The organism is Rhodococcus cercidiphylli, assembly GCF_033042225.1.
Classification (GTDB): Bacteria; Actinomycetota; Actinomycetes; order Mycobacteriales; family Mycobacteriaceae; genus Rhodococcoides.
Genome location: NZ_JAWLKE010000005.1, coordinates 261746 through 376683 on the forward strand (window position 1 = coordinate 261746; position 114938 = coordinate 376683).

Consider the following 114938-nt stretch of genomic DNA (forward strand, 5'->3'; position numbering starts at 1 on the left):
GTGCGGCGCACTCGAGCGCGGTGGAAGCATTCGCGGGGATGCAGGCCGTGGCGGGGTGGCGGGGTGCGCCGCGTCCGGTGCATGCGGGCGAGCTACTGCCCGAACGCGCACTGCTCAACGACGGTGCGGCGATATCGGCGTTGAACGATCACGTGGTCGTCCCGTTGGCCGCGGCAGGTTCGGGACTGGCCGACACCCTCGATGCCTATCTGGACTGTGGCGGAGCGGTGGAAACCTGCGCACGGCAGCTGTTTGTTCATCCAAATACCGTCCGGTATCGGCTCAAGCGCATCGCCGAGGTCACCGGTCGCGACCCGACGCATCCGCGCGATGCGTACGTACTCAGGGTTGCGGCAACGGTAGGTAGGTTGGCTCGAACGCATCACGAACCGCCCCATCCTGCCCCATATGTCACACAGGTCACATTCGGAGAAGTAGTCACGTAACGCCGGACCACCCTTCGGCGATAGCGGATCCCCACGAGGCAATTTGTAGGGTTCCCACAAATTGCTTGTCGAGAGTTCATCGAGCGCGACATCACTCATTCGGCACCCGACGGTGTTCTCTTAACCCTGTGATTGCGTTGCTTGCGCCCGGTCAGGGCTCCCAGACTCCCGGCATGCTGCTGCCTTGGCTCGAATTGCCGGGTGCGGCAGACCGACTCGCGTTGTGGTCGAAGGCCTCCGGTCTCGACCTCGTCCGCCTCGGCACCACTGCCACCGCCGAGGAGATCACCGACACCGCAGTGACCCAGCCTCTGGTCGTCGCGTCGGCATTGCTCGCGTTCGAGGAGATCGCATCGCGCGGCCTGTTCCCCGAGGACGCCGTCGTCGCCGGACACTCGGTGGGCGAACTCGCCGCCGCTGCGATCGCCGGCGTCATCTCCTCCGACGACGCCGTATCGCTCGCTGCCGTCCGCGGCGCAGCAATGGCCAAGGCCTGCGCACTCGAGCCGACCGGCATGTCCGCTGTGCTCGGAGGCGACGAAGCTGCCGTCCTGGCCCGCCTCGATGAACTGGACCTCGCTCCGGCCAACGTCAACGCTGCAGGTCAGATCGTCGCAGCCGGGCTGCTCACCAAGCTCGCCGAGTTGGCCGAGAGCGCACCCGAGAAGGCTCGGGTTCGCGCACTACCGGTCGCAGGCGCATTCCACACCAAGTACATGGCGTCCGCGGGCGACACCGTTGCCGCAGCCGCTGCCGCCATCACCCCGTCGGAGCCGACGCGGACGTTGCTGTCCAACTCGGACGGTCAGCCGGTCGCCTCGGGTGCCGACGCCCTGAACAAGCTCGCTGCCCAGGTAACTCGCCCCGTGCGATGGGATCTGTGCAACGCCTACCTACGTACCGCGCAGGTGACCGGACTCGTCGAACTGCCCCCGGCAGGCGCACTTGTCGGTATCGCCAAACGCGAACTGCGCGGCGTCGCCAACCTTGGCCTGAAGACACCGGCGGACATTTCCGCAATGGCTGAGCTCGGTTAGCTCGACCCACACACTTCGCAGTCACAGCACTGCGGCTCGCACTTCCACTCCCCGAGTGGCAGAAATGCACAATCGCGTCTCGAAGCACATGACTTCGGCGTTCTACACAGAAGAGAAGGGAGCCACAACAGTGGCCAGCCAGGAAGACCTCATCGCCGGACTTGCAGAGATCATCGAGGAGGTCACGGGCATCGAACCGTCCGAGGTGACCATCGAGAAGTCCTTCGTGGACGACCTCGACATCGACTCACTCTCCATGGTCGAGATCGCAGTGCAGACCGAGGACAAGTACGGCGTGAAGATCCCCGACGAGGACCTCGCAGGTCTGCGCACCGTCGGCGACGCCGTGAACTACATCCAGAAGCTCGAAGCGGAGAACCCCGAAGCCGCAGAAGCTATCAAGGCCAAGCTCGACGACTCCGCGAGCGAGTGACACGGCCCATGACCAACCCATCCACCGCCAACGGACGCTTCCCCAGTGTCGTCGTCACCAGCCTCGCTGCGACCACGTCACTCGCGGGTGACGTCGATGCCACGTGGAAGGGTCTGCTGAACGGCGACAGCGGAATCGCAACGCTGGAAGACGATTTCGTCGCCGAGTACGACCTGCCCGTGCGGATCGGCGGCCACCTCGCGGTGAACCCGCAGAGCCTGCTCTCGCGGGTCGAGATTCGTCGCCTGAGCTATGTGGAGCAGCTGGCCACCGTTCTCGGTCGTGAGGTCTGGAAGAACGCCGGGACCCCGGACGTCGATCCTCTCCGCCTCGGCGTGTCTATCGGTACCGGCCTCGGTGGCGGCGATTCTCTGATCGACGCCAACGACAAGATGAAGGCCGGCGGCTACCGCAAGGTGTCTCCGCTCGCCGTTCAGATGGTCATGCCGAACGGCCCTGCAGCGGTCGTCGGACTCGAGCTCAAAGCACAGGCCGGTGTCATCACTCCCGTCTCCGCCTGCTCCTCGGGATCGGAAGCCATCGCACACGCGTGGCGGATGATCGTGATGGGCGACGCGGACATGGTCGTCACCGGCGGCGTCGAGGGTTACATCGACGCGGTTCCGATCGCCAGCTTCTCCATGATGCGGGCGATGAGCACCAACAACGACAACCCGAAGGGTGCGTCACGTCCGTTCGACAAGGATCGTGACGGCTTCGTCTTCGGTGAAGCGGGTGCGCTCATGGTCATCGAGACCGAGGAGCACGCCAAGGCACGCGGCGCAACGATCCACGCCCGCTTGCTCGGTGCCGGAATCACTTCCGACGGGTTCCACCTCGTGGCTCCCGACCCGGAGGGCACGGGTGCCGCGCGCGCCATGAAGCGTGCGATCGAGACCGCAGGACTGCAGAAGTCCGACATCACCCACGTGAACGCCCACGCAACGGCAACTCCCATCGGAGACACCGCCGAAGCGCTCGCGATCAACAAGGCCGTCGGAAATCACGCAGCCGTGTACGCACCGAAATCCGCTCTCGGCCACTCGATCGGTGCCGTCGGCGCTCTCGAGTCGGTTCTGACGGTGCTGGCAGTGCGTGAGGGAATCATCCCTCCCACACTGAATTTGGAGAATCAAGATCCCCAGATCGATCTCGACGTCGTCAAGGGCGAGCCCCGCGTCGGACAGATCGATTACGCGATCAACAACTCGTTCGGATTCGGTGGGCACAACGTAGCGCTCGCCTTCGGAAAGGCGTGATGCACTGAGTCGTTCTTTCGACTCAGCGAATCCCGCTCTCGCAGTGCATGATCCGGGCTGGGGCCGTTCCCAGTGAACGGCCCCGGTTCGGGCCTCGCCCCCCAGGGGCCCTGAAGAAGGACAAGCGATGACCATTCTGGCCCCCGTCACACGATCCGGTACCTCCACCGACCCCCGCGATCCACTCGCCCGCCTCGAGAATCTGTTCGACGCCGGAACTACTGTGCCCCTGCACGATCGGGACAAGTCCGGCATCCTCGCAGCGTCCGGCGAGATCGACGGCGTCCACACCATCGCGTATTGCTCCGACGCCACCGTCATGGGCGGTGCCATGGGCGTGGACGGTTGCAAGCACATCGTCGCCGCCATCGACACGGCCATCGAGCAGCGCGCTCCGATCGTCGGCGTCTGGCATTCCGGCGGTGCTCGCCTCGCCGAGGGCGTCGAAGCCCTTCATGCCGTCGGACTCGTCTTCGAGGCCATGGTCCGAGCATCCGGCCTCGTCCCCCAAGTTTCCGTCGTCCTCGGCTTCGCAGCCGGCGGCGCCGCCTACGGTCCTGCGTTGACCGACGTCGTCATCATGGCTCCCGAGGGACGCGTGTTCGTCACCGGTCCCGATGTCGTCCGCAGCGTCACCGGTGAGCAGGTCGACATGGCCTCGCTCGGCGGCCCCGACACCCACCACAAGAAGTCCGGCGTGTGCCACATCGTCGCCGACAGCGAGATGGACGCGTTCACCCGCGCCCGCCGCCTGGTGTCCATGTTCTGCGAGCAGGGCGAATTCGACATCGCCGCCGCCGAGCACGGAGATACCGACCTTCGGGCTCTGATGCCCGAATCCAACCGTCGCGCATACGATGTCCACCCGATCGTCCACGAACTGCTGGACAACGTCGAAGGAGAATCGACCTTCGAGGAGTTCCAGGGCGGCTGGGCCCGCAGCATCGTCATCGGCCTCGGACGCATCAGCGGCCGCACCGTCGGCGTCATCGCCAACAACCCCATTCGTCTCGGCGGTTGCCTCAACTCCGAAAGTGCCGAGAAGGCAGCCCGTTTCGTGCGACTGTGCGACGCATTCGGCATCCCACTGGTCGTGGTCGTCGACGTTCCCGGGTACCTCCCCGGCGTCAGCATGGAATGGGAGGGCGTTGTCCGTCGCGGAGCAAAACTGTTGCACGCCTTTGCCGAAGCCAAGGTCCCCCGCGTCACCCTGGTGACCCGCAAGATCTACGGCGGCGCGTACATCGCGATGAACGCCCGTGCACTCGGTGCCACCGCGGTCTACGCCTGGCCCGGCTCCGAGGTCGCCGTGATGGGCGCGAAGGCCGCCGTCGGCATCCTGCACAAGAAGGCACTCGCAGCCGCTCCCGAGGAGGAGCGTGAGGCATTGCACGATCGCCTCACCGTCGAGCACGAAAGCATCGCCGGTGGCGTCGAGCGCGCCGTGGCCATCGGTGTCGTCGACGAGGTCATCGAGCCGAGCAAGACCCGCAGCACCGTCGCCAAGGCTCTCGCGGCCGCTCCTGCGGCACGCGGCAACCACAAGAACATTCCGCTCTGATCGTCACGGGGTGCCCGGCCGCCTCGGGTGGTGTCACCCCCCGCCCCGGTTGGGATCAATGCGACTCCGAGGCGCTCCGAGTGCAACAAAGCCACATTCATCCGGAACCGAACGGGCCCCACAACGGACGGGCGAACTACAGCGTCAGCTCTCGATCCACTTGTGGTCGTGAGCCAGTCGCAACATTGCCGATCGGATGTCGAGGATCTGCGCTGCGGAGACAGTTCCGTTGGCTTTGAGGAGTGCCTCGGTCACTTCGGCGGTGAAGTCCGCCTCGGAGAGCACGTCGCAGATCACATCTTCGAGCTGCTCGTGTTCGCTGACCGGAACGTCGTGGAACGGCACGTCGGGCTTGCGCCGGGTGACCAGCGCGGTCGACGCGGGAGTGTCGATGATCTGCACCTGGGTGGCCTTGAGGCCTCGATCGCCCTCGACGGCAACGTATTCGACGCGAACCCCCGGTGCCAACAGTCGTTTGTCGAAGTCCAGATCGTTGACGTGAATGAACACGTCCTCGCCGCCCTCGTCCGGCGCTACGAATCCGTACCCCTTGAACTCGTCGAATCGAATCACTTTTCCGGTCGACAACATCGAACTCACCACTCCACGGTCGTTCCCACATGCCTACCCCAGGCACGGACGCAAACTACCGCGAGCCAGAACCCCCAGCAACCCCTAGCCGACGTTGCGACTCAACCACGTCACTTCGGCTCCGGCCCCGCCGGTTCGGTACGGCTCCAGGGCTGCGTCCCAGTCCGATCCGAGAGCCTGCTCGACGGCCGCGGTGAAGTTGCCCTGGTTGTTCTCCATCAGGGCGCGCAGCCGCATCTCGCCGAGCATCACGTCACCGTTCGCGCTCGTCGTTCCGCGCCACAGCCCCAAACCGGGCACGTGGGAGAACCGTTCGCCATCCACGCCTTCGCTGGCGTCCTCGGTCACCTCGAACCGCAGCATCTGCCACGAGCGCAGGATGCCGGCCAGCTTTGCTCCGGTGCCGACGGGGCCGACCCAGTCGGTGGTGGCGCGCAGCTGCCCATCGGAGGCGGGCTGCGCAGACCACTTCAAGTTCGCACGGCAATCGAGGGCGTCGGTCAACGCCCATTCGACATGCGGGCACAACGCAGCGGGCGACGAGTGGATGTACACAACACCCGATGTCGCTTCTGCGAATTGGTTCGATCCACGCATTGCACTACCTCCAGCTTCGACGAGGGACGTCTTCCCCAACGACCTCGACATGCTTCGGCTGGCTGCAGTGAATCAATGCGTCTGTGTACTAGTGTGCCCCGAGTTGCCCCTGTTGCGCCAGTGCAATCTGTGAACGATGGAGTTTCACCCGGCCAGCACTGCGTCGGAGAGCTCCGGCCACAGCGGCTTCGCCCAGTCTCCGAAGGCTCGATCGGTCAACACCACACACGCGGTCCGTACTGCCGGATCCACCCACAGGAACGTTCCGGCCTGACCGAAGTGGCCGAACGTGGCCGACGAGTTGGCGCTCCCGGTCCAGTGCGGGCTCTTGCCGTCGCGCAGCTCGAACCCGAGTCCCCAGTCGCAGGGCTTGTGCGATCCGTATCCGGGCACGATCCCGTTCAGGCCGGAAAACTGCACCTCGGTCGCCGCAGAGAATGTCTGCGAAGCGAGGAGCGTGGGCTGCAACAGCTCCGCCGCGAATTTCGTCAGGTCCGCCAGGGTTGAGCTGGCACCGTGGCCCGCCGAACCCGGTAGTGCGGTGTTCGTCATCTGCAGTGGCCGGCACACGGCCTCGTCGAGGTAGTCCGGGAAGGCAATGCCTGCCTCGGTTTCGATCAGTTCGGCCAGAACCTCGAACCCGGCGCTCGAGTAGATCCGCTTGGTACCGGCCGGTGCCTGCACTGTGCGGTCACCGAACGCCAGTCCCGACGCGTGTGCCAGGAGGTGTCGAACCGTCGCCCCTTCCGGTCCTGCAGGCTGATCGAGCTCCACCGCACCTTCCTCGACGGCGACGAGAACTGCGTACGCACTGAGCAGCTTGGTGACCGAGGCCAGCTCGTAGACGCGATCGGTGTCCCCGACCTCCTCACGAACTCCGGAGTCGGTGACGACTGCTGCACTGACATGGTCGACGGGCCAGGAGGCCGTGAGATCGAGGGTGGTCACGACTCACGAGCCTAATTGTCGGTCGACGACGGTGCCCCGGTCCCCCGCCGGGCTACGCTCGCAGCACATGAGTGGGAGGAATGCGATGTCGGTTGTGTATGGATCGTGCAATCTGTGCGAGGCGATCTGTGGGCTCGAGTTCACGGTGGAGAACGACGCGGTGGTCTCGATTCGCGGTGACGAGGAGGATCCGCTCTCACGCGGCCACATCTGCCCCAAAGCGCTGTCGCTGATCGATCTACACGCCGATACCGATCGGCTCACCACGCCGGTTAAACGTGTGGGTGAGAAATGGGAGAAGATCGGCTGGGACGAGGCATACGACCTCGTGATCGACGGTTTGATCTCGACGCGTGAGAAGTACGGCCGCAACGCAGTCGGGATCTATCAGGGGAATCCCAACGTCCACTCGATGGGCGCGATGACCCACGGCATTCCGTTCACCTCGCTGCTGCGCACGCGCAACCGATACTCCGCCACCTCCCTGGATCAGTTGCCGCACCAGCTCGTCGACCATCTTCTCTACGGGCATCAGTTGCTACTGCCGATCCCGGACATCGATCGAACCGACTTCTTCCTCGTCCTCGGCGGCAATCCGATGGCCTCGAACGGCAGCATGATGACCGTGCCCGATTTCGCCAAGAGGGCGCGGGCACTGCGCAAACGGGGCGGCCGCCTGGTCGTTGTCGATCCGCGCAAGACCGAGACCGCCGATATCGCGGACACACACTTCTTCGTTCGGCCCGGCAGCGACGCACTGCTGCTGCTCGCGATGATTCACACGATCGTGGCCGACGGCACGGTACGGGTGGCCGACTACATCGACGGGGCCGATCGACTCGCAGATCTCGTCGCCGAGTTCACGCCGGAATCCGTCGCTCCGGTCGTCGGTATTTCTGCGGACGAGATCTCGACTCTGGCGCGCGATTTCGCCTCGGCGAAGTCCGCGGTGGCGTACGGCCGAATGGGGGTCTCGACCCAGCAGTTCGGCACGGTGTGTCAGTGGGCAATTCAGGTACTGAACATCATCACCGGCAATCTCGATCGCCCGGGCGGTGCCATGGTGACCGATCCCGCGATCGATCTGATCAAGCAGGGCATCGTCGGCCGCGGCCATTTCGTCAAGTGGCGCAGCCGCGTTCGCAATTTGCCCGAGTTCGCCGGCGAATACCCCTGTTCGACGCTCGTCGACGAGATCACCACCGAGGGCAAGGACCAGATCCGCGCGATGGCGGTCCTGTCCGGCAATCCGGTGTTGTCGATGCCCGGCGGCACCACCCTGAACGACGCGTTCGCGGGTCTCGATTTCATGGTGTCGTTCGACTTCTACATCAACGAGACCTCGCGTCACGCACACGTGATTCTGCCGCCGACGATGTCGCTCGAACGCGACCACTACGACCTGATCTTCAACTCCTTCGCCGTTCACAACACAGCGAAGTACATGCCTGCAGTGCTGCCCAAGCAAGCCGACGCCAAGCACGATTGGGAGATCTTCCGAGATCTGTCGCTGCGCTACAAGAGCCGTATGGCCGGTTCGACGGTCGGTCGGTTGAAGTCGCGAGTGACTCCGAAGAGCATGATCAGCGAGGCACGCCTGCGCCTGTCCCCCGCCCGCACCCTGGACATCCTGCTCCGCAGTCAACGAAAAGGACTGTCGCTCAGAAAGCTTCGAGCCAACCCACACGGTGTCGATCTCGGACCGCTGCGTCCCGGCTTCCCGCAGAAGCTGAAGACTCGGGACAAGCGAGTACAGCTGATTCAGGACATCGTTGTTGCCGAGCTCCCCGCGTTGGTGGATCTGATGCATTCCAGCGCAGTTCCGTCCGGCGACGAATTGTTGATGATCGGTCGGCGACACCTGCGCAGCAACAACTCGTGGATGCACAACACCGCCCGGCTCACCAAAGGCAAAGCGCGACATCAGCTTCTGGCGCATCCGGAGGATCTCGCGCATCGCGGCATCGAGGACGGTTCGATGGTGTCGGTCACCTCCGCCGCCGGAACCGTCGACATCGAGGTAGCGGCGTCGGAGAAGATGATGCCGGGCGTGGTGAGCATGCCGCACGGGTTCGGTCATCAGCGCCCCGGAGTGCATCTGTCCGTTGCCACGACGGTGCAGGGGCCGAGCGTCAACGACATCACCGACCCCAATCGCGTCGACGCCGTCTCGGCCAATGCGATCCTCAACGGTGTCCCGGTGCAGGTCCGAGCGAAATAGCTGCCCCGATGCACCGTCGAGGCGACGCGATTCTGTACGATTCTGCAGGCTCGTACCTGGTACGGGCATGGGGCGGTAGCTCAGTCGGTTAGAGCCGTGGACTCATAATCCATTGGTCGCGGGTTCGAGCCCCGCCCGCCCCACTCACATTTGCCCAGCTCAGGGCCAATCAAAATTCAAGACCTGTAACAGTTCGAATGCCGGCCTTGCCCACATTCTGCCCACGGCCACAGATTCATCCGATGTGGGCAAGGGTCTCGCGCACTCGCAGAATCGCATCCACCGCCGGATCTTCCGGGTCGAATCCCTCGTCGACGATCGCGGCTCGCTCTTCAGCATCCATACCCACTTCGACGTCGCTAGCCGACGTCCGGTTCCGGGAGAAGCCGTGTCCATATCCACAGCTCTGACGACGGCACGCCGCGGCACCGTCTTCCTGTCACTCGTCTGCTTCCCGATCTCCTACATCGTTCTCGCGGACCTCGCACATATCGCCGGTCTCGGCCCAGAGGCAACCTGTGGCCGGTGATGATCGACGGCACGATCACTGTTGGCACGGTGGCAGTGGTCGTCCTCGGCGGCGACCGCACGGCCTGGCCATTCCTGGCCGCGTCGGCGCTCGTCTCCATCGCGGGCAACGGGATTCACACATGACTGACGCAGGGTTCGGGGTTCGCGGTCGGTGTGGCGCTCACCCCCCGGTGTTCCTGCTGTGGTTGACACACCTGACCGTGCGACTAAGACAGCGAGAGGACGTCGAAGTCATCGACACCCGAGAAGAGACGCCGGAAGATCCGCGCGGCCAGGCAATTGAGCTCATCACCGAGGGCGAGCTGTCGCTACGCGAGATCGCACGTCAGCTCGGGACGAACGACCGCACGGTGAGGCGATGGAGGTATGCGGCGCGAACCGAACCCGGCAGTCTGGTATTAGTGAGCACATGACACACCCCGCCGGTTGGTACCCGGACCCGTCGAATCAGACGCAGCAACGCTACTGGGATGGTCGAACTTGGAGTGAGCACACTCAACCGGCCGCACCGATGCCCCCGCCTGCCGTGCCCGCGAAGAAGCAGAAGAGTCCGCTGCGCACCGTGCTGACGATCCTCGGGGTCATTCTCGTTGTCGGCGTCGGTATTAACTTCTTCACCGATGGAACCGACAGCGCACGCGACAGGTCCACGACGGCAGCCACAGTTGCGGCAGACCCCGAAGCCAGGAATCCGGCCAGCTACAGCGAGCTCTCGGACCGCGACTTCCAATTGCTAATCAAGGACCCCGACGCGGCCGCCGGGCAGAAGCACGTGATCTACGGCGAGGTGACACAACTCGACGCAGCTACCGGCGACCGAGGCATGCGCATCGACGCGATGGCAACACCCCCGACTGAAAGGTTCGCCATCGGCGATAATGTGGTCGTGAGCGTCGACGACCCGGAGCTCTTGCGACCGATCGTGTCCGGTGACCGCGTGAAGCTGTTCGCCACAGTGAAGGGCGCGCTGTCGTATGACACGCAGATCGGTGGCAGCACAACGGTCCCCGAGTTCACGGCAGCCATCATAGAAATTCTCCCCTCCTGATTTCGGAACGACTAAAGGCCCCCACTTTGTATGACGTGGGGGGCCTTCTGTTCGGTCGAGTCCGATTAGGCGGTGGGATCTTTGGTGGTGATGGATATTTCGGCTGAACCCTGATGTTCGTGCCGATTCATCGATACCTCAGCGCCATTGCGGACATTGAATGTCCTCAATTGTGTGCAGACTGACCGCATGCGATATTCGAGGGCGACACCACGACGAGTGGATGAAGCGAGCACGTGACTGCGTCGGCAGCGTCGGCGTCCGACCACCCACCGACGTGGAAGTTCGACTACCCGATCGTCCACGCCGAAACTCGAGCACAGTGGCGCACCTGGCTGGCGGACAATCACAGCTCGACCCGAGGCGTGTGGCTGTGCTCCTGGCGGAACACCCTCGACCGATCCCGCTGCGTGTACCCCGATGCCGTCGAGGAAGCCATCTGCTTCGGTTGGATCGATTCCACCAGCAGCATCCTCGACGACGAGCGCAGCCTGCAGATGTTCACGCCGCGCAGGCCCAAGAGCCAGTGGACCCGCCTGAACCGGAAACGCGCCGCCGATATGGAAGACCGTGGTCTCATGACCGACGCGGGTCGCCGCGCCATCGGTGCCGCGAAATCCAACGGCTGGTGGACGATTGCCGACCAAGTCGAAGACCTCGTGGAACCACCCGCGTTGGCGACGGAGCTGGACAGAGATCCACGCGCCCGAAGCAATTGGGACGGCTTTCCGCCCAGTGCTCGCAAGCAGATGCTGTGGTGGATCATCAGTGCCGTGAGAGAGGACACTCGCGTAGGTCGAATCACTCAGGTCGTCGCGGAGGCCGCGGCCGGTCGACGAGCCCGCGGCTGAGTGCCGTCGACCGAGGTCACGTCAGCACTGCTCTTCGGTACAGCCACGACCAATACACCAGCAGCACAGCAGCATTCGCTCCGAACCACACCCACGTCAGAAACGCCGCCACCACGCCGGTGACGAAGAAACCCAGTACCAGTGCCACGACCCAGGCGAGGACGTAGGCAACAATCGTGACGACTGCCGCGACTGCGTACCGCCCCGGGGACTGCCGGACCGTAGCCGACGCAGCGCGGAACGGATGTCGTTGCCCGTCGGCCACGGCCGGAAGCACCAGCAGCACAACCAGAATCACGATGACCGGAAGCAGCGGGAACAGAATCGCCAGCGCAACGGCCACCAGAGTCGAGCCCACACACCACACCAGGACGCGCGGCCGCCGCCATGCCCGACCCAGCGCACCGCGGACGTTGCCGTCGACCACATCGAGTGCCGTCGATGCGGTGATCCACAGGGCGACCACCAGTGCCGCGGCAGACGCCGCAACCAGCCCACCGAACCCCACGGAGGATTCTGGAACGGGATCGCCCAGGACTGTCAGCGCCTGAATCAGCGCAGACACGAGCACAACGGCAGCGAGCACCGCACTCCCCCTCACGGCGCACCGACCGTCGAATTGCGGTCGAGCACGTCCTGCACAGACCCCGAGTAGAGAACCTCCGTACCGACCTTCACCTCGACGGTGCTCGCGTCGTCCGACGTGGCGGAACCTGTGATCGCCTCGTTGTCGGTTGTCTCCCCGAGACATTCGATGTCTGCTCCGGTACCGGAGCAGACCGGCGCGACCAGTATCTCGATTCCCTTCTCGAACAGAACGTCGTTCACTGCGTAGCGGAGGTCCCCGAGTTCGGCACCGCCGACCGGCGCGAGCGCAGCGGTCTGCGAGCATCCCGCGCACGCCACCACGGCGGCGACCAGGAGAGTCTTCCTGCACACTCCGTTCATCGGCCCTGCCTCGTCTCGTAGGCGATCAGTCTCGCGTGCTCGTCCAGGTGTTGCTGCTCGAGCGCGGCGTCGGTGATGGCATTCAGATCGAACGGCGCAGGCAGGAGCAATTCGGTGTTGCGATCCAGGCGCGACCCTCGACGCATCAGCGGATTCTCGGCCCAGTCGTTGGCCGCCAGTTCGCGGCTTCGGGACGCCAGATCCAGGTAGCTGCCGCTGTTTCCCGGTGTGATCGGTGACGCGTGATCGAGCACCGTGGTGAACAGCGACAAAGTTCCGTCCCGGTTGTCGACGATCTCGACCACCTGCTGCTGCTGCGGGAAATCGATGCACGATGCGGTGGTGATCTCCCAGAACCCGCGTCCGCCGCTCGAATGCGCCAGAATCTGGTTCTGATGGGTGTGGCCGTTGAGCCAGCCGATCACCACGGGATACTTCAACAGCAGATCGATGAATTCGTCTGCGCCGTAGAGCTTCCCCGATTCTCCCGGACGCTGCGCTCGGTTCTCCAGCGTGAGACTGTTGTGATGGGTGTAGATCAGCACGAGCTTGCGCTCGGCCTGCGCTTTCTCCAATTGCTGGGTGAGCCAGTCGAATTGATTCTCGGGCACCGCACCGTCGGGGCCGGCGACGGCGTTGCAGGTGTCGAGTCCGAACGTTCGGATGTTCGGGGTGGGGTCTGCCGCCCACCACGTCTCACCGGAGTCGAGATTGTGCTGGGTGAAGCCGTGTCCGATCGGTCCCGGTGTCGGGGTGGTCTCGAAGTGCTCCTGCATGAACTCGCGTTGCTCGAACAGGTACCGCGCCGGGTCGGCCGACACCGCGCGAAACCCCGATCGCGCACCGGATCCGACGCCCAGCGCATCGACCATTCTCTGCAGTGGACTGGCCGTCGATGCGTAGCCGGCCAGGGCGGAGGTGGCCGTCGCCTCGAGGGTGTACGCCTTGCGGCCCCCGACGGCGAGCGCGTGCAGTTGCGAGGACAGATCGAAGGTGCCGAGCAACAAAGTGTCGTGGTTGCCGTAGACCGAGTACCACGGCACGGGCAGACCCACCGATTCGACGGTTCCCGACATCGCTTGGGTGAGAAGGTCGGGAAGCGTCGGGAATCCGTAATCGCCGAACGACCCTCCCGAAGGATCACCGGGTCGGTAGGCCCACTGCGCCTCCGGCCAGGCCTGAACACCCTCGAAGATGTCCGCGGCCCCACTCGTCGGCCGAACCGGGACGCCGTCGAGAACGTCGATGTACCAGCGTAATTCGAGGTGCGAATGCATGTCGGCACTGTCCCCGGTGACCACGGCAGCCCCCATCGGGGCGCCGGTGACCGGGCTGATCCGCGCGTCCGCGAACGCTTTCACCATCGCCGCGGTGACGTGCACGGTCAGCGGGTCCTGCGGATGGAACGCCGAACCCCATGCGGCGTGGTCGGAGACGATCATGGGCTCGATGCGGCCGGGCGATTGGGCGTCGATGACGTGCATGTCCGACAGGTGCCCGAGGTAGAGCAGCGACCGTCGCGACTGCACCCTCGACGGGTTCGGCGCTCGGCCGAGAACGTCGAGGCGTGCGACATACGGCTCCCCCGGACCGGCACCGAGCACGCGGTACTTCCCCGGCCCTGTCGACGATCGCAGGATCGTCTGCGCGAGTGTTCCGGTTGCGCCCACGTTCACGGGCTGGGCGTGCGCCGCAAGAGCCTGACCCAGCACGTGGGGTGCGATACCCCACACCGCCGCGAGTGTCCCCACTCTCGCCACGAATTGCCTACGCGACAGCCCGGTCATGGAACTCCTCGGATCCGAAAACGGCACCACGTGCGCCTCGCATCCGACGAGGTGACTGCCTATTTTTACAGGGCAGACGGCAGATCGGCTCGATTTCGCCGCGTTCAGGGCACCACGGTCACCGGCCACCGTCCCGCTTTGACCAATCGCACCGCCACCGAGCCGGCGATTCGGTGTCCGGCAGTCTCGGACGCCCCCACCACGACGGCGTCGGTACGCAATTGCTCTGCCACGGCGATCAGCCCGTGGTACGGGTCACCCTGTGCGGTTCGGAACTCCCACCGCACGTGCTCCCGATCCCCGAACCGGGCGGCCGACGTTCTGATGTAGTCGAGCAGCTCGTCGGCTATCTCTTGACCGGTTTCGACGAGTGAGATGCCTGCCTGGCCCCACGAGGCCGTCGCAATGGGTTGCACGTACACCAGCACGAGCAGCGACCGCTGCCTACGAGCGAGCCCTGCCGCATAGGCAGCAGCGCGCCAGGACGAGTCGGACCCGTCGACGCCCACCACGATCGATTTCGGTCCGTCGTGGCCGTACTCGAACCCGGTGGACTCCTGCGCATCGCTCACGACCTGAGGCTACTGCCGAGACCCGACTGTTCGTACCCCCAGCCGCCTGGCGGTACGGTAAGGAGCACCTACGCCCGGTTATCGGGGAGACGGTTCCACACGCGACGGGAGAAGCAATGAACGACGACCGACAGTTCGACGCCCCGTCCACCGACCCGGCTACTGTGTTCGCGGCCCTGGCCGACATCGTGTACCGAGGTACCACCGCCGAAGAGGTCTACACCGCACTGTGTAATGCGGCCACGCTGTTGGTCCCGCATTGTGACCACGCCAGCTTGATGTTGATGCGCCACGGGAAGGCTGTCACGGTCGCAGCCTCGGACGACATCGCGCGTGTCGTCGACGATATCGAGCGCGCTACCGGCGAAGGACCGTGCCTGGACGCGATCACCAGCGAGGCAGCCCAGCTCGAAGCCGACTTCCGCACTCCCACCCAGTGGCCGGCGATGGCTCGCGGTGTGTTGAACCGGACGCCGGTACGAGGCGCGATGGGATTTCGGCTCAAGGTCGACGAACAGAAGGTGGGCGCGCTCAACCTGTTCACCGATCGTCCCGGCGTCTTCGGCTCGGACAGTGTGGACAAGGCAGTCATTCTGACGGCTTTCACCTCGATCACCGTCGCCGCCGTCATGAACGGCGAAGAAGCGTCGACGCTGCGCGCCGGCCTCGAGAGCAACCGTGAGATCGGCAAGGCGATCGGCTTGATCATGGCCCTGCACGACGTGAACGGCGACGAGGCGTTCGCGTTGTTGCGCAAGTCTTCCCAGGATCTGAACGTCAAGATCGCCGATCTCGCGTCCACCGTGGTCGCGCGACACAGCAAAGGCCTGAAGGGCTGATCGGCAGCGCTCAGTGTGCGCCCTGAACCTTTTTGGGAAGCGCGAAGACCAACGCCAGCGCAATCACACTGAACGCCGCGCTGACAGCCATTGCCATGGCTGCTCCGTGTAGAAAGCCCGACCCGACGGTGTCGGGCCCGGTGATCTCGAGCGACCCGAACAGCACGCTGCCGATCACTGCGATGCCGATCGCCGAGCCGACGCGCTGCATCGTGGAAATGACGCCGCTCGCGGCTCCCGCGTCGTCGCGATCGACGGTCGCGACGATGAACTGCGCGTTGGGTGCGATGAACGCACCGTTGCCGAGACCCGCGATGAACAGTGGCACCATCAGCGTCCAGTGCGAGATCGTGTCGGCGGAGCTGGTCGCGAGGATGATCCACAACCAGATGAGCCCGATCGAGACGAGGGACGCGCCGAGTATCAGTACGGTACGCCCGAGTCGGATCGTCAGCCTGTTGCTCTGCGAGGCGGCGATGATGCTGCCGATCGCGAAGGGTATGGACACCAGGCCCGATGCCAGTGCCGTGTTGCCGAGTCCGGTCTGCCACAGCAGCGAGATGGTGAAGAAGATGCTCGTGAAGGCAGCGAAGTAGACGAGCGCGAGGATCACGCCTCCGGTGAACGCCGGACGGGTGAACAATCGAGGTGGTACCAATGGATTCTGTCCGCGGCCCGTTCGGATCACTTCCCACCAGCCGAACAACGCGATCAGACCGAGTCCCGCTGCGATCGTCAGGTAGGTCCACATGGGCCAGCCCAGTTCCTGGCCCTCGATCAGCGGAACGAGCAGCGCGATGAGACCCGCAGAGATGAGCACCAGTCCGAGCCAGTCGATTCCTGGGCGCGCAGACGGTTCGGTATCGGTCTTGCCCGGAAGCAGTACTGCAGCCGCGACGAGACCGACGATCCCGATCGGCAGGTTGACCCAGAAGACGAGCCGCCAGCCGTTCTCGTCGCCGAAAGCCTGGATGATCAGGCCGCCGGCGATGGGACCGAGCGCGGTCGACACTCCGATGACGGCACCCATGATGGCGAAGGCCTTGCCCCGCACCGGCCCTGGGAACAACAGCTGGATGAACGCGGTGACGGCGGGAACGAACATGCCGCCCGCCAAGCCCTGAACGACTCGCGCGACGACCAGTTGCAGATCGTCCTGAGCCAGCCCGCACGCGAAACTCGCGAGGGTGAAGAGTGCCAGACCGGTGAAGAAGACCCACTTGTGACCGATGCGGTCGCCTACCTTGCCCGCCGGGATGAGAGCCAATCCGAAGGCAAGTGCGTACCCCGAGATGATCCACGACAGAACCGATTCCGACGCTTCCAAGGTGGTGCTGATCGTCGGGAGTGCCACGTTGACGATGGTGGTGTCCAGCAACGCCATGAACATCCCCAGCAGCAGAACCACGAGCGCTTTCCAGGCGCGTGCGGGCACCTCCGTCGAGGGTGGTGTTGCCGGGGCAATGCTGTCGGTCACAGTGCTGTCCTTCGTCGTTGTCGCCGAGCAGTATCGGCCGACCGATCCTCGGTCACTGTCCGATCATTGCCGACGCGACGAAGACCCACGACAGTCCTGTGGCCAGAACCACGAACCCCGATGCCACTATCCGGCCGCCCCATACTGTCTCCACGAGAGCAGTCTCCGCGTGAGCGGTCACCCCTGCCGTACCCGTAGGTGTCATGATCTGTTTCCCACTCTGCATCCGCGACCCTCGCCATTTCCGGCCGGTGGATACCCCGGGAACCCGCACCGAAACTACGGTGCTGCGACAACCGCCTCCACCGCGTCCAGAAAGGGGTGCTGGGAGGCGAGCAGTTTCGTTCTCGCCTGCGCCAGCGGAAACCACTCGACGCGATCGACCTCGGGAAACGACTTCATGAGACCGGATTTCGGCGGCCATTCGATCTCGAATGTGTTGCTCACCGCATTCGAGACATCCAGATCGGCCTCGACGCCGAACGCGATGACGATCTTGCCGCCGCGCTGCCTGACGGTGCCGAGTTCGATGTGTTCTCCGGCCGGCACATCGACACCGACTTCCTCTCGGAATTCTCGGCGGGCCGCCGTCCAGGGGTCTTCACCATCGGTGATCAGCCCCTTGACGATGGACCAGGCCCCGTCGTCCTTACGCGCCCAGAACGGTCCTCCGGGGTGAGCGATCAGGACTTCCGGACCGTCGACGCCGACGCGGTACAACAGAATTCCTGCACTGGTGTGGACCATCGCCTCAGCCTGCCATCGATTCGGAAGGAGAAGTCCTTCGCGCCGTCGTGCCGCGAACCCGGGTAACAGTTATTGTCTACCGATGCAGGAGCGTGCAGCGTCCACCAGGCAGGCCGTACTCCAAGGGGCCGCCGCCAGTTTCGAGAAGTTCGGTTACGGCACAGCAAGTTTGAGCACCATCATCGCCCATGCCGGGGTCAGCAAAGGCGCGATGTACTTTCATTTCTCGTCCAAGGAGGATTTGGCGCAGGCAGTTATCGACGCGCAACTGTCCATGGCGGCGAACGCGAGTGCCCTCATCATGGAGCGGACGCCGAAGGCCTTGTATGCCTTGATCCTGGTGAGCAAGGAATTGGGACGCCAACTGCAGACCGAATCCATCGCCCGCGGGGGTATGCGATTGACGCTGGAGTCGGCCATCGCCGACAGTCCCAATGCGCGCGCGTTCGAGGACTGGATCGGCAAGATGGGTGATCTGGCCGCACGTGCTCAGGCCGAGGGCGACATCGTCGACGGTATCGACGCGCACACGCTCGGTCGATACATCGTCGCCTCGTTCACCGGCGTCCAGACGGTGTCGGAGATGTTGACCGGACGCGCCGATCTACAGCAGCGGCTGACCGAGATGTGGCAGATGTTGCTGCCCTCGGTGGTGCCGCGCCGACGCCTCGCGCGCGTGATGGCAGTCGCCGAAGACGCCCTTATCGACTGGAGCGATCGGTAGGTGCCAACCACGGTTCGGACGTCACCGTGACGGACATCGCAGACAGCACCTCCCCGTCGTGCTCGAACTGAATACGAAAGACGCCGTCGGTGGAGGCCGTGTCGACGATCACCGTGCACGGGTTGGTCCACTCGGCGAATCCCATGAATCTCACCTCGCAGGAGGTGAAATCCAACGTCGGTGTTTCGGTCGCCAGACGCAGAGCCTGACGGGCCGCTTCGAGCATCGTCACTCCCGGCAGATACTCGACCGAATGGTCGAACATCGCCAGGTTTCGCGGATCCGGCGCGACGACGATGGTGCCGTCGGATGTGTGCCGTGCCAGCACCACGTCGGACGGATCGAGACGTCCGACGGAGGACGCCGGGACCACCTCGGTTCCAGCCGGCAGGAAACGGAAGTGGGGGTCGGCAACGGTCGACTTGCGGAACTGCGAATACACCTCGGGTCCGATGGTCCGCACCGACGCCGTCCCCGACGCGACGAGGTGGGTGCCGTTCAGGAGTCGGGCAGACAGCTTCATGTTGTCCAGCGACTCGTTCTCGAACACCACGTCGGTCGTGATCGACTCTGCGACCAAGGAATCGTCGATGTCGTCGACCGAGAGCGGGTCCAGGATCTCGAAGCGGGAGTGCTCGATGAACACCACATGATCGAGTGGCACCCCGTGGTTGACGTGGCAGAAGAGGCTGATCGCTTGACGCAGAGCCTCGGCCACCATCAACGAGTCGTGGGTTCTACGCACCGGCGCGAACATGCGATGCGACGTGGGGAACTGAACGGCCGCCCGATGGGTGCCCTCGACGGTCTCGTAATCGGTCAACAGAACGTCGCCCGGCGACCTCCGATGCACGAGGTGCCGTGGAACCGTTGCTGCGTAACTCAAACTCATGAAGCCCCTTAAAACCGACCGACCCGGTTTTTTATAGCACTGTTGAGCCACCGGGATCGCTCGTTCAGTATGTCGCGGGAGACCGACAAAACTGGCATCGGTTGGCGGGATTCATTCAATCGATATACAGAAATAACCATCACGATCTGTTAACTGACTCGAACTCTCGGTACCACTTGTTTCGCCACGTTCACGGACGGTGCCGGGGGGCTCATGCGGCTCACTCCAGACAGCAAAAATCCCCGCCCGGGCGAACCGAACGGGGGCTGCGCTCCCCCATGACGGCGCTCATCGAAATTCCCCACTGACGCTCACTGAAATTCCCCACCCGTGTGGCACCGCCAACGAGGGCGGGTCTCCCCGGATGCTGATGGTCTCTGACCACACACCAGCTACCCGAAGGAGACCCGCTCCTCATGCTTACACGGGAGGAAGACGTGGAAATACACGCCCTGCATCAACGAGGCTGGAAAATCGCCGACATCGCGAGACACACCGGCCGCGACCGCAAGACCATCCGGTCCTACCTCAACGGGACGACCACCCCTGGAGTGCGTAAACGCAGCATCCCGGACCCCTTCGGGGTGTTCCTCGCATACGTCACCGCGCGCCTGATCGACGACCCGCACCTGTGGGTCCGCACGTTGTGCGACGAGCTCGAAGACCTCGGCTATTCGATGTCGTATCAAACGCTGCACCGCAAGATCCGCGAGCTTAAACTCCGTCCGATCTGCCAGGCCTGCCTGACCGCCACCGAAAGACCGAACGCGGTGATCGATCACCCGCCGGGTGAAGAGACACAATGGGATTGGGTCGATCTACCGAACCCGCCCGCCTCCTGGGGGTGGGGTTCGATGGCGCATCTGTTCGTCGGAACGTTGGCCTGCTCGGGCAAGTGGCGCGGGGTCCTCGCCCCGAACATGACCCAACCGCATGTCGTCGACGGACTCGACCGCATCTGCCGAGGCCTCGGCGGAGTCAGCCGCGTCTGGCGGTTCGATCGGATGGCCACGGTCTGCCACCCGGAGTCGGGCCGGGTCACGGCCAGCTTCGCCGGCGTCGCGAAACACTACGGTGTCTCCGTCGCGATCTGCCCACCCCGCCGCGGGAACCGGAAAGGTGCGGTGGAGAAGTCCAATCACACTGCAGCGCAGCGGTGGTGGCGCACGCTCGCCGACGATCTGACCGTCGAGCAAGCGCAAGCAAGCCTGGATCGGTTCTGCAGTCTGCGCGGCGACACCCGGCTGCGACCGACGAAGGACGGGAGGGCGTCGGTGGCGACGATCGCCACCACCGAGGGGTTGCATCCGATGCCGGCGACGGCGTATCCGGCGATCCTGACTACCGACCGGACCGTGTCCCGCCAAGCGCTGGTCTCCTATCGCGGCAACCGGTACTCGGTTCCACCCGAACTCGCCTGTGCCGCAGTGACAGTGACGCACGTCCTGGGCTCCGATGTCATCGACATCGTCACCACCTCCGGGATCACCATCGCCCGACATCACCTCGCGGCGGATGGCACCGGTGCGATGGTCCGCGATCACGGGCACATCTACGCCCTCGAGCAAGCGGCGATGTCCGGTGCGAACACCGGCCGCCCGCACCGCCGCAAAGAACGGATCCCACCCGGACCCGACGCCCTCGCCGCAGCAAACACGCTCCTGACCGTCACCGGCACAACACATCCCGAATCGCGAGACATCTTCGACAAAGTCAGTGCTGCAACAGAATCCGACACCGAAGGTGCGATCGTCTATGACCTGTCGATCTACGAACGTGCTGCACACGGAAGGAACACCCTGTGATGGCCGACAAGAAGACAGGCGACCGGATGCCGGCACCGAACACGGCCGAAGCAGCGAGTCTCTATCAACGCCTGCGTGGCCACCTCGCCGTTCTGAAACTGCACGACGCCGCCGAAGCATTGCCCTCGGTCCTCGACCAAGCAGCAGCGGAGGAACTGTCGATGACCGCAGCGTTGGATCGGTTGCTTTCGATCGAAGTCGAGGCCACCGAGGCACGCCGGTTGACCGGACGCTTGCGGTTCGCCTGCCTACCGACACCGGCGTCGCTCGAGGATTTCGACTACGACGCCGCAGCCGGTGTCGACCGCAAGCTCATCGACGAGCTCGCGACCTGCCGATACTTGGAGACGGCGACCAATGTGCTGCTCATCGGCCCGCCCGGGGTCGGGAAAACGCATCTGTCGGTCGGGCTCGCGCGAGCTGCGGCGCATGCCGGGTATCGAACGTATTTCACTACCGCCGCCGATCTCGCTGCCCGGTGCCATCGAGCTGCACTGGAAGGGCGGTGGGCGACGACGATGCGGTTCTACGCCGGACCGACCCTGTTGGTGATCGACGAACTCGGCTACCTTCCACTGCCCGGTGAGGCAGCGTCGGCGCTGTTTCAGGTTGTCTCGCAACGGTATATGAAAGCCTCGATCGTGATGACCACCAACCGTGGTGTCGGATCGTGGGGTGAAGTGCTCGGTGACAACACCGTCGCAGCAGCCATGCTCGACCGGCTCCTGCATCGCTCCGTTGTGCTCAACCTCGACGGCGATTCCTACCGACTGCGAGACCACAACGCCAGATCGGAAAAGCTCCGCAAAACCACCACCCGAACCCGCCAACCACTACAGTGAAGACCGCTCACGAGTGGGGAATTTCGGTGAGCGCGGTTGGGGAATTTCGCTCAGCCTCTTCACCCACCTGGACTCGAACCAGGAACCCTTCGATTTAACAGACAGTTCCGATGTGACCTTGGGGGATCGTGATGAGTCGTAGCAGTACACCTAAAGTGAGCTTCTCTTTCCCAGCCACCACCGAACCGGTCGGCATAGACCTAGTCCAACTACTCAAGGCGCTCAAACTCGGTGCGCTCGCCAACACGCTGCCCGCACGCGCTGCCCGGCAACCACAGAGGTCACCTTGGTACCGATTTTTGCCGCCCTTTCGAGGAGATAACGCTTACGCCCAGCTCAGGCGCATCGAAAGAGGCCGACTCGGTAGGCCCTAGTACCCGGAGGAGCTTGAAGCACCTTCCAGAGTCTCCAAACAGTCACGGTCCGGTTGGAGGGACAGCAATCTGGTCGAGCTTTGCAATTGCGATTACTATGCGACCACGAAGTACCAGATTTCTTCTACCGATGAGTCCGAACACTATTCGAAGGTCTTTTGCAACTGATCGAGCGTGATATTTTGGTCCGAATGATGTCCCTCCGTGCTTTCTGCTGGCTTCGCGGGCTTCCGCGAACTGTGGCGAGTACTCCCAAGACTGGACCAAGGCGGCCGCCTCCAAAAGCAATACCGCTTCTTCCACCGTCTCCCCAGATTGGTTGAGATACCGCGCCCACGCGCATGTCAGCGGAATTAGCGTCGCTACCCATCCGTGGCCGATGGTGTTAACAATCCGAAGAAGGGACCGCACGTGTTCCGTCTTGGAAAAGCCGGTAGTTGTCAGCTGGTTGTAATTGACTAGCGAGGAGGCACTGATGACACTTCCGTCTAGAATCGCTGCACTCTCCAGCCAGGTCAATGATTGGGTGAGTTTCGCACCGGGATCTGGTTCGCATGAGAACTTGGTCAGTACAAAAAGCCGCATTGCCAGTCGGTGAAATTGCTCCGCTGTGCGTTGACCCCTGTCAATTGCAGCAATGGTCATCATCGCTGCCTCGTGCCAAAGCCCGTAAGCGACACGCTCGTCTGTAGTGAACCGAGCCGACCATTGCATCGACAACCCATCAATCGGGCGGAGCAGTCGATGGTTCGATGCCTCGCTCCCATCAGGATTGGCAGCGTGCATTAACCGTATGCACTCTTCGTCGTCGGGTTGCGAGGCAAGGAGGTTCTTCAGCTCAGCTACTGCGCCGTCTCGCTCCGAGTCCGGCGCTTCATCTTTGACCCACGCGAAAATTCTGGCGGCCGCATAGTTTCTGCGTCTGGCCCGATCTTCTGGATCGGCGCGAACCACGAGCTCGCAATAGCGTAGGATTCGCGTCGGCGCACCTTGCACAACCCCAAAATGGTGCGCAACCTCAAGTAGGACACACAAGTTGGACCACCCTGACACGTCAATTCCCCAACTCATGGGGGTCGCTGCCGAGCGGTCCTTGCGCGAAAATATATGAGTAAGTATCGCCAACTCTGCCCAGTTGACAGCTCGATCAATTAGCGCCCTTGCTTTCTCGCGTTCAACTGCGTACGCGACCTGGCCGAATGCAAGATATACCTCACTGTGACCATCTTTACTCGCAATCAGAAATTCCTCAAGAGCCGCGAGGTAATTGTTAATTTCCTCAGAGTCAAATTCAACGGCGGCGCGCAAGGCACTGGCCAATGCTTCGTTCGCAATCGACCCGTTGTGCACAGGACGGAGTACCATTTCTTGCGCTCTACCTAGTAAACGGATAGCAAGTTCCCGCATGCCCTGAGGTGGTACGCCGCTGACCGCACCACCTGTCATTGCTCGCGTCACACCCAGCACCACCTTCTCGGATATTGAGTCAAAGAATGCATTTTGTGCTCCATAAACTCTCACCGCCGATACCAAGACCCGTACAACGTACGCTGGCAAGCCGCTCGGCCCTTTACCCAGCCCAATCAGTATCCATTCGCTCGCCGCCGCGGCAGATTTCTCGGACCCTGCCGAAATCGCATGCCACAGTGCATCCGCGTGACGCACCTGATCATCTTGCGCATTTCGGATAAGGGTTTGCGCGGTTCGCCAATGAAGATCTTGCCGGTAGCCGTCGTGCGTCAGCGGAAACGACGAGTCGATCGCGATTTTAACTGCGGAATGTGCGAAGCCAAGTCTCCCGTCCAGACCGCATTCGCAAATTAAGCCGCCGAAGCTGCGGCGAACGACCGCGACGTCCAATTCCGTAACGCCCATGGACACCGCAAGGTCCACTGGCGCAAGCCCACTTCTCGACAAAGCCAATCCACCCAATATTGCATTCGTAGGGTTCAGCCCAAGTTGCTTACCTATCCGAGATATTTGGCGTTGAATCATGCTCGGCATGTCGTTCGGCAGTTGGGCGACTGTTTGCTCGACTAGATCGCTGAGCGCCCTCACTGGATCACTATTGTCAATCACCGCAAAGTCTCCCTCACCGAGAGACGTGATCTCGCCCAGCGCAAGCTGCAACCAGAGCGGAGACCGCGGCCGATCCGCCAATAACATGATTGCGCGCTGAGGAAGAGTTCGCTGAAGCTTCTTGACAAGCGCGCTTGCGGCTGTAGCACTGCTAGGCACCGACAGTGGCCCGACCTCGACGATGGCGAACCCGTTCGCACGCAACCGCCTAGCGTGCTCGTGGTCTGTCGTCGTAACAAAATGAGTCGCGGGCATACCCAGCACGCATCCGAGATCTTCACGAGCGCCCCCCAGGTCGAGGCTGTCCACGCCATCGATACCGACTACAAGCCCATCACGATTCTTGACCTCGTTGCGCCACCAATCTAGGAGTCCGCGATCATCCACCGAGGGCGGGGGCGTCAGACCCAATTGAGAAGCGAGGCGGCGAACAACCCCAGAGTTCGAGGTCAGAAGCTCGGACGATGGGATTGCTGCCCGAAGGACGATTCGAGACTCATTGACTTGATCAATTGCTTTGCACCAGATCGCAGATTTTCCGATGCCGGACTCACCGAGCAAACACACACTCATTCCCGCACGCAGCAAATTGACTACTTGATCGATCAACGTCTCGCGTCCTTCGACGACAACGCGAGACTCGAAGAACAACGACTCAGCCGCTGCCAGCGGATTGGCTGGACGCTCAGGGAGTGCCCTCGCCCGCTCAACTGCAGTTCGTATTAGAAGCTTCGTGGCTAAATCGGTGAACGGCGCAAAATCCGAAATTTGGCCGGATTCTGCTTTCAGTACATAGTTGTTAACGGACCATTGCGAATTCGACGAGGCGGTCGAACTGATACGATCACGTAATCCGTGCACTAGCGTAAGGTCGTCGTCCTCGAAACCAACGGGTTTTCTGCCGTCGATAGCTCGAAAGAAAAAAAGGGTGTGCATTGCCTCATCGGGCGATGCGAATGCGCCGTATTCAATCTCAAGAGCTGTTGCAGACATTCCGGCAGGATCTACATCCAATCGACTACCCGTTATATTCGACGCAGCCATTAGTGACGGAACCCAGCCATACCGTTGTCCCACTAGACCGACAAAAAGAGGACGCGCTCGCTCGATTTCATCGAAACACACACTCAGCACTCGAGCGTATTTTACGTCGTCCTCCATGTCGATCACGTCAGCACCCACTCCCCACCGAAGGTCGATCAGATCGACTCGACAACCGAATTCGCGGAGCGCATCGTCAATCTGCGGGGCAACTTCGCGCACCAGTATGTCGCGTTCGCGATGGAAATCACGAAAGGTTGACGACAAGAATATCGGAATCGTGGTCACTTAGGCCTTCCAACTTCGATGACTCGGTCGTGCACTTTTCAGTATTACGATTGGACACGTCCCGTTCGCGAAGCCAGCCAGGTTGTGTGTTCGCGACTGATCGCTTCTTCAGCGTCCGCGGCTACAAGCGCCCAGCGGTCTTCATTTACACTGCTTAATCTATTTGCTTGAATTCCGAGTTCCATGGTCGCAACAGCGTAAGCAGATGCGAGCGGCGAAAATTGTTTGACTGCAACCCAAGCTGCTCCCGCGGCGATACCAGACGCGAGAAGTCCAGCAAAATCAAAGTGCCATCGCCCGAGCAGCGCGCCGGCGGCAAGGACCACCGCTACCACCTCGGATGTAATCAGCAACATACGCCACGTGTTGGCTTGTTTGCGGTTATAGCGCGCCTTCTGTGCATACCAGTCCTTCTGATCTAGCGTCCTGCCGTAGATGTAGGCCGCTCGACGGTCCACAAATTCGGCACTGCGAAGAAGGTCCATTTTGGGTGTGATTACTTGATCTGCGGAATCGAAGATCACAACGTCGGCGATTTCACGAGTAATCTCCACCATCCGTTCACGGAAGACTTCTTCTGCTTCGGCGCGAGGCATCTCGACAGGGAACGGATCCGAACCGATCGAGTATCGCCAAGCCAGCGTCTTCGCTGACTCCGCCACGGCACGACCGTCGTACCAGGATCTTTCAGGCTTGCATACCCAAGACATAAGCTCGCTGACCAAGGCTACGCTGAACCCGATCAAAACTATCGCTGCAGCTAAGTCGAATCGTCCGACATGCCAAGTGAGTACACCCCCCAAAGCAGAAAAGACGCCGCCTCCGACTTTGGTGCGGGTCAAGAAAAGGGCCATATGCTGGCCACCCCGAGACGCCACGTCTGCATCGATCCATACTCCTGGGAGATCACTATCCGTGAGTCGGCTGATCAATGATTTTGCGATCGGAGTGCGCGACTGTTGTCACGAAGGTCGGCACGGGTTGTTCGCGCGTCGTACGCGGCTTCGATTTGCTCGGCAAGCAAAGACGTGCTGGCGGGGTACTTCCACCAACGGGCGTACCCGACTTGTCCATTAACATTGTCCTCGACGCGGGGTGGGAGCTGTTTGGCATGGTAGTTGGCGGCCGATGCAAGCGTGACTGCCAGCAAGCCGCTGGCAGTTGCCGTCGAGGTATTGCGAAGAGATGCGGCAACCTCCCAGTCAACAAACTTGCGCCCCCAAGTCTCTCGGCCTACGAGGACCAGTGTCACCGTCGTGTCGCGTAGATACTTCGCTCGAATTTGTGACTTAATGTATTCGTTGTCCGAGCTGTTAATGATGTCACCAGACATGCTCGCGCCAATTCCCCGAGCAATCAAAATATCTTGATCGTGATCAAACGTCTGAATAAATTGTTGCACCTCGCGCTCGTCTGAATGATGGTACGAGATGAAGCATTTTCGCCGGGTCTGGTTTGCCAGAGTTCCCAAAGCCTTCTCCTGTCTTCCCGCTCGTCTGCGGTTTGCATTGGGTTCGAAGGTGAGCGTCTTTAGCACCCTGATTTGAGAGCGGAATCCCCGTCATGGTGCCGGATATGGTGCGTCACGACCAAGCCTCAGGGCCTACGACGTAGGGGCACTTCGGCCATAATCCCGAGCGCACTTACGCGGAGGGACAGGCCAATTGCCGCCCCGTCCCTGTTGGGCTCGATGCGCCGCACATCAGTGTCCACAAGTGGAGCGTCGACTGCGACTTCAATTGGTCCGGTCACGACAGCGCTGAAACCCCATGACTCACCTCGTTTCAGCAAGCCAGGTGCGATTCGAACTACTGCCTGGTCAGCCACCGTCCCTATTGCGGGTGAGGATATGTTGACATCGCGCTGGGTCAATGTGAGTCCGTAGAACGTCTGGTCAAATTTCACCGCGATAGAACGGCCACCATCAAACATGTCGGATGACACGTCACGCGGGCCCGAGTTTCGGAGCGTCACTGCCACCAGATGTGGGCGTATAACTGGGACATCGCGGTAGGTCACCTCAAGCAACCCCGCTCGTGTGTCGCCCGGCAGCATTGGCGTTGCGTCGACTTCGACGTCCACACGCGCTCGCCGACTTCCCCAATGTCTGGTCGCTAGAACTGATATCGGAACAGCCAACATCGCGACCATAAGACCGCCTAGGCCTAGCACCTCGCCGAGTTCCATTGACCTCCCCCTCCGCCCCACCAGAGACCCCGATAGCTGCCCCGTCCGTGTACTTCCGGATCGATGATGCCAGCATCCAGACGAATCCAGACGGAAAAGCACCTACCGTCGTTACTTCGGTCTAGCGCCGACACCGACGTCCTTGAAACTCCCAGTGTCACTGGGTTAGCTCTCAGCCGAGACCTCCGATTCAGCGAGACCAAGTGCGCGCAGCAAGTTCAGGGATCAATGTCAAAGTTGCTGAGCACCTGGCTTGCGGAGGATAGCACTTGAGATCTACTGAAGCGCCCCCAGCAACGCTGCAAATTGTAATGAGATGTCAAGCGTGCCAGGAATTCGCAGGAGATAGCCGCTAGGCGAATCATTTGGGCAGGTCACTCCCGGTCCTTCAGCCCGCCACCACTTCGCCCTATAGCGACACCAGCTCTGCGATCTTCGTAGCAATGACTTCCATCGAATCTTCTGAAGTGTCCAAACCGTTTCGCGAGCCGAGCAGCGGGCTAACTTTTCGGACTTCGTCATACGTGGTTCCGTGTACAACAGGTATCAGCTGGTCACGTGCCAAAAGCTCCGAGAGCTCCTTGTCAGAAACCCCCCGGTTGTCGACGCGCTTCAAAAACTCGGGAGTGATTAGGACGAGCCCTGCACGTGATCGTGCCAAGCCTCGGTCAATCTCTCGCATGAAGGGTTGCCCAAGCAATATGTCCTTCTCGCTGAACCAGACGGACACCCCGTTCGCCTTGAGCAGGTCGCTCAGCTCAGAAGCAGCGCCGCGCCGGTCGTCCCAAGCATGGCAGAGAAAGAGATCACGCAGGTCCGGTTGCAGACCCACTGACTCGACAGTGCGCCGGTATGGAGTAAGGGCCCGGACTTCAGCGGTCGTGTAGTCCACGGTCGAAATACTGGGGGACCACCTCGGCCTGGTCTCGCTTCGTCCGGACGCAACCCCCGAACTGCCTCCACTATCGCGTCGAGTCATGGGGTACGGCCGCCGCGTCGAGTAGCTCCTGTACCTTCGGCCGCGGCATGCAGGACAGGCTGCTTCTGCGCTAGGTGATCGGTGGCCTTGGACTGGAGCTGTGCACCTGGTCATAGCTGGATTCTACTCGGTACAAAAGTGTTCAGACAGCAGCGCTAGCTCCCCCAAAACGCGGATACCTCCCGCAAGAATTGAGATGCGTCTTGCAGTTCGGCACCAAGTGCCCTTTGTTTCGCGTCCCTGAAGCATTCCCAGATTCGGTCTGCTAATTCGACGAACTCATATGTGAACTTTTGGAAAAATAGTAGATCTGCGGTACGACAGCTGTACGCCGAGGCGAGCGCCCGAACCACGTTGTCGGACAGAATATTCCCGCCCGACATGCTTGAGCACTCCAGGCAAGATTGGTCAGCGAAGTCAGCGATGAGTCGCCGTTTTGCTGCGACTTCTCGCAGCACCCGAGCGGGATCGTGACGGGCGATGTGTGTTGCCTGCTCCGCCTCGACAGCCGGAAGCAACCCCTCCGAGTCGCACGTGACGTAGCGGTAGTCCATGAAGCCGGGCTGTCTGGCCCGGATGCATCGGGTGCGTAGACCTCTCCGCGTCAGGGAGCGTCGTAGTCACCTCCTCCGTAGTCCCACCTGCCGTAGTTCTCAGGCTTCCCGTTCGCAGCAGTCATCGCGACTTGCTCGTCCTCATCGAGGCGAGCCTTTAAGAACACCAACAGCCTCAACGGAACTCACCCCTCCACCAGCCGTGGTGCGTGTTGACCAACCACTCATCCACTGCTTTCATGTCGACTCGATCAGGCCAAGCCGAGACCGAGGCCAGTTGCTGCAACCTGTCGTGCAGGTCGTCCGTCCGCTCGAGTGCTTCTTCCTTGGTGTGCTTCCCCTTTCGCAGGTCGGTCAGCCACGTTCTGTCAGGCTCCGGCATGGGCAGTGCGACGCGCCCGGTCGACATCAGCTCAACACCCTGAAGCCCAAGCCTCACTGCGTGATACGCGAACTTCGTGTCGAAGCCGTGCACATCGACAAGCTCCGGCCGGTTGGTTCGCTGCGACCTCAGACCGAGCATCCGTTCTTTCTGTGCCGCGAGGTATCCGGCGAAGCGATGGGCTGCCTGGTTGGAGATGAACATCTCCGGGTAAGCCTGGATGTCTCTACCTACCTCCGAGATCGTGGCGATCTCCTGGGGCGGAATGAACAGAAGCAGTAGCACCGTGGGGTTTCCCTGTGCGGCGAGTCGCGCCCACTTCCGCAGTTAGTAGACGACGAGATCGAGATCGCCCACTCCCGAGCCAACGCCTTCGGGCTGTATCCGAAACTGATATTGCTCGAACTTCTCGTTGCCGATGACGTACTCGGGCGGTTCGATGCATAGACCCATGTCGTCCCGGTCGTCGCGTCCGACGATGGTCACCCCATGGAGGCCCGAGCCGACCTGGCCGCGCATCACGGTGTTCTCTTCAGCAATCAGTCGATGTTGTTCTGATCCGTGGGCGATCGTTCCCAGCAACTGTGTCATCGTTTCCTCTCGTCGTCTTTTCCTGGACGGAAGTGACGCGAAAAAGCAGTGCCCATCGAGGAATTTCACTGAGCCACCGAGCCAGTGGGCAAGAAGTCCGCCGTCAGCGGTGCTGCCAAGGTTGGCCACGAAGTGAACCGGAGTGACGCGTGAAGCACCACCCCAGTAGGAAAGACGGACTATTCAGCTGTCAGTTGTCGGACAATTACTGCTGCTCCTGGAGAGCACGAACTGCTGCATTGCCTGCGTCCACTAGCAGGTGGAACTCGGCCACATCGACGAACAAGGCCACATTTGCGCCGCCGTGGATTTGTACTGCCGACACGAGACGGTCGATGCCGAGGGTGTGGTGCGCCGCAAGTACGGCCCGAAGCCCGGTGCTGACCTCCAGGATCAGATGGACTTGCTGATGGCTACCGGAATCCGCATATCGGAGCTGCTCGCTCTGCTGTGGGAGGACGTACATCTCAACGCCGAGGTTCCGACGATCGTCGTGAACGCGAACCTGGTGCAACCCCGATCCGCTGGGGAGAAGTTGATCCGTCGGCCCCACCGTAAGGGTGATGCTCCCCCGCTGACGATCGTGATCCCGAAGTTCGCTGTGGACATCCTCCGTCGACGCCGAGAGGCCCTCACCTTCAACAAACCGAACGATGCCGTCTGCGTACCATCGACCGACAACTGGGTTTCCCCTGCCAACGTTCGGCGATGCTGGCGTGGTGCACTCGGCAACGACTTCGATTGGGAAGACACACAGCTTCCGCCGGACTGTGGCAACACTCGTGAAGGCTCAGTTCGGAGTGGAGGCGGCACAGTCTCAGCTCGGTCACGCCAACACCGCAGTAACGGACGCGTACTACGTGCAGCTGACGAACTCGGCAACCGGCATGACCTAGGCACTCGACACTATCGCACCGTCGGGGCGGCAAGGCGTGGGGCAGGTGCGGGGTTCGGCAACCTTCGGCCTGGAACAGAAAGAGCCCCTCACCTGAACGTGCAGGTGAGGGGCTATCCTTGCGCTCCCCCACCTGGACTCGAACCAGGAACCCTTCGATTAACAGTCGAATGCTCTGCCAATTGAGCTATGGGGGATTACCTCGCGACGTCACACTCTCGTGCGAGCCGTTGGAAACAATAGCGCACACCCCCTGCCGAGTACCAAATCGCCCTGCTCGAGGTTCGTCGGGCAAGATGGAAGAACAGCCGCACGCTCTAGGGAAGGACCTACTGATGATTCGTTTGGTACTGGCGGCTGGAGCTGCTTATGTGCTCGGCGCCAAGGCAGGACGGGGCCGGTACGAGCAGATTCGCAAGACTGCGAACGCCGTTGCGTCGAGCCCCGCCACCAAGAAGGCGATCGAGGTCGGCCGTCAGAAGCTGTCCGATTCCCTGAACACGCAACCGCGGCTCGAGCCGATGCAGCCGATCGACGACGAGACCCAGGTCTTCGTTCCCCGCGATCAGCTGCGGCGTTAACCGACCTCGGCCACACTTCCGACGGCGAGCTCGAGCAGACTGCGGCGGTACTGTTCGAGGGCGATGAGGTCGCCGAACAACGCGTTGTAGTCGTCGGGCTTCTCCACCGGTGACATGCGCTGCAGTTTCGATTTCAGTTCGGCCACTTGTTGGCCGACCCACACCTCCTGCAGCCGTGCGAGTACGCCCGAGATGTAGCGGGTGAGGGCGTCGTCGGCCACGCGCATCGGGTCGACGGCCAACTCGGTGACCAACGACACGACAACGGCGTCCTTGGCCTGTTTGGCCACGGCGTCGACCCACTCCCCTCCGCCCAGGCCTGCAGCGGTGCCGCCGGCAGCGGCCACCGCGTCGCGGACGGCCGAATACGCCGGATGGTGGAAGCTCTCCGGCGGCAGTGAATCGAACACCGTGCCTGCCACGGCAGGCATCTGCAGCACCGCCTTGAGCGCTTCTCGCTGCGGCCACAGTGTCGGATCGGTGGGATTGGGACGCGGAGGACCCGTAGGGACCGGTGCCGGAGCGGCCTGACGCTTCTCGAACGGGACACGTTTGCCGCTCGTGTCGCCCCTGGCACCCTTCTTCGCCTCGTCGCGCACTCGGGCGAGCACCATCGCGGTGTCGTCCCAGCCGGTCCACCCGGCCAACTGCCGGGCGTACTCGTCCCGCAACGACGCGTCCTTGATGCGGGCAACCACCGGGACGGTTCGCTTCAGTGCCTCGACGCGACCCTCAGGCGTATCCAGATCATGTTCTCGCAGAAGTGATTTGACCACGAAGGCGAACATCGGGGTACGCCTGGCGACCAGATCGCGAACGGCGTTGTCGCCGGACTTCAGTCGTAGGTCGCACGGGTCCATTCCGTCCGGGGCCACGGCTACGAACGTCTGACCCGCGATCTTCTGATCACCCTCGAACGCCTTCATCGCGGCGGCCTGGCCGGCTTCGTCGCCGTCGAAGGTGTAGATCACTTCCCCGCGAAAGTAGCTGTCGTCCATCATCAGTCGACGCAGCATCGCCAGGTGGTCCTCGCCGAATGCGGTTCCGCACGACGCCACCGCAGTCTTGACCCCTGCCAGATGCATCGCCATCACGTCGGTGTAGCCCTCCACGATGACGGCTTGATGGGACTTCGCGATTTCCTTGCGCGCCAGATCGAGGCCGAACAACACCTGAGACTTCTTGTACAGCATGGTTTCCGGGGTGTTGATGTACTTGCCCGGCATCGTGTCGTCGTCGAACAACTTGCGCGCACCGAAGCCGATGACGTCGCCGCTCTGGCTGCGAATGGGCCACACCAACCGGCGCCGGAAGCGGTCGATGGGCGTTCCGCGCTTGCCGGGTGTCGCCAGCCCCGCGTCGACGATCTCCTTGGCCTCGAACCCCTTGCCCAGCAGGTGTTTGGTGAGGGTGTCCCAGCCGTCGGGTGCGTACCCACAGCCGTAGGCAAGGGCAGCGTGCCCGTCGAAGTTGCGTTCGGTCAGGTAATCCCGCGCGGCCTGTGCGTCGGGGCCACTGAGCCTGCCCGCGTAGAACTCCTGCGCTGCTGCGTTGGCGGCGATCAGTCGCGCACGGGTGCCGCGGTCGCGCTGAACCGACGGGCCTCCGCCCTCGTAGGAGATCGAATAGTTAAGGCGGTCGGCCAGTTGCTCGACGGCCTCGACGAACGAGATGTGCTCGATCTTCTGCAGGAAGGAGTAGGCGTCACCGCCCTCGCCGCAGCCGAAGCAGTGATAGTGACCGTGATTGGGGCGAACATGGAACGACGGGGATTTCTCGTCGTGGAAGGGGCACAGCCCCTTCATGGAGTCGCCGCCCGCGCGCTTGAGCGAGACGTAGTCGCCGACTATGTCCTCGATCCGTGTGCGTTCGCGAATGGCGGCGATGTCGCGTTCAGGAATTCGGCCGGCCACGAAGGGCAGTCTAGTCCCGATCCGGACCTACCCACATTCGGTCGGCGGAGCGATCAGCCCCAGCTGGCCTGAGCTCCGAGTGACCGCTTGTCGATCAGTTCGAGTCGACTTTCGGTGTACGAGGCGATCTGGTCGACGACCACACGAGTCCGTTCCGCATCGCTGTCGGCCCGCTGCCACGCGGGCACCAGAATGGGGTCCAGTTCGCCAGGAGCAGAGCGCATCAACCACTCGGCGACGCGGTGGATCCGGTCGCGTTGGCGCTCCTGACGGATCTTGTGTCCGGCATCGGACATCACGTACCGCAACGCCATCGTCTTGAGCAGTGCAACTTCCGAGCCGACGATCGACGGCACCACCAGATCGGCGTCGTATCGGCTCAGCGGCGCAGTGCCGTACTTCTCGTGGGTGCCCTCGATGGCGGCGGTGGCGAAGCGGCCTACCAGTTCGCTGGTCATGTGCTTGAGCGCCACGGATGCGGCGAGAGTGCCGTCGTAGCGTCCGACCGCGACCACGACGGGCATCCTGGACAGTCGATCTGCGGCCTCGATCAGTTCCTCCACATCGAGTCCGCGGAATTCCGAGACGCCGAGTTCGGCGAGGGCGCGTCGCTCGATCGGATCGGACAGCGCCCGTAGGTCGATGCGGGCGTCGATCACACCGTCCTCGACGTCGTGCACCGAGTACGCCACGTCGTCGGACCAGTCCATACTCTGCGCTTCGAGGCACTTGTGCTTGTCCGGAGCGCCGTCACGTACCCAGCCCAAGATGGCGGAGTCGTCGTCGTAGGCACCGAACTTCGCGCCGGGGGCGGGCCTGATCCATGGGTACTTGGTAGCGGCATCGAGCGACGCCCGGGTCAGGTTGAGTCCTGCGCTGCGGCCGTCGGAGTCGAGGATCTTCGGCTCGAGCCCGGTCAGAATGCGCAGGTTCTGCGCGTTGCCTTCGAACCCACCGCAATCCTGAGCCACTTCGTCGAGGGCGCGTTCACCGTTGTGTCCGTACGGCGGGTGGCCGATGTCGTGCGCCAGCCCGGCGAGGTCCACCAGATCCGGATCGCTGCCGAGCCCCTCGGCGATACTGCGGCCGATCTGCGCGACTTCGAGCGAGTGCGTCAATCGTGTGCGCGGGGTGTCTCCGTCTCGAGGACCGGTGACCTGAGTCTTGTCGGCGAGCCTGCGCAACGCGGCGCAATGCAACACGCGCGCTCGATCACGTGCGAACGCGCTTCGATGCGAGGCGTTGTCTGCCCCGGACCGCAGTCCTGCGGTCTTCGGGGGTTCGGTGACGAATCGTTCGACGTCGTGCGCCGAGTACGTGCCGGTCATCTACTGGCCCGCCGTGTAGGAGAAGTCCGCGGTGAAGTGGGTCAGCTGATACCACAGCAGAGCGCCTGTCTCCCTGGCGATTCCGTGTGCCTGGGATTCTCTGGTGTAGACCGCGGGCCCGGTGCGCGTGGGCGAAGTCCAGGCATCGAGACCGGCGTCGCGCGCCATGGTTCGGGTGCGTAGTGAATGCCACGGATCGCTGACCAACACCACCGACGAACTGCCCTGCTCACGCAGTGTGTTGCTCACCGCCTCGATGCTCTCGAGGGTGTCCGAGCCGGTCTCGACGGCGATGATGGCGTCGGCAGGAACACCCTGATCGATCAGATAGTTGCGGCCCGACGCGGCCTCGGTGAACAGGTCGCCCTCCTGCTTGCCACCGACCGTGACGATCTCGGGGGCGATTCCCTGCTCGTACAGCGACGCGGCCTGGGACAGTCGTGCCTCGAACACCGTCGAGGGTGTGCCGCTGTACTGAGCAGCGCCGAGTACGACGATGGCGTCGGCCTTGGAGTAGTCGTCGATGCGCGCCACCTGCCATACCCGCACCGCTGTTCCCGCGACCAGCACCAACGACATCAGTACCACTCCCGCGACCAGCCGACCGGTCCAGCGTCCGAGCGTTCCGAAGAAGCCGAGGCGCTCGGGACCTGGGTCCGGGGCATACCGGTCGTCGTACGGATCGCCGTACGAATCTCGGTCGAGAGTTGAATTCACTCCTCGAGTTTGCCAGGCCCAGGCATCGGAACCGTCACGGCGCGCCTCGAACGACCTACAGCCACCCTCGATCCTCGGCCACCCGGACCGCCTCGGCCCTGGTACTGGTGCCGGTCTTTCCGATCGCCGACGACAGATGATTGCGCACCGTGCCCTCGGAGAGGTGGACCTGAGCAGCGATGGACCCAGCGGTCCCGCCCCTGGCAGCCGCGCGGAGAACCTCCTGCTCTCGGGCCGTCAGTGGAGAGACGCCATCGGTGAGGGTTTCGGTCGCCAGCGTCGGATCGACGACGCGAAGCCCCATGTGTACGCGCCGAACGGCGTCGGCCAGCTGCTTGGCGGGAGTGTCCTTGACCACGAAACCCGACGCACCCGCATCGATGGCGCGTCGCAGGTAGCCGGGTCGCCCGAACGTGGTGACGATCAGCACCCTCGACTGCGGGGCCACGAGCGCCAGTTCGGCGGTGACCTCGATACCGTTCTTGCCGGGCATCTCGACGTCGAGCAGGACGACGTCGGGTCGATGTTCGAGAACGGCGGCGGCAACCTCGTCTCCACGTCCCACCTCGGCGACGACCTCGAGATCGTGTTCGAGCCCCAGCAGGGCCGCAAGTGCGCCGCGCACCAGGGCCTGATCGTCGGCCAACAACAACCTGATGGTCATCGCGCCTGCGTCCTATTCACCGTGTACCTCCACCCTGAACCCACCGGTCGGCACCCGGGCGATCGTCAGTGAACCACCCGCTGCCGTCACCCGTTCACCGAGACCGCGCAGACCGTTGCCGCCGGACTGCTGGTCTGCCGGTCCCACCCCGTCGTCGACGATGGAGATGCTCGACGCCGTCAGCGTCACCCTGCACTGCCGTGCACGCGAGTGTCGAACCACGTTGGTCACCGCTTCGCGGAGCACCCAGCCGAAGAGTTCTCGATGCCGCAGCGGCACCACGTCGGCGTCGCAGGGCAGATCTGCTTCGATCCCCGCCGCGGTCAAAGCCGTTCGTGCACTGGCCAACTCGGATCCGACGTCGACCTGACGCATGCCCCCGACGGTACTGCGCACATCGGCGAGCGCTTGCCGAGCAAGGGTTTCCAACTCGGCGATCTCGACGGCCGCGCGGGCGGGGTCGATCTCGATGAGCCTGCCCGCCAGTTCGCTCTTGACGGTGATGACGGTCAGCGAGTGGCCCAGGATGTCATGCACGTCCCGGCTCATGCGCTCGCGTTCGGCCACGATGGCCAGGTCGGCCAATTGCTGCCTGGCCACGGCCAATTCGTGATTGCGCTGGAAGACCTGCGTGATCCCCCACGCCGCAGCCGCGCTGATCAGCAGCTGAAATGCGAAGAAGGTGTCGGGCTCCCAGGACGAGATGAAGCGTGGCACCGCTTCGACGAGCGCGACCATCGCCAACACCAACACCCACGCTTGCCTGACCGGCAGGGTCATCATGGCCAGTACTGCGATGTAGACGGTCGCGCCGAATGCGGTGGTTCCGATCCACACACTCATGAACACGGTCAGCGTGATCATGACTCCGAGCGCGATCCACGCCTGCGAGACCGGCAGCGGCTTTCCTCGGCGGTGTCCGTTACGAAAACGCCAGAAGGTGGACGTGAACACGGCACCGAAGGCAACGATCGTCATGACCCCGGCAACCTTCGCCGGCGTGTATTCCAGAGCGAGGATGTCGTTCAACGGATAGATCAGGTACACCAACCAGATGGCACCGAACATCCAGCCGAACCGCCAGATCCGTCCCTCGGGAAGGTCGGCGGTGAACGTGGTCATGTCGCCCACGGTATCTCTGTGGACGACATGATCAGCGGTTTCGGTCTCACGCACGCTTGGTGTCTTTCCGGAACAGCAGCGCCGCTCCGGCGACGAACACCGTCGCCCACACCACCAGGTTCACCACGGCGATCATCAGAGTGCCCGCATCGGCGGAGGTGAACGGTGCCCGGGATACGGTCGCCAGGCCGTAGAGCGGGGTGAACTGGGCCAGCATCGGAAACCAGCCGCTGTCACCGAGCGGGACGAACAGTCCGCCGGCCAACGCCAGGAAAGCCAGCACCGGTCCGAGGATCTGCATGACGTTCTCCGAGGGCAGCAGGTAGCCCATGAACAGCCCGAACGCGGCGAACACTGCAGAGCCGAGCCACGCGATCACTCCGCAGCTGATCCACACCCAGATCGGCATGTCCGCCCCGAAGAATTTCGCGACGACGAACACCACGACGATCGCAGCGGCACCCATCGTCATGGCCACCAGAACCTTGGTGATGATGTAGGCCACGGGCTTCAACGGCGTCAGGCGGAGCTGCCTACTCCACCCCTGCGCCCGTTCGACCGACACCATCGCTCCCCCGCTCGTGGTCGCGAGCATCGCGCCGTAGACGGCCATGCTGATGGCGATGTAACCGGTGACGTTGCCGTGCGCGAACGGGTAGTTGGTCCGGTAGTCGGACTGCGTGCCGAAGATGACGAAGAACACCGGCGGCATCACCAACGTGAAGATCAGAGTTCGCTTGTTCCGGAAGAGCCTGCGGATCTCGAGTCCGAGGAAGGTCGGCGAAAACCCGCCCCAGGCAACGGCTCTGGCAGAGGTACGGGTGGCTGCGGAGTGTGCGGTCGTGGTCATCGAATGCTCCCGGCGAGGTCGTTTGCGGCTGTGTCGTTTTCGGAATCGGTGGTCAGGGCGAGGAATGCGTCTTCGAGGTTGCGCGAGACGATTTCCAGATCGGTCGCGTGTGCATCGTTGAGTAGGTACCGGGCCACGGCGTCGGAGTCGCGTCCGTGCACGATCACCCGATCGCCACGTGTGTCGACGCGGTCCACCCCCGGCATAGCCAGCAACACCGACTGGTCGACGCCGGGCAGCGTGGCGGTGACGGTGCGCCCAGCGGCCAGGTTCTTCACCTCGGCGGCGCTGCCGTCGGCGACGATCTTGCCGTGCCGCACCAGCACGATGCGGTCCGCGTAGGCGTCGGCCTCGTCCAGATAGTGCGTTGCGAACAGCACCGTGCGGCCGGTGCTGGCGTCCTGGCGAATGGCGTTCCAGAAGTCGCGGCGCCCCTCGACGTCCATGCCGGTGGTCGGCTCGTCCAGCACCAGCAGATCCGGATCCGGCAGCAGAGCGAGCGCGAATCGAAGCCTTTGCTGCTGACCGCCGGAGCATTTCGCCACTCGACGGTCTCCGATATCGGCGATGCCGGCCCGGGTCAGGACCTCCTTCACCGACCGGGTGTGGGCGAACAGTGCCGAGGTCAGCTCGACGGTTTCGCGGACGGTCAGATCGCGAAGCAGACCGCCGGTCTGCATGACGGCCGAGATGCGCCCCTGGGCGATCGCGTCGGCGGGAGTTCCACCGAACACCGACACCGAACCTGTTGTGGGTGTCGCCAGGCCGAGCATCATGTCGATGGTGGTCGTCTTTCCCGCTCCGTTCGGCCCGAGAAATGCGACGACCTCGCCCGGTTCGATGGACAGGCTCAGCCCGTCGACCGCCCGGACCGAGCCGTAGGTCTTGGTGACGCTGCGCAGTTCGACTGCTTTCGTTGTGGTCATGGGAATCACTCTGCTGCGGCCGAGCGGCTCCGACCTCGTTCGGGCGTCACGATTGCGAGGTGACAACTGTCATGCATCCGAATCGACCTGCTCGATCTCACGGGCGCGCAGCCGGTAGATTTCAGGCCATGGCAGTCCAGCACCGGCGGCACACCAGCGCCCCAGTCGTTCGAGAAGCAATCCACCGATTTCGTCGTCTCGCCGCCGTGGGTGCTCTGACCCTCTTCGCCGCGGTCCTGCTCGCGCCGGGAGTTGCATCCGCCGAGGCTCCGTCGCGGCTGGCCACACAGATCACCGACAACGTCCAGGCACTCGACCCGGATGCACTCGCCGAGGTGCAGACCTCGATCGACGATCTCTACGGCAGCAGCCAGGTTCGGTTGTGGGTCACCTATGTCGCGGACTTCGACAACATGTCGGCGGCGAACTGGGCCGAGCAGACGTACCAGAGAAGTGACCTCGGCCAGCGCGACGTTCTGCTCGCCGTGGCCACCGTGGACCGTTCGTACTACCTCGCTGTGAACACCGGCCTGTCTCAGATCACCACCTCCGAACAAGATTCGATCCGTGTCGACGATGTCGAACCTGCACTGCGCGAAGAAGATTGGTCCGGTGCGGCCATTGCGGCCGCCGGTGCACTCGGCGACGCGTACGCCTCGAGCGGCAGCGGTGGCTCGTCGGCACCGCTGCTGATCGGCGTCGGCGCACTGGCCGTGGCAGGCGGCGGAGCCGTCGTCTACTCGTCGCGCCGCAAGAAGGCCCGAGTCGCCGCAGAGGTCGAGGCCGTGGCGAAGATCGATCCGAGCGACCCGGCCGCACTGGCCGCCTTCCCCATCGACGTCCTCGACACGCGGGCCAAGGAAATCCTGATCGAGACCGACAACGCGGTGCGCGCCAGCGAAGAGGAATTGAACCTCGCCCGTGGAGAATTCGGAGATTCCGCCGCCGCGCCGTTCATCACTGCTCACGACAACGCCAAGAAGGCTCTCGCAACCGCCTTCGAGATCCGTCAACGCCTCGACGACGCCATTCCGGAAACTCCCGAGCAGCGACGGGCGATGCTCGTCGAGATCATCTCCTCCTGTGGCCAGGCCGATCGCGAACTCGATTCGCGGGTGGAGGAATTCGACGGGTTCCGCGATCTCGTGATGAACGCCGACGCCCACCTCGACGAACTGACCCAGGCGGTCGTCGGCTTGACGGTGAGAATTCCGCAGTCCGAATCGGTTCTTGCTCAGCTGCATTCGGACTTCTCCGAATCGGCGCTGAACTCGATTGCCGACAACGTCACGATGGCCAAGGAGCGGATGGCGCTGGCCGAGGAGAACATCGAGGCCGGACGCTCGGCGGCGGCACTCCCGCCCGGCAAGCAGGGGCCGGCGGTCACCGCGATTCGCACGGCCGAGCGAGCCGTCGACCAGGCCAAGACCCTGCTCGACGGCGTCGACCATGCCCGTGATGACATCAGGCATGCCATCGCAACCCTGCCCGACGCCATCGCGGACGTGAGACGCGACATCGAGCAGGCTCGTGGATTGGCCGAACACGGCGGGGCCGAACTGCAGGCAGCCATGACAGCCGCACAGACGGCATTGAAGAACGCGGAGACGGCGCAGTCCTCGGACCCTCTCGGCAGCTACACCGCCCTCGCCGAAGCCGATGCCGAACTCGAGAAGATCGTCGACGAGGCGTCGGCGGACAAGGCCGCCGAGGACCAACTTCGGGCCCGCCTGGATCGCGACATCGCGGCCGCTCAGGCGCAGATCACCGCCGCTGCGGACTACATCTCGACGCGCCGCGGCGGAGTGGGTGCCGACGCCAGAACGCGCCTGTCCGAGGCCGAACGACACCTCGGTGCGGCGCGTCAGCTCGAACCCGAGAACCCGGACGAGGCCCTCAAGCACGCGCACGCTGCGAGCCAATTGGCCTCGCGCGCATCGCAGATCGCCCAGTCCGACGTGCAGAACTGGGAGAATCGCCACGGTCCGCGCGGCGGCAGTAGCGGCGGCAACATCGCCGGTGCAGTCCTCGGCGGCATCCTGATCAACAGTGTGCTGCGTGGTGGGGGTGGCGGAGGATTCGGTGGCGGATTCGGCGGTGGCGGGGGCTTCGGCGGCGGCGGTGGTGGCGGCGGATTCGGCGGTGGCGGCGGCCGCTTCTAGTTTCTCGACAGACATACGACAGGGCCCGATCTCATCGCGAGATCGGGCCCTGTCGTGTGTGTGAGGTTCCTACGCGCCGATCAGACGAGACGCGATGTAGCCCTCGACCTGATCGAGTGCCACACGCTCCTGCGCCATGGTGTCGCGCTCGCGGATGGTGACGGCGTGATCGTCGAGAGTCTCGAAGTCGACGGTGATGCAGAACGGGGTGCCGATCTCGTCCTGACGACGGTAGCGGCGACCGATTGCTCCGGCGTCGTCGAATTCGACGTTCCAGTACTGACGCAGTTGCTGCGCGAGATCTTTCGCCTTGGGCGTCAGATCGGCGTTACGCGAGAGCGGGAGCACCGCGACCTTCACCGGGGCCAGACGACGGTCGAGCTTGAGCACGACGCGCTTGTCGACGCCACCCTTGGCGTTGGGTGCCTCGTCCTCGGTGTACGCGTCGACGAGGAACGCCATCAGCGAACGCGTCAGACCGGCCGCAGGCTCGATGACGTACGGGGTGTAGCGGGTGTCGGTGGCCTGCTCGTAGTAGCTCAGATCCTGGCCCGACGCCTTCGAATGCACCGAGAGGTCGTAATCCGTGCGGTTCGCGACGCCCTCGAGCTCACCCCACGCGCTGCCCTGGAAGCCGAACTTGTACTCGATGTCCACGGTGCGCTTGGAGTAGTGCGACAGCTTTTCCTTGGCGTGCTCGTAGAGCCGCAGGTTCTCCGGGTCGATACCGAGGTCGGTGTACCACTTCATGCGGTAGTCGATCCAGTACTGATGCCACTCGTCGTCCTCGCCGGGCTTGACGAAGAACTCCATCTCCATCTGCTCGAACTCACGGGTGCGGAAGATGAAGTTTCCGGGAGTGATCTCGTTACGAAAGCTCTTGCCGATCTGGCCGATGCCGAACGGCGGCTTCTTGCGTGAGGTGGTCAGCACGTTGGCGAAGTTGACGAAGATGCCCTGTGCGGTCTCGGGACGCAGGTAGTGCAGGCCCTCTTCGTTGTCGACCGGGCCGAGGAAGGTCTTGAGCAGGCCCGAGAAGGCACGCGGTTCGGTCCAGGAGCCGGGCTCACCGGTTTCGGGATCGCGAATGTCGGCGAGGCCGTTCTCCGGCGGGTGGCCGTGCTTTTCCTCGTAGGCCTCGATGAGGTGGTCGGCGCGGTACCGCTTGTGCGTGTGCAGCGACTCCACCAGCGGGTCGGAGAACGTCTCGACGTGGCCCGACGCCTCCCACACCTCACGCGGCAGGATCACCGAGGAGTCCAGCCCGACGGTGTCGTCACGGCTGGTGATCATGTTGCGCCACCACTGCTTCTTGATGTTCTCCTTGAGCTCGACGCCCAACGGACCGTAATCCCAGGCCGACCTGGTACCGCCGTAGATCTCGCCGCACGGGTAGACGAGGCCTCTGCGCTTGGCGAGGTTGGCGACGGTTTCGACTTTGGACTTGGGTGCCACTGGCGGAGCTCTCCATCTTCGGTTACATCGTGTAAGAGGTGACGTGGGCGTTTTCGCCCTGATCAGACTATCTGGCTCGGCGGTCGAATCCGAACAGCGGTCAGGTGCGGAAGTTGACATGCGCACTTGTGCATATCACAATGAATACGATTTGCAATAACAACTACTGCACTAACCTGGTGCCATGACGTCGATCGTGCAGGGAGAGTCCGCCGGCAACGAACCGGCGGCCGAAGGAGCCGCAACCGTGTCCACGGACTCGACAGTGGAAGCAAGTTCGCCCCACCGGCAAGACCCCGAGCATCCGTTGCACTCCGGCGATCCGTTCGCCGACGCTCCCCCGGCTCACATTCCGCCGAAGGAAACTCTGGCTGCGGCGGGCGACATCCTGCGGGCACTGGCCGCCCCGGTACGCATCGCCATCGTGCTGCAGCTGCGCGAGTCCGAGCGGTGCGTCCACGAACTCGTCGTCGCCCTCGGTGTCACGCAACCGTTGATCAGCCAGCACCTTCGGGTACTGAAGGCAGCGGGTGTGGTGCGCGGAGAACGCAACGGACGCGAGGTCCTGTACCGGTTGGTCGACGATCACCTCTCCCACATCGTCGTCGACGCCGTGGCCCACGCCGAGGAAGGCCGGAACCTGTGACCGACAAGTCCACCGACACCGCCACCCCCAGACGACCCGTCGTCGTCGGGGTGCGAGCCACCAAGCAGCGCAGCGCGATCTCGGACCTGCTCGACACCATCGAAGAGTTCAAGTCCGCACAGGATCTGCACGACGAATTACGCAAGCGCGGTGAGGGTATCGGCCTCACCACGGTGTATCGCACACTTCAGACCCTGGCGGACGCCGGGACGGTCGACGTACTGCGCACCGACAACGGGGAGTCCGTCTACCGGCGCTGCTCCTCGGGACATCATCATCACCTGGTGTGCCGCTCGTGCGGTTTCACCGTCGAGGTGGAAGGTCCCACTGTCGAGAAGTGGTCGCAGAGCGTCGCCGAATCCAACGGTTTCAGCGACGTCAGCCACACGATCGAGATATTCGGCACCTGCAGTCAGTGCAGCGCTGCCGCTCGCTGAATCCGCTCAGGCGACGGCGTCTGCCACGCGAGGCACCACCGCGTCGATAGCGAACGGAATCGACAGCACCGAGTTGTACGTGATCGCTCCACGCTGATCGATGGACAACGGAACGATCGCATCGTTTCGGGCGGCTGTCAGCGTTCCGAAGATCGGGTTCTCGGCCACGACGTCGATGTCCTCGCTGGTGCCGAGGTAGAGAACCACGTCGGCGTCGAGCTGCGAGATGTTCTCTGCCGAGACCGGAACAAAGAAGTTGGTGCCGTCGTCCTGGGCCAGAATCGGTTCCGGAATCTCGAAGCCCAGCGAGGTGACGAACGTGCCGCGGGCATCACCGGGCAGATATGCACCGAATTGGCCGTCGTACGGAAGCACCACGGCTGCAGTCTTACCCGCGAACTCCGGATGTGCGGCTCGCACCTGTTCGAGCGCAGCGGTGGTCTGCGCGTTCAGCTCCTCGCCGCGTTCGCGCTCACCCATCGCGCGAGCGATCGTGTCGGTGGCCACCTCACGATCGACGGCGTACGCGGCCGATCCGGCCGGTCGAGCGACCGTCGGGGCGATGTCACTGAGCCTGGCGTACGTGGCCTCGTCGAAGCCCGCGTTGAGCCCGGTGATCAGATCCGGTGCCAGCGAGGCGATCAGCTCGAAGTTCGGCTCGGACTCGGAGCCCAGCAGCGTCAACGGTGCGTCCCCCACCAACTCGTCGGTCCACGGACCCAGTCCGGTTTCGTAGAACGTGTACCCGGCGTTGCCGACGGGAACTGTGCCGAGCGCGATGACGGCATCGGCGTCGGACACCCCGAGCGTGACGATGCGCGTGGGCTTCTCGGCGATGGTCGTGCTGCCGTAGATGTGATCGATGACGACCGGGAATACCCCGTCCGCCGATTGCGTCGCCGTGTCGCCGGTGTCGGCAGTCGAGCAAGCCGTCAGGGCGACACCGAGGGCGATCACCGCCACCACCGCCGTGAGCATTCGGGTCCACCGCACAGTCATCGCATCCGCCTCTACTGGGAAGTAAGTACAGGCAAACCTTAGCTGACCGATCAGGGCAGTAGACCCTCGCGCGCCTTCTCGACTCCGGCGAGCACCAGGATGAGCATCGTCAGCATCGCCTCGTCGTCCAGACCGTTCGCAGGAAAGGTGTAGCGCAGCAACACATCCGCGAGCTTGTCGTGAGTATTGACCGAGATCGCGCCGAACTGCGAATCCGCATTGCGGTCGGCGACTTTCTTGTGCAGAGCCGGCTTCAACGGCCGGTCCCACGCCAACACCGCGGTGAGCGAGAGCACCTCGAGCTCGGGCGAGAGTCGCACGGCACGCAGCGAGCACAGAGCACCCGCATAGTCGAAACCGAGAGAACCCTCGTCACCGAGTGTGACCGTCGCGAACTGCGAGAGCGCCAACTGGGCACGGGCCTGCAACGAAAGCCCCTCGTCCGGCGTCCCGTTCGCGTTGTCACTCATACTTGACTCCACCGAATCGTCGGTCCCGCGAGGCGTATTCGATACACGCCTCCCACAGATCCCGTCGGTCGAAATCCGGGAAGAGCTTCTTCTGGAACACGAACTCCGCATAGGCCGACTGCCAGAGCAGAAAGTTCGACGTCCGCTGCTCCCCCGACGGACGCAGGAACAGATCCACGTCGGGCATATCGGATTCGTCGAGGTACTTGGCGACGGTGGCCTCGGTGATCTTCTCGGGGTTCAGCTTGCCCGCAGCCACCTGTCGAGCAATTTCCCTTGTGGCATCGGCAATCTCGGCCCGGCCACCGTAGTTGACGCACATCGTCAGCGTCATCACGGTGTTGTGCTTCGTCAACTCCTCGGCGACTTCGAGTTCCTTGATGACACTGCCCCACAACCTCGGTCGACGGCCGGCCCAGCGAACCCGGACGCCCATCTCGTTCATCTCGTCGCGCCGCCGACGAATGACGTCACGATTGAAGCCCATCAGGAACTTGACCTCGTCGGGACTGCGCTTCCAGTTCTCCGTCGAGAAGGCGTACGCGGACAGCCACTGCACCCCGATCTCGATGCACCCGCAGACGGTGTCCATGAGCACCGCTTCACCCTGCTCGTGTCCTGCGGTGCGCGGCAGACCGCGATCCTGTGCCCACCGACCGTTGCCGTCCATCACCAGTGCGACGTGGCGAGGTATCAGTTCCGGCTGCAGGATGGGCGGACGAGCGCCCGACGGATGCGGATCGGGAGGGCGCACCGTCGACTGTTCGTCAGGCCGAGGCCCCTGCTCTCGTCGTCGAATCACGGTCCCCATCCTGCCCGACGGTGTCGGCGAACACGGAGTCAGGTTGCGCCAGCGGTACCTGATGCGGGTGCGAGCGTTCGATGAGCGGAAGCGTGCGCAGCTGTCGTTCCAGATGCCATTGCAGATGCGCAGCCACCAGTCCACTGGCCTGCTTGCGGACGGCATCGGAGGTGGTGACGGTGTAGTCCCATTCCCCGCGCTCGAGCGCAACCATCAGATCGAGAACCCCGGTCGACGGCGTCGCCGATCCCGGCGGTCGGCAATGCACACACACGGCTCCACCGGCCGCGACATGGAACGCTCGATGTGGGCCCACCGCTGCGCACCGCGCGCAGTCGGTCAGTGCGGGAGCCCATCCGGCGAAACCCATCGCGCGCAGCAGGTACGCGTCGAGCACCAGTTCGGGAGGCCTGACGTGCTGCGCGAGGGCACGCAGGGCACCGACGGTCAACTGATGCAGCCGCTGCGCGGGTGCATGCTCCTCGCCTGCCAGCCGTTCGGCAGTTTCGAGGACCGCGCAACCGGTGGTGTAGCGACCGTAGTCGGCCACGATGTCTCCGCCGAACGCGTCGACCGTGTGCACCTGGGTGACGATGTCGAGGTTGCGCCCCGGATAGAGCAGAACGTCGATGTGCGCAAACGGTTCCAGCCGCGCACCGAACTTGGATTTGGTGCGGCGAACCCCCTTGGCAACGGCCCGCACGATTCCGTTCTCCCTGGTCAACAACGTGACGATGCGATCGGCCTCACCCAGCTTGTGCTGGCGCAGGACGACTGCGTTGTCACGGTATGGCCTCACGTCATCCAGTGTCCCACGCGGGCTGCGGCGGTGACCGTTCCCGCGCTGACGAGGAGTCGATACTGTGCAGGCGTGGATTTCCATCGGTCGACTCTCGTTGCTCAGGCTGCCGCTCTCGCGTCGGGTCGCATCACGTCGGTACAGGCGGTTTCCGAATCACTCGATCGCATCGAGAAGAGCCAACCCACGCTCAACGCGTTCCGCATCGTGCGCCGCGATGCAGCCCTCGCCGAGGCGGCCGAAGCGGATCGTCTGCGGGCCGCCGGCACCACCGCTCCCCTGCTCGGCGTTCCCGTTGCCGTCAAGGACGACGTGGACGTCACCGGGGAACCGACCGCCTTCGGATGCGCGGGCGACTTTCCACCTGCTACCGGGGATTCGGAGGTGGTACGCAGACTGCGTGCAGCCGGAGCCGTCATCGTCGGAAAGACCAACAGCCCGGAACTCGGCCAGTGGCCGTTCACCGGCGGCACCTTCGGACATACCCGCAACCCATGGGACCGCGAGCGCACCCCCGGCGGCTCCTCGGGTGGCAGTTCTGCCGCGGTGGCTGCCGAATTGGTCTCTGCCGCTCTGGGTTCCGACGGTGCCGGCTCGGTGCGGATTCCGGCCTCGTGGACCAATCTCGTGGGGATCAAGCCGCAACGCGGACGCATATCGTCGTGGCCGGAGCCCGAGGCGTTCAACGGCATCACCGTCATCGGCCCGCTCGCGCGAACCGTGGCCGACGCGGCACTGCTCCTCGACGTGGTCTCGGGCAGTCACGACGGAGATCTGCATCGTCCGACGCCGCTGACGGTCTCCGACGCCGTCGGACGCAACCCCGGTTCGCTGCGGATCGCGCTGAGCCTGCGTAAGCCGTTCATTCCGACGCCTGCCCCGCTGGACCCGGAGATCGCTGGTGCCGCTTATCAGATGGCCGCGGTACTGCGGCTACTCGGGCACCGAGTGGTCGTCGACGATCCGGCATACGGAATGTTGTTGGGGCTCAACTTTTTACCCCGCTCGCTGGCGGGTGTGGCCACCTGGCTCGACCGTCTCCCCGATCCGTCTCTCGCCGACCCACGCACCCGAGCCAACGCCAAGACCGGCCGGGCTCTGGCCGGAGCGCCGCTGCGCGCAGCACGCGCCGCTGAACCTCGCATCGGGCGTCGTGTCGGCCGGTTCTTCGACGAGTACGACATCGTGCTCGCCCCGACGACCGCCACCCCGCCGCCCCGGATCGAGGCCATCGACGGCATCTCCAACGCCGACACCGATCGGGTCATCACCGAGCACTGCCCCTACACCTGGCCGTGGAACGTGCTGGGGTGGCCGAGCGTCAACGTGCCCGCAGGATTCACCGCCGCCGGCCTACCCATCGGCCTGCAGTTGATGGGCCACGAATCCTCCGAGCCACTGCTCGTTTCGGTTGCTGCTCAACTCGAGAACGTGCTGCAGTGGCACCGCAAGCGCCCCGATCCCTGGTGGACCCAGGTGAGCGAAACCTCGTAGCCTGCTACGAATTGCCGTGCACATGCGGCGAAGCCGCTCCGGGTCAGAACCCGAGCTTGCCCATTTGCTTCGGGTCGGTCTGCCAGTCCTTGGCGATTTTGACGTGCAGGTCCAGGTAGATCCTGGTACCGAGTAGCTTCTCGATCTGCAGTCGCGACGCGGTGCCGACCTCTTTGAGTCGCGAGCCACCCTTGCCGATGATGATGGCCTTCTGACTCGACCGCTCGACGTAGAGGATCGCGTGCACGTCGAGCATGTTGTCGTGGCCTTCACGGGGCAAGACCTCGTCGATGACGACGGCAAGGGAGTGCGGCAGCTCGTCGCGGACACCTTCGAGCGCGGCCTCACGGATGAGTTCGGCCATGAGGACTTCCTCGGGCTCGTCGGTGAGCTCACCGTCGGGGTAGAACGCCGGGCCCGGTGGCAGTTCCGACGCCAACAGGTCGACGAGCTTCTCGATCTGCTCGCCCGATTCGGCGGACACCGGGATGACATGCGAATTCTCGCCGAGCAGCTTCGACAGCGACATCAGCTGCTGTACGACGCGTTCCTTCTTGACCTTGTCGATCTTGGTGATGATTCCGATTAGCGTCGTCTTGGGCGCGATGTGCCGCACCTGTTCGAGTATCCACCGGTCGCCGGGCCCGATCTTCTCGTCCGCGGGGATGCAGAGTCCGATGACGTCGACCTCGGAGTAGGTGTCCTGCACCAGGTCGTTGAGGCGTTGCCCCAGTAGCGTTCTCGGTCGGTGCAGGCCGGGGGTGTCGACCAGGATCAGCTGGGCGTGCTCTCGGTGCACGATGCCGCGAATGGTGTGCCGCGTCGTCTGGGGACGCGAGGACGTGATGGCGATCTTCGATCCCACCAACGCATTGGTCAACGTGGACTTGCCGGTGTTGGGTCGGCCTACGAAACAGACGAATCCGGATCGGAACTCACCGTTGTTCTGCTCGGACAAGAGCACCTCCAGATTTCAGTGTTGACGAGTGGCCTCGGACGAGTCGTCGTCCTCGGTGGAATCTTCTTCGGGTTCGAGCTTTTCGACCAGGACCGTGGCGATGCGGACGCGCCCCTTGGGATCTGCGCCACCTTCTCCACGCAGCAGCAGGCCGTGGGTGATCACCTGCGAACCGGGCAACGGTACTCGGCCGAGTTCGTAACCGAGGAGTCCGCCGACGGTGTCGACTTCCTCGGATTCGATGTCGATGCCGAAGATCTCGCCGAGGTCTTCGAGCGGCACCCGCGAGGACAGCCGATAGCGTCCGTCGTCGAGTTCCTCGATGGGCGCGACTTCGTCGGAATCGTATTCGTCGGCGATCTCGCCGACGATCTCCTCGATCACGTCCTCGATGGTCACCAGCCCGGCGATGCCCCCGTACTCGTCGACGAGCAGGGCCATGTGGTTGCGATCGCGCTGCATCTCGGCGAGCAGACTGTCGAGTGCCTTGGAGTCGGGAACGAAGACGGCCGGACGCATCAGGTCGGACACCTGCACTCCGCGGCCGCCGTCGGTGGAGTAATACGTCTGCTGCACAAGGTCTTTGAGGTACACAACGCCGACGATGTCGTCCACGTTCTCGCCGATCACCGGAATGCGGGAGTGGCCGCTGCGCACAGCCAACGAGGTGGCCTGTCCTGCTGATTTGTCGGACTCGATCCACACCATCTCGGGGCGCGGGACCATGACCTCGCGGGCGGAGGTGTCACCCAGCTCGAACACCGATTGGATCATTCGCCGTTCGTCGTCGGCCACGACGCCGCGCTCGCGGGCCATGTCCACCAGTTCCCGGAGTTCGATCTCGGAGGCGAAGGGGCCGTTGCGAAATCCCTTACCGGGGGTGATCGCGTTGCCGATGAGGATGAGCAGTCTGCTGATCGGTCCGAGGAGCCACCCGAGTGCACGCAGGGGCAATGCGGCCGCCAACGCGATCGAGTACGCGTTCTGCCGACCGAGGGTTCGCGGACCGACACCGATCACGACGTAACTGACCAACACCATGGCCACCGCGCTGATCACCAATGCGGTGGTCGAGTCGATCAACTGCGTCAGGCCACCCGCGAGCAACACGGTGCCGCCGATCTCGCACAGAATGCGCAGCAGCACCATCAGATTGACGTATCGCGGGCGGTCACCGACCACGACGACGAGGCCGGTGGCACCGGGGCGCTCGTCCTTGACCATGTCGTCGATTCGCGCACGTGAGACCGTGTTCAGCGCGGAATCGACGGCAGCGAACAGGCCGCCGAGAGGCACGAGAAGGACAGCGAACACGATGAGCGCAACAGCACTGCTCACGCGCTAGGACCCCACACTTGCACCTGTTCGACGACGCAGATCATCGGTCGAGTCCGTCCACGAAACCGGCCTTGCCGAGTAGCCTGGCGTCGCGGGCGGCCTGTTCGGCGGCCTCCTCCGCACGCCTGGCGTCCTCGTACCATTCGGCCAGCAGCCGGTTCTGCAGCTCGAACATTTCCTTCTCTTCGTCCGGCTCGGCGTGGTCGTAACCCAGCAGGTGCAGCACACCGTGCACGGTCAGCAGAGCGAGCTCGTGTTCGAGCGAATGCCCCGCTGCGGCAGCCTGATCCGCGGCGAACGACGGGCACAACACGATGTCGCCGAGCATCGCCGGCCCGGGCTCGGGCGCATCGGGACGACCGCCCGGCTCTAGCTCGTCCATCGGAAACGACATCACGTCGGTCGGGCCGGGCAGATCCATCCACCGCATGTGCAGATCTGCCATCGTTGCCGAATCCACCAGCACCATCGACAGTTCCGCAGCGGGATGCACGTCCATGCCGGCGATCGCGAACCGCGCGACCGAGACCAGCTCGGGTTCGGAGATGTCCATCCCCGACTCGTTGGACACTTCGATACTCATCTAGCCACTACCCACGCTCTCGTTGCCTGCATCTGTCGGTCCGTATGTCTGAATCATCTTCTCGCCGAACGCGGTCCACCGGTGCGGCGTTGCGCCCTGTTGGGAATGACGCCTTCCGATGTCGACTCGAACCGCTCGTAGGCGTCGACGATCTCCGAGACCAGGCGGTGGCGCACCACGTCGCTGCTGGTGAGCTGCGCGAAGTGGATGTCGTCCACGTCGGTGAGGATCTCCGAGGCTGCCCGCAACCCCGATCGCGCACCTCCGGGAAGGTCGACCTGGGTCACGTCGCCGGTGACGACGATCTTCGACCCGAATCCGAGTCGGGTCAGGAACATCTTCATCTGCTCGGCGGTGGTGTTCTGCGCCTCGTCGAGAATGATGAATGCATCGTTGAGAGTGCGTCCGCGCATGTAGGCGAGCGGGGCGACCTCGATGACGCCGGCCTGCATCAGCTTCGGGATCGCCTCGTCGTCCATCATGTCGTGCAACGCATCGTGCAGCGGCCGCAGGTAGGGGTCGATCTTCTCGTGCAGCGTTCCTGGAAGGAAGCCGAGCCGTTCCCCCGCCTCCACTGCCGGACGCGTCAGGATGATGCGGCTGACCTGCTTGGTCTGCAATGCCTGCACGGCCTTCGCCATCGCCAGGTACGTCTTGCCGGTGCCGGCCGGGCCGATGCCGAACACGATGGTGTTGGCGTCGATCGCGTCGACATAGCGCTTCTGGTTCAGCGTCTTGGGCCGGATCGTCTTGCCGCGGCGCGAGAGGATGTCCAGGCTCAGCACCTCGGCCGGTGAATCCGAGACGCCTTCGGTGAGCATGGCGATCGATCGGCGCACTGCATCGGGAGTCAGTGGCTGAGCGCGCTTGGCCAGCGCGGCCAACTCGGAGATCACCCGTTCGGCCAGCGCCACATCGGCCACTTTTCCGGTGAGCGTCACGGCGTTTCCTCGTACGTGGATATCTGCCGTCAGCATCTGCTCGAGCGCCCGCAGGTTCTCGTCGGACTGTCCCAGCAGTGGCATCACTGCTTCGGGGGCGAGTTCCAGGGTGGACCGAACGTCGCGCTCGGCGGGAAATTCGCTGTGTTCACTCACGTGGTGGCTATGGCCTGCTCTCTGGTGTCGGCTTCTCGGACGTGCAATTGGTATGGATCGAGTTTAACGCCGCAGCAACGATGCGCATTCCCATTACTCGCTGGTGGCACCGAGCACGGCGTCGAGCGAGAGCGCCCAACACCGGGAATCGGGATTCAGGAAAGCGAAGTGATCTTCCCCCGGCACGATCGTCAGTCGCGCGTCGTCTCCGGCAGCGCGCGCCAACGCTACGTACCTCTCGCTCTGCGCCGCGGGCACCTGGATGTCCTCGGATCCGTGCAGGGCGGTCGTCGGGATGCCGATGGGCGTGCGGGCCGCGGGCGAGGCCGACCGGTACAGCTCGGGGTCGTCCTCGTATCGGGCCTGCAACAGCACCTCGACCGCCGGGTTCGTCCGTCCCGACGCACCGCGCGGCTCGAGATCGAGAACTCCGGCCTGCGAGACGATGCGCGACGGGCGGACCTTCGTGCCGGTCTCGCCGCCGAGCCACACGGCCAGGTGACCGCCGGCGGAGTGGCCGATGACGCGGACGTCGTCGATCCCGACCGGGGCGTGCTGCTGCAGTTCCCCGGCAACCACGTCGAGTGCCGCAGTCACATCGGACTGCATCTCCGGCCAGTGCCCACCTGCGCCGACGCGTCGGTACTCGATGTTCCACGCCACCGCTCCGGCTCCGGCGACTGCGCGAGCGAACTGGGTGCCCAGGTTCGATCCGTACTGTCCGCTCCAGAACCCGCCGTGTACCACCACGACCACCGGCGTCCGGTGATCCATCGGCTCGGCCGGCAGGTAGAGGTGGCCGAACTGCTCCGGATGATCGCCGTACGCGATCTTGATCCGCGCGCTCATGCGTTCTGGAAGTCGGGCGGGAGTTGGGTCCACCGCGAGGTCAGGACGCCCAGCGCGCCCAGAGCCACAGCTCCTGCCGTCGAGGTCCGCAGCACCGTCGGGCCCAGCACCACCGGCGTCGCACCCGCCTCGGTGAGAGCGGCGACCTCCCTGTCGTCGAGACCGCCCTCGGGTCCGACCACGATCACGACCTCGGGAACCGAGTCGAACGGCAGGTCCCGGAACGCCGAAGTAGCCGCCTCGTGCAGCACGGCGACGATTCCGCCGCGCTCCACGACGCCGCGTACGAAAGTGTCGACCTCCCGCGAATCGTGCAGCTCGGACACCTCGGGGATGTATGCCCGACGCGACTGCTTGGCGGCTTCCGCCGCGGTGCTGCGCCACTTCGCGACGCCCTTGGCTGCCTTCGGGCCCTCCCACCGTGCGACGCATCGCGCGGACTGCCAGGGCACCACAGCATCGACGCCCGCTTCCGTGGCCAGCTCGACGGCGAGCTCCGATCGGTCCGCCTTCGGCAATGCCTGCACCAGCGTCACCACCGGAGTGGGGCGCGGCATCTCACTGCGCGATTGCACGGTCAGTTCGAGCCGGTTCTTCTCCGCTGCGGCGACGACCGTGTCGGCCAGGCCGCCCGCTCCGTCACCGAGCAACACCCGCTCGCCCACCCGGATGCGCCTCACCGTCGCGGCATGGTGCCCTTCCTTGCCGTCGAGCACCGCGAGCTCGCCGACGTTCGGTAGAGGCGAGAGGTAGAAGACCGTGGGGGCCATCGATCAGCGACCGCTGAACGCTTCCCGCAACCGCGAGAACAGGCCGCCGCTGTGCGCCGAACCGGTGGTGACGACCTCCGCCGAGTCGCGGTCGCGCATCGACCTGAGCTGTTCGAGCAAATGGGTCTGCTTGCTGTCGAGCTTGGTCGGCACGATGACCTCGAGGTGCGCGTGCAGATCGCCGCGAATACCGGACCGCAGCTTGGGCATACCGTGACCGCGCAGCACCGTCGTCGAATTCGGTTGTGTGCCTTGCTCGATCGAGATGTCGGTGGGCCCGTCGATGATCGCGTCGATGTTGACCGAGGTGCCGAGAGCGGCGTCGACCATCGGAACACGGACGGTGCAGTGCAGGTCGTCACCGTCGCGCACGAACACCTCGTGCTGCTGTTCGACGATCTCCACGTACAGGTCTCCCGCGGGTCCGCCGCCGGGACCGACCTCGCCCTGAGAGGCCAGTCGAATGCGCATGCCGTTGCTCACGCCGACGGGCACCTTGACCGAGATGTCGCGACGCGACCGGACGCGACCGTCGCCGCCACACTTGCGGCAGGGGTCGGGAATGGTCTCGCCTGCGCCGCGGCAGGTGGGACACGGACGGCTGGTCATGACCTGGCCGAGGAACGAGCGCTGCACCGACTGCACTTCACCGGCACCGCCGCAGGTATCGCAGCGAACCGGCTTGGAGTCACCGTTGGTGCCCGAGCCCGTGCACAGGTCGCAGAGAATCGCCGTGTCGACGGTGATGTGCTTGGTCACGCCCGTCGCGCACTCGTCCAGGGTGAGCTTGGTACGCAACAGCGAATCCGCTCCCGGCTGGACGCGCCCCTTGGGCCCGCGCTGGGATCCGCCCGCGCCGCCGCCGAAGAACGCCTCGAACACATCTCCCAGGCCGCCGCCGAATCCGGCTCCACCGAATCCACCACCGCCGCCGCCTCCGCCGCCCTGCTGCAGCGGGTCGCCGCCGAGGTCGACGATGCGACGCTTCTCCGGATCGGAAAGCACCTCGTATGCGGTGGAGATGTCCTTGAACCGAGCCTGCGCGGCCTCGTCCGGGTTGACGTCCGGGTGCAGCTCTCGCGCCAGCTTGCGGTAGGCGCGCTTGATCTCCTGGTCCGTCGCCTGCTGGCCGACGCCCAAAGTCCCGTAATAATCCCGTGCCACGTCGTCTCTTTCGTCCTAGAAGATGAATCTCGTTCGGTGAAGCTGTGTGCCGGCCGGCCGTGCCCCCGCCGCCGGCGTTCGATCGGTTTTCGCTCGTCTCAGCGCTCGGCCAGGACCTCGCCGATGTACCTGGCAACCGCGGCGACCGACGCAATTGTTCCTGGGTAGTCCATTCGGGTCGGCCCGAGAACACCCATTCCTCCGAGGACCATGCCAGCCGACCCGTACCCGGTGGAAATCACCGATGTCCCTCGCATTTCCTCGACCTGCGTCTCCTCGCCGATCCGCACCGTGACGGTGCGGGTGTCCTGCGTCACTGCGAGCAGCTTGAGGACGACCACTTGCTCTTCCAGCGCCTCGAGTACCGCCCTGAGCGATCCGGGAAACCCCGCGTCGCCGGCGAAATCGGCGGCATTGCGCGTCAGGTTCGCCGTCCCGCCGAGAACCAGGCGTTCCTCGGGATGCTCGACCAGCGATTCCACCAGTACCGTGGCCGATCGAATCATCGCGTCGCGTAGCGCAGGTGGAGCGTTCTCGGCGAGTTCGGCCACCGCAGCCGATGCCGCCGCCAGACGCTTGCCCTCGAGTGCACCGCCGAGAAGACGCCGCAGCTGCGCAAGATTCTCGTCGTCGATGACGTCACCGAGTTCGACGATGCGCTGATCGACTCGCCCGGAGTCGGTGATGAGCACCAACAGCAGCCGGGCCGGGGTGAGCGCCACCACTTCCAGGTGGCGAACCGAGGACGCCGACAGCGTGGGGTACTGCACCACGGCAACCTGCCGGGTCAACTGAGCCAGCAATCGGACGCCGCGTCGCAGCACGTCGTCCAGGTCGACGCCGTTCTCGAGGAACTCGAGGATGGCGCGGCGTTCGGCCGCGGACAGCGGCTTGACGTCCGCTATTCGGTCGACGAACTGCCGATAGCCCTTGTCGGTCGGCACCCGACCGGAACTGGTGTGCGGCTGCGCGATGTACCCCTCGGCCTCGAGCACGGCCATGTCGTTGCGCACCGTTGCACTGGACACCCCCAGGTTGTGGCGTTCGACCAGGGCACGTGAACCGACGGGTTCTTGGGTGGACACGTAGTCCGCCACGATCGCTCGTAGAACCTCGAACCGCCTGTCGTCGGTGCTCGACATCGGTGCCCACCTCCGTTCTCGTTTCCAATCGTCGCTCGAGTCTAGTAGCCGGCGAACGCATGCTCGTGCAAGGCCTTACTGTGGTCCGAGTGGAAACGTTCTTTCGATTCGGTCCAGCGGCTCGAGGCTCGCGATGATCTTCAAGGGTGTTCGTGACGGAAAGCCGTACCCCGAGCACGGTCTGTCCATCAGAGACTGGTCGAGAATCCCGCCACGCCAGCTGCGTCTGGACGAGATCGTCACCACCACCAAGGTGCTCGAGCTGGACAGATTGCTGTCCGAGGACTCCACCTTCTACGGCGATCTGTTCCCCCACGCGGTGCAGTTCCGCGGCGTCATCTACCTCGAAGACGGCTTGCACCGCGCAGTGCGTGCGGCACTGCGCAATCGAACGGTGTTGCACGCCAGGGTGTTCGACTACGACGCCCTCGGAGCCTGAAACAGACTGTTCAGGCGGCAGCGATGGTGCGCACCACCGCGTCGGCCAGCAATCGGCCCCGGTCGGTGAGCACGAGTCGTTCTCCGCGGCGCACCATCAACCCGTCTGCGACGGTCTGTTCGGCAGCGGCGCGCTCGGCCGGCCCGAGCAACCTCATCGGCACTCCCGAGCGGAGACGGACGGTCAACATCAGCTCTTCCAGGTGTCGATCCTCGGCGCTGAGCAATTCGCTGCCGTGCACCGGTAGGTGTCCTGCGGCAAGGCGATCGGCGTACGCGGCCGGGTGTTTGACGTTCCAGAACCGGGTGCCGCCGATGTGGCTGTGTGCGCCGGGCCCAGCGCCCCACCAGTCGCCGCCGTCCCAGTAGCCGATGTTGTGGCGGCACTGCGCGTCGGCGTCGGTGGCCCAGTTCGACACCTCGTACCAGGACAGCCCTGCGGCGTTCATCGCCGTGTCGATGCGTTCGTATCGGCTCGCCAGCACGTCGTCGTCGGGTGCAGGCAACTCACCGCGGCGAACCTTGCGGGCCATGGCGGTACCGTCCTCGACGATCAGCGCGTAGGCCGAGACGTGGTCGACGCCGGCCTCGAGCACTGCCGCGAGGGACTGGTCCAGATCGCTGTCTCGCTCGCCGGGAGTGCCGTAGATGAGGTCGAGATTGACGTGCTCGAAACCGGCCGCGCGCGCTTCCTTTGCCGCGGCAACCGCTCGACCGGGCGTGTGGGTGCGATCGAGGACGGCAAGCACATGTGGTGCAGCGGACTGCATTCCGAGCGAGATGCGGGTGAAGCCCGAGTCGCGGAGCCGGTCGAAGAATTCCGGGGACGTCGATTCCGGGTTGGATTCCGTGGTCACCTCGCCGCCGTCGGTCAATCCGAAACTGGACCGAACCGCACCCAGGACGTCGGCAAGACCGTCGCCTCCGAGCAGCGAGGGCGTGCCACCTCCGATGAAGACGGTGTCTGCCGTCGGAACGCGACCCGTGCGAGCCTGCATCAGCCCCGCGGCGGTGTCCAACTCACGTCGCAGACCCTCCAACCAGGACTGCGGCGACGCCGATGTGCCCAGCTCACCCGCCGTGTAGGTGTTGAAGTCGCAGTACCCGCACCGCGTGGCGCAGAACGGAACGTGCACGTAGATCCCGAACGCGCGGTCCCCCACTCCGTCGAACGCCTCGGTCGGCAACTCGAAGGTGGACGGGACGGGAACGACGGTATTCACGCCCTCCAGTGTCCCAGAGTTCGGGCACACCCGATCCCACCCGCCCTGCCAGCCTATTTACCCCAAATTTTGGGTAAATAGCCGCCGCGGTCGTTCGTCCCCGGGATGACGTGGCACAATGGCATCCGTGACCGACTCAGGAATTCGACTCGTGGCGCGCCGCCATGTCGATCTCGGCCGTGTCTGCAGCGCGTCGTGTCGACCCACGACCGGCTGCTGACCAGCCTCCTTCGAGCACGTCCATTCGATCCACCGGATTCCCACTGTCGTCGAAAGCGCAATTGCCTGCGCTCTCGTCCCGGGTACCGGCCAGCACAAAGATGCAGGAGCAATGCATGTCGTCGACCAGCGACGCGACCACCGACGCTGCTTCCGTTCCACCACGGGAGCGCACGCCGCGGCCGACCAAGCGTCGCGCCGAGGGCCAGTGGGCCCTGGGGTACCGGGAGCCACTGAACGCCAACGAACAGTCCAAGAAGGACGACAACCCGCTCAACGTGCGAGCCCGCATCGAGAACATCTACTCCAAGCAGGGTTTCGACAGCATCGACAAGGGCGATCTTCGCGGCCGCTTCCGCTGGTGGGGCCTCTACACCCAGCGTGAGCAGGGCTACGACGGCACCTTCACCGGTGACGACAACATCGATCTGCTCGAGGCCAAGTACTTCATGATGCGCATCCGCTGTGATGCCGGCGCGCTGAACCTCGAGCAGCTGCGTGTCCTCGCCGGCATCTCCCAGGAGTTCGGTCGCGACACCGCAGACCTCTCCGATCGGGAGAACGTGCAGTTCCACTGGGTCGAGGTGGAGAACGTCCCCGAGATCTGGCGTCGAATCGAAGCGGTCGGCCTGAAGACCACCGAGGCGTGCGGCGACTGCCCCCGAGTGGTGCTCGGTTCCCCGCTCGCGGGCGAGGCCGTCGACGAGATCCTCGACCCCACCTCCGCCATCGACAAGATCGTCGAGCGCTACATCGGCAAGCCCGAGTACTCCAACCTGCCGCGCAAGTTCAAGACGGCGATCTCGGGCCTGCAGGACGTGGTGCACGAGATCAACGACTGCGCGTTCGTCGGCGTCGTGCATCCCGAGCACGGGCCCGGACTCGACCTGTGGGTCGGCGGCGGCCTGTCCACCAACCCCATGCTCGCGCAGCGAGTCGGGGTCTGGGTTCCGCTCGAGGACGTTCCCGACGTATGGGAAGGCGTCGTCTCGATCTTCCGTGACTACGGCTACCGCAGGCTTCGCACCAAGGCACGCCTGAAGTTCCTCATCAAGGACTGGGGCATCGAGAAGTTCCGCCAGGTCCTCGAGGACGAATACCTGCACCGCAAGCTCATCGACGGCCCGGCTCCCGAGAAGCCCGCTCGACCCCGCGATCACGTCGGGATCCAGAAGCTCAAGAACGGCCTCAACGCCGTCGGGGTGGCACCCATCGCGGGCCGCGTCTCCGGCACCATCCTCGCCGCCGTCGCCGACGCCGCCGAGAAGGCCGGGTCGGATCGCGTGCGATTCACGCCGTACCAGAAGCTGATCGTCCTCGACGTTCCCGACGAATCGCTCGAACAGCTGATCTCGGACCTCGATGCGTTGGGCCTACCTGCACGGCCCTCGCACTGGCGCAAGAACCTGATGGCGTGCAGCGGCATCGAGTTCTGCAAGCTCTCGTTCGCCGAAACCCGCAAGCGCTCACAGGTTCTCGTGCCGGAGCTCGAAGAGCGCCTGTCCGATATCAACAGCAAGCTCGACGTGCCGATCACGATCAACATCAACGGCTGCCCCAACTCGTGCGCGCGGTCGCAGATCGCCGACATCGGCTTCAAGGGCCTGTTGGTCGACGACGGGGACGGGAATCAGATCGAGGGTTTCCAGGTTCATCTCGGAGGCAGCCTCGGCCTGGACAGTGCGTTCGGCCGAAAGTTGCGCCAGCACAAGGTCAACAGCTCCGAGCTGGGAGATTACATCGACAGAGTGGTGCGCAATTTCGACAAGCACCGCGAGGACGGCGAACGGTTCGCTCAGTGGGCCGTGCGAGCAGACGAGGCGGATTTGCGATGAGTACCAGGCTGAATTTGACGGTTGAGGAATTGAAGGCAATCGCCGAGCGCGGTGCCCGCGAACTCGACGGAGCGAGTCCGCTGGAGCTGCTGCAGTGGACCGAGGACAACTTCGGTGACGACTTCATCGTTGCCTCCAACATGCAGGACGGGGTGCTGGTTCACCTCGCTGCACAGGTTCATCCCGGTGTGGACGTGTTGTTCCTCGACACCGGCTACCACTTCGCCGAGACCATCGGGACGCGCGACGCCGTCGAGTCCGTCTACGGCGTCCGGGTCGTCAACGCCCGAGCCGAGAAGACTGTCGCAGAACAGGATGCGATCGACGGCAAGGACCTGTTCGCCCGCGAGCCCAATCGCTGCTGTGCGATGCGCAAGGTCGCCCCGCTGAAGAAGGAACTGGCGAACTACAGCGCGTGGGTCACCGGTATCCGCCGAGTCGAGGCCCCCACCCGCGCCAACGCCCCGCTCATCTCGTTCGACGACGCCTTCGGTCTGGTCAAGATCAACCCGATCGCGCCGTGGTCCGACGAGCAGATGCAGGCCTACATCGACGAACATTCGATTCTGGTCAATCCCCTCGTCGACGAAGGCTATCCGTCCATCGGGTGCGCACCGTGCACCGTCAAACCTGCCCCCGGAGCCGACCCGCGTAGCGGTCGTTGGGCCGGCAAGGCCAAGACCGAATGTGGGTTGCACGCCTCATGACACTCGATCTCACCTCGGCCACCGTCGGTCGGACCCATCTCGACGCAGATCGGTTCGACACCCTCGACGCACTCGAATCCGAGGCCATCCACATCTTCCGTGAGGTGGCGGGCGAGTTCGAGCGCCCCGTCATCCTGTTCTCCGGCGGCAAGGACTCGACAGTTCTGCTGCACCTGGCAATCAAGGCGTTCTGGCCCGCTCCCCTGCCGTTCGCACTGCTGCACGTCGACACCGGACACAACCTGCAGGAGGTGCTGGACTTCCGCGATCACGTGGTCGCCAAGTACAACCTGCGCCTGCACGTGGCCAGCGTCGAGGAGTACCTCGCCGACGGACGCCTCACCGAGCGCCCCGACGGCATCCGCAACCCGCTGCAGACCGTGCCCCTCCTGGACGCGATCTCCGAGAATCGGTTCGACGCCGTCTTCGGCGGTGCCCGACGCGACGAGGAACGAGCTCGTGCGAAAGAGCGAATCTTCTCGCTGCGCAACGCATTCGGCCAATGGGAGCCAAAGAAACAGCGACCCGAACTGTGGAACCTGTACAACGGCAAGCATTCCCCCGGCGAGCAGGTGCGCGTGTTCCCTCTCAGCAACTTCACCGAACTCGACATCTGGCGCTACATCGCCCGTGACGACGTGGAACTGGCGAGCATCTACTACGCCCATCAGCGACCCGTCTACCAGCGTGACGGCATGTGGATGACGCCCGGCGTCTGGGGCGGACCGGCCGAGAACGAGGAGCTGCAGACCCTGTCGGTGCGCTACCGCACCGTCGGCGACGGATCCACCACCGGCGCAGTGCTGTCCGAGGCCGCCGACAACCAGGCAATCCTCGCCGAGGTAGCCGCGTCCAGGCTGACCGAACGCGGAGCCACCCGCGGCGACGACCGCGTCTCCGAGGCTGCCATGGAAGATCGCAAACGAGAAGGATACTTCTGATGAGCAGCACAGGAACTCAGCTTCTTCGCCTCGCCACCGCGGGGAGCGTCGACGACGGCAAGTCCACCCTCGTCGGACGGCTCTTGTACGACACCAAATCCGTTCTGGCAGACCAGATCGACGCGGTCACTCGGGCTTCGGTGGACAAGGGCCTGGCCACGCCGGACCTGTCGCTGTTGGTCGACGGTCTGCGCGCCGAACGTGAACAGGGCATCACCATCGACGTCGCCTACCGCTACTTCGCGACGCCGCACCGCTCGTTCGTACTGGCCGATACCCCCGGCCACGTGCAGTACACCCGCAACACCGTCTCCGGTGCGTCGACGGCTCAGCTCGTCATCCTGCTGGTCGACGCCCGCAAGGGTGTCATCACGCAGACCCGCAGGCACGCAGCGGTTCTCGCTCTGCTCGGCGTTCCGCGCCTGGTGCTCGCGGTCAACAAGATCGATCTGGTCGAGGACCCCGCAACGGTGTTCGCCGAGATCTCGGCCGAGTTCAACTCGCTGACCTCCTCCCTCGGCTGGTCCAGCGAGGACGTCATCGAGATCCCGGTGTCCGCACTGCACGGCGACAACGTCGCGGTGAAGTCGGACAAGACCCCGTACTACGACGGACCCACCCTCATCGAACACCTCGAGTCGGTTCCGGTCGACGCCGAACCGCACCGGGTCGGTCTGCGATTCCCCGTGCAGTACGTGATCCGGCCGCGCACAGCGGACTTCCCGGACTACCGCGGATATGCCGGCCAGGTCGCAGCGGGCTCCGTCGACGTCGGCGACGAGGTCGTCATCCTGCCCTCCGGCACCCGAACGACAGTCGAGCGCATCGATACCGCGGACGGCGAATTGCGTACCGCTCATGCCGGACGCAGTGTCACCCTCGTCCTCGCCGACGATGTCGACGTCTCGCGCGGCGACACCATCGCCTCCCCGCAGGACGCACCGGAGCCGATCGGCGACTTCGAGGCCACGGTGTGCTGGCTCGCCGAGAAGCCGCTTCGCCCGGGCGCTCGCCTGCTGCTCAAGCACGGCACTCGCACCACCCAGGCCATCGTCGGGACACTGATCGAGCGGTTCGACGAGCAGGAGCTCACCGCACAGGAAGGCCCGGAGTCGTTGGAGCTCAACGAGATCGGCCGAATTTCGGTGCGCGTCGCGGAGCCCATCGTGGCAGACGACTACGCCGTCAACCGGCACACGGGCAGCTTCCTGCTGATCGATCCGGCCGGCGGCAACACGTTGGCTGCCGGGCTCGTGGGCAACGCTCTGGCTGCCGTCGAGCTGGGGTCGGCAGTTCCCGCGTGAGCGCACTGATCGCGGTTGCCCACGGCAGCCGTGACCCGCGCTCGAGCGCCACGATCCACCGCGCCGTCGACGCCCTGCGTCGACGGCGACCGGATCTGGACGTGCGCGTGGCGTTTCTCGATCTTTCCGAGCCCGGCGTCGATCAGGTGGTCGACGACCTGGCCGATGCCGGGCACGGACGCATCGTCGCCGTTCCGATGTTGCTGGGCAAGGCTTTTCATGCGAAAGTCGATCTGCCCGAATTACTGCAGGCCGCGAGAACGCGACACCCGCACGTCTCGATAACGCAGGCCGACGTTCTGGGAGACGACCGACTCCTCATCGATGCAGTCCGCGACCGGATCACCGACACCGGTGTCGCAGTAACCGATTCGACGGTCGGCATCGCCCTTGCCGCTGTCGGCTCCTCGGTGGCACCGGCGAATCAGCGCACCCGGGTGATCGCGCAGAAACTGCTCGCCGGAACAGACTGGGCCGGAGCTGTGACCTGCTTTGCGACCTCGGTCTCCCCGTCCCCCACCGATGCGATCGCACAACTGCGCACGCTGGGAGCCGACCGCATCGTCGTGGCACCCTGGTTTCTGGCCCCGGGACTGCTCACCGACAGGATCGAAGCGTCGGTCGCAGGCCTGCCGAACGTGGTGCATGCCGAGGTGATCGGAGCACATCCGGCGCTGGCAGATCTGGTGTCGCGGCGCTACGACTCCGCAGTCTCGATGGGTCGTTCCGCAGGCTCCACTCCTGCGGCACGAGCTGGTGCAGCACCGGAGCCGAACGCTCTACCGCACCGGTTCAACGAACCGGTGCACCAGCAATCGCGTCGGCATCGCTAGCGTCTGCGATCTTCGGCACCCGAGTCGCTCGCACGTACACCGTCTCGCCCTCGCGCAGACCGAGAGCCTCACTGTCGCCGCGGGTGATCTGCGCCGCGAACAGTTCACCGGTGGCCGCATTCTTCAGTTCGACCTTCACCTCGAAGCCGAGGTGTACCACCCGCTCGACGACGGCCCGCGTCACACCGGCCGATTCGGCCGTCCCGCTGGCCTGAGCCTGCGCCAACGACGGATCGCGTCCGACGCGTATGTCGTGCGGCCGCACCAGAAGTCCGTTCAGTTTGGCGACCTGCCCCAGGAACGACATCACGAAATTGTTGGCCGGGCGATCGTAGAGATCTTCCGGGCTGCCCACCTGTTCGATGCGGCCCTTGTTGAGCACCGCGATCCGATCGGCGACGTCGAGCGCCTCCTCCTGATCGTGGGTCACCAGCACGGTGGTGACGTGAACCTCGTCATGCAGTCGACGCAGCCAGGTACGGAGATCGGCCCGCACCTTGGCGTCGAGCGCGCCGAAGGGCTCGTCAAGGAGCAGCACCTGCGGGTCGACGGCGAGTGCGCGGGCCAACGCCATGCGTTGGCGCTGTCCACCGGACAGCTGGGCCGGGTAGCGACTCTGGAACCCGGCGAGCCCGACGATCTCGAGCAACTCGTCGACCTTCTTGGCGATCTCGGCCTTGGGCCGTTTACGAATCTGCAGGCCGAAGGCGACGTTGTCACGCACTGTGAGGTGTTTGAACGCCGCGTAATGCTGAAAAACGAACCCGATCTCACGGCGCTGCGGGCTCACCCACGTCACATCCTGGCCGGCGAGCACCACCCGACCGGAGTCGAGCTGTTCGAGCCCGGCGATGGAGCGCAGCAGAGTGGACTTGCCCGAGCCACTGGGCCCGAGCAGCGCCGTCAACGATCCCTTGGGGATGTCGATGCTGACGTCGTCGAGCGCTGCGAAGTCGCCGTAGTGCTTGTTGGCACCGACGACGGAGATCTCGATCTCGGGGGATGTCTCGGTCATTACTTCGTCCTCTTCTTGTCGAGGGCCGTCATCAACAGCAGCACGACGACGGCTATCGCCATGAGCAGTGTGGACGCGGCGTACGCGCCCTGCTGATTGAAGTCCTCGTACCGTGAATTGACCAGCAGCGTGAGCGTTTGGGAGATACCGGGCAGATTGGTCGAGACCATGATCACCGCACCGAATTCACCGAGCGACCGTGCGACGGTGAGTACGACGCCGTACGTCAACCCCCACCGGATCGCCGGGAGAGTGATGCGCCAGAACGTCTGCCACGACGACGCACCGAGCGTCGAGGCGGCCTCTTCCTGCTCCTCACCGATCTCGTACAGCACGGGTTCGACCTCGCGCACGACGAACGGCAGCGTGACGAAGATCGTCGCGATGACCATGCCGGGAAGCGCGAAAATGACCTTGAAACCGAGGCTTTCGACTCCGCCGAACCATCCATTGGCACCCCACAGCAGGATCAGTGCAACGCCGGTGATGATCGGCGACACCGCGAACGGCAGATCGACGATGGCTTCCAGGACACCTTTGCCACGGAACCGTCCGCGTACGAGCGCCAGTGCGGTGACCACACCGAACACGATGTTGATCGGAACCACGATGGCGACGATCAACAACGACAGCTGCAGTGCCGACTGTGCAGCCGGGGTGGTGATCTGCTCCCAGAACGTGACGACGCCGTCCTCGAACGTGCGAAACAGGATGGTGGCGAGTGGAAAGAGCACCAGAACGGCGAGATACAGCAGAGCCACGGTGCGCAGCGTCAGCTTGATCGGCAGACCGATTTTCACGAGATCTGCTCCTCACGTCGGGCCAGGCGATTGCCCACCACGCGAAGGACGAACAGCACTGCGAACGCGATCGCCAGCAGCACCACGGAGATCGCCGCCGCATCGGTTGGGCGGTCGTACTCGATGAGCTCACGGATGTACTGCGACGCCACCTGTGTGTCGTTGGGGATGTTGCCGCCGATGAGCACAACCGACCCGAATTCACCGATGGCGCGCGCGAAGGCGAGCCCCCCACCGCTGAGGATCGCCGGCAGCAGGACCGGCAGGACGATGCGACGGAAGATGGTCCAGTTGTTCGCGCCGAGCGAGGCCGCGGCCTCCTCGACGTCCTTGTCGAGCTCGATCAGCACCGGCTGAACCGCTCGCACCACGAACGGCAACGTGACGAACAGCAGCGCGACGATCACCGCGGGCTTGGTTGCGTTGAACACCAAGCCGACCGGACTCGCCGGACCGTACAGCGACAGCAGAACCAGGCTCGCCACGATGGTCGGCAGTGCGAACGGCAGATCGATCAGGGCGTTGACGAATCGCTTGCCCGGGAACTCGTCCCGCACCAGGACCCACGCGATGAGGGTGCCGAGAAAGAGGTTGACCACGGCCGCGGCCACCGACACCTGCAACGTCACCTTGAACGTGGCCAGTGCGCGTTGCTCGGTGACCGCGTTCCAGAAGCCGGTGAGACCGTCGTCGAACGACTGAACCGTCAACGCCGCCAGAGGAAGCAACACGATGACGCTCAGCCACAACACGGCGACCCCGAGACCGAGTGGCCCCACCGACCCAGGGCCCCTGAACTTTCGGCCTTCCCGCCCGGCACGAAACCGAGGTCTCGTACCGGGCGGGACTGGCGAATCCGCAGTTGCGGCTTCGGTGGTCGAAGATGGCATCGATCTCTACCGAGTACTTTCCTGATAGATCGTGGCAATTGCGCCGTTGTCGCCGAACAGGTCCGCGTCCACCTGCGTCCAGCCACCGAGATCATCGATGGTGTACAGCTTTTCGGGGGTGAAGAACTTGTCCGAGTACTCCGAGGCTATGTCCGGGTTCGTCGGGCGGAAACCGGCCTCCGCCCAGATCTTCTGGCCCTCGTCGGTGTAGACGAAATCGTTCAGCGCATTGGCGCGATCGAGATTGGCGCTGTCGTTGATCACTGCCACGGGATTGTCGATGCGGAATGTCACGGGAACGTCGACGTGCTCCACGTTCTGTCCCTGTTCCTCGATCAGGAGTGCTTCGTTCTCGTAGCTCAGCAACGCATCACCCTGGCCCTGCAGGAAGGCTTCGGTTGCGGCGCGGCCGGATTCGGGCTGAACCGGGAAGTGATCGGCGACGAGTGTGCGAACGAAGTCGAGACCGGCCTGCTTGTCCTGGCCGCCGTTGCTCTTCGCCGCATAGGGAGCGAGCAGGTTCCACTTGGCCGAGCCCGAGCTGAGCGGGCTGGGGCTGATGACCTGAACGTCGGGCTTGATCAGATCGTCCCAGGTACGGATGTTCTTGGGGTTGCCCTCGCGCACGACGATGGTCACCACGGAGCCGAACGGCACTCCGGCGTAGGCATTCTGGTTCCAGTCCTCGTCGACCTTGCCTGCCTGCACCAGACGGGTGATGTCGGGTTCGACCGAGAAGTTGACGATATCGGCGGGTGCGCCGTCGGCCACCTTGCGTGACTGGTTGCCCGATGCGCCGTAGTCCGCGTTGATCGCCGTTCCGTCACCGTCCTCGGTTGCGGCGAAGGCGGGACCGATTGCGTCCCAACCATTCTTGGGGACGGCGTAGCCCACGAGGGTCAGTGCGGGGCCGCTCGCGGTGTCCGGCTCGCCGCCGACGACGTCACTGGATCCGCCGTTGCATGCGGTGAGCAGAAGGGTTCCCACAGCTGCGAACGTGGTCAGCAGGTAGCGAGAGCTGTGCCTCATCGAGAAAAGGCCTTTCGTGACAGTGTGCAATGAGTACGAACTGGGCATGGTCGACATTCCCGAAGTCGAACCGGTGCACCACCGTGGCCGCGAGTCATCGCGAGATCACCGAGGGCGGCAGAAAGTACGTCGTGAACCGCCCGACCGCGAGAAGTACGCGCGTGGGCAACGGATCGACGGAACCGATTCGACGAAGGAAAGAATCAACAACAGTCGATATCGGCGACTGCCAGCATGCCGACAGCGATCAACGCCAACTGATGGCGGACGCGGTACTCGGCGGCAGAAGACACGGTCAGAAATCTAGCAGAGGTTCCGGACCGACTCTAATCGGCTATCGAGTGAGCAACCAGGCGATGACAACCAGCACCAGCAGCGCGATGAGCGCCAACGTGACCCGAGACCGTGGCATTACTGTCCATCCTTCGTCGTAGTGGTGGCCGCACCCGTCGGCTCCGCATCGCGAGCCGCCCGTGCATCACGCCCGAGCAGGTGCAGAACCACCGCGAGCACACGATCGAACACTCGTGCCAGCAGGAACGCGGTAGGCACGATGACCAGCAGCACGACTACCGACTGTGGCACGAACGGCAAACCCGTCACCCACAGTTCGACGCCGTCCCACCAGCGTGCGATCGATTCCACCCTCGCAGCTTAAACCAGCTCGTTCCGCTCTCACGCCACGCCGATCGACGACCAGCAGTGGACGCATGCCATCTATCGGTCGATGATTACGCCATGACGGCATACGAAGATCTTTCGCCAGTGCCCCCGGTGGCCGACGAGCCCGCCATGGGGTCGGGGCATCCAGGGTTGGGCGGCGTCGAGGTCCAGGGAGCGTTGGGCAGCACCGACGCACCGGTGTCCACCCTGACGTCCTACCGGAGCGCCTTTCCGCCGATCGACGACTATGCGTTCCTTTCGGACTGCGAGACGACCTGCTTGATCGCTCGAAACGGATCGGTCGAGTGGATGTGCGTGCCTCGGCCGGACTCCCCCAGCATCTTCGGCGCGGTTCTCGATCGCAGTGCAGGCCATTTCCGGGTCGGGCCGTACGGTCAGTCGGTGCCCGCGGCACGGCGGTACCTGCCCGGTGGCCTGATCGTCGAGACGACGTGGCAGACCGAGACCGGTTGGCTCATCGTCCGCGACGCGCTCGTCATGGGACCGTGGCACAACACCGATCAGCGCTCTCGCACCCACAAGCGCGCACCGAGCGACTGGGACGCCGAACACATCCTGCTGCGCACCATCAAGTGCGTCAGCGGCACAGTCGAACTCGAGATGAGCTGCGAGCCTGCCTTCGACTACCACCGCGCGCCGGCGAAGTGGGAGTACACCGGCAAGGTGTACGAGGAGACCACCGCCACCTGCGAAGCCAGTGCGGGCGGCGATCAGCCCACGTTGAAGCTGACCACCAATCTCCGCATCGGCATCGAAGGACGTGAAGCCCGCGCCCGCACTCGAATGACGGAGGGCGACAACGTGTTCGTCGCTCTGTCGTGGTCGGATCTGCCTGCGCCGCAGACGTTCGAGGAGGCCGCGGACAAGATGTGGCGCACGTCCGAATGCTGGCGGCAGTGGATCACGATCGGCCGGTTCCCCGATCACCCGTGGCGGGGTTACCTGCAGCGCAGTGCCCTCACGCTCAAGGGACTGACCTACGCCCCCACCGGCGCACTGCTCGCGGCGTCGACCACCTCGCTTCCGGAAACGCCGGGTGGAGAACGGAATTGGGACTACCGCTACACGTGGGTGCGTGACTCGACGTTCGCACTGTGGGGCCTCTACACACTCGGACTCGACCGTGAGGCCAACGACTTCTTCGCGTTCATGTCCGATGTGGCGACAACGGCGAACGGCGAGGTCAATCCGCTCCAGGTCATGTACGGCATCGGCGGCGAGAAGACTCTCGACGAGAGCGAGCTGCCGCACCTGTCCGGATACGACGGCGCACGTCCGGTACGTATCGGCAACGGAGCCTACGACCAAGAGCAGCACGACATCTGGGGCACGATGCTCGACTCGGTGTATCTGCACGTCAAGTCGCGCGAGCACGTCCCCGAATTCCTGTGGCCCCTGCTCAAGCGACAGGTGGAGGAGGCGATCGCCAACTGGCGCAAGCCCGACCGCGGCATCTGGGAGGTGCGTGGTGAACCGCAGCACTTCACCTCCTCGAAGCTCATGTGCTGGGTTGCGCTCGACCGAGGTGCCAAGCTCGCCGACATCCACGGCGAGACGGAGTATTCGGCCAAGTGGAACGAGATCGCCGACGAGATCAAGGCGGACATTCTCGAGAACGGCACCGATTCTCGGGGTGTCCTCACTCAGCGCTACGGTGACCCGTCGCTGGATGCGTCACTGCTGCTGGCACCGCTGCTTCGATTCCTGCCCGCCGAGGACGAACGCATCCGGGCAACGGTGCTCGCCATCGCCGACGAGTTGACCGAGGACGGCCTGGTCCTGCGCTATCGAACCGACACCACCGACGACGGCCTGGCGGGCGAGGAGGGTACGTTCACGATCTGCTCCTTCTGGCTCGTATCCGCGCTCGTCGAGATCGGCGAGCTCCCTCGCGCCAAGCACCTCTGCGAGCGTCTGCTGGGGTACGCGAGCCCCCTCAAGCTCTACGCGGAGGAGATCGACCACCGCACCGGCCGTCATCTCGGCAACTTCCCGCAGGCGTTCACCCACCTCGCACTGATCAATGCGGTGGTGCACGTCATCCGCGCCGAAGAAGCTCAGGTGGCAGGGCACTTCCAGCCCGCCCACTCCAACCCCTGAGCGGAAGGGCTCAGCGGCCGAGTTGCCTCGCCCATTCGGCGATCAGCTCGGCCGCGGGCTTCGCCTGCGCACGGCGAAAACCGGTGCCGGCCCACATCGACAGTCCCGACGGATCGCCTGCCGCCGCGGCCTTGGCTCGCATCGGCGCGGTCAGGTAGTGCAGATCGGGATAGGCCAGCGGTGCCGCTTCGGAGTTCTCGCGCATGAATTCGTTCACCAGCCCCCGCGCGGGGCGGCCGGAGAATGCCCTGGTCACCGCAGTGTCGGGAGCAAGCGTCAGTTGCTCGCGATGTACGGGTTTGGTGCCGGACTCGGGTGTGTTCAACAACGCCGTACCGAGCTGAGCCGCATGCACAAGACCCGAATCGAGCAGTGGCGCAATGTCGTTGCCATCCATCAGTCCGCCCGCGGCGATTCGCGGTAGATCGGATATCTCCCGCACCGCGGTCAGCAGTTCGGTGAGCGGCTCGTCGGGGGCCGAGCCGTCGAAGGTACCCCGATGCCCGCCCGCTTCGGGCCCCTGCACCACGAGCGCGTCCACACCGTTGGCGGTGGCCTCCGATGCGTCCGACGCGGTGGCGACGGTAGCCCACACCTCGGTCCCCACGGCGTGCAACTGGGCGACCTCGTCCGCGTCGAACGTCGCGAACGTACTCGACACCAGCGGTACCGGGTGTGCCAGCAGCCAGGCGAACTTCTCGGCGTAGAAGTCGTCCCGGCGCACCAACTCTCCCGGCTCCGCGTCGAAACGCTCGAACCAGGACGTCAGGTGCTCGGCATAGGACGCCACATCCGCACCCGATGGCTCCTCCGGCAGAAAGAGATTGACACCGAACAGCAGTCCGCGCACCGAATCGATCTGCGCCGCAAAGGCTTCGGGCGTCAACAGCGCACCGGCGATCATGCCGAGCCCACCTGCCTCCGACACCGCACGGGCGAGTTCGGGAGTACTCGGGCCACCTGCCATCGGCGCACCGACAACGGGAACACGCAGCTGCTTCAGAATCGGCGTCGTCACAGGTTCGAAATGTACTCGCCCGCCATGTGCGACTGGAGGTGGTGGGGATCGCGCGCCCCTACTGACAACTGCGCGCCCCTGCTCCGATGCGAGCGGGGGCGTGCAGTCGACAGAAAGGGTGTGAGGTTACTTCTTCGGCTTGTCCGACGAGGATTCCGAGGACAGTGCGGCAACGAAGGCTTCCTGTGGCACCTCGACACGGCCGATCGTCTTCATCCGCTTCTTGCCCTCTTTCTGCTTCTCGAGCAGCTTGCGCTTACGGCTGATGTCGCCGCCGTAGCACTTGGCCAGCACGTCCTTGCGGATCGCGCGGATGTTCTCGCGGGCGATGATGCGAGATCCGATGGCGGCCTGGATCGGCACCTCGAACTGCTGGCGCGGAATCAATTCCTTGAGCTTGGTCGTCATCTTGTTGCCGTAGGCCGCGGCGTTGTCCTTGTGCACGATCGCCGAGAACGCGTCGACGGCCTCACCCTGCAGCAGGATGTCGACCTTGACCAGCGCACCGGCCTGCTCGCCGATCTCCTCGTAATCGAGGCTGGCGTATCCGCGTGTTCGGGACTTCAGGATGTCGAAGAAGTCGAAGATGATCTCGGCCATGGGAATGGTGTACCGCAGCTCGACGCGGGTCTCGGACAGATAGTCCATGCCCCCGAGTTCTCCGCGTCGTCCCTGGCACAGTTCCATGATGGAACCGATGAACTCGCTCGGCGAGATGATGGTGCACTTGACCATCGGCTCGAACACTTCGCGCGCTTTGCCCTCGGGCCAGTACGACGGATTGGTGACGATGTGCTCGGCACCGTCTTCCATCTCGACGCGGTAGACCACGTTCGGCGACGTCGAGATCAGGTCCAGGTTGAACTCTCGCTCGAGCCGCTCGCGGGTGATCTCCATGTGCAGCAGACCGAGGAAGCCACAGCGGAAACCGAAGCCGAGAGCCACCGACGTCTCCGGCTCGTACGTCAGTGCCGCGTCGTTGAGCTGCAGCTTCTCGAGAGCGTCACGCAGGTCGGGGTAATCCGAACCGTCGAGCGGATAGAGGCCCGAGTACACCATCGGACGGGGCTCGCGGTAGCCGGTGAGCGGCTCGGTCGCACCCTTGCGGAAGGTGGTGACGGTATCGCCGACCTTCGACTGACGGACGTCCTTCACACCGGTGATGAGGTACCCCACTTCGCCGACGCCCAGGCCCTTGGTCGCCTTCGGATCGGGTGAGACGATCCCGACCTCGAGCAGCTCGTGCGTCGAGCCGGTCGACATCATCGTGACCTTCTCGCGCGGATTCAGCGCACCGTCGACGACGCGAACGTAGGTGACGACGCCGCGGTAGGTGTCGTAGACCGAGTCGAAGATCATCGCGCGGGCAGGCCCGTCCGGGTTGCCGACCGGGGCCGGAACCAGCTTGACGACCTCGTTGAGAAGTTCCTCGACGCCCACACCGGTCTTGCCGGACACGCGGAGTACGTCGTCGGCCTCGCACCCGATGATGTGGGCGATCTCGGCGGCGTAGCGATCCGGGTCGGCGGCGGGCAGGTCGATCTTGTTCAGCACCGGGATGATGGTGAGCTCTTTGTCGAGAGCGAGGTACAGGTTCGCGAGCGTCTGCGCCTCGATGCCCTGCGCGGCGTCGACGAGCAGCACTGCCCCTTCGCAGGCCTCGAGCGCACGCGATACCTCGTAGGTGAAGTCGACGTGGCCGGGCGTGTCGATGAGGTGCAGCACGAATTCCTCGCCGTCGACGACCCACGGGAGCCGGACGTTCTGCGCCTTGATGGTGATTCCGCGCTCGCGCTCGATATCCATCCGGTCCAGGTACTGAGCGCGCATCGACCGGTCGTCGACGACGCCCGTGAGCTGCAACATCCGGTCGGCCAGCGTCGACTTGCCGTGGTCGATGTGGGCGATGATGCAGAAGTTCCTGATCCTGGACGGATCGGTGAACGTCGTGTCGGCGAAGCTGGGCACTCGTATCCTTCGGCTGGCGTGTTCGAAATGAGCGAACGGGTTTCCCTATCGTCCCACGCCGAGAACGGTGCGCCGTCCCCGGCTGTCCGACTCGGGTGTTCTCGTCGCCGCGGTTCGGGCGATGAGCAGCAGAGTCTGCATCGCTACACTCGCCGCATGGCTGGCAACTGGAGCAGATTCGGCAAGGAACTGAGCAAGATCGCGATGCGCGAGGGTCCCCGACTGCTGCGTCAATTACAGAAGTCCGGAGCCCTGCAGAAGGGCAAGGACGCGATCAGCGGGACGGCCACACGCACGTCTGCTCCGACTCCTCGTCCGGGGCGACCGGTGGCGTCGCAGACAAGGCCCACGGCGCAACGCGCCCGCACCATCGAGTACTCCCCCGACCTGGACGGCAAGGCCGACCCCGGCGAAATCGTCTGGACCTGGGTCACCTACGAGGAGGACGCCAGCCAGGGCAAGGACCGCCCGGTCTTGGTCATCGGCCGCGAGGGCAACGATCTGCTCGGCCTGATGTTGTCGAGTCAGAGCAGCCGCGACGGAGACCGTGACTGGCAGTCGATCGGGTCCGGTCCGTGGGACGCCGAAGGCCGACCGAGCTGGATTCGTCTGGATCGAGTGCTCGACGTGCCCGAGGACGGCATCCGACGCGAGGGTGCGATTCTGAGTAAGCCCCAATTCGATTCCGTCGCACAGAGATTGCGCCGCGACTTCGGCTGGAACTGATGGGTGCGCGTTGTGCGCCCATGAACGGGCGCACAACGCGTACCAGGCTCACGCCAACCGGGTGATCTCCACGACCACGTCGAGAGCCGTCGAACCGCCGCCGGAGAAGATGCCCTTGAGCGGCGGCACGTCGGCGTAGTCGCGGCCGAGTCCGACCGACACGTGCTGCTCGTTGACGGCGATGGCGTTGGTCGGGTCGTAACCCCACCACGCACCGGTCCAGGCCTCGATCCACGCGTGGCTCTGACCCTCCACCGTCGCACCGATCGCGGCCTGTTTCTTGGGATGCAGGTAACCCGAGACGTACCGGCTGGGGATGCCGATGCTGCGCAGCATCAGCAGCGTCAGGTGGGCGTAGTCCTGGCAGACGCCCTTCTTCTCCGACCACGCTTCCACGGCCGAGGTGTGCACGCCGGTGGTTCCCGGCACGTAGGACATCTCCTGGTTGACCCAGTTGGAGATCTCCACCACCGATTCCTGTGGCGGTAGGCCCTTCGACAGCTTCTTCGCCACCGACGCGAGTTGCCTGTTCTTCGGCACGTATTCGGTGTTGTCGAGGACCTCGTTGAAGCGGTCGATGACCGGCTCGCTCGCGAGTTCCTCCCAGGAGGCGTTCTCGTCCGGGTAGACGAAGGGATCGGTCTCGACCACCGACGATCCGGTGACCTCTAGCTCGGTGTGCGGTGCGTGCAGATCGAACGCCGTCACCGCTGTGCCCCAGTAGTCGGTGTAGCGGTAGGAACGCGTCACCGGGTTGGTCTCGACTCGGTTCAGAATCACGTTCTGCCGATTGTCACTTCGCGGCGTCAACCGAGCCTCGTTGTACGACGACGTCACCGGTGCGTCGTACTGATAGCCCGTGGTGTGCACGACACGCATACGCCAGCTCACAGTTCACCTTCCAATTGATCTTCGAATGTTCCGGAGCCGGCATCGGTCCACGCAACCCACGGAGCGGCGTGGAAATACTGCTTGGAGATCGCGTCACCGAGTTCACGGCAGGTTTCCTGCAGCGAGAGCAAGCGCTCCTGCAGATCGTCGAGAATTTCACCGGGACGGAGGAATTCGAGTTCGCTACGAGCGCGACCGAGTAGGCGCTGAGCCTCGGCGCGCGCACCGACTCGACTGTTGGGCTGATGGTCGAGCTGATCGAGCGAACGTTCTGCCTCGTTGAGTGCGTAGAACACCGATCGCGGAAAGAGCCTGTCCAACAACATGAATTCGAGAACTCGCTGCGCGTCGAGCGCGCCGCGGTAGGTGCGCAGGTAGGTGTCGTGTGCACCGGCGGAGCGAAGCACGGTGACCCACGCCGGCGACGACGGCCGGTCACCGGCTCGCGAGAGCAACAACCGCACGATCATGTCGATGCGCTCGACCGAGCGACCGAGCAGGAGGAAGCGATAGCCGTCGTCGTGACTGAGGGTGGAGTCCGCGAGACCGGCGAACATCGCGGCGCGCTCCTCGATGTAGCTGAAGAACTCGGCCGGGCCGGTGCGCTTGGACGCCTTGATGCGCTCGTTGAGCCCGTTGTACGTGGTGTTCAAGCATTCCCACATCTCACTGGACGTCACTTCACGCGCACCACGGGCGTTCTCACGGGCACTCGACAGCGAGTCCACGATCGAACCCAATCCGTCGCGGCTGAAGGCGACGACCTCGGTCAGCGACCACACGTCGAGCGAGACATCGGGCTCGTGCTTGAACCCGAGTACTCGCAACAACACGCGCGAAGTGTGGTCGGGATCGACCGTGGCGTCTTCGAGTAGCTGGTGGACGGTGACGTCGAGAATGCGGGCAGTGTCGTCCGCTCTCTCCACGTACCGTCCGATCCAGTAGAGCGACTCTGCGTTGCGCGCGAGCATTTACTGTCCACCGCCGTTCGAGTCCGAGTTCGTTGCCTGCTGTTGTTGCTGCTGTTGCTGTTGCTGCTGATTCATCTGCTGGTCCATCGTCAGCTCCGGGCCCTGTTCGGCCATCGGTGACTCCGGCGGAACGCTGACGATCTCCTCGCCGGCCAGTTCCTGCTCCTCCTGAGAGGTTCGGGTGGCGAGCACCCAAGTGTCCTTGCTGCCACCGCCCTGGCTGGAGTTGACCACCAGGGATCCCTCCGGCAGCGCGACCCGGGTCAGGCCGCCCGGCAACACCCAGACGTCGTCGCCGTCGTTGACGGCGAACGGCCGCAGGTCGACGTGGCGGGGTACCAATCGGTCACCGATCTTGGTCGGCACCGTCGAGAGCTGCACGACGGGTTGGGCGATCCAACCGCGCGGATCTGCGCGAACCTTCTTGCTGATGGTGGCGAGTTCCTTCGGCGAGGCGTCGGGTCCGAAGACGATGCCGTAGCCGCCCGAACCTTCCACCGGCTTGATGACCAGTTCGTCGATGCGGTCGAGGACTTCCTCGCACTCGTCGTCGAGCCAGCACCGGAACGTGTCGACGTTGGCCAGCAACGGCTTCTCGCCCATGTAGTAATCGATGATCGTCGGAACATAGGTGTAGACGAGCTTGTCGTCGCCGACGCCGTTTCCGACGGCACTCGAGATGACGACGTTGCCTGCGCGGGCGGCGTTGACCAGACCTGCCACTCCCAGCACCGAGTCGGGCCGGAACTGCATGGGGTCGAGGTAGTCGTCGTCGATACGCCGGTAGATGACGTCGACCTGACGTTCGCCCTCGGTGGTGCGCATGTAGACGATGTTGTCTCGGCAGAACAGGTCACGTCCCTCGACGAGCTCGACGCCCATCAGTCGTGCGAGCAGCGAGTGCTCGAAGTACGCCGAGTTGGCCACGCCGGGAGTGAGAACCACCACGGTCGGATCGGCCTCGTTGAGGGCGGCCGATGCGCGCAGTGCTCGCAGCAGGTGCGAGGCGTAATCGCCGACGGCGCGGACGCGATGGCTGGCGAACAGGTCGGGGAACACCCGGGCCATCGTGCGCCGGTTCTCCATGACGTAGGACACGCCAGACGGAGACCGCAAGTTGTCCTCGAGCACTCGGAAGGTGCCCTGGGCGTCACGAACCAGGTCGATGCCGGCGACGTGGATGCGCACACCGTTGGGCGGTGTGATGCCGACCGCTTCGCGGTGGAAGTGCTCGCAGGAGGTCACCAGCCGCTTCGGTACGACGCCGTCGCGCAGGATTTCCTGGTCGCCGTAGATGTCGGCCAGGAACATCTCGAGGGCTTTGACGCGCTGCTTGATGCCGCGCTCGAGTCGTGACCATTCACCTGCGGCGATGACGCGGGGAACCTGGTCGAGCGGGAACGGGCGTTCCTGGCCCGACAGGGAGAACGTGATGCCCTGGTCGATGAAGGCGCGTCCCAGCGCGTCGGATCTCGCGTCCAGGTCCACTGCGTTCGCCGGGGCGAGTGCAGTATGGATGCCCTTGTACGGAGTTCGGGTGCGCCCGTCCGCGTCGAACATCTCGTCGAAGGCGAGACTGTACTTGCCGACGTCGGAGTATCCCCCGAACACCCCGTCGAGCTCGGGTTCGACGCGATCCGCTGTCTTGGTTCTGGTCGCTTTGGCCTTGGTGGCGGCATGCGTTGCCGATCGCGGACTCATTCTGGCCATGTTGCTACAGAGACAGGAGTTAGGCGCGGTGGAAGCGTTAATTTCTTGAAACGGTGTTCGAGGAGAGTCCGAATTGGGTTCTGCCCAGCGGTACTGGTATTCTCGATCTTCGGCGCAGGGCTCCAACGCTCAGCAGCAGACTTCGGGCATTCCAGCATGGATCGCCCTGACCGGAATACCGACGAAGACGACAAGGATTTTACGCGTGGCCAATATCAAGTCCCAGAAGAAGCGGATTCTCACCAACGAGCGTGCACGCCTGCGCAACCAGTCGGTGAAGTCCTCGCTTCGTACCGTCATCCGCTCGTTCCGCGAGGCACAGGCTGCGGGCGACAAGGACAAGGCTTCCGAGATTCTTCTCGATGCAGGCCGCAAGCTCGACAAGGCCGCCAGCAAGGGCGTCATCCACAAGAACCAGGCCGCCAACAAGAAGTCGGCACTGGCTCTCGCAGTCAACAAGCTCTGATCCATCACTGAGCTCGATCGAGCCCGCCGCATCCGATCAGGATGCAGCGGGCTTTTTCGTGCTCTCTGCACTCTGCCGACGCTACCTACCCAGTGATGCGACCTCGGCCACTGCTTTCTCCACCGCGTAGTCCGCGTCCGCTGCTTGACCTTTGACGTCTGCATTGAGCTGCGCCACCACGCGCAGCGCCTGGGCTATGGATCGGCCGTTCCAGCCGCGCGCCTGGCCCTGCGCCTTCTTGATCTTCCACGGCGGCATTCCGAGCTCCCCTGCCATTCGGAACGGGTCGCCGCGGCCCGCCGAACCCACCAGCGCAATGGTGCGGACGGCATCGGCCAACGCGTCGGCGAGCAGCACGTGCGCCACGCCCCGGTGCATCGCCCAGCGCAGAGCCTCGAGAGCGCCGGCTCGGTCTCCGATCACCGCTTTGTCCGCGACGTCGAATCCGGAGACCTCGGCCTTGCCGGAGTAGTACCGACGCACCGCGGCGAGGTCGACCTTGCCCCCGGTATCGGAGACCAACTGCGAACAGGCCGAAGCCAATTCGCGAAGTTCGTTGCCGACGGACTCGACGACCGCCTCGATCACGTCGCCGCTCACCCGGATGTCGGCGGTACGGAACTCTCCGCGCACGAAGTCGATGCGTTCGGCGGGCTTGGTGAGCTTGGCGCACTCGTGCACCTGTGCGCCGCATTTCTGCAGCGCTCCGACCATCGCCTTGGCCCGGCCGCCGCCGGAGTGCATGACCACCACCACAGCACCCTCGGGCGGATCGGTAGCCGCGTCGAGCACCAGCGCTGCGGCGTCCTTGCCTGCCTCGGCGGCGGCCTCGAGCACGAGAACACGGTCCTCGGCGAACAGTGAGGGACTGAGCAGTTCGGCGAGCTCCGGGGCGCTGGCATCGCCGGTGCGCAACCGCGTGACCGGCAGGTCCTCCCCCGGTATCGCAGCACTCGCACGCACCTGAGCCACGATCGCGGCTACCGCGCGATCCATCAGAAGTTCCTCGTCGCCGAGAACCAGATGCAGAGGAGCCACACTCGAAGTCACGACCATGATCGTGCCATGCGCGGCCGACACACTCGGCATCCGCTTCGTCCGAGCGGTCACCACAGAACGTGTGCCGTCCACATCGCGAGTGCCGCTATCGCCACCGCCGCGGCCAGCCAACGAAACACGGTGAAACGCAACGCCGTCAGCAGCGCGACCGTCGAGAACGCCGCGAGTGCTGCGCCTCCGACGCCGTCGGGGACGACGATGCCCGCGCCCGGCACCGACGCGGCCCTCTCCGCCACCGTGATCAACCACCACAGCGGTGCGGACGCCAGCTGCGCGACCAGTTCCGCCAGCGAGCCGCTGACGGCAGCGATCACTGCCGTGACGATCCCCACCACCGTGATCGGAGCGACGACAGGTGCAACCAACACATTCGCCGCCACTCCCACCACGCTGAACGTTCCGGCCATGGCCGCAACCACCGGTGCCGTCACCGCGTGCGCCGCCGCGGCCACGGCCACCACCTCCGCTGCCGCTCTGGGCCAGCCGCGCGCTCTAAGCCAGTCGACCCAGATCGGAGCGACGAGCACGAGCCCTGCGGTGGCGAACACCGACAGCACGAATCCGACATCCACCGCCAACCTCGGCCACCACGCGAGCAAACCCAACACCGCTCCGCACAGCGCCGGTACCGCCTGCCGCCGTCTGCCGGTGACGAGGGCGAGCAGGCCGATCGACCCCATGATTGCGGCACGCAACACACTCGGCGACGGCCTGGCCACGATCACGAACGCAACGAGCACGACGAACGCCACCGCAACCGTCGCGCGGGGCCCGATTCCGATACCTCGCAACACCAACAGAACCGCGCCGATCACGATGGAAAAATTTGCTCCGGACACAGCCGTCAAGTGCGTCAGGCCTGCCGCCCGGAAGTTCTCGGCCACCGTCTCGTCCAGCCGCGAGACGTCTCCGACCACGAGCCCGGGTAGCAGACCTGCACGATCCGGTGGCATCGAATTCTGCGCTACCGCTGCCAGATTCGACCGGAACGTGCCGGCGGTAGCGGAGATCGCCCCGGGCTCGGTCACGGTGACGGGCGGACCCGAAGTGCGGATGACGGCCACACTCATGTCCGGTCTGATCGGCGCACCGAGCCGGCCCCGCACGGTGACCTCCTGACCCGGCAGCAGTGCCGACCAACTCGACTCCGGGGCGATGATCGACACCCGACCACCGACGTGCAGTGCCTTGCCGCTCACATCGACGCGCGTCATCTCGGCCTTCACCATCACCGTCGACGGTCCGGCGGACGACAATCGGCGTGGGTCCTCCTCCAACAGCACCGACGCGGTGATCCACGCTCGGTTCTCCGCGGCCGCTGCGACGGGATGTTCGGCCAACGAGTGCATCTGAAGCCAGATCGCTCCCCCGAAGCACAGCGCCAGCACGATCACCGCGGCCGCACCGGACCGACTCGAACCAGGCAAGGCGCGCCGAATCGACAACCGGTGCAGGGATACTGCGATGAGCAGCACCACCGCAACCGCAGACGCGGTAGCAGCGAGAGCAGCACCCGGGCCTCCGAGAATTCCGATCGCGGTGATCGACCAGCACACCGCAGCGGCCGGGACCAGTCGCACATCGAAGGGCTGACGATCCTCGGTCTGCTCGGCACCGGTCGTGGCGGCCTCGGTGGTCATCCGACGTGCACCAGGTCTCGGATCTTCGCCAGTCGGCCGGGCCCGATCCCGTCCACCTCGGACAGTTGATCCACGGTTGCGAAGCGGCCGTTGGTCTCTCGCCAACCGACGATCGAGGTCGCGGTGACCGGCCCGACCCCGGGCAACGCGTCCAGTTCTGCGACGGTCGCGGCGTTGAGGTCCACCCTCCCATCGGGTGTGGAACCTCCGCCACCGACCGGTGCGCCGCTGCTGCCGTCTGCCGATGTGCCGATCCCGGAAGTGGTACTGCTGACCGGTGGAGGGGCGTCCGGCGGCACTGCTCCGACGACGATCTGATCACCGTCGGCGACTCGCGCGGCCATGTTCAGCGCCAGCAGGTCGGCGCCCTCCACTGCGCCGCCTGCCGCAGCCAGCGCGTCGGCGACTCGCGAACCCGGTTGCACCCGAACCAATCCGGGGCTCGTCACGAGCCCGACGACGCTCACCACGAGTTCGGCGTCGGCGCTGGGCACCGGATCGACCACGTCGTCGGCATCCACCGTGTCGTCGGCATCAGCCGTGCCGGTCGCGACCACGGCGAGCGGCGGCGCAGGTGCCGGAGTCGGTGCGTCTCGAAGCACCGCGAATCCCGCCACCAGCACGACGAACACCCCGGCCGCCGCCATCGCCACTGCCCCCGGTTTCCCGGGGTCGACGCGGGCGGATCGCCATCGCGACGGCAGCAAGGCCGACCACGGGGTGCCTGATCGTTCCGCTTGCGGCAGCAGCCAATCCGGGTCGGTGGATCCGGCGTCAGGTCCCGGCTCCTCGGGCACGACGCGATCGCGGTCGGAATCGTGTTGTCTGCGCACGGAGTTCAATCGCGCCACCGTGTGTGCCCGATCGTCGTTGCCGCCCATGCTCGAGGACGCTAGTGCCCGCGATCGGTTCACTCCCCGGTGATTACAGGTCGCCGATTGCCCTGTGTACAACCCGGAGGCTGTGGATGAACCGAGGGCTGGGCCCGGTTATCGGCGTCCCGGAGCCACGACGACACCGACCGCGCCGGGGCCGACGTGAGCGCCGAGAACGGCACCGAAGGGGTAGACGTCGATGCTGGTCGAGTGCGGAATTCGGGAGGCCAGCATCGCGGCTACGTCCTCGGCTCGCTCCGGGCACTGCATGTGGTGCACCGCGAGCGCAACCCCCGATTCGTCACCGACCTCGGTCGCGGCAGCGACGGCTGCGTCGACCAGCTTGTTCAAAGCCTTGGACGAGGTGCGCGCCTTCTCCTTCAACACGAGTTTGCCGTCGCTGATGTGCAGTACCGGCTTCATGGCCAGCGCAGTGCCGAGCAACGCCGCGGCGGCACCGATTCTGCCTCCACGTCGCAGGTGGTCGAGTCGATCGACGACGATGAAGCATCGCGAGGTCGTCGACGCGGCGACGGCGTCGCGGTACACCTCGTCCAGTTCTGCTCCCCCGGCGGCCGTCGCGGCCGCAGCGAGCACCGCGAAGCCCAGTCCCATGCCGGCCGAGGCGGAATCGACGACTCGGACGGCCGAGCCCACGTGATCTGCGGCCTGGCGTGCTGCCTCCCACGTGCTCGACAGTCCCCGGGATATGTGCAGGGCCACCACACCGGCACCTCGACTGCGTTCGAGAGCCGCGGCATAGATCTCGGTCAGCTCGCCCGGGGAAGCCCCCGCTGTGGTCACGGGCTTGCCCGAGGTGGACTGCTCGGGAATGTCGTCTACGCCTTCGCGATGGTCGATTCCGTCGACCAGCACGTGCAGTGGCACCAACGCAATACCGCGTTCGGCGGCGAGTGTGGCCGGCAGACAGGACGAGGAGTCGGTGACGACGGCGACGGTCATGGCGATCCGGTCACCGATCCGGCGGCGACGGGTCGCAGCACCTCCAGCATCGCCTCGGCGACCGCGACATGTGCGTCCCATCCCCAGTGGATGCCGTCGGGGTTCGCGTTCTCGGACTCGATGTTCGGTCGGACGGCGTCGGCGAGGTCGACCATGGGGACGTTCTTGTCCACGCTCCATGCGCGCAGTGCGCGTACGGCGGGTTCGCGACCCGAGTGCACCTTGCCGTAGGCATCGCAGCGGTGCACCGACGGATAGGTACCGATGACCGGAAGTTCGGGGCGCACGTACGCCAGTGCCGCGCGGGTCTGTTCCAGATACTCGACGCTGAGCCGCGGCGGCAGCGCCACGGGCCAACCGAGATGCGACAGAACAGGTTGCACCGCTTGGTATCCCGCGCGAACCACGCGCCGAAGGGCAGGCGGTCGGACGTATCTGATCTGTTCCCGGAGCGCAGTTGGCAACGGCGACGGGAGTGAATCCATGCCGCCGATTCCGAGTACGACAGCACCGGCACGGGGAATAGCTGCCCACACCCGCGGATCCTGGGTCAGAGCCCACCACGCGTCCCGACTCGTCCAGCCGATGCGCGCAACCAACTCGACCGTCCAACCGAGTTCCGCTGCAACGAGATTGGGCCAGAGCCGCGGATCGTCGACGGGCAGTCCGCCCTCGGGTCCGTAGTAGCTCAGCGAGTCCGCGAGCACGAGCAGCGCGGGCTGCGCCGCCGTGTCAGAGGACGTCACTGGCCACTCGCGCCGAGGCGTTCCACACGTCCAGTCGCCAGGACGGGTTCTCCCCGGGCCCGTGCGCACCGAGTTGCACCCAGCTGGTGTTCGCGAGGCCACCCAGCACCGGCCAGCGATCGGACGGCAGATCGAGCAGCGCGGCGGTCAGTGCCGCGATCAGACCTCCGTGCGCGACGAGGACGAGCGGTCTCTCGTTGCCGTCGGCACCCCACTCGGGCACGCCTGCTGCGAGTTCACGAACCAGCGGCACGCTGCGTCGCGCGACGTCGATGCGGCTCTCCCCACCGGGCGGGGCGACGGTGGCGTCGGCGCGCCAGGCCGGTCGCGCACCGGGGGCGATGTCGTCGACCTCGGTGTGGGTGAGTCCCTGCCACTGACCGAGGTGGGTTTCGCGCAGACGCTCGTCCACCGAGACCGCCACCCCGGCTGCTTCTCCGAGCGCGTTCGCGGTGTCGAGAGCTCGCCGCAGGTCCGAGGAGACGATCTTGATCGGCTCACGCGTCGCGAGCTCGGCGGCGGCCGTCTTCGCCTGGCTGCGGCCGAGCTCGGACAGATCGGTGTCGAGCTGACCCTGCATGCGGTCGGTGGCGTTGTATTCCGTCTGACCGTGCCGAAGCAGGATGAGCCGTCTGATCATTGCTCCGATTCCGGAGCCGGATGCTGCCCGAGACCGGGAACCTCGATGGTCGGGCAGTCCTTCCACAACCGCTCGAGCGCGTAGAAGTTGCGCTCTTCGTTGTGCTGGACGTGCACGACGATGTCGGAGTAGTCCAGCAGTGCCCAACGGCCTTCCCTGGTGCCCTCGCGACGGACCGGCTTGTGTCCGGCCTCACGCAGCTGATCCTCGATGTTCTCCACGATCGCGTTGACCTGACGCTCGTTCGGTGCCGAGGCGATGACGAAGCAATCGGTGATGTAGAGCTGATCGGAGACGTCGAGAATCACCACGTCGCCGGCCAGTTTGTCGTCGGCTGCGAGCGCGGCGATACGCGCCATCTCGGCGGCTTCGGCTGTTGCAGTCACTTCGGTGTACTCCCACTCGTATGGCTCGGGTTCGCGGTCATTGCGCTGGTGACCGACCCTGCCGGTTGCTTCTTCTGGGGCGCTGGTTCCGACATGGTGACGGATCCGTCGAGACGCTGAGCGCCTCGTGGTCTGTAGAGATTCCTCTTCGAGATGTATTGCACGACGCCGTCCGGTACCAGGTACCAGACCGGCCGATTCTCACCGGCGCGGAGTCGACAGTCCGTCGACGATATCGCGAGTGCAGGGATTTCCATCAATGTGAGAGTGTCCGCGGGCAACGACCGAAGGTGGTTGGCGAGATGTTCGACGCCCAGCTCGAACCCGGGACGCGAGACACCGACGAACTTGGCGAGCTCGAACAACTCCTCCCAGTTCTGCCACGTGAGGATCGACTCGAGCGCATCCGCCCCGGTGATGAAGTACAGCTCGGCGTTGGGATGCTGCGTCCGCAGATCGCGCAGGGTGTCGACGGTGTAGGTCGACTTCTCCCGGTCGACGTCCACCCGACTGACCGAGAAACGCGGATTGGACGCGGTCGCGATGACCGTCATCAGGTAGCGATCCTCTGCCGGGCTGACCGTCTTGCCTTCCTTCTGCCACGGGTTTCCGGTGGGGACGAAGATGACCTCGTCCAGACGGAACTTGTTCGCCACTTCGCTGGCCGCGACGAGGTGCCCGTGGTGAATCGGGTCGAAGGTGCCGCCCATCACGCCCAAACGGCGGACGGACTGCCTACCGGTGTCGTCGCCGGGGTCGGATTCGCGCTGCACAACCGCCGATTCTACGGCCGGGGTACCGCCGGCCGTCACACGCCTCACACCGGCAGCAAACGCGAGACAACGGTGGCGAGCTGCTGAGCCGATCGGCACTCGTGCATCGCGATCACGTCGGAATACACCTTGGCAGCCGAATCACCGGAACCCCACTGCGATTTCGGTTCGGGATTGAGCCAGTACGCATGTTTGGCCACCGACACGATGTGCGCCAACGCCGGCAGCTTCGGCTCGCGGTAGTTGGTGCGGGCGTCCCCGAGAATCAGCACCGAGCTGCGACTGGTGACCGCGTGCGCGTACTTCTCGTCGAACGTCGTCAGTGCATGGCCGTAGTCCGAGTGGCCGTCGTACGTCACCAGATCGGACTCGCGAACGATGCGACTCATCGCCGCTCCGAGGTCGGAACCGGAATCGAAGAATCGCGTCACCTCGTCGGTGGAGTCGATGAACGCGAAGATGCGCACGCGCGAGAACTGCTCTCGCAGCGCATGCACCAACAGCAGCGTGAAATTACTGAATCCTGCCACCGAGCCCGAGACATCGCACAGCACAACCAGTTCGGGGCGCGCTCGCCGCGGCTTGCGCTCGACCAGGTCGATCGGAATACCGCCGGTGGACATCGACTTGCGCAGCGTCCGCCGCAGATCGATCGAGCCGTGCCTGCTTCGGCTGCGCCGCACCGCAAGTCGCGATGCCAACAACCGGGCGAGAGGGGTGACGTTGCGTCGCAGCGCCGCCATCTCCGTGTCCGAGGCCCGCAGGAAATCGACTTCCTCCGCGAGCTTGGGCACCCCGTAGCTCGCCACTCGCTCACGGCCCAGCTTTTCTGCCGACCGACGCCTCGTCTCGCTCTCGATCATCTTGCGGAGGTCTGCGATGCGTTGCGCTGCAGTGCGTTTGGCAACCTCGGACTCGTAGTCGTCGGTGGGGCGATCAGGTGCGTCGTCGCTGCGCCCGAGCAATCCGTCGAGAATCTTGCGCAGCAACGTTTCGGGCGCTACGTCGCGCAGCGCCTGATATGCCGAGAACGACGGCCCGTTCGAGGACTTGTACTGTCCGAGTTCCTCGACCATCTGCGCCGCCAGCATCTGGGTCAACTCGGCGGCCTCGGCCGAATCGTCCGAGAGCAGATCGACCAACAGCTCGCGGAGAGCATCGATGTCGACGTCGCCGGCATCGGTGCGGGGCAGGGCGGTATCGATCTGCCCCGAGTCCCTGGTACCCGATGCCACCGGAAACCACAGGTCGAACAGGGCGTCGAACACTCCGCGGTGCGTCGGACGGCGCAGCAGTGCACAGGCCAGACCCTCGCGCACGGCCTCCCGATCGAGCAGATCGAGAACCGACAGGACGCGTCCGGCATCGACCGTCTCCGACGGCCCGACCGAAATTCCACGCCGACGCAGTGCGTCGACGAAACCGACGAGGTGACCGGGAATTCCGTGTGGGGCCTGCATGTCAGTTGAGCCGGAGTTCGGCTGCCGCACGAACCTGGTCCGACTGATGCTTGAGCACCACACCGAGTGTGGAGCGAACCGCTTCGTCGTCGAGGGTATCCATACCGAGCGCCAACAGAGTGCGTCCCCAGTCGATGGTCTCGGCCACCGAGGGCAACTTCTTGAGCTGCATCGCGCGCAGTACCCGCACGGTCTTGATCATCTGCTCGGCGATCGCCTCGGGTAGGTCGGGAACCCTGCTGGCCAGAATCCGACGCTCGAGGTCGGCGTCCGGAAAGTCCAGGTGCAGGAACAGGCACCGACGCTTGAGGGCCTCGGACAGTTCACGGGTGGCGTTCGAGGTGAGCACCACGAACGGCGTCCGCTCGGCCACGATCGTGCCGAGTTCGGGAATGGTGATCGCGAAGTCGCTCAGTACCTCGAGCAGCAGTCCTTCGATCTCGACGTCGGCCTTGTCGGTCTCGTCGATGAGCAGAACCGTGGGATCGGTCCGGCGAATGGCTTGCAGAAGCGGGCGCGCAAGCAGGAACTCCTCGGAGAACACGTCCAGCTTGGTCGAGTCCCAGTCGGCAGCGGTACCGGACTGGATGCGCAGAATCTGCTTGGCGTGGTTCCACTCGTACAGCGCGCGAGCCTCGTCGACACCCTCGTAGCACTGCAGCCGCACCAGTTCGGCCCCGGTCGTCTGCGCGACGGCACGGGCCAGCTCGGTCTTGCCGACTCCCGCCGGACCTTCGATCAGCAGCGGTTTGCCGAGGCGATCGGCGAGAAACACCGAGGTGGCAGTGGCCTTGTCGGCCAGATAGCCCGTCTCGGCCAGGCGCCTCTGGACGTCGTCCACGCTGGCGAACAGCGGGGGTGTCGTCGGTAGGGCACGATCCATGTCACAGCTCCTGATGATCGGGTCTGGCCGGTACTTCGAGGATTGTCAGTCTCGGACGTGTCCGTCACCCCACACGGTCCACTTGGTCGAGGTCAATTCGGGCAATCCCATGGGTCCACGCGCGTGCAGCTTCTGCGTCGAGATGCCGATCTCGGCCCCGAAGCCGAACTGCTCGCCGTCGGTGAACGCCGTGGAGGCGTTGACCATCACTGCCGCCGCGTCGACCCGCTGGGTGAACTCGCGCGCGGCACCGATGTCGGCAGCGACGATCGCCTCGGTGTGGCCGGTGCCGTATCGGTCGATGTGGTCGATCGCCTCGTCGATACCGCCCACCACCTTCAGCGCGATGTCGAGTGAGAGGTACTCCTGCGACCAGTCCTCGTCGTGCGCAGGCACGAGCCCGGGCAGATCCCCGTGCACCGTGACGCTGTGCATCTGGAAGGCCTGGAGCAAGCGCGGAACCATGGTCTCGGCGATCGCGGCATCGACCAACACGGTCTCGGCGGCGTTGCAGACACTGACTCTGCGGGTCTTGGCGTTGAGCACGATCTTCTCGGCGGTCTCCGGATCGGCAGAGGCATGGATGTACACGTGGCAGTTTCCGACGCCGGTCTCGATGGTCGGAACCGTCGCATCGCGCACGACCGCAGCGATCAGACCGGCTCCACCACGCGGAATCACCACGTCGACCAAACCGCGAGCCTGAATGAGGTGCGTGACCGTGGCACGATCGGCACTTCCCAGAAGTTGCACCGCGGCCTCGGGCAGACCGTGACCGCGCAACGCTCCCTGCAGTGCCTCGACCAACGCCGCATTGGACTGCGCCGCCGACGACGAACCGCGGAGCAGCACAGCGTTGCCGGATTTGAACGCGAGGCCGAACGCGTCGACGGTGACGTTGGGCCGGGCCTCGTAGACCATCCCCACCACACCGAGCGGAACTCTCAGCTGACGAATCTCCAGCCCGTTGGGCAGCGTCGAACCGCGGATGACCTCGCCGATCGGATCGGGCAACCCGGCCACCTGACGCAGTCCCGCCGCGATGCCGTCGATGCGCGACGCGGTCAGCCGCAGCCGGTCGAGCAGACCCTCGTCGGTACCGGCCGCTCGCGCGTTCTCGATGTCGACTGCGTTCGCGGCGAGTACCGACTCCGAGGCAGCTACGACGGCATCTGCCGCGGCGTGCAGCACCGCGTCCTTCTCTGCGGTCGTCAGCAGCGCGAGCGCCCGCGATGCGGAGCGCGCTCGGCGTGCTGCGGCGTGCACGTTCTCTCGCTCGTCGGCAGTGCTGGTCACCGGTTCGGCCGAGACGGAAGCTGTCATGAACTACACACTAATAGGGGCCGGGAATGAAGCTGCATCGCCGCGTCGTTGCAGCACAGCGTGAAGATCGTCGACCGACCGTCGGCGCTGCCCGAAGACCGGAGGAACCCCTCGTGAGTGTGCTGTTCGAGCCCCTGACCCTGCGCAACGTCACCTTCCCGAACCGGGTGTGGATGGCACCGATGTGCCAGTACTCGGCCGACGAGGCGGGTGACAACGTCGGCGTCGCGGGCGACTGGCACCGCACCCACCTGGTGAGCCGGGCGATCGGCGGTGCCGGTCTGATCATCACCGAAGCCGCCGCCGTGAGCCCCGAGGGGCGCATCAGCCCGTCGGACCTGGGCATCTGGAACGACACCCAGGCCGATGCATTGGCAAAAATCGTCACCGAGATCTCGTCCTTCGGAACCGTCCCGGGCATTCAGCTGGCACACGCGGGGCGCAAGGCGTCGACCGCTGCTCCCTGGGTGGGTGGCAAGTCCTTGCCGGCCGAGGACCCCCGAAGTTGGGAGACCGTCGGCCCCAGCGAGGTTGCGTTCGGTGACTACGCGAGCCCGCGGGAGGCGACGACCGAGGACATCGCGAAGATCGTCGACGACTTCCGGACCGCCGCCCAGCGTGCGCTGCGAGCAGGATTCCAGGTGGCCGAAGTGCACGGCGCGCACGGATACCTGCTGCACCAGTTCCTTTCTCCTGCCAGCAACACCCGTACCGACTCGTACGGCGGAGATTTCGCGGGCCGCACGCGTCTGCTGATCGAGGTCGTCGACGCCGTGCGTGAGGTGTGGCCGGAAGAGCTGCCGCTGTTCGTTCGCCTGTCGGCGACGGACTGGCTCGACGAGCCCGAGAACAGTGAGCATTCAGCCGAATTGGAGGCCCCGAGTTGGACGTCGGATCAGACCGTCGCGTTGTCGCAGATACTCACCGAGCACGGGGTGGATCTGGTCGACACCTCCACCGGAGGCAACGTGCACGCCAAGATTCCGGTCGGTCCCGGCTACCAGGTTCCGTTCGCCCGGCGAATCCAGAACGAGACCACGATGCCGGCCGCTGCGGTCGGCATGATCACCGAACCCAAGCAGGCCGAGGACATCGTCTCGCTGGGAGAGGCAACGGCTGTCCTGCTGGCGCGCGAACTGCTGCGTGATCCGTACTGGCCGCGGCGCGCCGCCCGCGAACTCGGCGTCGAGATGCTCCCGGCCGTGGCACCGCAGTACGAGCGGGCCTACTGAGCGCTCACACCACGAACCCGAGCTTCTTGTCCACGACGTTGCGCAGGGGTTCGCCCTTAAAATGCCGAAGTGCGTTGTCCACGAACAACTCCGCGAGCCGCTGCTTCCACCCCGAGGCATCACCGCTCATGTGCGGGGTGACGATGACGTTCTCGGCCGTCCACAACGGGTGGTCGGCCGAGAGCGGCTCGGTGTCGAACACATCGAGTGCGGCCCCCGCGATGTGCCCGGTGGCAAGGTGTGCCAGCAGTGCATCGGTATCGAGCAACTCCCCACGGCCGACGTTGATCACCCGGGATCCGGGCTTCATCGCGGCCAACACCGCGTCGTCGACAAGTCCCCTCGTCTGTTCGGTGAGTGGCGCGACGAGCACCAGATAGTCGGCTCGGGCTACCACGGCACCCAGGTCGCCGCTGGCGTACACGGTTCCGAAATCGCGATCACCCTCTCGCTGTGTTCGCCCCACGCCCGAGACCGACATCCCCACTGCAGTGAGCATGGTGGCGATGGCCCGACCGATCGCTCCTGTTCCCACGATCATCGCGTGGGCACCGTCGATTCGTTCGGTCTCGCGATGCTGCCAGACCTTCGATTGCTGCAGTGCGCGAGAACGTTCGGAGTCCTTGGCGAACGCGAGGATCTGCGCCAGCACGAACTCCGCGATCGGCCGATCGAATACGCCCCGCGAATTGGTCACGATCACATCGGAATCGACCAACTCGTCGAACATCAACGAGTCGACGCCTGCCGCGGCGATGTGTATCCATTTCAGCGAGCCGCAGCGGGGCCACGCGGATCGGACTGCGGGAGAGAAGAAGTCCCACAACAGCAGCGCGTCGGCCCCGTCGACCGCATCACCGAGGGTGTCGGCGGTGGCGTACCGGACGTCGGCGACCTCCTCGACGGAGTCGAGACCGTCGGGAAGGTCGCCGGCGTGCAGAACGACGAGAACAGGTGCCACTACTTCTTCTTGTATCCGACGAGTTCGACGCCGGACGCGGCCACCTCGTCGTCGTTGTCGCCGGGGCACTGGGTTCCGCGCAACGAGCGGCCGGCGGTTTCCGGCATCAGCAGAATCGGCACGAAGGCGATGGCAGCCGCGATCATCATGTACCAACCCGGGACCAGGTTCGATCCGGTTCGGTCGATCAGGAACGTCAGGATCAGCGGAGCCGTACCGCCGAAGAGCGCCGTCGAGACGTTGTACCCGATGGCGAACGCCCCGTAACGCACCTGAGTCGGGAACAGTGCTGGCAGGGTCGACGAAACACAGGAGCACATGATCACCAGCAACACTCCGAGACCGAGCAGGCCGACGCTCTGGCCGATCAGTCCGGTGTTGATGATCAGCAGGAACAGCGGAACGCTGAACACGAAGTACCCGATGCAGGCCGCCAGCAGCAACGGCTTTCGGCCCACTCGGTCGGACAGCGCACCGATGGGGTTGATGATCGCCATCATGATGATCATGATCGCCACGAGGGTGAAGTTGGACTGAGTCGTACTGTGCCCCAACGTGTCGCTGAGATACGAGGGCAAGAACGTCAGCACCGTGTAGTAGGCGATGTTGAGCAGCAGCACGAATCCCATCAGGATCAGGATCCGCTGCCAGTACGTCATCGTGGTCTTGAGCGAGGCCATGGCCCCACCTGCGCCTTCCTCGACCGTACCGCCGTCTTCCTTGGCCTCGGCGAACACGGGAGAATCCTCGAGCCGGGTCCGCAACCACAGTGCGACGATGCCGAGCGGCAGAGTCACCAGGAACGGGATTCGCCAGCCCCACGCCTCCATCGTCTCGTCGCCGAGCGCGACGTTGAGCAGGGTGCACAGGGTGGCACCGCCCACGGTTCCTGCGAGAGTGCCGAATTCGAGGAACGATCCGAAGAATCCGCGGCGCTTGTCCGGCGCGTATTCGGCCATGAACACAGCTGCGCCGCCGTATTCACCACCGGTGGAGAAGCCCTGCACCAAACGGCAGACGAGCAGCAGAAGCGGTGCGGCGATGCCGATGGTGTCGAACGTCGGCAGCACGCCGATGGTCGCCGTGGCCAACGTCATCATCGAGACGGTCAGAACCAAGACCTTCTGGCGGCCGATGCGGTCTCCGAGTGGGCCGAGCACGATGCCGCCGATGGGGCGAATGATGAACGACGCGGCCAGCACGGCGAACGTGGAGAGCAGGCTTGCTCCCCCGTCCTCGGACGGGAAGAAGTTGGCGGCGATGTACACGGCCAGGTAGCCGTACACCGCGTAGTCGAACCACTCGACGGCGTTACCGAGCGCGGATCCGCCGATGGCGCGATGGAGAACCTTGGTCTCGTCCGGGCTCAGAGTGTCGGTGCTCGGGGGATATCCGGTCGGCGATGCTGCCGACCCTGATTTTTCGGTCACGGTCGAAATACCTCTCGCTTTTGTGGTCAAAGTGGAGCGTCGGTGTGGTACTTCGCAGCGTTCGACATTACGACGATGCGGAACATACGGTTCGGCCCACCCCCTCATGCAACGCTAAAGCGCTGGTAGCGCAGCAATTCTGGTGGCGATCAACGCGTACGCCCTTGCGCTGTCGGTCAATTGCTGCACGGCGACGGACTCGTCCGGCCGATGTGCTTGGCTTTCGATCTCCCCCGGACCGAGCACGACGGTCTTGATACCCATCTGCTGTGCCACGAAACCACCATCGCACGATGCGGTCCAGATGTCAGTCGAACGTGCAGATCCGGTGTCGAGGACCGATTGCACTGCGGTGGTGACCAATCCATCGTTCACGCTGGTCAGAAAGCCCGGCATCTCCATCGCGATTCCGATGCGAACGTCGATGTCGCCGCCGGTCACCCCGGCCGATTCGATGCGCGATCGCAGGTCGCCGACGACACCGGCAGCGCTCTCTCCCGGTACCAGACGGCGGTCGACGGTGAGCACGCAGCGATCGGCGACCATCGATGTGCCGGTGCCTCCCGTTATCGTCCCCACGTTCCACGTGGCCGGACCCAGATCGGTGTCGGGGTTGGCATCCAGCTCGGCCTGGGAGCCCTCGATGATCCCGATGATGCGCGCTGCCGCGGAAATTGCGTTGGCCCCGTTGCGCGGCTGCCCCGCATGCGCGGAACGGCCACGCACCTCGATCTCCAGGTTCGCCGCCCCTCGACATCCGACGATGGTGACCAGGTCCGTCGGCTCTGCCACCACGCAGCAGCTGTAGTTCCGGTGCGGAAGCGCGGCGACGAATGCTCGGATACCGAGACCGGTGTCCTCCTCGTCGACCAGACACGCCAAGGTCATCGGATACTCGTCCGCGAGACCGGCGCGATGCACTGCGGTCATCGCCGCGACCACCGCTGCCAGGCCGCCTTTCATGTCGCAGGCCCCGCGGCCGACAATTCGGCCGTCTCGAACGACCGCGGAGAACGGATCGGTGGTCCAGCCCGTACCCGCCGGAACCACGTCCGAGTGGCCGACGAACAGCACTCCCGGCCGCTCGTCGGATCCGATGGACACGATGACGTTGGGTCGCCCCGGAGCCACCTCGACGGTCCGAACGTCGAATCCCAGTGCGCGACAGTGCTCGGCGAGCACCTTCGCAGTCTTCTCCTCGGTATCGCCGGGGTTCTCGCCACCGGCATCGATCAATGCCGCAGTCAGAGAGACGATCTCGTGCTCGTCGATCGAACGGAGAAGAGCGCCTTCGGAAGTCGAAACGGTCATCGGGTGGGATCGGAGGCGAGCAGGTGCTTCGACTTGTCCACCGCTGCCGCCAGCCGTCTGATTCCCTCGTCGATGCGTTCGGGCGTCGACGAGGCGAAGCACAGCCGCAGCGAATCGTGGAATTTCCCACCCACCGACAACGCCGGCCCGGGTATGTAGGCCACACCCTCTGCCAGCGCCGTCTCGAACAGGTCCTGCGTCGAGAAGTCGACGTCGTTGCCGCGCAACGTCGCCCAGAGAAAGAACCCACCCTCGGGATCCGTCGTGGACATCGACTCGCCGAAGTACTTGTCGATGCTGTTCTGCATCGCGACCTTGCGGGGCAGGTACACCGAGGCCAACGATCGAAGATGCTCGTCGAGCAGGCCGCGCCGGATGTACTCGGCCACCATCCGCTGACCGGGCAGGTTGGTGCACGTGTCCATGGCCTGCTTGGCGTTGACGATCAACTGCCGTGCCTCCGGGGCCGCGTCCACCCACCCCACGCGCAGGCCTGGGGCGATCATCTTGGAGAAGGTCCGCACAGAGAAGATCAACGGGTCGTTGGGACTGAGCGTGCCGAAACTGGGAATCGGATCACCCGAGAAGCGGAGCAGGCCGTACGGATCGTCGTCGAGAATCACCGATCCCCACCGGTGCGCCAGCTCGATCAGCAGCTGTCGGCGCTCGAGCGACAGGGTGACGCCGGACGGGTTCTGGAAGTTGGGGATCACGTAGATCATCTTCGGCACTCGACCAGCACGCTCGACGAGCTCCGGCAATGCCTCGACGATGAGGCCGTCACTGTCCATCGGGGCCTCGAGGATGTCGCCTCCGTAGCTGAGCACGGTGGCGGTTCCGTTGGTGTACGTGGGACTTTCGACGATCACCAGGTCGCCCGGATCGACGAACAGTTTGCACGCGATGTCGAGCCCCTGCATTCCGCCCGAGGTGATCACTACTCGCTCCTCGGACGTGGGTTCGCCGACCGAATCGAGGTACGAGAGCAACGCGTCGAGCAAGCCGGGATCGCCCTCGGTGGCACCGTAGTCGAACGCGTCGGCAGTCAGTACGCTGCCGGCGATCTCGGTGAACGCAGCGGCCGGAACGGTCTCGGCTGCAGGAGATCCCATGGCAAATCTGACGATGTCGTGCTTCTGTGCAGCGAGGAGCGATGTCGAGGAATCGATCACCGATCCCACCAGTTTGTCGGTCCGCAGGGCCCAGGGAATGGCAGGAGTGGAGCCTGCGGAACGACCAGGTACGGCAGGAGTGGAGCCTGCGGAACGACCGGTTGGGGCAGGAGTGGAGCCTGCGGAACGACCCTTCGTTGATGCGGTCATGCTCACTCCTTCGTCAGTAGTTCTCGGGGGTATGCGGTGAAGGTTTCGAGGCCGGTTTCGGTGACGCGAACGGCCTCGGATACCTCGTATCCGTAGTCGTCCATCCACATTCCGCCGATGATGTGGAAGGTCATGTTCTCTGCGAGCACCGTGTCGTCGTCGGTTCGCAGGCTCACGGTGCGCTCACCCCAGTCGGGTGCGTAGGCGATGCCGATCGAGTAGCCGATGCGCGACGGTTTGTGCAGTCCGTGCTTGGCCAGGCTCGTGTTCCATACCTGGGCCAGTTCGGTCGCGGTGACGCCTGCCTGCACGGTCGCGAGCACGTCGTTCAGTGCTTCTCCGGTGGACTTGGCGAGGTAATCCATACGCGGACTCGGCTTTCCGAGCACGATCGTGCGGGCCATCGGGATGTGGTAGCGCCGAAACACTCCGGCCAGTTCGACGACGGTGGTCTCGCCGCGCACGAAGGGTTGATGCGACCAGGTCAGATGTGGGGTGTCGGCTCCGGCACCGGTGGGCAGCATCGGGACGATGGCCGGATGGTCGCCGCCGAACTCCTCGGTGCCGCGTACCTGTGCGTTCATGATGGCTGCGGCCGCGTCGCACTGCCGTTCACCGACCGAGATCGATTGGTAAGCAGCGGACATCGCCGATTCGCAGACTTTCGCGGCGCCGCGCATCAGGGCGATCTCCGCGGGCGATTTGACCACGCGCACCCAGTTGATGAGCTCGTAGGAGTCGGTGAAGCGATATTCGGGCAGCGACTTCACCAGTGCCTCGAAAGCCTTGGGACTGAAGTAGTACGAGTCCATCTCCAGCCCCACCTGGCCGTGCTCGAAGTTGTTCACCAACCCCAGTTCGCGCAGTTTCGCGGCAACCCAGACGAACGGGTGCGTGTCCTTGCGCTGCACGAACGTTTCGGGATAGCCGAACGTCCGATCCTGCGGCAGCCACGACGTGCGGAACGCGCCGTTGGCGTCCATCTCGCGGGCGAAGAAGTACATCTCTCCCTCGAGGGGCACGTACAGCATCTGCGGGGTGTAGAACGAGAGCGCGTTGTATCCGAGCAGGTAGTAGAGGTTCGCGGGATCGGTCACGATGAGCGCGGTGAGGTTCTGCGCTGCCATCCGCTCGCGGACGGCAGCGAGCCGGAAGGCGTACTCCTCGTCGGTGAACGTGATCGGCGTGCTGTTCGGAACATCGGGGTACCGAGCGAGGCCGGGAGCGGCCCGTCCTGTGGTCTCGTCGGGTCCGAGTGCGGTGACGTAGGCGGCGTCGGGTGAGTCGTTCACGGGCACCCCCTTCAATGAGGTCGGTTTAGTAGATTGTTGACAATCAGGCTAGGCGCTGGCGTGAGAGGTTCGCAAGACTTCGGATGTAAATGCTGTGTTGCCGGACCGGCGACTATCCAGGAGTGGCCAGTGCCGAGTGTTCGGCCTGCTCTTCGACCATGGCACGGGTCAGGTCGTGGATGGCGGTGTCCATGTGCTCGTGCACGCCCTTTTCCAGTGCGTCCCAATCCGATCCGAGCAACAGGTCGACGATCAGCTGGTGTTCCTCCACCAAGGCCTCAGGCCGGTAGTACGCAGTTTCCAGGTTGGCCATGCAGATACGTGCCTCCGCAGCGAGCGTGGCGTACATGCGCGACATTCGGCTGTTGCGCGTCGCCGCGACCAGTGCGGTGTGAAACGCCAGATCCCGTTCGGCAAGACCTCGCCAATCCGCCCGATCGATGAACGGCTGCATCTGCATCACGATGGCCGAGAGCTCGTCGGCAGCCGACACCAGGCGCGCACGATCCCCGTGCACCAGAGTCCACGCGGCACCGACCTCGATGGCCGCCCGCGATTCGTAGATCTCGGTGACATCCTCACTGCTCAGCTCGACGACGAACACGCCGCGATTTCGGTAGCTGACGAGCAGCCCCTCCTGATTGAGGCGCTGCAGCGCCTCCCGCACCGGTCCCCGCGAGATCTCGAGTTCCGCGGCGACGTTGGCCTCGTTGATCTGCTCCCCGGGGGCGTAGGACCCGTCGATGATGCGGTCGCGAATCTGGTCGGCAATGACCATCGACGTGTTGCGTGCGTCGATGGGCGTCAATCGTCTCGAACTGGGCATGATCGAAAACCTCTCTCAGCCTCGGGGAATGGCGAAGTATTTGTACTCCAGAAACTCGTCTATTCCGACTTTTCCGCCCTCGCGGCCGAGTCCGGACTGTTTGACGCCACCGAACGGCGCAGCCGGATTGGACACCAGACCCGTGTTGAGGCCGACCATTCCCACCTCGAGGCGCTCCCCCATTCGCAGAGCCCGGTCGATATCCTGGGTGAAGACGTACCCGACGAGTCCCCATTCGGTGTCGTTCGCGAGGGCGATCACTTCGTCCTCGGTGTCGAACGGGACGATTGCAGCCACCGGTCCGAAGATTTCCTGGGACATCAGATCCGACGCCGCATCGACGTCGGTGAGGACCGTCGGCGGGTAGAAGTAGCCGGGTCCGTCCGGGGCCACTCCCCCGACGATCGCACGGGCACCACGCCGAAGTGCGTCGTCGACGAGTGTCTGTACCTTGGCGCGGCCCGCCTCGTCGATCAGCGGGCCCACTTCGGTTCCGTGCGCACTACCGGCCCCCACCGACAGCGCACCCATGCGCTCGGCGAGCTTGTCCGCGAACTGCGTTGTGACACTGCGGTGTACGAAGAACCGGTTGGCGGCGGTGCACGCCTCACCCATGTTGCGCATCTTGGCGACCATCGCACCGTCCACGGCGCGGGCGAGGTCGGCGTCGTCCATGACGATGAAGGGTGCGTTGCCGCCGAGCTCCATCGAGGTGCGCATCACCGTCGACGCAGCTTGCTCGAGCAGAATCTTGCCCACCGCCGTCGATCCGGTGAAGCTGATCTTGCGGGCCGCACCGCTGCTCATCCACGAGCCCACCACGCCCGACGCGTCGGTGGTGGTCACGACGTTGACCACTCCCGCCGGAACACCCGCGTCGTGCAGAATTTCCGCCAGAGCCAGTGCGGTCAGCGGCGTCTGCTCGGCCGGCTTGAACACCACGGTGCATCCCGCAGCCAACGCCGGTCCGATCTTGCGAGTTCCCATGGCCAACGGGAAGTTCCACGGAGTGACGAGAATGCACGGACCCACCGGTGCCCGGGTGACCACGATGCGGTTCTTGCCGTCTCCGGTGAGGGTGTGATCGCCCGAGATGCGCACCGCTTCCTCGGAGAACCAGCGAAAGAACTCGGCACCGTACGCCACCTCACCGCGAGCGTCGGCCAGTGGCTTTCCCATTTCCGCGGTGATGATCTCAGCGAGCTCCTCTTGCCGCGCCATGATCAATTCGTATGCTCTGCGCAGGATTTCGCTGCGTGCCCGCGGCGCAGTCGCGGCCCAATCGGCGGCGGCATCGACCGCTGCGGCCATGGCGTTCTCGGCATCGACGATGCCGCCGTCGGCGACCCTGGCGATGACCTCGCCGCTGGCAGGATCGACGACATCGAACCGGGCATCGGATGCAGCGGCGGTCCACGCGCCTTCGACGAACAGTTCGGTCGGAGCAGTGATCGTGGGACGCGTGAGGCTGGTCGAACTGGCGGTCATGGCCGCGGTCCTTTCGTCGAACGTGGATCGAGTACTTGCGCCAGGTGTACGGACGCACCGCTGGTCAGGTCACCGGTGAGTTGACGCACCTGCATGTGGCAGGAGAATCCGTCGGTCAGAATCGGGGTGTCGGGCTCGGCGGCGCGAACCGCCGGGGCGAGGGCCTGCTCGGCCACGGCCATGCTGAGCTCGTAGTGGCGAGACTCGAAGCCGAAGTTTCCTGCGACCCCGCAGCATCCGGTGGCCTCGCGCACCGCCTCGATACCGACGGCGGCCAACGCCGTGCGCTGGGTGGCGTTGCCGAACACCGCGTATTCGTGGCAATGGGTCTGCACCGTCACCGATTCGGGAACCTCGGCCGAGGGCACCCACCCGGCGGCGGCCTGGTCGATCACCGCGCCGGCGAAACTCTGCACCCGCGCCGCGACCCGTCTCGCGGCCGCGGTGGGAACCAGCTCCGGCATGTCCTTGCGGAACGCCGCAGCGCAGCTCGGTTCGGTGACGACGATGGGTCGGTCGGTGCCGTCGTCCAGTGCAGCAACTGCTTTCGTGAGGTGCTTGCGGGCGGCCTTCAGCTGGCCCGTCGAAATCCAGGTCAGGCCACAGCACACGTCGGTCCGGCATTCGGTGCTGCGGCCGGAATCCTCGAGCACGCGCTGCGCCGCGCCCGCGACCTCGGGCCGAAAACCCTGGGTGAACGTGTCGACGACCAACACCACGTCGGCGGCGCGGCCTCCGCCGATCCGTATTTCGTGAGCAAGTTCCTTCGCCGACGCGAAGCGCGGCAACGGCCGCTCGGTGGTCAGCCCACCGAGTCGAGCCGCCAGCGCCGCGATGCGCGGAGTGAGCAGACGGTTGAGCAGCGGTGCCGTTCGCTGCGTCACCTTCAGCCAGCGAGGCAACCAGCCCAGCGAATAGTGCGAGAGCGGCCGCAGTCGCCCCGCATAGTGATGATCGAGGAACTCGGACTTGTACGTCGCCATGTCCACGCCGACCGGACAATCCGACGAACAAGCCTTGCAGGACAGGCACAGGTCGAGCGATTCGGCTACGTCCTTCGATGCCCATCCGTCGGCAACGGTCGGCGAATTGCGCACCATCTCCTGCAGCACTCGGGCCCGACCGCGCGTCGAGTCCTTCTCGTCGCCGGTCGCCCGGAAACTGGGGCACATGACGCCTCCCGACGTCGTACGACACTTGCCGACGCCGACACACGACTGAGTGGCGTGGACGAACGGATCCAGATCTGCCCGCGTTCCGATCTGGTGCAGATCGAAGGTCGTCTTCCATTCCCGCTGCGGGATGCCCTGCAGCATGAGGTTGTCCATCATCGGTTCCGGATCGGTGATCGAACCCGGGTTCAGAATCCCGCGGGGATCCCAGATGCGCTTGAACCGCGCGAAGGCGTCGAGCATGCGCGGTGAGTACATCACCGGGAGCAGTTCCGACCGGGCCCTGCCGTCACCGTGCTCGCCCGACAAGCTGCCCCCGTGCTTGACCACCACCCGCGCGGCGGCACGCAGGAAGTCGTACATCACCCGTCGCCCGGCGTCGGTGCGCTGATCGAACGTGATGCGTACGTGCATGCAGCCGGCACCGAAGTGTCCGTACATCACGCCGGTCAGATCGTGTTCGGCCAGAAGCGAGTTCAGGTCGGCGAGGTAGGCGGACAGGTTCTCGGGTGCGACGGCGGCGTCCTCCCAGCCACCCCAGGACTCGACTCCGCTGGCGAGTCGAGTCGCCAGACCTGCGCCGTCCTCACGTACTCGCCACAGCGCTGTTCGATCGGCCGGGTCGGTGACGATGCGACCTTCCTTGACGCGGCCGAGACGACCGAGCGCCTCGAGCAGACGGGCCGCTTTGTCCTCGACCTCGGCCGCATCGGCCCCGTCGAGGTCGACGTAGAGCCACGCGTTTCCCGCAGGCAGACCGCGAATGGAATTCGGTCCGCGCCGGTACTCCATCGTCTGGGCGATGTTGTCGTCGATACCCTCCACAGCGGCAGGCGAGAACTCGAGAATGGCCGTCACGTCGGCGGCAGCAGCCACCACGTTCTCGTATCCGAGGCAGAGCAACAACGCCGCAGGAGGCACGGGAACGACGGCGACGGTGACCGAAACGATCACCGCGCACGTGCCCTCGCTCCCGACGAGTGCACGAGCAACGTCGAATCCGTTCTCGGGCAGTAGATGCGAGAGGTGAAATCCGGACACCTGTCGCGGTATGCGGCCCAACTCGACTCTGAAGAGCGCGAGGTTGTCGGCCGCGAGCGACTGCAACTCACGCGAGATACGTTCGGCTGCATCGGTTGCCGCCGCATCCTCCGAATGCACTGCCTCCACACCGCTACGAGTCACCCGGAGTAGGTGCCCGTCGGCGGTGACCACGTCCATGGCCACCGTGTGGTCGGCTGTTCGTCCGTAGCGCACCGAGTGATTGCCGCACGCATCGTTGCCGACTGCCCCGCCCACCGTCGCGCGTGTCTTGCTGGACGGGTCGGGGGCGAAGGTGAACGCCCCCGAGGTGCGCGCCACCAATTCACGCTGCAACTCCGAGATCACGATTCCCGGCTCCACCACCGCGGTCCGCGCGTCGGTGTCCACCGAGATCACGCGGTTCATGTGGCGGGAGAAGTCGATCACGATTCCGCGGCCGATCGCGTTGCCAGCCATGGACGTTCCGCCGCCGCGGCCGATCACTGCGACTCCCGCGGCCCCGCACAGCACCATCACGGAGGCGACCTCGTCGGCGCTACGGGGGAAGACCACAGCCGCAGGCGGAATTCGGTAGTTCGAGGCGTCGTAGGAGTACTCGGCGAGCCGTCGAGACGAATCGTCGATCTCGATACCCATCTCCAGCACTCGCTGCACGAGTGCCGGCACCGGGGACCGCACCGGAGCAGACGTCACAGCACGTTCTTCAGCGTGCGCGACAACGCGTCCAGGCCCTGCCGCATCTCGTCGTCGCTCACGATCAGCGCCGGGATGATCCGGACCACGTTGCCGAGCGCGCCGCAGGTCAGCAGCAACAACCCCTCGTCGATCGCACCCTGTTGCACGCGCAGGGCGGCCGCAGCATCGGGATTGCCTGCGCTGTCGACGAATTCGAGTGCCTGCATCAGGCCGAGTCCACGTGCATCACCGATGGCGGAGTGCTCGGACTTCAGTGCCAGCAGGCCGTCGAGCAGAACTCGGCCCTGCGCGGCAGCGTTGTCGACCAGACCTTCCTCACGCACGACGTCGAGCGTGGCGACACCCGCGGCAGCGGCGACGGCATTGCCGCCGTACGTGCCGCCCTGCGATCCGGGCCACGCCTTGCCCATCAACTCCGTCGATGCCGCGATGGCCGAGATCGGGAATCCGCTGGCCAGACCTTTCGCGGTGATGACGATGTCGGGTGTGATGGTCGAATGCTGGTGGCCCCAGAACTTTCCGGTGCGCCCCACTCCTGCTTGGACCTCGTCGACGATGAGGACGATCCCGTGGGTGTCCGCCCGTTCGCGAAGTCCCTCGAGAAACTCTGGAGGCGTGGGCAGGTAACCGCCGTCACCGAGTACCGGTTCGATGATGAACGCAGCGGTATCCGCGGGGCTGGACATCGTCATCAGCAGGTAGTCGAGTTCCTTGAGCGCGAAGGCGACCGCGGTGTCCATGTCCCAGCCGTACCGGAAGGCGTAGGGGAACGGTGCGATGTGCACTCCGCCCATGATCGGCGAGAATCCGGAACGGAACTTGGTGCCCGCGGTGGTCAACGACGCGGCCGCCACCGTGCGTCCGTGGAACCCCCCGTGAAAGGCGATGATGTTGGGCCGTCCGGTTGCCATGCGCGCCAACCGAATCGATGCCTCGACGGCCTCGGACCCGGAGTTCGCGTAGAACACGCTGTCCAGCCCCGCAGGCAACACCTCGCCGAGCTTGTCGGTCAGCGCCAGAAGCGGCTGATGCATGACGGTCGTGTACTGCGCGTGGATTATCTTGCCCACCTGCTCGCGCGCGGCCTCGACCACGCGGGGATGGCAGTGCCCGGTACTGGTGACGCCGATACCGGTGGTGAAGTCGAGGTACTTGCGCCCGTCCGTGCCGATGATCCAGCTGCCCTTTCCGTGATCGACGACGATCGGGGTCGCCTGCTTGAGTGCCGGGCTGAGGTGGGTGCGAGTCGACGCTGTCATGCGTGCCATCGTCACTCACCGAATTCAGATTGTCAACAATCTGCAATTGGCAGTTCGGAGTCAGGGCCGGCTGCCGGAGCGATACAGTTCGTCGGTGTCCGCTTCGAACCCCCGCATCGTCGTTCTCGGCAGCATCAACATGGATCTGATCACCCGGACCCCCTCCCTGCCCGACCCCGGCGAAACAGTGCTGGGCACATCGTTCACCACCTCACCGGGCGGCAAAGGCTCGAACCAGGCCATCGCCGCCGCCAAGGCGGGCGTTCCGGTGTCGTTCATCGGAGCGGTCGGAGACGACGAATTCGGTGAGACACTGCGCCGAACACTGTCCAGCGCGGGCGTGGACGACCGAGCGCTGCGTACGGCACCGGGTTCGAGCGGAATTGCCGCCATTTCCGTCGATGATCACGCCGAGAACAGCATCGTCGTCGTCCCCGGGGCGAACGAACACGTTCGGGGCCTCACCGACGACGACCTCGCCGTCATCTCCGACGCCGCTATCCTGTTGTGTCAGTTGGAAATTCCGCTCGACACCGTGGTGACTGCATTCGAGTACGCCCGCTCTCGCGGCGTCGTGACGATGCTGAACCCATCACCGGTTCAGGATTTGCCCGACGCCCTGGTGGCGGCCACCGACGTGCTCGTGGTCAACGAAGCCGAGGAAGCCCGTCTCGGAAACCGAGTGAACGAAGTAGCGCACGTGATCACCACACTCGGTGCCAGAGGCGCTCGATACCGCGGCACGGAATCGTTCGAGGTCGCCGCTCCGCGCGTCGACGCCGTCGACACCACCGGTGCCGGCGATGCATTTGCCGGAGCACTGGCCGCGTCCTGGTTCGACGGACCGCGCACAGCAGTCGAATGGGCCTGCGCTGCCGGGTCTTTCGCCGCGACGAGGCCTGGTGCGAGTACGTCCTCGGGTACTCGCGCAGACATCGACGCACTGCGAGATGCGGCCGCAGGATGAATGCCCCCGACCTCGACGAGTTCCGACTTCTACGTCGCGCGCGAGACCGGATGGATCGCGAATTCGCCGAGCCACTCGACGTCCCCATGCTGGCACGCACAGCACTGATGTCCACCGCGCACTTCGGTCGCCGCTTCCGCGAGGCCTACGGCGAGACGCCCTACGCACATCTGATGACTCGACGGATCGAACGCGCCAAGGCCTTGCTGCGCCGCGGCGATGTGACCGTCACCGAGGCGTGCTTCGCGGTGGGCTGTACCAGTCTCGGATCGTTCAGTTCGCGGTTCACCGAGATCGTCGGCGAGACACCGAGCGCATACCGCGCCCGCGACCACCGTGACAGCCGGGCGGTGCCGACGTGCACGGCCATGATTCTGGGTCGGCCGATGCGCCGCACTGTGGCTGCCACCGAACCGAGCAGAATCGAAGAAGCATCGACGGCCGGAGCGTCCTAGCCTTTCCCCATGTCACTTTCACTGAGCCACGTACACGTCTACACCGACGACCCCGATGCCTCGTTGGCGTTCTATCGCGACGCTCTGGGACTCGAGGTCAAGAGCGAGGTTGCCAACGACGGCTACCGCTGGATCACTCTGTCCACCGACGACCAGCCCGAAATCGAGATCGTCCTGTCGCAGCCCCACGCGGGCCGGTCGCAGGAACTCGGCGATCAGATCGCGGCCCTGCTCGCCAAGGGCGAGCTTCCGGGCCTGCTGTTTCGTGCCGACGACCTCGATACGGCCTTCGAGAGAATTCGCGCGGCGGGCACCGCCGAGATTCTGCAGGAGCCGACGAGTCAGCCGTGGGGTGCGCGCGACGCGGCATTCCGTGACCCCGCCGGCAACATGGTGCGCGTCAGCCAGGCGTGAATTCGTCCTCGTATCGACCGTCCTACATCGACGACGCGAGCGCCAGGCCGCCTGCGCACGCGAGTACGGACGCGAGCACGGTGACTGTCACGTTGACGGCGGCATCGCGTCGACGCCCCTGCTGGAGCAACCGCACGGTCTCGGCACTCGCCGTGCTGAAGGTGGTGTACCCGCCGCAGAACCCGGTACCGATGACGGCTTGAACGTCGGTGGAGCCGGCTCGGAACATCACCCATCCGGCCAGCACACCCAGCAGAAACGACCCGGACACGTTGATGCCGACCGTCGCCCAGGGAAAGCTCGTCCGCGCCGCGAGACGTGATTTCACTTCAGCGTCGACGACGAAGCGAAAGACTGCCCCCAACCCGCCGGCCGCCGCGATCCACAGCGCGATCATCGAATGACCCTGCCTGCCAACACGATTCCAGCCCAAGCTGCAAGTATTCCGAGAATCACGCTGACCACTGCGTATGCCAATGCCAGCCCGGTGAACCCACCCCGAATCCCGTCCACCGTCTCGAGGGCGAACGTGCTGTACGTGGTGAACGCGCCGCAGAAACCGGTACCGAGCAGCAACCGTAAACTGCGCCGAACTCCTGCATCGGGCCCGCCGCGAACCAGCGACTCGAGCAGAAGCCCGAGCACGAACGCACCGGCGATGTTGATCCCGAAGGTGGCCGTCGGCCATTGCGACGCCGAGTGCGGAAGCTGCTCCTCGATCACATAGCGGACTGCCGTACCGGCCGCTCCGCCGACGAACACCACGGCCAGTGCCCAGAGGTGACGGTGCACGGGCCCCTGGTCGGCCGGCATCGAATCGGAATCGGGATCGAACACCGCTGGTCCTCTCGGGCTACACGGTCCGACCGTTTCCGACCGGCCCGCGTTGGATGTCGGATGCTTGCTGCACGATGGAGCCTATGACAACGACCACGGAGCCCACGACCGGGAACTTGCGCGCGAGCGCCGAAGAGTTGTTGCGCGAACTCGCCGGCCCGGCTGCGGTGCTGCGGGAAGACCAGTGGACGGCCATCGAGGCCCTCGTCGTGCACCGGCGGCGGGCGTTGGTGGTGCAGCGGACCGGTTGGGGCAAGTCGGCGGTCTACTTCATCGCGGCGAAACTGCTTCGCGCACAGGGCCTCGGTCCGACGGTGATCGTCTCTCCACTGTTGGCGTTGATGCGCAACCAGGTTGCCTCCGCCGAGCGGGCGGGCGTCCGTGCTGCCACCATCAACTCGGGCAACATGACCGAGTGGGACGACATCCATCAGCAGGTCGCCTCGGGCGAGCTCGACGTGCTGCTGGTCAGTCCGGAGCGATTGAACAATCCGGATTTCCGCGATCAGGTGCTGCCGTCCCTGGCAGGCGATGCGGGCCTGGTCGTGGTCGACGAAGCACATTGCGTCTCCGACTGGGGCCACGATTTCCGGCCCGACTATCGACGTATCAGAACCCTGATCGCCGAGTTGCGCGACGGTATCCCCGTGCTCGCGACCACAGCGACGGCGAACGACCGTGTGGTGGACGACGTCGCCGCACAGCTGGGTGTCGGCGGCGGCGACACGCTGGTACTGCGCGGCGGGCTCGCACGCGACTCTCTGCGCATGGCGGTGGTGAAGATCGACAACGCCACCGAACGGGCCGCGTGGCTCGCCGATCACCTGAAAACCCTGCCGGGTTCGGGAATCATCTACACGCTGACGGTCTCGGCCGCGAAGGACCTCGCGGCGCTGCTCACCGATCAGGGCCACGTCGTAGCGTCGTACACCGGTCAGACGGATCCGACCGAGCGCGAATCGCTCGAAGGTGACCTGCTGGCCAACCGAGTCAAGGCCCTCGTCGCCACGTCCGCACTGGGCATGGGCTTCGACAAGCCCGATCTCGGCTTCGTCGTGCACATGGGGGCACCGTCGTCCCCGATCTCGTACTACCAGCAGGTCGGCCGAGCCGGTCGCGCCACCGAGCGCGCCGATGTGGTGCTGCTACCCGGTCACGAGGATCGCCAGATCTGGAGCTACTTCGCCTCCGTCGCGTTCCCCCGCGAGCATCTGGTGCGGCAGGTCATCGATGCCTTGAACACCGACAAGGCCCAGTCGACGCAGGCGCTGGAGCCTCTGGTGGAACTCAATCGCAGCAGGCTGGAGATGGTGCTGAAGGTCCTCGACGTCGACGGCGCGGTCAGACGCGTTCGTGGCGGCTGGATGGCCACCGGGGAGCAGTGGACGTACGACGCGGGACGTTACGAGCGTCTCGAACAGGCCAGGGACCGCGAACAGCAGGCCATGATCGACTACCAGGGCACCGACGGCTGCCGGATGGAGTTCCTGCGGAGGCAGCTCGACGACCCGGATCTGGGCGCACCCGGTAGCGAGTCCGACAGGTGCGGACGGTGCGACAACTGCACCGGTGAGCACCTGTCGGCATCGGTGGATGCGGCCGCAGTCGACTCGGCACGGGCACGATTGGACCGGCCTGGCATCGACCTGCAGCCGAGAAAGCAGTGGCCCAGCGGCATGAAGAAGCTGGGGGTGTCGCTCTCGGGCAAGATCGCCGACCCACACGAACCCGGGCGCGTGCTGGGTCGACTCACCGACCTCGGCTGGGGCAGTCGGCTGCGTGCCCTGCTCGATGCACCCGATGCTCCGGCCACCGACGCATTGGAGAAGGCGTGCATCACCGTGCTCGCCAACTGGGACTGGAAGCAGCGACCGACTGCCGTTCTGGCTCTCGACTCCCCCACCCACCCGGTGTTGGTGCGATCGATCGCCGAGCGGTTGGCCGCCGTCGGAAAATTGGACGATCTCGGTGTCATGCAGGTCAGGGCCGGTCATCCGCCGGTCTCGGCGGCCAATTCGGCGTTCAGGGTCGCCGGGCTGGTGGACTCTTGGGACGTTCCGGACGTATCGTCCGTGACAGGGCCGATTCTGTTGATCGATCTGCTGACCGACACTGGGTGGACGTTCACCTGCGCCACGTCGGCTCTGCGATCTGCGGGTGCCGAAGCGGTACTTCCGTTCGCTCTGGCGACACCGAAGTAGCGGTCCGTCGGAAGCGGGTGGTTTGAATTCCGTCGTTGCGGGTACAGCCAGCCGGGCGCCAATGAAGTGACCAGCATCACATTGACGGGTTAACCTGGGGAAGCATGTCCGATTCCGGGGTCGATTTCTCGGCGCACTCGATATGCCTCGGCGACCTTGTTACGTTTGTATTTCCTATGAAGCCCGCATTGCTGAGAGGTACCCCGCTCACTGCGCCGGACGCAGTGAAGTTTCGTAAGCCACAGATCTCCGACGGAGTCCGGCTCTGGGAGATCGCAAGAGATTCGCGAGTTCTGGATCTCAATTCCAGCTACTCGTACGTGTTGTGGTGCCGTGATTTCGCGGCCACCACCGTCGTATCCGACATCGACGGCCGCGCAGTCGGTTTCGTCACCGGATACATCCGCCAAGACGCCCCACGCACACTGTTCGTGTGGCAGGTCGCCGTGGATGCGGACCAGCGTGGCAAGGGACTTGCCGGTCGCATGCTGATGGAGCTGCTCGACCGCCTCGAGCCACAGGGCATCACGCATCTGGAAACGACGATCAGCCCGGACAACGAAGCGTCGATCGCAACCTTCACGAGCCTCGCACGCAAGCGAGGCACCGATATCGTCAGGTCGGATTTGTTCGCGCCCAACGATTTCCCTGATAGCCACGAAGCCGAGGAGCTCTACACAGTAGGCCCCGACGCGTCGCGGAATTACGAAAGGAACAAGCAGAACATGACCGAAAAGAACACCGTGACAACAGAGAAGCCCGATGTATTCGAGACCGTCGAGTCCGGCGTGCGCAGCTACAGCCGCCAGTGGCCCGCCGTGTTCACCACCGCGAAGAACTCGGTCATCACCGACGAGAACGGCAACGACTACCTCGACTTCTTCGGTGGCGCAGGCGCTCTCAACTACGGCCACAACAACGACATGATCAAGAGCGCGTTGGTCGACTACATCACCAGCGACGGCATCACCCACGGACTCGACATGTCCACCGTCGCCAAGCGGGAGTTCCTCGAGTCGTTCAAGAAGAACATCCTCGATCCCCGCGGCCTGGACTACAAGGTTCAGTTCCCCGGGCCGACGGGCACCAACACCGTCGAGGCCGCACTCAAGCTTGCTCGCAAGGTCACCGGCCGCGAGGCGATCATCAACTTCACCAACGCATTCCACGGCATGACCCTCGGCGCGCTGTCGGTCACCGGCAACTCGATGAAGCGAGCGGGAGCCGGAATTCCGTTGGTGCACACCACTCCGATGCCGTACGACAACTACTTCGGCGGCGTCACCGAGGACTTCCAGTGGTTCGAGCGCGTGCTCGACGACTCCGGCAGCGGTTTCAACCGCCCGGCCGCAGTGATCGTGGAGACCATCCAGGGTGAGGGCGGCATCAACGTCGCGCGCCCCGAGTGGCTACGCGCCCTGGCCGAGCTGTGCTCGCGCCGTGAGATCCTGCTGATCGTCGACGACGTGCAGATGGGCTGCGGACGCACCGGCCAGTTCTTCTCGTTCGAGGAAGCCGGCATCACCCCGGACATCGTCACGCTGTCCAAGTCCATCGGCGGCTACGGCATGCCGCTGGCACTGACTCTGTTCAAGCCCGAGCTGGACGTCTGGGCACCGGGCGAGCACAACGGCACCTTCCGCGGGTTCAACCCGTCGTTCGTCACGGCGAAGGCCGCCATCGATCACTACTGGTCCGACGACAAGTTCGAGAAGGAAACCCTCGTCAAGGGCGAGCACATCCAGGACCGGTTCATGAAGCTGTGCGCCAAGTTCGACGGCATCTCCACCCGCGGCCGTGGCATGGTTCAGGCCCTGGTGTTCGACGACGCAGAACTCGCCGGCAAGGTGTCTCAGCTGTGCTACGACGAGCGTCTGCTCGTCGAGACCGCCGGCCCCAAGGACGAGGTCGTCAAGCTGCTTCCCCCGCTGACCACGACGATCGACGAGCTCGATCGCGGCCTGGACATCATCGAAAGTGCCGTCGCGAAGGTCCTCTCCTAGAGACCCGTTCGCACGCACCGATATCGAAGGAGGACATCGACATGATCGTTCGCACCACGCAGGAGATCACCGGTACCGACCGCGACATCTCGAGCGAAGACGGCAACTGGCGAAGCAAGAGAATCATTCTCGGCGGCGACAAGGTCGGATTCTCGTTCCACGAGACGACGATCCAGGCCGGCACGGTGAACAACTTCCACTACGCCAATCACGTCGAGGCCGTCTGGCTCATCGAGGGCGAGGGAACGCTCACGGACCGCGAGACCGGCGAGACCTACGAGCTCGGTGCGGGATCGATGTACCTGCTCAACGGACACGAGCGCCATACGGTAGAGCCGCGCACCCAGATGCGCATGCTCTGCGTGTTCAACCCTCCCGTCGTCGGCAACGAGACGCACGACGAGAACGGTGTGTACCCCCTCGTCGAGGTACCCGCGTAACACTGGCACGTCCTCACGGCCCGCACCGACGCTATCCAGGTCGGTGCGGGCCGTTGGCGTATCCACGGTGCCCATCCGGCGAGGGATCGCTATCCTGGACGAAGTGAATGCAACCCCTGTGTCCGCGGCACCGTACGAGCAGCTGACTTCCCTGCTCGACGGGAAGACTGTCACCGTCGTCAGCGGCGCGGGCATGTCCACCGACTCCGGGATTCCCGATTACCGCGGTCCGCAGTCACCGCCTCGCAACCCGATGACGTTCCAGCAGTTCATCGGTGACGCCGAATTCCGTCGGCACTACTGGGCCCGCAACCATGTCGGGTGGCGACACATGGACGCCGCCGTGCCCAACGACGGCCACCGAGCTCTCGCCCGACTCGAACGGGCAGGCGTCGTCACCGGGATCATCACCCAGAACGTCGACATGTTGCACACCAAGGCGGGCAGCCGACGCGTCATCGACCTGCACGGCGTCTACGCCCGAGTTCGCTGCCTGAACTGCGAGCGGTTGATCTCGCGTTTCGAGTTGGCCCGCCGACTCGATCGCGCCAATCCCGGTTTTCTCGAGTCCGTTGCGCCCGCGGACGGCGTCGAGATCGCCCCCGATGCCGACGCCATCATTTCCTCGACCGCGCACTTCCGCATGGTCGACTGCGAATCATGTTCGGGCATACTGAAACCCGACATCGTCTACTTCGGTGAGAGCGTGCCCAAGCCGCGCGTGGCCGAGGCATACGATCTCGTCGACCGAAGCGACGCGCTGCTGGTGCTCGGATCCTCACTGACCGTGATGTCGGGCCTGCGGTTCGTCAGACACGCGTCCAAGACGTCGAAGCCCATCGTCATCGTCAACCGCGGCACCACTCGGGGCGACGAATTCGCTTCTCTCACACTGCACGCCGGGTGTTCCGAGGTAGCGACCGCGTTGGCCGACGACGTCGATCAGGCAGGAACCAGATCGTCGGCATGAACCACCGGGCGCTGTAGCTCTGCGGCCAACTCCCCTGTCGACCGCCCGAGCATCCCGGCGAGTTCCCCCGAGTCGTACGCTACGACCCCGCGAGCCACCAGTACGCCCGCTTGATCGACCAACGACACCACGTCGCCGCCGTGGAAAGAACCCGTCACCGACGTGATACCAGCGGACAACAACGATCGTCGCCGCTCCACCACGGCACGCACTGCCCCGGCGTCGAGGTGCAGTTCTCCGGCAGCATCGGCGGCATGACGGACCCAGAACTTGCGCGCCGACAACCGCGTCGGCCGGGCAGCGAAAGCGGTACCCACCGCGGACGTCGTCAGCGCATGAGCAGCATCGGATGCCGCGGCCAGCAGCACCGGTACTCCGGCGTCGGCCGCGAGACGCGCAGCGGACAGCTTGGAGGCCATTCCGCCGGTGCCGAGCGCTCCCCCCGAACCGGCGACGACACCGTCGAGATCCTCGGGGCTGGTCACTTCCGGGATCAGTGTCGCTTCGCCCTTGCGGGGATCACCGTCGTACAACCCGTCCACGTCCGAGAGCAGGAACAGTGCGTCCGCACCGACGAGGTGGGCGACCAGAGCAGCCAGGCGATCGTTGTCGCCGAACCGGATCTCTGCGGTGGCGACCGTGTCGTTCTCGTTGACGATGGCCACGGCACCGAGCGAGCGCAACCGATCCAGGGTGCGCTGAGCGTTGCGGTGGTTGGTTCGTCGCGCGGTGTCCTCGGCGGTCAGCAGAACCTGTCCGACCGTGCGCCCGTACCGGTGGAACGACGAGCTCCACGCATGAACCAGGGCGAGTTGACCGACGCTCGCAGCAGCCTGCTTGGTGGCCAGGTCCCGTGGACGCTTCGTCAGGCCCAACGGTGCCATCCCTGCGCCGATCGCACCGGAGGACACGACCACCACATCGGTGCCGCTGCGCATCCGAGACTCGATGGCGTCGGCGAGCAGATCGAGTCGAGTCAGATCCAGACCGGTGTCGAGGCTGGTGAGCGCCGAGGAACCGATCTTGACCACGATGCGCTTGGCATCGGCGATCGTGCGACGGGTATCGGTGAGAGCCTCTGCGAGCGAATCGGATTCACGCACCGCCGCCACGTCTACTCCTGTTCGGTATCGAGCCCGCGACGTACCTGGCGGGCATGCTTGCGTTCGGATGCGCCGATGCGCTCGACCTGATCGAGACGGGCATCGGTGCCACGGCCTGTCATGGTGATCTCGACACCGGCCGGAGTCTGCGGCTCCCAGTCGAACGACACGTCGCCGATGGTGACCGAAGCACCGGGCTGAGCGCCGGCCTTGATGAGTGCGTCCTCGACTCCGAGCCGCGCGAGGCGGTCGGCGAGGTAGCCGACGGCCTCGTCGTTGGTGAACTGCGTCTGACGCACCCAACGCTCGGGTCGGGTACCGCGAACGATGAAGCCGTCCGGGATGTCCGGATCCTTGACGACCTTGAAGCTGTCGTCGTTCCGAGCGACCGGGCGCAGCACCTGACGCCGCGGCTCGGGAGCCGGATGCGCGGTGCGGTACTCCTCGACGAGCTTGGCCAATGCGAACGTCAGCGGCTTGAGACCGGCACGCGTCACCGCGGAGATGGTGTACACGGGCCAGCCACGGGATTCGAACTCGGCGGTGACCATCTCGGCCAACTCGGCACCCTCGGGAATGTCGGCCTTGTTCAACACCACGATGCGGGGTCGATCGGCCAGATCACCGAGGCTGGCGTCTCCGGACAGCGCCGGCTTGTACGCGGCCAACTCGGCTTCGAGGGCGTCGACGTCGGAGATCGGATCGCGGCCGGGATCCAGTGTGGCGCAGTCGACGACGTGCGCGAGAACGGCACACCGTTCGAGGTGACGCAGGAAGTCGAGACCGAGACCTCGGCCCTGACTCGCGCCGGGGATCAGCCCGGGAACGTCTGCGACGGTGAAAGTCGTGTCTCCGCTGGAGACCACGCCGAGGTTGGGCACCAATGTGGTGAAGGGGTAATCGGCGATCTTCGGCTTCGCTGCGGACAGCACCGAGACCAGCGACGACTTACCGGCCGACGGAAAACCGACGAGGCCCACGTCTGCGACGGACTTGAGTTCGAGGACGAGCTCGCGTTCGATGCCCTCTTCGCCGAGCAGCGCGAATCCGGGTGCCCGTCGAGCCTTCGAAGCCAGAGCTGCGTTGCCGAGGCCGCCGCGGCCGCCGGGAGCGGCGTCGAAACGTGTTCCCTCGCCGATCATGTCGGCGAGCACGTTGCCCTTCTTGTCGAGCACGACGGTGCCGTCGGGAACCTTGAGAATCAGGTCCTCGCCGTTGGCACCCTCACGGTTGCCACCCATGCCCTGAGTTCCGTTGCCTGCCTTGGCATGGCTGGAGAAGTGGAAGTCGAGCAGAGTATGAACGTTGCTGTCGACGACGAACACGACTCCGCCGCCCTGCCCTCCGTTACCGCCGTCCGGGCCGCCGAGAGGCTTGAACTTCTCGCGGTGAACCGAAGAGCAGCCGTTGCCACCTTTGCCGGCGCTGACGTGCAGCACCACGCGGTCGATGAATCGTGACATAGCTGTCTTCGATCCTTTCGTGAAAGAGAAAGCGGGAGAAAAAAGCGATAGGGGCGGACCGGTCTCATGACCCTGGTCCGCCCCTATCGGGAGCTGTGAACGTACGCCGTGGATGGTCGACACGAGCAGTTGCCCGGTCGCGTCGGCCATCGTGAGCGCCAGCGCTGCAGAAGGACTAGGCCTCTACAGCAACCGGAACGATGTTCACGGTCTTGCGACCGCGCTTGGCACCGAACTCGACTGCGCCGGGGGCGAGTGCGAACAGGGTGTCGTCGCCGCCACGGCCGACGTTGACGCCGGGGTGGAAGTGCGTGCCACGCTGACGAACCAGGATCTCGCCTGCGCCTACGGTCTGGCCGCCGAAACGCTTGACGCCGAGGCGCTGAGCATTCGAGTCGCGACCGTTACGGGAGCTGGATGCGCCCTTCTTATGTGCCATGTTGCATACCCTCCTCGGGGTGAATCAGCTTGGAAGAACTCAGGTCCTGCGGGGACCTGGTTACTTGATGCCGGTGACCTTGAGGACAGTGAGCTTCTGCCTGTGTCCCTGACGCTTGTGGTATCCGGTCTTGTTCTTGAACTTGTGGATGCGGATCTTCGGGCCCTTGGTGTGCTCGACGATCTCACCGGCGACCGAGATCTTCGCCAGCTTGTCTGCATCTGTGGTCAGGTCGGATCCGTCTACGACGAGGACCGGAGCAAGCGAGACAGCAGTGCCGGGCGCTCCCTCGATCTTCTCGACCT

Annotated in this window: 114 protein-coding genes, 2 tRNA genes and 2 pseudogenes (2 of these 118 running past the window's edge); 41 read left to right on the plus strand and 77 right to left on the minus strand. The window is 64.6% G+C overall.

Features of this window, described 5'->3' with window-relative positions; translation table 11 throughout:
• The 5 genes from R3P95_RS14420 to R3P95_RS14440 all read left to right on the plus strand — a co-directional run.
• On the plus strand, positions 1 to 446 hold the final stretch of the coding sequence (locus R3P95_RS14420; RefSeq protein ID WP_231893914.1) for a PucR family transcriptional regulator. Its footprint begins 934 nt before the window's first position; the window shows 446 of its 1380 coding nt (coding positions 935-1380); its start codon lies off the left edge, out of view; its stop codon occupies positions 444 to 446.
• A gap of 128 nt (positions 447 to 574) precedes the next feature.
• Complete coding sequence (locus R3P95_RS14425) at positions 575 to 1483, plus strand: ACP S-malonyltransferase (RefSeq protein ID WP_317548609.1); 909 nt, start codon at positions 575 to 577, stop codon at positions 1481 to 1483.
• Between the two features lie 88 nt (positions 1484 to 1571).
• Positions 1572 to 1916: a meromycolate extension acyl carrier protein AcpM gene (gene acpM, locus R3P95_RS14430; protein WP_045199610.1), complete on the plus strand. Its 345-nt coding sequence runs from the start codon at positions 1572 to 1574 to the stop codon at positions 1914 to 1916.
• A gap of 8 nt (positions 1917 to 1924) precedes the next feature.
• On the plus strand, positions 1925 to 3175 hold the full coding sequence (locus R3P95_RS14435; protein ID WP_068052249.1) for a KasA/KasB family beta-ketoacyl-ACP synthase: 1251 nt from the start codon (positions 1925 to 1927) through the stop codon (positions 3173 to 3175).
• 127 nt (positions 3176 to 3302) lie between these two features.
• Positions 3303 to 4736: an acyl-CoA carboxylase subunit beta gene (locus R3P95_RS14440; RefSeq protein ID WP_300518054.1), complete on the plus strand. Its 1434-nt coding sequence runs from the start codon at positions 3303 to 3305 to the stop codon at positions 4734 to 4736.
• A gap of 144 nt (positions 4737 to 4880) precedes the next feature.
• Here the strand turns inward: R3P95_RS14440 and R3P95_RS14445 are convergent, their stop codons facing one another.
• The 3 genes from R3P95_RS14445 to R3P95_RS14455 form a co-directional block, all read right to left on the minus strand.
• Positions 4881 to 5327 (minus strand): cold-shock protein, encoded by a 447-nt coding sequence (locus tag R3P95_RS14445; protein ID WP_317548776.1) that lies wholly within the window; start codon positions 5325 to 5327, stop codon positions 4881 to 4883.
• 84 nt (positions 5328 to 5411) lie between these two features.
• Positions 5412 to 5924: a DUF3145 domain-containing protein gene (locus R3P95_RS14450; RefSeq protein ID WP_068052258.1), complete on the minus strand. Its 513-nt coding sequence runs from the start codon at positions 5922 to 5924 to the stop codon at positions 5412 to 5414.
• Between the two features lie 144 nt (positions 5925 to 6068).
• Positions 6069 to 6872, minus strand: a complete 804-nt coding sequence (locus R3P95_RS14455; protein WP_317548610.1) for a serine hydrolase domain-containing protein — start codon at positions 6870 to 6872, stop codon at positions 6069 to 6071.
• Between the two features lie 85 nt (positions 6873 to 6957).
• Here R3P95_RS14455 and R3P95_RS14460 point away from each other — a divergent pair, with 85 nt between their 5' ends.
• The 8 genes and pseudogenes from R3P95_RS14460 to R3P95_RS14485 all read left to right on the plus strand — a co-directional run bounded on the left by R3P95_RS14460 (position 6958) and on the right by R3P95_RS14485 (position 11523).
• Positions 6958 to 9093 carry a molybdopterin-dependent oxidoreductase gene (locus tag R3P95_RS14460; RefSeq protein WP_317548612.1) on the plus strand — a complete coding sequence of 712 codons (2136 nt, stop codon included), beginning with the start codon at positions 6958 to 6960 and terminating at the stop codon, positions 9091 to 9093.
• A gap of 69 nt (positions 9094 to 9162) precedes the next feature.
• Positions 9163 to 9236, plus strand: a tRNA-Ile gene (locus R3P95_RS14465).
• Between the two features lie 245 nt (positions 9237 to 9481).
• The gene (locus tag R3P95_RS14470; protein ID WP_317548613.1) at positions 9482 to 9622 is read left to right on the plus strand and encodes a hypothetical protein; all 141 of its coding nucleotides are present in this window, start codon (positions 9482 to 9484) and stop codon (positions 9620 to 9622) included.
• Entirely contained in the window at positions 9619 to 9747 is a 129-nt protein-coding gene (locus tag R3P95_RS14475; RefSeq protein WP_317548614.1) for a hypothetical protein, read from the plus strand. Before R3P95_RS14470 ends, R3P95_RS14475 begins: the two co-directional genes overlap by 4 nt.
• Complete coding sequence (locus tag R3P95_RS26145) at positions 9744 to 10037, plus strand: sigma factor-like helix-turn-helix DNA-binding protein (protein WP_394855422.1); 294 nt, start codon at positions 9744 to 9746, stop codon at positions 10035 to 10037. Before R3P95_RS14475 ends, R3P95_RS26145 begins: the two co-directional genes overlap by 4 nt.
• A pseudogene (locus R3P95_RS26150) lies at positions 10034 to 10132 on the plus strand (DUF2510 domain-containing protein); the annotation flags it as partial. The gene R3P95_RS26145 and the pseudogene R3P95_RS26150, both read left to right, overlap by 4 nt.
• 54 nt (positions 10133 to 10186) lie before the next feature.
• Complete coding sequence (locus R3P95_RS14480; protein ID WP_300518041.1) at positions 10187 to 10672, plus strand: hypothetical protein; 486 nt, start codon at positions 10187 to 10189, stop codon at positions 10670 to 10672.
• Positions 10673 to 10908: 236 nt separating this feature from the next.
• Positions 10909 to 11523: a YdeI/OmpD-associated family protein gene (locus tag R3P95_RS14485; protein WP_317548616.1), complete on the plus strand. Its 615-nt coding sequence runs from the start codon at positions 10909 to 10911 to the stop codon at positions 11521 to 11523.
• Between the two features lie 16 nt (positions 11524 to 11539).
• Here the strand turns inward: R3P95_RS14485 and R3P95_RS14490 are convergent, their stop codons facing one another.
• The 4 genes from R3P95_RS14490 to R3P95_RS14505 form a co-directional block, all read right to left on the minus strand.
• A complete protein-coding gene (locus R3P95_RS14490) occupies positions 11540 to 12109 on the minus strand; it encodes a hypothetical protein (protein ID WP_317548617.1) in 570 nt (189 codons plus the stop codon).
• Positions 12110 to 12120: 11 nt separating this feature from the next.
• Positions 12121 to 12471: a hypothetical protein gene (locus tag R3P95_RS14495; RefSeq protein WP_317548618.1), complete on the minus strand. Its 351-nt coding sequence runs from the start codon at positions 12469 to 12471 to the stop codon at positions 12121 to 12123.
• Positions 12468 to 14258 (minus strand): TIGR03767 family metallophosphoesterase, encoded by a 1791-nt coding sequence (locus R3P95_RS14500; RefSeq protein WP_317548619.1) that lies wholly within the window; start codon positions 14256 to 14258, stop codon positions 12468 to 12470. The genes R3P95_RS14495 and R3P95_RS14500 overlap by 4 nt, the downstream gene beginning before the upstream one ends.
• Before the next feature lie 104 nt (positions 14259 to 14362).
• On the minus strand, positions 14363 to 14830 hold the full coding sequence (locus R3P95_RS14505; RefSeq protein WP_317548620.1) for a universal stress protein: 468 nt from the start codon (positions 14828 to 14830) through the stop codon (positions 14363 to 14365).
• A gap of 116 nt (positions 14831 to 14946) precedes the next feature.
• Between R3P95_RS14505 and R3P95_RS14510 the strand changes: the two genes are divergently transcribed.
• A complete protein-coding gene (locus R3P95_RS14510) occupies positions 14947 to 15669 on the plus strand; it encodes a GAF and ANTAR domain-containing protein (RefSeq protein ID WP_269593819.1) in 723 nt (240 codons plus the stop codon).
• Positions 15670 to 15679: 10 nt separating this feature from the next.
• On the opposite strand, the gene R3P95_RS14515 is transcribed toward R3P95_RS14510, so the two are convergent.
• Complete coding sequence (locus tag R3P95_RS14515; protein WP_317548621.1) at positions 15680 to 17146, minus strand: DHA2 family efflux MFS transporter permease subunit; 1467 nt, start codon at positions 17144 to 17146, stop codon at positions 15680 to 15682.
• Positions 17147 to 17425: 279 nt separating this feature from the next.
• Entirely contained in the window at positions 17426 to 17893 is a 468-nt protein-coding gene (locus R3P95_RS14520) for an NUDIX domain-containing protein (protein WP_269593817.1), read from the minus strand.
• Between the two features lie 82 nt (positions 17894 to 17975).
• On the opposite strand from R3P95_RS14520, the gene R3P95_RS14525 reads away from it, so the two are divergent.
• Positions 17976 to 18617, plus strand: a complete 642-nt coding sequence (locus R3P95_RS14525) for a ScbR family autoregulator-binding transcription factor (RefSeq protein WP_317548622.1) — start codon at positions 17976 to 17978, stop codon at positions 18615 to 18617.
• Here the strand turns inward: R3P95_RS14525 and R3P95_RS14530 are convergent.
• Positions 18595 to 19509: an AfsA-related hotdog domain-containing protein gene (locus R3P95_RS14530; RefSeq protein ID WP_149406187.1), complete on the minus strand. Its 915-nt coding sequence runs from the start codon at positions 19507 to 19509 to the stop codon at positions 18595 to 18597. The genes R3P95_RS14525 and R3P95_RS14530 overlap by 23 nt on opposite strands.
• Positions 19510 to 19925: 416 nt before the next feature.
• Here R3P95_RS14530 and R3P95_RS14535 point away from each other — a divergent pair, with 416 nt between their 5' ends.
• Positions 19926 to 21314: a Mu transposase domain-containing protein gene (locus R3P95_RS14535; protein ID WP_317548623.1), complete on the plus strand. Its 1389-nt coding sequence runs from the start codon at positions 19926 to 19928 to the stop codon at positions 21312 to 21314.
• Entirely contained in the window at positions 21314 to 22156 is an 843-nt protein-coding gene (istB, locus tag R3P95_RS14540; protein ID WP_317548624.1) for an IS21-like element helper ATPase IstB, read from the plus strand. The genes R3P95_RS14535 and istB overlap by 1 nt, the downstream gene beginning before the upstream one ends.
• Before the next feature lie 416 nt (positions 22157 to 22572).
• On the opposite strand, the gene R3P95_RS14545 is transcribed toward istB, so the two are convergent.
• The 8 genes from R3P95_RS14545 to R3P95_RS14570 all read right to left on the minus strand — a co-directional run bounded on the left by R3P95_RS14545 (position 22573) and on the right by R3P95_RS14570 (position 31097).
• Positions 22573 to 25938 (minus strand): DUF4062 domain-containing protein, encoded by a 3366-nt coding sequence (locus R3P95_RS14545; RefSeq protein ID WP_317548625.1) that lies wholly within the window; start codon positions 25936 to 25938, stop codon positions 22573 to 22575.
• A 44-nt stretch (positions 25939 to 25982) separates the two neighbouring features.
• On the minus strand, positions 25983 to 26870 hold the full coding sequence (locus R3P95_RS14550; RefSeq protein ID WP_317548626.1) for a DUF4231 domain-containing protein: 888 nt from the start codon (positions 26868 to 26870) through the stop codon (positions 25983 to 25985).
• Complete coding sequence (locus tag R3P95_RS14555) at positions 26867 to 27409, minus strand: TIR domain-containing protein (protein WP_317548627.1); 543 nt, start codon at positions 27407 to 27409, stop codon at positions 26867 to 26869. The genes R3P95_RS14550 and R3P95_RS14555 overlap by 4 nt, the downstream gene beginning before the upstream one ends.
• A gap of 1125 nt (positions 27410 to 28534) precedes the next feature.
• Positions 28535 to 29017: a toll/interleukin-1 receptor domain-containing protein gene (locus R3P95_RS14560; protein WP_317548628.1), complete on the minus strand. Its 483-nt coding sequence runs from the start codon at positions 29015 to 29017 to the stop codon at positions 28535 to 28537.
• Positions 29018 to 29259: 242 nt separating this feature from the next.
• The gene (locus tag R3P95_RS26155) at positions 29260 to 29658 is read right to left on the minus strand and encodes a DUF6221 family protein (RefSeq protein ID WP_394855423.1); all 399 of its coding nucleotides are present in this window, start codon (positions 29656 to 29658) and stop codon (positions 29260 to 29262) included.
• 175 nt (positions 29659 to 29833) lie between these two features.
• Complete coding sequence (locus R3P95_RS26160; RefSeq protein WP_394855424.1) at positions 29834 to 30325, minus strand: DNA polymerase beta superfamily protein; 492 nt, start codon at positions 30323 to 30325, stop codon at positions 29834 to 29836.
• A 42-nt stretch (positions 30326 to 30367) separates the two neighbouring features.
• Entirely contained in the window at positions 30368 to 30760 is a 393-nt protein-coding gene (locus R3P95_RS26165) for a hypothetical protein (protein ID WP_394855425.1), read from the minus strand.
• 76 nt (positions 30761 to 30836) lie between these two features.
• The gene (locus R3P95_RS14570; protein ID WP_317548630.1) at positions 30837 to 31097 is read right to left on the minus strand and encodes a hypothetical protein; all 261 of its coding nucleotides are present in this window, start codon (positions 31095 to 31097) and stop codon (positions 30837 to 30839) included.
• A gap of 304 nt (positions 31098 to 31401) precedes the next feature.
• Here R3P95_RS14570 and R3P95_RS14575 point away from each other — a divergent pair, with 304 nt between their 5' ends.
• Positions 31402 to 31527 carry a hypothetical protein gene (locus R3P95_RS14575; RefSeq protein ID WP_317548631.1) on the plus strand — a complete coding sequence of 42 codons (126 nt, stop codon included), beginning with the start codon at positions 31402 to 31404 and terminating at the stop codon, positions 31525 to 31527.
• 123 nt (positions 31528 to 31650) lie between these two features.
• Here R3P95_RS14575 and R3P95_RS14580 read toward each other — a convergent pair.
• A tRNA-Asn gene (locus R3P95_RS14580) sits at positions 31651 to 31723 on the minus strand.
• Positions 31724 to 31861: 138 nt separating this feature from the next.
• Here R3P95_RS14580 and R3P95_RS14585 point away from each other — a divergent pair.
• The gene (locus R3P95_RS14585; RefSeq protein WP_068052299.1) at positions 31862 to 32107 is read left to right on the plus strand and encodes a hypothetical protein; all 246 of its coding nucleotides are present in this window, start codon (positions 31862 to 31864) and stop codon (positions 32105 to 32107) included.
• On the opposite strand, the gene dnaG is transcribed toward R3P95_RS14585, so the two are convergent.
• Genes dnaG through R3P95_RS14620 form a run of 7 tightly spaced genes read right to left on the minus strand, consistent with a single transcriptional unit; the run spans position 32104 to position 39627 of the window.
• A complete protein-coding gene (gene dnaG, locus R3P95_RS14590; protein WP_317548632.1) occupies positions 32104 to 34020 on the minus strand; it encodes a DNA primase in 1917 nt (638 codons plus the stop codon). The two genes, R3P95_RS14585 and dnaG, sit on opposite strands and share 4 nt — an antisense overlap.
• A gap of 53 nt (positions 34021 to 34073) precedes the next feature.
• Positions 34074 to 35348, minus strand: coding sequence for a deoxyguanosinetriphosphate triphosphohydrolase (locus R3P95_RS14595; protein ID WP_317548633.1), 1275 nt, complete (start codon positions 35346 to 35348; stop codon positions 34074 to 34076).
• Entirely contained in the window at positions 35349 to 36065 is a 717-nt protein-coding gene (locus tag R3P95_RS14600; protein WP_149406190.1) for a YdcF family protein, read from the minus strand.
• A 55-nt stretch (positions 36066 to 36120) separates the two neighbouring features.
• The gene (locus R3P95_RS14605; RefSeq protein WP_317548634.1) at positions 36121 to 36729 is read right to left on the minus strand and encodes a response regulator transcription factor; all 609 of its coding nucleotides are present in this window, start codon (positions 36727 to 36729) and stop codon (positions 36121 to 36123) included.
• A gap of 12 nt (positions 36730 to 36741) precedes the next feature.
• Positions 36742 to 37851 carry a sensor histidine kinase gene (locus R3P95_RS14610; protein ID WP_317548635.1) on the minus strand — a complete coding sequence of 370 codons (1110 nt, stop codon included), beginning with the start codon at positions 37849 to 37851 and terminating at the stop codon, positions 36742 to 36744.
• A 46-nt stretch (positions 37852 to 37897) separates the two neighbouring features.
• Positions 37898 to 38701, minus strand: a complete 804-nt coding sequence (locus tag R3P95_RS14615; protein WP_317548636.1) for an ABC transporter permease — start codon at positions 38699 to 38701, stop codon at positions 37898 to 37900.
• Entirely contained in the window at positions 38698 to 39627 is a 930-nt protein-coding gene (locus tag R3P95_RS14620) for an ABC transporter ATP-binding protein (RefSeq protein ID WP_317548637.1), read from the minus strand. The genes R3P95_RS14615 and R3P95_RS14620 overlap by 4 nt, the downstream gene beginning before the upstream one ends.
• A 128-nt stretch (positions 39628 to 39755) precedes the next feature.
• Between R3P95_RS14620 and R3P95_RS14625 the strand changes: the two genes are divergently transcribed.
• Positions 39756 to 41789 (plus strand): TPM domain-containing protein, encoded by a 2034-nt coding sequence (locus R3P95_RS14625; RefSeq protein WP_317548638.1) that lies wholly within the window; start codon positions 39756 to 39758, stop codon positions 41787 to 41789.
• Between the two features lie 69 nt (positions 41790 to 41858).
• Here the strand turns inward: R3P95_RS14625 and R3P95_RS14630 are convergent, their stop codons facing one another.
• Positions 41859 to 43244 (minus strand): glycine--tRNA ligase, encoded by a 1386-nt coding sequence (locus R3P95_RS14630; protein ID WP_094640185.1) that lies wholly within the window; start codon positions 43242 to 43244, stop codon positions 41859 to 41861.
• 184 nt (positions 43245 to 43428) lie between these two features.
• On the opposite strand from R3P95_RS14630, the gene R3P95_RS14635 reads away from it, so the two are divergent.
• Both R3P95_RS14635 and R3P95_RS14640 read left to right on the plus strand, forming a co-directional pair.
• On the plus strand, positions 43429 to 43890 hold the full coding sequence (locus R3P95_RS14635; protein WP_306437454.1) for an ArsR/SmtB family transcription factor: 462 nt from the start codon (positions 43429 to 43431) through the stop codon (positions 43888 to 43890).
• Positions 43887 to 44327 (plus strand): Fur family transcriptional regulator, encoded by a 441-nt coding sequence (locus tag R3P95_RS14640; protein ID WP_037193030.1) that lies wholly within the window; start codon positions 43887 to 43889, stop codon positions 44325 to 44327. The genes R3P95_RS14635 and R3P95_RS14640 overlap by 4 nt, the downstream gene beginning before the upstream one ends.
• Positions 44328 to 44333: 6 nt before the next feature.
• Here the strand turns inward: R3P95_RS14640 and R3P95_RS14645 are convergent, their stop codons facing one another.
• From R3P95_RS14645 to recO, 4 genes are read right to left on the minus strand one after another with little or no spacing between them, the layout of a single operon-like run.
• The gene (locus R3P95_RS14645; RefSeq protein WP_317548639.1) at positions 44334 to 45326 is read right to left on the minus strand and encodes an iron-siderophore ABC transporter substrate-binding protein; all 993 of its coding nucleotides are present in this window, start codon (positions 45324 to 45326) and stop codon (positions 44334 to 44336) included.
• A gap of 50 nt (positions 45327 to 45376) precedes the next feature.
• On the minus strand, positions 45377 to 45796 hold the full coding sequence (locus tag R3P95_RS14650; protein ID WP_317548640.1) for a hypothetical protein: 420 nt from the start codon (positions 45794 to 45796) through the stop codon (positions 45377 to 45379).
• Positions 45789 to 46607: an isoprenyl transferase gene (locus R3P95_RS14655; protein ID WP_068052326.1), complete on the minus strand. Its 819-nt coding sequence runs from the start codon at positions 46605 to 46607 to the stop codon at positions 45789 to 45791. Before R3P95_RS14655 ends, R3P95_RS14650 begins: the two co-directional genes overlap by 8 nt.
• Positions 46564 to 47397 (minus strand): DNA repair protein RecO, encoded by an 834-nt coding sequence (gene recO / locus R3P95_RS14660; protein ID WP_068052329.1) that lies wholly within the window; start codon positions 47395 to 47397, stop codon positions 46564 to 46566. The genes R3P95_RS14655 and recO overlap by 44 nt, the downstream gene beginning before the upstream one ends.
• A 72-nt stretch (positions 47398 to 47469) precedes the next feature.
• Here recO and R3P95_RS14665 point away from each other — a divergent pair, with 72 nt between their 5' ends.
• A complete protein-coding gene (locus R3P95_RS14665) occupies positions 47470 to 48891 on the plus strand; it encodes an amidase (protein WP_317548641.1) in 1422 nt (473 codons plus the stop codon).
• Positions 48892 to 48934: 43 nt separating this feature from the next.
• On the opposite strand, the gene era is transcribed toward R3P95_RS14665, so the two are convergent.
• The 8 genes from era to hrcA all read right to left on the minus strand — a co-directional run bounded on the left by era (position 48935) and on the right by hrcA (position 56792).
• A complete protein-coding gene (gene era, locus R3P95_RS14670; RefSeq protein WP_068052356.1) occupies positions 48935 to 49849 on the minus strand; it encodes a GTPase Era in 915 nt (304 codons plus the stop codon).
• Positions 49850 to 49864: 15 nt separating this feature from the next.
• Complete coding sequence (locus tag R3P95_RS14675) at positions 49865 to 51187, minus strand: hemolysin family protein (RefSeq protein ID WP_068052334.1); 1323 nt, start codon at positions 51185 to 51187, stop codon at positions 49865 to 49867.
• 40 nt (positions 51188 to 51227) lie between these two features.
• Complete coding sequence (ybeY, locus tag R3P95_RS14680; RefSeq protein WP_068052336.1) at positions 51228 to 51770, minus strand: rRNA maturation RNase YbeY; 543 nt, start codon at positions 51768 to 51770, stop codon at positions 51228 to 51230.
• 53 nt (positions 51771 to 51823) lie between these two features.
• Positions 51824 to 52867 carry a PhoH family protein gene (locus R3P95_RS14685; RefSeq protein ID WP_032394544.1) on the minus strand — a complete coding sequence of 348 codons (1044 nt, stop codon included), beginning with the start codon at positions 52865 to 52867 and terminating at the stop codon, positions 51824 to 51826.
• Between the two features lie 93 nt (positions 52868 to 52960).
• Positions 52961 to 53716 (minus strand): alpha/beta hydrolase family protein, encoded by a 756-nt coding sequence (locus R3P95_RS14690; protein WP_317548642.1) that lies wholly within the window; start codon positions 53714 to 53716, stop codon positions 52961 to 52963.
• Positions 53713 to 54486 carry a 16S rRNA (uracil(1498)-N(3))-methyltransferase gene (locus tag R3P95_RS14695; RefSeq protein WP_317548643.1) on the minus strand — a complete coding sequence of 258 codons (774 nt, stop codon included), beginning with the start codon at positions 54484 to 54486 and terminating at the stop codon, positions 53713 to 53715. The genes R3P95_RS14690 and R3P95_RS14695 overlap by 4 nt, the downstream gene beginning before the upstream one ends.
• Before the next feature lie 3 nt (positions 54487 to 54489).
• The gene (gene dnaJ / locus R3P95_RS14700; protein ID WP_317548644.1) at positions 54490 to 55650 is read right to left on the minus strand and encodes a molecular chaperone DnaJ; all 1161 of its coding nucleotides are present in this window, start codon (positions 55648 to 55650) and stop codon (positions 54490 to 54492) included.
• Between the two features lie 98 nt (positions 55651 to 55748).
• Positions 55749 to 56792 (minus strand): heat-inducible transcriptional repressor HrcA, encoded by a 1044-nt coding sequence (hrcA, locus tag R3P95_RS14705; RefSeq protein ID WP_027497502.1) that lies wholly within the window; start codon positions 56790 to 56792, stop codon positions 55749 to 55751.
• A 133-nt stretch (positions 56793 to 56925) separates the two neighbouring features.
• Here hrcA and R3P95_RS14710 point away from each other — a divergent pair, with 133 nt between their 5' ends.
• A complete protein-coding gene (locus R3P95_RS14710; protein ID WP_008715485.1) occupies positions 56926 to 57231 on the plus strand; it encodes a type II toxin-antitoxin system VapB family antitoxin in 306 nt (101 codons plus the stop codon).
• A gap of 10 nt (positions 57232 to 57241) precedes the next feature.
• On the opposite strand, the gene hemW is transcribed toward R3P95_RS14710, so the two are convergent.
• Positions 57242 to 58453: a radical SAM family heme chaperone HemW gene (gene hemW, locus R3P95_RS14715; RefSeq protein WP_317548645.1), complete on the minus strand. Its 1212-nt coding sequence runs from the start codon at positions 58451 to 58453 to the stop codon at positions 57242 to 57244.
• Between the two features lie 335 nt (positions 58454 to 58788).
• Between hemW and R3P95_RS14720 the strand changes: the two genes are divergently transcribed.
• From R3P95_RS14720 to R3P95_RS14740, 5 genes are read left to right on the plus strand one after another with little or no spacing between them, the layout of a single operon-like run.
• The gene (locus tag R3P95_RS14720; RefSeq protein ID WP_317548646.1) at positions 58789 to 60507 is read left to right on the plus strand and encodes a nitrite/sulfite reductase; all 1719 of its coding nucleotides are present in this window, start codon (positions 58789 to 58791) and stop codon (positions 60505 to 60507) included.
• On the plus strand, positions 60504 to 61214 hold the full coding sequence (locus R3P95_RS14725; RefSeq protein WP_149406206.1) for a phosphoadenylyl-sulfate reductase: 711 nt from the start codon (positions 60504 to 60506) through the stop codon (positions 61212 to 61214). Before R3P95_RS14720 ends, R3P95_RS14725 begins: the two co-directional genes overlap by 4 nt.
• Positions 61211 to 62155: a sulfate adenylyltransferase subunit CysD gene (gene cysD, locus R3P95_RS14730; protein WP_037193075.1), complete on the plus strand. Its 945-nt coding sequence runs from the start codon at positions 61211 to 61213 to the stop codon at positions 62153 to 62155. The genes R3P95_RS14725 and cysD overlap by 4 nt, the downstream gene beginning before the upstream one ends.
• A complete protein-coding gene (locus R3P95_RS14735; protein WP_317548647.1) occupies positions 62155 to 63459 on the plus strand; it encodes a sulfate adenylyltransferase subunit 1 in 1305 nt (434 codons plus the stop codon). Before cysD ends, R3P95_RS14735 begins: the two co-directional genes overlap by 1 nt.
• A complete protein-coding gene (locus R3P95_RS14740) occupies positions 63456 to 64292 on the plus strand; it encodes a sirohydrochlorin chelatase (protein ID WP_317548648.1) in 837 nt (278 codons plus the stop codon). Before R3P95_RS14735 ends, R3P95_RS14740 begins: the two co-directional genes overlap by 4 nt.
• Here R3P95_RS14740 and R3P95_RS14745 read toward each other — a convergent pair.
• The 6 genes from R3P95_RS14745 to R3P95_RS14770 form a co-directional block, all read right to left on the minus strand.
• The gene (locus tag R3P95_RS14745) at positions 64252 to 65307 is read right to left on the minus strand and encodes a sulfate/molybdate ABC transporter ATP-binding protein (RefSeq protein ID WP_149406209.1); all 1056 of its coding nucleotides are present in this window, start codon (positions 65305 to 65307) and stop codon (positions 64252 to 64254) included. The genes R3P95_RS14740 and R3P95_RS14745 overlap by 41 nt on opposite strands.
• Entirely contained in the window at positions 65307 to 66107 is an 801-nt protein-coding gene (gene cysW / locus R3P95_RS14750; RefSeq protein ID WP_149406210.1) for a sulfate ABC transporter permease subunit CysW, read from the minus strand. The genes R3P95_RS14745 and cysW overlap by 1 nt, the downstream gene beginning before the upstream one ends.
• A complete protein-coding gene (gene cysT, locus R3P95_RS14755) occupies positions 66104 to 66997 on the minus strand; it encodes a sulfate ABC transporter permease subunit CysT (RefSeq protein WP_262498381.1) in 894 nt (297 codons plus the stop codon). The genes cysW and cysT overlap by 4 nt, the downstream gene beginning before the upstream one ends.
• A 6-nt stretch (positions 66998 to 67003) precedes the next feature.
• Complete coding sequence (locus tag R3P95_RS14760; RefSeq protein WP_317548649.1) at positions 67004 to 68026, minus strand: sulfate ABC transporter substrate-binding protein; 1023 nt, start codon at positions 68024 to 68026, stop codon at positions 67004 to 67006.
• 203 nt (positions 68027 to 68229) lie between these two features.
• Positions 68230 to 68319 carry an Ms4533A family Cys-rich leader peptide gene (locus R3P95_RS14765; protein ID WP_310180897.1) on the minus strand — a complete coding sequence of 30 codons (90 nt, stop codon included), beginning with the start codon at positions 68317 to 68319 and terminating at the stop codon, positions 68230 to 68232.
• Between the two features lie 118 nt (positions 68320 to 68437).
• Positions 68438 to 68671, minus strand: coding sequence for a hypothetical protein (locus R3P95_RS14770; RefSeq protein ID WP_317548650.1), 234 nt, complete (start codon positions 68669 to 68671; stop codon positions 68438 to 68440).
• A 147-nt stretch (positions 68672 to 68818) separates the two neighbouring features.
• On the opposite strand from R3P95_RS14770, the gene R3P95_RS14775 reads away from it, so the two are divergent.
• Complete coding sequence (locus R3P95_RS14775) at positions 68819 to 70810, plus strand: glycoside hydrolase family 15 protein (RefSeq protein WP_394855428.1); 1992 nt, start codon at positions 68819 to 68821, stop codon at positions 70808 to 70810.
• A gap of 10 nt (positions 70811 to 70820) precedes the next feature.
• Here R3P95_RS14775 and R3P95_RS14780 read toward each other — a convergent pair whose 3' ends face one another.
• Both R3P95_RS14780 and lepA read right to left on the minus strand, forming a co-directional pair.
• Complete coding sequence (locus tag R3P95_RS14780; RefSeq protein WP_317548652.1) at positions 70821 to 71828, minus strand: nitronate monooxygenase; 1008 nt, start codon at positions 71826 to 71828, stop codon at positions 70821 to 70823.
• A 126-nt stretch (positions 71829 to 71954) separates the two neighbouring features.
• Positions 71955 to 73802, minus strand: a complete 1848-nt coding sequence (gene lepA, locus R3P95_RS14785) for a translation elongation factor 4 (RefSeq protein ID WP_371829190.1) — start codon at positions 73800 to 73802, stop codon at positions 71955 to 71957.
• Between the two features lie 150 nt (positions 73803 to 73952).
• Between lepA and R3P95_RS14790 the strand changes: the two genes are divergently transcribed.
• Positions 73953 to 74522 carry a type II toxin-antitoxin system PemK/MazF family toxin gene (locus R3P95_RS14790; RefSeq protein WP_269593796.1) on the plus strand — a complete coding sequence of 190 codons (570 nt, stop codon included), beginning with the start codon at positions 73953 to 73955 and terminating at the stop codon, positions 74520 to 74522.
• A 48-nt stretch (positions 74523 to 74570) separates the two neighbouring features.
• On the opposite strand, the gene R3P95_RS14795 is transcribed toward R3P95_RS14790, so the two are convergent.
• The 3 genes from R3P95_RS14795 to R3P95_RS14805 are packed head-to-tail and all read right to left on the minus strand — an operon-like array spanning position 74571 to position 77944.
• On the minus strand, positions 74571 to 75401 hold the full coding sequence (locus tag R3P95_RS14795) for a transglutaminase family protein (RefSeq protein ID WP_094671346.1): 831 nt from the start codon (positions 75399 to 75401) through the stop codon (positions 74571 to 74573).
• An 8-nt stretch (positions 75402 to 75409) separates the two neighbouring features.
• Positions 75410 to 76384 (minus strand): alpha-E domain-containing protein, encoded by a 975-nt coding sequence (locus R3P95_RS14800; RefSeq protein WP_068052387.1) that lies wholly within the window; start codon positions 76382 to 76384, stop codon positions 75410 to 75412.
• Positions 76385 to 77944 carry a circularly permuted type 2 ATP-grasp protein gene (locus R3P95_RS14805; protein ID WP_255183248.1) on the minus strand — a complete coding sequence of 520 codons (1560 nt, stop codon included), beginning with the start codon at positions 77942 to 77944 and terminating at the stop codon, positions 76385 to 76387.
• A gap of 355 nt (positions 77945 to 78299) precedes the next feature.
• On the opposite strand from R3P95_RS14805, the gene rpsT reads away from it, so the two are divergent.
• The gene (rpsT, locus tag R3P95_RS14810; protein ID WP_027497522.1) at positions 78300 to 78560 is read left to right on the plus strand and encodes a 30S ribosomal protein S20; all 261 of its coding nucleotides are present in this window, start codon (positions 78300 to 78302) and stop codon (positions 78558 to 78560) included.
• 81 nt (positions 78561 to 78641) lie between these two features.
• Here the strand turns inward: rpsT and holA are convergent, their stop codons facing one another.
• From holA to R3P95_RS14865, 11 genes are all read right to left on the minus strand, one after another.
• The gene (gene holA, locus R3P95_RS14815; protein ID WP_149406216.1) at positions 78642 to 79610 is read right to left on the minus strand and encodes a DNA polymerase III subunit delta; all 969 of its coding nucleotides are present in this window, start codon (positions 79608 to 79610) and stop codon (positions 78642 to 78644) included.
• Between the two features lie 56 nt (positions 79611 to 79666).
• The gene (locus tag R3P95_RS14820) at positions 79667 to 81259 is read right to left on the minus strand and encodes a ComEC/Rec2 family competence protein (RefSeq protein WP_317548653.1); all 1593 of its coding nucleotides are present in this window, start codon (positions 81257 to 81259) and stop codon (positions 79667 to 79669) included.
• Positions 81256 to 82140 (minus strand): ComEA family DNA-binding protein, encoded by an 885-nt coding sequence (locus R3P95_RS14825; RefSeq protein ID WP_149406218.1) that lies wholly within the window; start codon positions 82138 to 82140, stop codon positions 81256 to 81258. The genes R3P95_RS14820 and R3P95_RS14825 overlap by 4 nt, the downstream gene beginning before the upstream one ends.
• Positions 82141 to 82248: 108 nt before the next feature.
• Positions 82249 to 83097, minus strand: coding sequence for a DegV family protein (locus R3P95_RS14830; RefSeq protein WP_094640205.1), 849 nt, complete (start codon positions 83095 to 83097; stop codon positions 82249 to 82251).
• Entirely contained in the window at positions 83094 to 83843 is a 750-nt protein-coding gene (gene octT, locus R3P95_RS14835) for a diglucosylglycerate octanoyltransferase (RefSeq protein WP_317548654.1), read from the minus strand. Before octT ends, R3P95_RS14830 begins: the two co-directional genes overlap by 4 nt.
• Positions 83830 to 84483 carry a histidine phosphatase family protein gene (locus R3P95_RS14840; RefSeq protein WP_317548655.1) on the minus strand — a complete coding sequence of 218 codons (654 nt, stop codon included), beginning with the start codon at positions 84481 to 84483 and terminating at the stop codon, positions 83830 to 83832. Before R3P95_RS14840 ends, octT begins: the two co-directional genes overlap by 14 nt.
• Positions 84480 to 84869: a ribosome silencing factor gene (gene rsfS, locus R3P95_RS14845; RefSeq protein ID WP_032394567.1), complete on the minus strand. Its 390-nt coding sequence runs from the start codon at positions 84867 to 84869 to the stop codon at positions 84480 to 84482. The genes R3P95_RS14840 and rsfS overlap by 4 nt, the downstream gene beginning before the upstream one ends.
• The gene (gene nadD / locus R3P95_RS14850; RefSeq protein ID WP_394855272.1) at positions 84866 to 85579 is read right to left on the minus strand and encodes a nicotinate-nucleotide adenylyltransferase; all 714 of its coding nucleotides are present in this window, start codon (positions 85577 to 85579) and stop codon (positions 84866 to 84868) included. The genes rsfS and nadD overlap by 4 nt, the downstream gene beginning before the upstream one ends.
• Before the next feature lie 107 nt (positions 85580 to 85686).
• On the minus strand, positions 85687 to 87102 hold the full coding sequence (locus R3P95_RS14855; RefSeq protein ID WP_149406222.1) for a vWA domain-containing protein: 1416 nt from the start codon (positions 87100 to 87102) through the stop codon (positions 85687 to 85689).
• A gap of 1 nt (position 87103) precedes the next feature.
• Complete coding sequence (locus R3P95_RS14860) at positions 87104 to 87985, minus strand: AAA family ATPase (RefSeq protein WP_269593789.1); 882 nt, start codon at positions 87983 to 87985, stop codon at positions 87104 to 87106.
• Positions 87986 to 88030: 45 nt separating this feature from the next.
• A complete protein-coding gene (locus tag R3P95_RS14865) occupies positions 88031 to 89308 on the minus strand; it encodes a glutamate-5-semialdehyde dehydrogenase (RefSeq protein ID WP_317548656.1) in 1278 nt (425 codons plus the stop codon).
• Positions 89309 to 89421: 113 nt separating this feature from the next.
• Here R3P95_RS14865 and R3P95_RS14870 point away from each other — a divergent pair, with 113 nt between their 5' ends.
• Positions 89422 to 90540, plus strand: a complete 1119-nt coding sequence (locus tag R3P95_RS14870; protein WP_317548658.1) for an NADH:flavin oxidoreductase/NADH oxidase — start codon at positions 89422 to 89424, stop codon at positions 90538 to 90540.
• 4 nt (positions 90541 to 90544) lie between these two features.
• Here R3P95_RS14870 and R3P95_RS14875 read toward each other — a convergent pair whose 3' ends face one another.
• The 9 genes from R3P95_RS14875 to R3P95_RS14915 form a co-directional block, all read right to left on the minus strand.
• Positions 90545 to 91501, minus strand: coding sequence for a D-2-hydroxyacid dehydrogenase (locus tag R3P95_RS14875; protein WP_394855426.1), 957 nt, complete (start codon positions 91499 to 91501; stop codon positions 90545 to 90547).
• Positions 91501 to 92931 carry an MFS transporter gene (locus tag R3P95_RS14880; RefSeq protein ID WP_231911481.1) on the minus strand — a complete coding sequence of 477 codons (1431 nt, stop codon included), beginning with the start codon at positions 92929 to 92931 and terminating at the stop codon, positions 91501 to 91503. Before R3P95_RS14880 ends, R3P95_RS14875 begins: the two co-directional genes overlap by 1 nt.
• Before the next feature lie 114 nt (positions 92932 to 93045).
• On the minus strand, positions 93046 to 94242 hold the full coding sequence (locus R3P95_RS14885; protein ID WP_317548659.1) for a M20 family metallopeptidase: 1197 nt from the start codon (positions 94240 to 94242) through the stop codon (positions 93046 to 93048).
• The gene (locus R3P95_RS14890; protein ID WP_317548661.1) at positions 94239 to 95564 is read right to left on the minus strand and encodes an aminotransferase-like domain-containing protein; all 1326 of its coding nucleotides are present in this window, start codon (positions 95562 to 95564) and stop codon (positions 94239 to 94241) included. Before R3P95_RS14890 ends, R3P95_RS14885 begins: the two co-directional genes overlap by 4 nt.
• A 2-nt stretch (positions 95565 to 95566) precedes the next feature.
• Positions 95567 to 96745 (minus strand): M24 family metallopeptidase, encoded by a 1179-nt coding sequence (locus R3P95_RS14895; RefSeq protein ID WP_068052434.1) that lies wholly within the window; start codon positions 96743 to 96745, stop codon positions 95567 to 95569.
• Between the two features lie 223 nt (positions 96746 to 96968).
• Positions 96969 to 97682: a GntR family transcriptional regulator gene (locus tag R3P95_RS14900; RefSeq protein WP_230596661.1), complete on the minus strand. Its 714-nt coding sequence runs from the start codon at positions 97680 to 97682 to the stop codon at positions 96969 to 96971.
• Between the two features lie 15 nt (positions 97683 to 97697).
• The gene (locus R3P95_RS14905; RefSeq protein ID WP_317548662.1) at positions 97698 to 99170 is read right to left on the minus strand and encodes an NAD-dependent succinate-semialdehyde dehydrogenase; all 1473 of its coding nucleotides are present in this window, start codon (positions 99168 to 99170) and stop codon (positions 97698 to 97700) included.
• Positions 99167 to 102022, minus strand: a complete 2856-nt coding sequence (locus R3P95_RS14910; protein WP_317548778.1) for an FAD-binding and (Fe-S)-binding domain-containing protein — start codon at positions 102020 to 102022, stop codon at positions 99167 to 99169. The genes R3P95_RS14905 and R3P95_RS14910 overlap by 4 nt, the downstream gene beginning before the upstream one ends.
• A gap of 53 nt (positions 102023 to 102075) precedes the next feature.
• On the minus strand, positions 102076 to 103341 hold the full coding sequence (locus tag R3P95_RS14915; protein WP_068052448.1) for an aspartate aminotransferase family protein: 1266 nt from the start codon (positions 103339 to 103341) through the stop codon (positions 102076 to 102078).
• Positions 103342 to 103435: 94 nt separating this feature from the next.
• Here R3P95_RS14915 and R3P95_RS14920 point away from each other — a divergent pair, with 94 nt between their 5' ends.
• The 3 genes from R3P95_RS14920 to R3P95_RS14930 are packed head-to-tail and all read left to right on the plus strand — an operon-like array spanning position 103436 to position 105177.
• Positions 103436 to 104308 carry a ribokinase gene (locus R3P95_RS14920; RefSeq protein ID WP_317548664.1) on the plus strand — a complete coding sequence of 291 codons (873 nt, stop codon included), beginning with the start codon at positions 103436 to 103438 and terminating at the stop codon, positions 104306 to 104308.
• On the plus strand, positions 104305 to 104763 hold the full coding sequence (locus R3P95_RS14925; protein ID WP_317548666.1) for a helix-turn-helix transcriptional regulator: 459 nt from the start codon (positions 104305 to 104307) through the stop codon (positions 104761 to 104763). Before R3P95_RS14920 ends, R3P95_RS14925 begins: the two co-directional genes overlap by 4 nt.
• A gap of 9 nt (positions 104764 to 104772) precedes the next feature.
• The gene (locus R3P95_RS14930) at positions 104773 to 105177 is read left to right on the plus strand and encodes a VOC family protein (protein ID WP_269593780.1); all 405 of its coding nucleotides are present in this window, start codon (positions 104773 to 104775) and stop codon (positions 105175 to 105177) included.
• Positions 105178 to 105199: 22 nt separating this feature from the next.
• Here the strand turns inward: R3P95_RS14930 and crcB (R3P95_RS14935) are convergent, their stop codons facing one another.
• Positions 105200 to 105574, minus strand: coding sequence for a fluoride efflux transporter CrcB (crcB, locus tag R3P95_RS14935; RefSeq protein ID WP_317548667.1), 375 nt, complete (start codon positions 105572 to 105574; stop codon positions 105200 to 105202).
• Positions 105571 to 105990 carry a fluoride efflux transporter CrcB gene (crcB, locus tag R3P95_RS14940; RefSeq protein WP_317548779.1) on the minus strand — a complete coding sequence of 140 codons (420 nt, stop codon included), beginning with the start codon at positions 105988 to 105990 and terminating at the stop codon, positions 105571 to 105573. The genes crcB (R3P95_RS14935) and crcB (R3P95_RS14940) overlap by 4 nt, the downstream gene beginning before the upstream one ends.
• A 107-nt stretch (positions 105991 to 106097) precedes the next feature.
• On the opposite strand from crcB (R3P95_RS14940), the gene R3P95_RS14945 reads away from it, so the two are divergent.
• From R3P95_RS14945 to R3P95_RS14965, 5 genes and pseudogenes are all read left to right on the plus strand, one after another.
• Positions 106098 to 108215: a RecQ family ATP-dependent DNA helicase gene (locus R3P95_RS14945; RefSeq protein WP_317532786.1), complete on the plus strand. Its 2118-nt coding sequence runs from the start codon at positions 106098 to 106100 to the stop codon at positions 108213 to 108215.
• A 176-nt stretch (positions 108216 to 108391) separates the two neighbouring features.
• Positions 108392 to 108892 (plus strand): annotated as a pseudogene (gene ectA / locus R3P95_RS14950) (diaminobutyrate acetyltransferase); the annotation flags it as partial.
• Positions 108893 to 108940: 48 nt separating this feature from the next.
• Positions 108941 to 110218, plus strand: coding sequence for a diaminobutyrate--2-oxoglutarate transaminase (gene ectB, locus R3P95_RS14955; RefSeq protein ID WP_317532873.1), 1278 nt, complete (start codon positions 108941 to 108943; stop codon positions 110216 to 110218).
• 41 nt (positions 110219 to 110259) lie between these two features.
• The gene (locus R3P95_RS14960; protein ID WP_032379201.1) at positions 110260 to 110658 is read left to right on the plus strand and encodes an ectoine synthase; all 399 of its coding nucleotides are present in this window, start codon (positions 110260 to 110262) and stop codon (positions 110656 to 110658) included.
• 118 nt (positions 110659 to 110776) lie between these two features.
• A complete protein-coding gene (locus R3P95_RS14965; RefSeq protein WP_094640217.1) occupies positions 110777 to 111628 on the plus strand; it encodes a Sir2 family NAD-dependent protein deacetylase in 852 nt (283 codons plus the stop codon).
• Here R3P95_RS14965 and proB read toward each other — a convergent pair.
• The 4 genes from proB to rplU all read right to left on the minus strand — a co-directional run.
• Positions 111601 to 112740 (minus strand): glutamate 5-kinase, encoded by a 1140-nt coding sequence (gene proB, locus R3P95_RS14970; RefSeq protein ID WP_317548668.1) that lies wholly within the window; start codon positions 112738 to 112740, stop codon positions 111601 to 111603. The two genes, R3P95_RS14965 and proB, sit on opposite strands and share 28 nt — an antisense overlap.
• Positions 112741 to 112742: 2 nt before the next feature.
• The gene (gene obgE, locus R3P95_RS14975) at positions 112743 to 114194 is read right to left on the minus strand and encodes a GTPase ObgE (RefSeq protein ID WP_037193128.1); all 1452 of its coding nucleotides are present in this window, start codon (positions 114192 to 114194) and stop codon (positions 112743 to 112745) included.
• Between the two features lie 175 nt (positions 114195 to 114369).
• Complete coding sequence (gene rpmA / locus R3P95_RS14980) at positions 114370 to 114633, minus strand: 50S ribosomal protein L27 (protein WP_032379202.1); 264 nt, start codon at positions 114631 to 114633, stop codon at positions 114370 to 114372.
• A gap of 60 nt (positions 114634 to 114693) precedes the next feature.
• A protein-coding gene (gene rplU / locus R3P95_RS14985; protein ID WP_032394581.1) for a 50S ribosomal protein L21 crosses the window boundary here: on the minus strand, positions 114694 to 114938 show its 3' portion. 67 nt of this gene lie beyond the right edge of the window; the window shows 245 of its 312 coding nt (coding positions 68-312); its start codon lies beyond the right edge, outside the window — the gene reads right to left on this strand; the stop codon is at positions 114694 to 114696.

Bases quoted from the DNA above. Each gene is read 5' to 3' on its own strand.
- acpM (WP_045199610.1), top strand. From the start codon at position 1,572: ATGACTTCGGCGTTCTACACAGAAGAGAAGGGAGCCACAACAGTGGCC.
- R3P95_RS14435 (WP_068052249.1), top strand. From the start codon at position 1,925: ATGACCAACCCATCCACCGCCAACGGACGCTTCCCCAGTGTCGTCGTC.
- R3P95_RS14440 (WP_300518054.1), top strand. From the start codon at position 3,303: ATGACCATTCTGGCCCCCGTCACACGATCCGGTACCTCCACCGACCCC.
- R3P95_RS14445 (WP_317548776.1), bottom strand. From the start codon at position 5,327: ATGTTGTCGACCGGAAAAGTGATTCGATTCGACGAGTTCAAGGGGTAC.
- R3P95_RS14450 (WP_068052258.1), bottom strand. From the start codon at position 5,924: ATGCGTGGATCGAACCAATTCGCAGAAGCGACATCGGGTGTTGTGTAC.
- R3P95_RS14460 (WP_317548612.1), top strand. From the start codon at position 6,958: ATGTCGGTTGTGTATGGATCGTGCAATCTGTGCGAGGCGATCTGTGGG.
- R3P95_RS26145 (WP_394855422.1), top strand. From the start codon at position 9,744: ATGACTGACGCAGGGTTCGGGGTTCGCGGTCGGTGTGGCGCTCACCCC.
- R3P95_RS14495 (WP_317548618.1), bottom strand. From the start codon at position 12,471: ATGAACGGAGTGTGCAGGAAGACTCTCCTGGTCGCCGCCGTGGTGGCG.
- R3P95_RS14500 (WP_317548619.1), bottom strand. From the start codon at position 14,258: ATGACCGGGCTGTCGCGTAGGCAATTCGTGGCGAGAGTGGGGACACTC.
- R3P95_RS14510 (WP_269593819.1), top strand. From the start codon at position 14,947: ATGAACGACGACCGACAGTTCGACGCCCCGTCCACCGACCCGGCTACT.
- R3P95_RS14520 (WP_269593817.1), bottom strand. From the start codon at position 17,893: ATGGTCCACACCAGTGCAGGAATTCTGTTGTACCGCGTCGGCGTCGAC.
- R3P95_RS14525 (WP_317548622.1), top strand. From the start codon at position 17,976: ATGCAGGAGCGTGCAGCGTCCACCAGGCAGGCCGTACTCCAAGGGGCC.
- R3P95_RS14530 (WP_149406187.1), bottom strand. From the start codon at position 19,509: ATGAGTTTGAGTTACGCAGCAACGGTTCCACGGCACCTCGTGCATCGG.
- R3P95_RS14535 (WP_317548623.1), top strand. From the start codon at position 19,926: ATGCTTACACGGGAGGAAGACGTGGAAATACACGCCCTGCATCAACGA.
- istB (WP_317548624.1), top strand. From the start codon at position 21,314: ATGGCCGACAAGAAGACAGGCGACCGGATGCCGGCACCGAACACGGCC.
- R3P95_RS26155 (WP_394855423.1), bottom strand. From the start codon at position 29,658: ATGGACTACCGCTACGTCACGTGCGACTCGGAGGGGTTGCTTCCGGCT.
- R3P95_RS14570 (WP_317548630.1), bottom strand. From the start codon at position 31,097: ATGTACGTCCTCCCACAGCAGAGCGAGCAGCTCCGATATGCGGATTCC.
- R3P95_RS14585 (WP_068052299.1), top strand. From the start codon at position 31,862: ATGATTCGTTTGGTACTGGCGGCTGGAGCTGCTTATGTGCTCGGCGCC.
- R3P95_RS14595 (WP_317548633.1), bottom strand. From the start codon at position 35,348: ATGACCGGCACGTACTCGGCGCACGACGTCGAACGATTCGTCACCGAA.
- R3P95_RS14605 (WP_317548634.1), bottom strand. From the start codon at position 36,729: ATGACCATCAGGTTGTTGTTGGCCGACGATCAGGCCCTGGTGCGCGGC.
- R3P95_RS14610 (WP_317548635.1), bottom strand. From the start codon at position 37,851: ATGACCACGTTCACCGCCGACCTTCCCGAGGGACGGATCTGGCGGTTC.
- R3P95_RS14615 (WP_317548636.1), bottom strand. From the start codon at position 38,701: ATGACCACGACCGCACACTCCGCAGCCACCCGTACCTCTGCCAGAGCC.
- R3P95_RS14620 (WP_317548637.1), bottom strand. From the start codon at position 39,627: ATGACCACAACGAAAGCAGTCGAACTGCGCAGCGTCACCAAGACCTAC.
- R3P95_RS14625 (WP_317548638.1), top strand. From the start codon at position 39,756: ATGGCAGTCCAGCACCGGCGGCACACCAGCGCCCCAGTCGTTCGAGAA.
- R3P95_RS14635 (WP_306437454.1), top strand. From the start codon at position 43,429: ATGACGTCGATCGTGCAGGGAGAGTCCGCCGGCAACGAACCGGCGGCC.
- R3P95_RS14645 (WP_317548639.1), bottom strand. From the start codon at position 45,326: ATGACTGTGCGGTGGACCCGAATGCTCACGGCGGTGGTGGCGGTGATC.
- R3P95_RS14650 (WP_317548640.1), bottom strand. From the start codon at position 45,796: ATGAGTGACAACGCGAACGGGACGCCGGACGAGGGGCTTTCGTTGCAG.
- R3P95_RS14655 (WP_068052326.1), bottom strand. From the start codon at position 46,607: ATGGGGACCGTGATTCGACGACGAGAGCAGGGGCCTCGGCCTGACGAA.
- ybeY (WP_068052336.1), bottom strand. From the start codon at position 51,770: ATGAGTATCGAAGTGTCCAACGAGTCGGGGATGGACATCTCCGAACCC.
- R3P95_RS14690 (WP_317548642.1), bottom strand. From the start codon at position 53,716: ATGAGCGCGCGGATCAAGATCGCGTACGGCGATCATCCGGAGCAGTTC.
- R3P95_RS14695 (WP_317548643.1), bottom strand. From the start codon at position 54,486: ATGGCCCCCACGGTCTTCTACCTCTCGCCTCTACCGAACGTCGGCGAG.
- hrcA (WP_027497502.1), bottom strand. From the start codon at position 56,792: ATGTCGAGCACCGACGACAGGCGGTTCGAGGTTCTACGAGCGATCGTG.
- R3P95_RS14710 (WP_008715485.1), top strand. From the start codon at position 56,926: ATGATCTTCAAGGGTGTTCGTGACGGAAAGCCGTACCCCGAGCACGGT.
- R3P95_RS14720 (WP_317548646.1), top strand. From the start codon at position 58,789: ATGTCGTCGACCAGCGACGCGACCACCGACGCTGCTTCCGTTCCACCA.
- R3P95_RS14725 (WP_149406206.1), top strand. From the start codon at position 60,504: ATGAGTACCAGGCTGAATTTGACGGTTGAGGAATTGAAGGCAATCGCC.
- cysD (WP_037193075.1), top strand. From the start codon at position 61,211: ATGACACTCGATCTCACCTCGGCCACCGTCGGTCGGACCCATCTCGAC.
- R3P95_RS14735 (WP_317548647.1), top strand. From the start codon at position 62,155: ATGAGCAGCACAGGAACTCAGCTTCTTCGCCTCGCCACCGCGGGGAGC.
- R3P95_RS14745 (WP_149406209.1), bottom strand. From the start codon at position 65,307: ATGACCGAGACATCCCCCGAGATCGAGATCTCCGTCGTCGGTGCCAAC.
- cysT (WP_262498381.1), bottom strand. From the start codon at position 66,997: ATGCCATCTTCGACCACCGAAGCCGCAACTGCGGATTCGCCAGTCCCG.
- R3P95_RS14760 (WP_317548649.1), bottom strand. From the start codon at position 68,026: ATGAGGCACAGCTCTCGCTACCTGCTGACCACGTTCGCAGCTGTGGGA.
- R3P95_RS14775 (WP_394855428.1), top strand. From the start codon at position 68,819: ATGGGGTCGGGGCATCCAGGGTTGGGCGGCGTCGAGGTCCAGGGAGCG.
- R3P95_RS14790 (WP_269593796.1), top strand. From the start codon at position 73,953: ATGGCTGGCAACTGGAGCAGATTCGGCAAGGAACTGAGCAAGATCGCG.
- R3P95_RS14795 (WP_094671346.1), bottom strand. From the start codon at position 75,401: ATGCGTGTCGTGCACACCACGGGCTATCAGTACGACGCACCGGTGACG.
- R3P95_RS14800 (WP_068052387.1), bottom strand. From the start codon at position 76,384: ATGCTCGCGCGCAACGCAGAGTCGCTCTACTGGATCGGACGGTACGTG.
- R3P95_RS14805 (WP_255183248.1), bottom strand. From the start codon at position 77,944: ATGTTCGACGCGGACGGGCGCACCCGAACTCCGTACAAGGGCATCCAT.
- R3P95_RS14820 (WP_317548653.1), bottom strand. From the start codon at position 81,259: ATGACCACCGAGGCCGCCACGACCGGTGCCGAGCAGACCGAGGATCGT.
- R3P95_RS14825 (WP_149406218.1), bottom strand. From the start codon at position 82,140: ATGGGCGGCAACGACGATCGGGCACACACGGTGGCGCGATTGAACTCC.
- R3P95_RS14830 (WP_094640205.1), bottom strand. From the start codon at position 83,097: ATGACCGTCGCCGTCGTCACCGACTCCTCGTCCTGTCTGCCGGCCACA.
- R3P95_RS14840 (WP_317548655.1), bottom strand. From the start codon at position 84,483: ATGATCAGACGGCTCATCCTGCTTCGGCACGGTCAGACGGAATACAAC.
- nadD (WP_394855272.1), bottom strand. From the start codon at position 85,579: ATGGGCGGCACCTTCGACCCGATTCACCACGGGCACCTCGTCGCGGCC.
- R3P95_RS14855 (WP_149406222.1), bottom strand. From the start codon at position 87,102: ATGCAGGCCCCACACGGAATTCCCGGTCACCTCGTCGGTTTCGTCGAC.
- R3P95_RS14860 (WP_269593789.1), bottom strand. From the start codon at position 87,985: ATGGATCGTGCCCTACCGACGACACCCCCGCTGTTCGCCAGCGTGGAC.
- R3P95_RS14865 (WP_317548656.1), bottom strand. From the start codon at position 89,308: ATGACAGCTTCCGTCTCGGCCGAACCGGTGACCAGCACTGCCGACGAG.
- R3P95_RS14885 (WP_317548659.1), bottom strand. From the start codon at position 94,242: ATGACCGTTTCGACTTCCGAAGGCGCTCTTCTCCGTTCGATCGACGAG.
- R3P95_RS14890 (WP_317548661.1), bottom strand. From the start codon at position 95,564: ATGACCGCATCAACGAAGGGTCGTTCCGCAGGCTCCACTCCTGCCCCA.
- R3P95_RS14900 (WP_230596661.1), bottom strand. From the start codon at position 97,682: ATGCCCAGTTCGAGACGATTGACGCCCATCGACGCACGCAACACGTCG.
- R3P95_RS14905 (WP_317548662.1), bottom strand. From the start codon at position 99,170: ATGACCGCCAGTTCGACCAGCCTCACGCGTCCCACGATCACTGCTCCG.
- R3P95_RS14910 (WP_317548778.1), bottom strand. From the start codon at position 102,022: ATGGGTATCGAGATCGACGATTCGTCTCGACGGCTCGCCGAGTACTCC.
- R3P95_RS14915 (WP_068052448.1), bottom strand. From the start codon at position 103,341: ATGACAGCGTCGACTCGCACCCACCTCAGCCCGGCACTCAAGCAGGCG.
- R3P95_RS14925 (WP_317548666.1), top strand. From the start codon at position 104,305: ATGAATGCCCCCGACCTCGACGAGTTCCGACTTCTACGTCGCGCGCGA.
- R3P95_RS14930 (WP_269593780.1), top strand. From the start codon at position 104,773: ATGTCACTTTCACTGAGCCACGTACACGTCTACACCGACGACCCCGAT.
- crcB (WP_317548667.1), bottom strand. From the start codon at position 105,574: ATGATCGCGCTGTGGATCGCGGCGGCCGGCGGGTTGGGGGCAGTCTTT.
- crcB (WP_317548779.1), bottom strand. From the start codon at position 105,990: ATGCCGGCCGACCAGGGGCCCGTGCACCGTCACCTCTGGGCACTGGCC.
- R3P95_RS14945 (WP_317532786.1), top strand. From the start codon at position 106,098: ATGACAACGACCACGGAGCCCACGACCGGGAACTTGCGCGCGAGCGCC.
- ectB (WP_317532873.1), top strand. From the start codon at position 108,941: ATGACCGAAAAGAACACCGTGACAACAGAGAAGCCCGATGTATTCGAG.
- R3P95_RS14960 (WP_032379201.1), top strand. From the start codon at position 110,260: ATGATCGTTCGCACCACGCAGGAGATCACCGGTACCGACCGCGACATC.
- obgE (WP_037193128.1), bottom strand. From the start codon at position 114,194: ATGTCACGATTCATCGACCGCGTGGTGCTGCACGTCAGCGCCGGCAAA.
- rpmA (WP_032379202.1), bottom strand. From the start codon at position 114,633: ATGGCACATAAGAAGGGCGCATCCAGCTCCCGTAACGGTCGCGACTCG.